The sequence below is a fragment of the Prevotella sp. TF12-30 genome, from assembly GCF_003436715.1.
In the GTDB taxonomy this organism is placed as follows: domain Bacteria; phylum Bacteroidota; class Bacteroidia; order Bacteroidales; family Bacteroidaceae; genus Prevotella; species Prevotella copri_A.
The window spans coordinates 77836-193178 of the sequence record NZ_QSQJ01000001.1; the positions used below are offsets into that span (position 1 = coordinate 77836).

General features: G+C 46.1%; 86 protein-coding genes, 1 tRNA gene and 1 pseudogene (2 of these 88 only partly in view). 24 read left to right on the forward strand and 64 right to left on the reverse strand.

From position 1 onward, the window contains the following. The 4 genes in view from DXD25_RS00385 to DXD25_RS00400 are tightly spaced (at most 54 nt apart) and all read left to right on the forward strand, a layout consistent with a single transcriptional unit that may run on beyond the window. A protein-coding gene (locus DXD25_RS00385) for an AAA family ATPase (RefSeq protein ID WP_117661272.1) crosses the window boundary here: on the forward strand, window positions 1–31 show its final stretch. It extends 593 nt beyond the left edge of the window; 31 of the gene's 624 nt are visible here — the last part of the coding sequence; its start codon lies off the left edge, out of view; its stop codon occupies window positions 29–31. 54 nt (window positions 32–85) lie between these two features. Beyond that, the gene (purT, locus tag DXD25_RS00390; protein WP_117661273.1) at window positions 86–1267 is read left to right on the forward strand and encodes a formate-dependent phosphoribosylglycinamide formyltransferase; all 1182 of its coding nucleotides are present in this window, start codon (window positions 86–88) and stop codon (window positions 1265–1267) included. Window positions 1268–1272: 5 nt separating this feature from the next. After that, window positions 1273–1686: an FdtA/QdtA family cupin domain-containing protein gene (locus DXD25_RS00395; protein WP_117661274.1), complete on the forward strand. Its 414-nt coding sequence runs from the start codon at window positions 1273–1275 to the stop codon at window positions 1684–1686. A 23-nt stretch (window positions 1687–1709) separates the two neighbouring features. Continuing rightward, window positions 1710–2648, forward strand: a complete 939-nt coding sequence (locus tag DXD25_RS00400; protein WP_089544653.1) for a GNAT family N-acetyltransferase — start codon at window positions 1710–1712, stop codon at window positions 2646–2648. A 49-nt stretch (window positions 2649–2697) separates the two neighbouring features. Here DXD25_RS00400 and DXD25_RS00405 read toward each other — a convergent pair whose 3' ends face one another. The 3 genes from DXD25_RS00405 to DXD25_RS00415 are packed head-to-tail and all read right to left on the reverse strand — an operon-like array spanning window position 2698 to window position 5424. Further along, the gene (locus tag DXD25_RS00405; protein ID WP_089544652.1) at window positions 2698–3276 is read right to left on the reverse strand and encodes an LUD domain-containing protein; all 579 of its coding nucleotides are present in this window, start codon (window positions 3274–3276) and stop codon (window positions 2698–2700) included. A gap of 40 nt (window positions 3277–3316) precedes the next feature. After that, entirely contained in the window at window positions 3317–4690 is a 1374-nt protein-coding gene (locus DXD25_RS00410; protein WP_117661275.1) for a lactate utilization protein B, read from the reverse strand. Continuing rightward, window positions 4687–5424, reverse strand: a complete 738-nt coding sequence (locus DXD25_RS00415; RefSeq protein ID WP_117661276.1) for a (Fe-S)-binding protein — start codon at window positions 5422–5424, stop codon at window positions 4687–4689. The genes DXD25_RS00410 and DXD25_RS00415 overlap by 4 nt, the downstream gene beginning before the upstream one ends. Before the next feature lie 314 nt (window positions 5425–5738). On the opposite strand from DXD25_RS00415, the gene carB reads away from it, so the two are divergent. From carB to DXD25_RS00430, 3 genes are all read left to right on the forward strand, one after another. Beyond that, window positions 5739–8969, forward strand: a complete 3231-nt coding sequence (carB, locus tag DXD25_RS00420; RefSeq protein ID WP_117661277.1) for a carbamoyl-phosphate synthase (glutamine-hydrolyzing) large subunit — start codon at window positions 5739–5741, stop codon at window positions 8967–8969. Between the two features lie 144 nt (window positions 8970–9113). Further along, window positions 9114–11315 carry a DNA topoisomerase 3 gene (locus tag DXD25_RS00425; RefSeq protein WP_117661278.1) on the forward strand — a complete coding sequence of 734 codons (2202 nt, stop codon included), beginning with the start codon at window positions 9114–9116 and terminating at the stop codon, window positions 11313–11315. 283 nt (window positions 11316–11598) lie between these two features. Continuing rightward, window positions 11599–13671 carry an OmpA family protein gene (locus DXD25_RS00430; protein ID WP_117661279.1) on the forward strand — a complete coding sequence of 691 codons (2073 nt, stop codon included), beginning with the start codon at window positions 11599–11601 and terminating at the stop codon, window positions 13669–13671. Window positions 13672–13687: 16 nt separating this feature from the next. On the opposite strand, the gene DXD25_RS00435 is transcribed toward DXD25_RS00430, so the two are convergent. Genes DXD25_RS00435 through DXD25_RS00445 form a run of 3 tightly spaced genes read right to left on the reverse strand, consistent with a single transcriptional unit; the run spans window position 13688 to window position 15468 of the window. Next, on the reverse strand, window positions 13688–14152 hold the full coding sequence (locus DXD25_RS00435; RefSeq protein ID WP_158556265.1) for a DUF5056 domain-containing protein: 465 nt from the start codon (window positions 14150–14152) through the stop codon (window positions 13688–13690). After that, entirely contained in the window at window positions 14142–14681 is a 540-nt protein-coding gene (locus DXD25_RS00440) for an RNA polymerase sigma factor (protein WP_117661281.1), read from the reverse strand. Before DXD25_RS00440 ends, DXD25_RS00435 begins: the two co-directional genes overlap by 11 nt. A gap of 31 nt (window positions 14682–14712) precedes the next feature. Next, a complete protein-coding gene (locus tag DXD25_RS00445; protein WP_117661282.1) occupies window positions 14713–15468 on the reverse strand; it encodes a DUF6249 domain-containing protein in 756 nt (251 codons plus the stop codon). 137 nt (window positions 15469–15605) lie between these two features. On the opposite strand from DXD25_RS00445, the gene DXD25_RS00450 reads away from it, so the two are divergent. Continuing rightward, window positions 15606–17033, forward strand: coding sequence for a hypothetical protein (locus DXD25_RS00450; protein WP_117661283.1), 1428 nt, complete (start codon window positions 15606–15608; stop codon window positions 17031–17033). A gap of 55 nt (window positions 17034–17088) precedes the next feature. Next, window positions 17089–17610: a dihydrofolate reductase gene (locus DXD25_RS00455; RefSeq protein WP_117661417.1), complete on the forward strand. Its 522-nt coding sequence runs from the start codon at window positions 17089–17091 to the stop codon at window positions 17608–17610. Between the two features lie 4 nt (window positions 17611–17614). Here the strand turns inward: DXD25_RS00455 and DXD25_RS00460 are convergent, their stop codons facing one another. The 10 genes from DXD25_RS00460 to DXD25_RS00505 all read right to left on the reverse strand — a co-directional run bounded on the left by DXD25_RS00460 (window position 17615) and on the right by DXD25_RS00505 (window position 26296). Continuing rightward, window positions 17615–18118, reverse strand: a complete 504-nt coding sequence (locus DXD25_RS00460) for an Lrp/AsnC family transcriptional regulator (protein WP_117661284.1) — start codon at window positions 18116–18118, stop codon at window positions 17615–17617. A 104-nt stretch (window positions 18119–18222) separates the two neighbouring features. Continuing rightward, window positions 18223–18687 carry a biopolymer transporter ExbD gene (locus tag DXD25_RS00465; RefSeq protein ID WP_117661285.1) on the reverse strand — a complete coding sequence of 155 codons (465 nt, stop codon included), beginning with the start codon at window positions 18685–18687 and terminating at the stop codon, window positions 18223–18225. Beyond that, window positions 18684–19283 (reverse strand): biopolymer transporter ExbD, encoded by a 600-nt coding sequence (locus tag DXD25_RS00470; RefSeq protein WP_117661286.1) that lies wholly within the window; start codon window positions 19281–19283, stop codon window positions 18684–18686. Before DXD25_RS00470 ends, DXD25_RS00465 begins: the two co-directional genes overlap by 4 nt. A 50-nt stretch (window positions 19284–19333) precedes the next feature. Next, entirely contained in the window at window positions 19334–19855 is a 522-nt protein-coding gene (locus DXD25_RS00475; protein WP_117661287.1) for a hypothetical protein, read from the reverse strand. A gap of 82 nt (window positions 19856–19937) precedes the next feature. Then, window positions 19938–20651 carry a MotA/TolQ/ExbB proton channel family protein gene (locus DXD25_RS00480; RefSeq protein ID WP_117661418.1) on the reverse strand — a complete coding sequence of 238 codons (714 nt, stop codon included), beginning with the start codon at window positions 20649–20651 and terminating at the stop codon, window positions 19938–19940. Between the two features lie 33 nt (window positions 20652–20684). Then, window positions 20685–20772 (reverse strand) — tRNA-Ser (locus tag DXD25_RS00485). 323 nt (window positions 20773–21095) lie between these two features. After that, the gene (locus DXD25_RS00490) at window positions 21096–23633 is read right to left on the reverse strand and encodes a beta-N-acetylglucosaminidase domain-containing protein (protein WP_117661288.1); all 2538 of its coding nucleotides are present in this window, start codon (window positions 23631–23633) and stop codon (window positions 21096–21098) included. 45 nt (window positions 23634–23678) lie between these two features. Then, window positions 23679–24461: a TatD family hydrolase gene (locus DXD25_RS00495; RefSeq protein WP_117661289.1), complete on the reverse strand. Its 783-nt coding sequence runs from the start codon at window positions 24459–24461 to the stop codon at window positions 23679–23681. A gap of 48 nt (window positions 24462–24509) precedes the next feature. Continuing rightward, a complete protein-coding gene (locus DXD25_RS00500) occupies window positions 24510–25484 on the reverse strand; it encodes a polyprenyl synthetase family protein (RefSeq protein WP_117661419.1) in 975 nt (324 codons plus the stop codon). 74 nt (window positions 25485–25558) lie between these two features. Further along, window positions 25559–26296: an energy transducer TonB gene (locus DXD25_RS00505; protein ID WP_117661290.1), complete on the reverse strand. Its 738-nt coding sequence runs from the start codon at window positions 26294–26296 to the stop codon at window positions 25559–25561. Window positions 26297–26455: 159 nt separating this feature from the next. Here DXD25_RS00505 and porQ point away from each other — a divergent pair, with 159 nt between their 5' ends. Then, window positions 26456–27403, forward strand: a complete 948-nt coding sequence (porQ, locus tag DXD25_RS00510) for a type IX secretion system protein PorQ (protein WP_117661291.1) — start codon at window positions 26456–26458, stop codon at window positions 27401–27403. Window positions 27404–27488: 85 nt separating this feature from the next. Beyond that, window positions 27489–28181 carry a (d)CMP kinase gene (cmk, locus tag DXD25_RS00515; protein ID WP_117661292.1) on the forward strand — a complete coding sequence of 231 codons (693 nt, stop codon included), beginning with the start codon at window positions 27489–27491 and terminating at the stop codon, window positions 28179–28181. A gap of 270 nt (window positions 28182–28451) precedes the next feature. On the opposite strand, the gene DXD25_RS00520 is transcribed toward cmk, so the two are convergent. From DXD25_RS00520 to DXD25_RS00530, 3 genes are read right to left on the reverse strand one after another with little or no spacing between them, the layout of a single operon-like run. After that, window positions 28452–29330: a 4-hydroxy-3-methylbut-2-enyl diphosphate reductase gene (locus DXD25_RS00520; protein WP_117661293.1), complete on the reverse strand. Its 879-nt coding sequence runs from the start codon at window positions 29328–29330 to the stop codon at window positions 28452–28454. Continuing rightward, the gene (locus DXD25_RS00525) at window positions 29330–30394 is read right to left on the reverse strand and encodes a DUF1573 domain-containing protein (RefSeq protein ID WP_117661294.1); all 1065 of its coding nucleotides are present in this window, start codon (window positions 30392–30394) and stop codon (window positions 29330–29332) included. Before DXD25_RS00525 ends, DXD25_RS00520 begins: the two co-directional genes overlap by 1 nt. Before the next feature lie 31 nt (window positions 30395–30425). Continuing rightward, window positions 30426–35882 carry an alpha-2-macroglobulin gene (locus DXD25_RS00530; RefSeq protein WP_117661295.1) on the reverse strand — a complete coding sequence of 1819 codons (5457 nt, stop codon included), beginning with the start codon at window positions 35880–35882 and terminating at the stop codon, window positions 30426–30428. 159 nt (window positions 35883–36041) lie between these two features. On the opposite strand from DXD25_RS00530, the gene DXD25_RS00535 reads away from it, so the two are divergent. Both DXD25_RS00535 and DXD25_RS00540 read left to right on the forward strand, forming a co-directional pair. After that, window positions 36042–38537, forward strand: a complete 2496-nt coding sequence (locus DXD25_RS00535) for a GH36-type glycosyl hydrolase domain-containing protein (RefSeq protein WP_117661296.1) — start codon at window positions 36042–36044, stop codon at window positions 38535–38537. A gap of 20 nt (window positions 38538–38557) precedes the next feature. Continuing rightward, complete coding sequence (locus DXD25_RS00540) at window positions 38558–38977, forward strand: hypothetical protein (protein ID WP_117661297.1); 420 nt, start codon at window positions 38558–38560, stop codon at window positions 38975–38977. Here DXD25_RS00540 and DXD25_RS00545 read toward each other — a convergent pair. The 21 genes from DXD25_RS00545 to DXD25_RS00655 form a co-directional block, all read right to left on the reverse strand. Then, a complete protein-coding gene (locus DXD25_RS00545) occupies window positions 38961–40391 on the reverse strand; it encodes an ATP-binding protein (RefSeq protein ID WP_117661298.1) in 1431 nt (476 codons plus the stop codon). The genes DXD25_RS00540 and DXD25_RS00545 overlap by 17 nt on opposite strands. A 280-nt stretch (window positions 40392–40671) precedes the next feature. Continuing rightward, window positions 40672–41943: a mannonate dehydratase gene (uxuA, locus tag DXD25_RS00550; protein ID WP_117661299.1), complete on the reverse strand. Its 1272-nt coding sequence runs from the start codon at window positions 41941–41943 to the stop codon at window positions 40672–40674. A 39-nt stretch (window positions 41944–41982) separates the two neighbouring features. Beyond that, window positions 41983–43572, reverse strand: coding sequence for a mannitol dehydrogenase family protein (locus DXD25_RS00555; RefSeq protein ID WP_117661300.1), 1590 nt, complete (start codon window positions 43570–43572; stop codon window positions 41983–41985). 170 nt (window positions 43573–43742) lie between these two features. Then, window positions 43743–45308, reverse strand: coding sequence for an ATP-binding protein (locus DXD25_RS00560; protein WP_117661301.1), 1566 nt, complete (start codon window positions 45306–45308; stop codon window positions 43743–43745). Between the two features lie 23 nt (window positions 45309–45331). Continuing rightward, window positions 45332–45805: a hypothetical protein gene (locus DXD25_RS00565; protein WP_144150740.1), complete on the reverse strand. Its 474-nt coding sequence runs from the start codon at window positions 45803–45805 to the stop codon at window positions 45332–45334. Continuing rightward, window positions 45798–47015, reverse strand: a complete 1218-nt coding sequence (locus tag DXD25_RS00570) for an AAA family ATPase (protein ID WP_367379908.1) — start codon at window positions 47013–47015, stop codon at window positions 45798–45800. The genes DXD25_RS00565 and DXD25_RS00570 overlap by 8 nt, the downstream gene beginning before the upstream one ends. Window positions 47016–47228: 213 nt before the next feature. Next, window positions 47229–48341, reverse strand: coding sequence for an MraY family glycosyltransferase (locus DXD25_RS00580; protein ID WP_117661305.1), 1113 nt, complete (start codon window positions 48339–48341; stop codon window positions 47229–47231). A 10-nt stretch (window positions 48342–48351) separates the two neighbouring features. Then, window positions 48352–49575, reverse strand: a complete 1224-nt coding sequence (locus DXD25_RS00585; RefSeq protein WP_117661306.1) for a nucleotide sugar dehydrogenase — start codon at window positions 49573–49575, stop codon at window positions 48352–48354. A 31-nt stretch (window positions 49576–49606) separates the two neighbouring features. After that, window positions 49607–50758 (reverse strand): non-hydrolyzing UDP-N-acetylglucosamine 2-epimerase, encoded by a 1152-nt coding sequence (gene wecB / locus DXD25_RS00590; RefSeq protein WP_117661307.1) that lies wholly within the window; start codon window positions 50756–50758, stop codon window positions 49607–49609. A gap of 4 nt (window positions 50759–50762) precedes the next feature. Then, the gene (locus tag DXD25_RS00595) at window positions 50763–51461 is read right to left on the reverse strand and encodes a WecB/TagA/CpsF family glycosyltransferase (RefSeq protein ID WP_117661308.1); all 699 of its coding nucleotides are present in this window, start codon (window positions 51459–51461) and stop codon (window positions 50763–50765) included. A 61-nt stretch (window positions 51462–51522) separates the two neighbouring features. Beyond that, a complete protein-coding gene (locus DXD25_RS00600) occupies window positions 51523–52536 on the reverse strand; it encodes a glycosyltransferase (RefSeq protein ID WP_158556266.1) in 1014 nt (337 codons plus the stop codon). Then, window positions 52529–53686 (reverse strand): hypothetical protein, encoded by a 1158-nt coding sequence (locus DXD25_RS00605; RefSeq protein ID WP_117661310.1) that lies wholly within the window; start codon window positions 53684–53686, stop codon window positions 52529–52531. The genes DXD25_RS00600 and DXD25_RS00605 overlap by 8 nt, the downstream gene beginning before the upstream one ends. 30 nt (window positions 53687–53716) lie before the next feature. Further along, the gene (locus DXD25_RS00610) at window positions 53717–55015 is read right to left on the reverse strand and encodes a phenylacetate--CoA ligase family protein (protein WP_117661311.1); all 1299 of its coding nucleotides are present in this window, start codon (window positions 55013–55015) and stop codon (window positions 53717–53719) included. Further along, window positions 55008–56072: a glycosyltransferase family 4 protein gene (locus DXD25_RS00615; protein WP_117661312.1), complete on the reverse strand. Its 1065-nt coding sequence runs from the start codon at window positions 56070–56072 to the stop codon at window positions 55008–55010. Before DXD25_RS00615 ends, DXD25_RS00610 begins: the two co-directional genes overlap by 8 nt. A 33-nt stretch (window positions 56073–56105) precedes the next feature. After that, complete coding sequence (locus tag DXD25_RS00620) at window positions 56106–57062, reverse strand: acyltransferase (protein ID WP_117661313.1); 957 nt, start codon at window positions 57060–57062, stop codon at window positions 56106–56108. A gap of 22 nt (window positions 57063–57084) precedes the next feature. Beyond that, window positions 57085–57873: a polysaccharide deacetylase family protein gene (locus DXD25_RS00625; protein WP_117661314.1), complete on the reverse strand. Its 789-nt coding sequence runs from the start codon at window positions 57871–57873 to the stop codon at window positions 57085–57087. Next, entirely contained in the window at window positions 57857–59008 is a 1152-nt protein-coding gene (locus DXD25_RS00630) for an O-antigen ligase family protein (protein ID WP_222847536.1), read from the reverse strand. Before DXD25_RS00630 ends, DXD25_RS00625 begins: the two co-directional genes overlap by 17 nt. Window positions 59009–59129: 121 nt before the next feature. After that, a complete protein-coding gene (locus DXD25_RS00635) occupies window positions 59130–60377 on the reverse strand; it encodes an oligosaccharide flippase family protein (RefSeq protein ID WP_117661316.1) in 1248 nt (415 codons plus the stop codon). Between the two features lie 11 nt (window positions 60378–60388). Continuing rightward, a complete protein-coding gene (locus tag DXD25_RS00640; protein WP_158556267.1) occupies window positions 60389–61168 on the reverse strand; it encodes a DUF2971 domain-containing protein in 780 nt (259 codons plus the stop codon). Between the two features lie 498 nt (window positions 61169–61666). Beyond that, window positions 61667–62212, reverse strand: coding sequence for a hypothetical protein (locus tag DXD25_RS00650; protein ID WP_117661319.1), 546 nt, complete (start codon window positions 62210–62212; stop codon window positions 61667–61669). 311 nt (window positions 62213–62523) lie between these two features. Then, entirely contained in the window at window positions 62524–62883 is a 360-nt protein-coding gene (locus DXD25_RS00655; protein ID WP_117661320.1) for a hypothetical protein, read from the reverse strand. A gap of 274 nt (window positions 62884–63157) precedes the next feature. Here DXD25_RS00655 and DXD25_RS00660 point away from each other — a divergent pair, with 274 nt between their 5' ends. From DXD25_RS00660 to DXD25_RS17500, 4 genes are all read left to right on the forward strand, one after another. Then, on the forward strand, window positions 63158–65416 hold the full coding sequence (locus DXD25_RS00660; protein ID WP_117661321.1) for a BT4734/BF3469 family protein: 2259 nt from the start codon (window positions 63158–63160) through the stop codon (window positions 65414–65416). A gap of 103 nt (window positions 65417–65519) precedes the next feature. Next, window positions 65520–65741, forward strand: a complete 222-nt coding sequence (locus DXD25_RS00665) for a DUF4248 domain-containing protein (protein ID WP_117661322.1) — start codon at window positions 65520–65522, stop codon at window positions 65739–65741. Window positions 65742–65888: 147 nt separating this feature from the next. Next, window positions 65889–66434, forward strand: a complete 546-nt coding sequence (locus DXD25_RS00670) for a DNA-binding protein (protein ID WP_233522150.1) — start codon at window positions 65889–65891, stop codon at window positions 66432–66434. A 264-nt stretch (window positions 66435–66698) separates the two neighbouring features. Next, the gene (locus DXD25_RS17500) at window positions 66699–66794 is read left to right on the forward strand and encodes a smalltalk protein (protein ID WP_158556268.1); all 96 of its coding nucleotides are present in this window, start codon (window positions 66699–66701) and stop codon (window positions 66792–66794) included. Here the strand turns inward: DXD25_RS17500 and DXD25_RS00675 are convergent. From DXD25_RS00675 to DXD25_RS00690, 4 genes are read right to left on the reverse strand one after another with little or no spacing between them, the layout of a single operon-like run. After that, window positions 66762–67511, reverse strand: a complete 750-nt coding sequence (locus DXD25_RS00675; protein ID WP_222847537.1) for a tyrosine-protein phosphatase — start codon at window positions 67509–67511, stop codon at window positions 66762–66764. The genes DXD25_RS17500 and DXD25_RS00675 overlap by 33 nt on opposite strands. Before the next feature lie 29 nt (window positions 67512–67540). After that, window positions 67541–70045: a GumC family protein gene (locus DXD25_RS00680; RefSeq protein ID WP_370453395.1), complete on the reverse strand. Its 2505-nt coding sequence runs from the start codon at window positions 70043–70045 to the stop codon at window positions 67541–67543. Window positions 70046–70054: 9 nt separating this feature from the next. Further along, window positions 70055–70852, reverse strand: a complete 798-nt coding sequence (locus DXD25_RS00685; RefSeq protein WP_117661324.1) for a polysaccharide biosynthesis/export family protein — start codon at window positions 70850–70852, stop codon at window positions 70055–70057. Between the two features lie 37 nt (window positions 70853–70889). Beyond that, a complete protein-coding gene (locus DXD25_RS00690; protein WP_158556269.1) occupies window positions 70890–71540 on the reverse strand; it encodes a transcription termination/antitermination NusG family protein in 651 nt (216 codons plus the stop codon). Between the two features lie 462 nt (window positions 71541–72002). On the opposite strand from DXD25_RS00690, the gene DXD25_RS00695 reads away from it, so the two are divergent. Then, a complete protein-coding gene (locus DXD25_RS00695; RefSeq protein WP_187360408.1) occupies window positions 72003–73433 on the forward strand; it encodes an undecaprenyl-phosphate glucose phosphotransferase in 1431 nt (476 codons plus the stop codon). A 2-nt stretch (window positions 73434–73435) separates the two neighbouring features. Here DXD25_RS00695 and rmuC read toward each other — a convergent pair whose 3' ends face one another. Continuing rightward, on the reverse strand, window positions 73436–74782 hold the full coding sequence (gene rmuC, locus DXD25_RS00700; RefSeq protein ID WP_117661326.1) for a DNA recombination protein RmuC: 1347 nt from the start codon (window positions 74780–74782) through the stop codon (window positions 73436–73438). Between the two features lie 197 nt (window positions 74783–74979). Between rmuC and DXD25_RS00705 the strand changes: the two genes are divergently transcribed. Further along, complete coding sequence (locus tag DXD25_RS00705; protein ID WP_117661327.1) at window positions 74980–76266, forward strand: M18 family aminopeptidase; 1287 nt, start codon at window positions 74980–74982, stop codon at window positions 76264–76266. Window positions 76267–76410: 144 nt separating this feature from the next. Here DXD25_RS00705 and DXD25_RS00710 read toward each other — a convergent pair whose 3' ends face one another. From DXD25_RS00710 to DXD25_RS00740, 7 genes and pseudogenes are all read right to left on the reverse strand, one after another. Next, complete coding sequence (locus DXD25_RS00710) at window positions 76411–78162, reverse strand: RagB/SusD family nutrient uptake outer membrane protein (protein WP_117661423.1); 1752 nt, start codon at window positions 78160–78162, stop codon at window positions 76411–76413. A gap of 26 nt (window positions 78163–78188) precedes the next feature. Continuing rightward, window positions 78189–80885: a SusC/RagA family TonB-linked outer membrane protein gene (locus tag DXD25_RS00715; protein ID WP_117661328.1), complete on the reverse strand. Its 2697-nt coding sequence runs from the start codon at window positions 80883–80885 to the stop codon at window positions 78189–78191. Window positions 80886–81162: 277 nt separating this feature from the next. Then, window positions 81163–82584 carry a chromosomal replication initiator protein DnaA gene (dnaA, locus tag DXD25_RS00720; protein ID WP_117661329.1) on the reverse strand — a complete coding sequence of 474 codons (1422 nt, stop codon included), beginning with the start codon at window positions 82582–82584 and terminating at the stop codon, window positions 81163–81165. Between the two features lie 351 nt (window positions 82585–82935). Continuing rightward, a complete protein-coding gene (locus tag DXD25_RS00725; RefSeq protein ID WP_117661330.1) occupies window positions 82936–83835 on the reverse strand; it encodes an MlaD family protein in 900 nt (299 codons plus the stop codon). A gap of 72 nt (window positions 83836–83907) precedes the next feature. Continuing rightward, a complete protein-coding gene (locus tag DXD25_RS00730; protein WP_117661331.1) occupies window positions 83908–85176 on the reverse strand; it encodes an N-acetylmuramoyl-L-alanine amidase in 1269 nt (422 codons plus the stop codon). 51 nt (window positions 85177–85227) lie between these two features. Further along, the gene (folB, locus tag DXD25_RS00735; RefSeq protein WP_117661332.1) at window positions 85228–85611 is read right to left on the reverse strand and encodes a dihydroneopterin aldolase; all 384 of its coding nucleotides are present in this window, start codon (window positions 85609–85611) and stop codon (window positions 85228–85230) included. After that, window positions 85592–86113, reverse strand: a pseudogene (locus tag DXD25_RS00740) (ribonucleoside-diphosphate reductase, adenosylcobalamin-dependent); the annotation flags it as partial. The pseudogene DXD25_RS00740 and the gene folB, both read right to left, overlap by 20 nt. Before the next feature lie 358 nt (window positions 86114–86471). Here DXD25_RS00740 and DXD25_RS00745 point away from each other — a divergent pair. Continuing rightward, on the forward strand, window positions 86472–87212 hold the full coding sequence (locus tag DXD25_RS00745; protein WP_117661333.1) for a nitroreductase family protein: 741 nt from the start codon (window positions 86472–86474) through the stop codon (window positions 87210–87212). A 60-nt stretch (window positions 87213–87272) separates the two neighbouring features. Here DXD25_RS00745 and DXD25_RS00750 read toward each other — a convergent pair whose 3' ends face one another. From DXD25_RS00750 to DXD25_RS00780, 7 genes are all read right to left on the reverse strand, one after another. Next, window positions 87273–90761, reverse strand: a complete 3489-nt coding sequence (locus DXD25_RS00750) for a discoidin domain-containing protein (protein ID WP_117661334.1) — start codon at window positions 90759–90761, stop codon at window positions 87273–87275. A gap of 244 nt (window positions 90762–91005) precedes the next feature. Further along, complete coding sequence (locus tag DXD25_RS00755) at window positions 91006–92478, reverse strand: MFS transporter (protein ID WP_117661335.1); 1473 nt, start codon at window positions 92476–92478, stop codon at window positions 91006–91008. 29 nt (window positions 92479–92507) lie between these two features. Then, window positions 92508–93473, reverse strand: a complete 966-nt coding sequence (kduI, locus tag DXD25_RS00760) for a 5-dehydro-4-deoxy-D-glucuronate isomerase (RefSeq protein WP_117661336.1) — start codon at window positions 93471–93473, stop codon at window positions 92508–92510. A gap of 78 nt (window positions 93474–93551) precedes the next feature. Beyond that, complete coding sequence (locus DXD25_RS00765) at window positions 93552–94919, reverse strand: PTS galactitol transporter subunit IIC (RefSeq protein WP_117661337.1); 1368 nt, start codon at window positions 94917–94919, stop codon at window positions 93552–93554. Window positions 94920–95149: 230 nt separating this feature from the next. After that, a complete protein-coding gene (locus tag DXD25_RS00770) occupies window positions 95150–97627 on the reverse strand; it encodes a bifunctional UDP-N-acetylmuramoyl-tripeptide:D-alanyl-D-alanine ligase/alanine racemase (protein ID WP_117661338.1) in 2478 nt (825 codons plus the stop codon). Window positions 97628–97669: 42 nt separating this feature from the next. Continuing rightward, window positions 97670–98512 carry a GSCFA domain-containing protein gene (locus DXD25_RS00775; protein WP_117661339.1) on the reverse strand — a complete coding sequence of 281 codons (843 nt, stop codon included), beginning with the start codon at window positions 98510–98512 and terminating at the stop codon, window positions 97670–97672. Then, window positions 98490–101000, reverse strand: a complete 2511-nt coding sequence (locus tag DXD25_RS00780) for a YfhO family protein (RefSeq protein ID WP_117661340.1) — start codon at window positions 100998–101000, stop codon at window positions 98490–98492. Before DXD25_RS00780 ends, DXD25_RS00775 begins: the two co-directional genes overlap by 23 nt. A 264-nt stretch (window positions 101001–101264) precedes the next feature. On the opposite strand from DXD25_RS00780, the gene DXD25_RS00785 reads away from it, so the two are divergent. The 4 genes from DXD25_RS00785 (at window position 101265) to DXD25_RS00800 (ending at window position 105221) form a co-directional block, all read left to right on the forward strand. Further along, window positions 101265–101963: a 5'-methylthioadenosine/adenosylhomocysteine nucleosidase gene (locus DXD25_RS00785; RefSeq protein ID WP_117661341.1), complete on the forward strand. Its 699-nt coding sequence runs from the start codon at window positions 101265–101267 to the stop codon at window positions 101961–101963. Between the two features lie 131 nt (window positions 101964–102094). Continuing rightward, window positions 102095–102580, forward strand: a complete 486-nt coding sequence (locus tag DXD25_RS00790; protein ID WP_089543987.1) for an S-ribosylhomocysteine lyase — start codon at window positions 102095–102097, stop codon at window positions 102578–102580. 192 nt (window positions 102581–102772) lie between these two features. Beyond that, window positions 102773–104290, forward strand: a complete 1518-nt coding sequence (locus tag DXD25_RS00795) for an alpha-L-fucosidase (protein WP_117661342.1) — start codon at window positions 102773–102775, stop codon at window positions 104288–104290. A gap of 22 nt (window positions 104291–104312) precedes the next feature. Continuing rightward, entirely contained in the window at window positions 104313–105221 is a 909-nt protein-coding gene (locus DXD25_RS00800; protein WP_222847538.1) for a hypothetical protein, read from the forward strand. Between the two features lie 97 nt (window positions 105222–105318). Here the strand turns inward: DXD25_RS00800 and DXD25_RS00805 are convergent, their stop codons facing one another. The 5 genes from DXD25_RS00805 to DXD25_RS00825 form a co-directional block, all read right to left on the reverse strand. After that, window positions 105319–106281, reverse strand: coding sequence for a transporter (locus tag DXD25_RS00805; protein WP_117661424.1), 963 nt, complete (start codon window positions 106279–106281; stop codon window positions 105319–105321). A gap of 105 nt (window positions 106282–106386) precedes the next feature. Then, window positions 106387–108165, reverse strand: coding sequence for a RagB/SusD family nutrient uptake outer membrane protein (locus tag DXD25_RS00810; protein WP_089543991.1), 1779 nt, complete (start codon window positions 108163–108165; stop codon window positions 106387–106389). 21 nt (window positions 108166–108186) lie between these two features. After that, window positions 108187–111240: a TonB-dependent receptor gene (locus DXD25_RS00815; RefSeq protein ID WP_117661344.1), complete on the reverse strand. Its 3054-nt coding sequence runs from the start codon at window positions 111238–111240 to the stop codon at window positions 108187–108189. Between the two features lie 39 nt (window positions 111241–111279). Further along, window positions 111280–113679, reverse strand: a complete 2400-nt coding sequence (locus DXD25_RS00820; RefSeq protein WP_117661345.1) for a sugar-binding domain-containing protein — start codon at window positions 113677–113679, stop codon at window positions 111280–111282. Window positions 113680–113824: 145 nt separating this feature from the next. Next, a protein-coding gene (locus tag DXD25_RS00825) for a two-component regulator propeller domain-containing protein (RefSeq protein WP_117661346.1) crosses the window boundary here: on the reverse strand, window positions 113825–115343 show its 3' portion. Its footprint extends 1307 nt past the window's final position; only the last 1519 of its 2826 coding nucleotides appear in the window; its start codon lies off the right edge, out of view; the stop codon is at window positions 113825–113827.

Below are 115343 nucleotides of genomic sequence, written 5' to 3' on the forward strand. Positions count from 1 at the left end.
TATCAGAAAGAAATTCGGACTTAGTGATTAATGATTAGTGATTAGTGATTAATTTTAGGGATATAAAATATTAAACATCATATAAATGAAGAAGATTATGCTTTTGGGCTCAGGCGAACTGGGCAAGGAGTTTACCATCGCCGCAAAGCGAGCAGGACAGTATGTCATCGCTTGCGACAAGTATGACAATGCACCAGCCATGCAGGTAGCCGACGAGCGAGAAGTGTTCTCAATGCTCGATGGCGACGCATTGACCGCTGTGGTTGAGAAACATCACCCAGACATCATCGTGCCTGAGATTGAAGCTATCCGCACCGAGCGTCTCTTCGACTTCGAGAAGGAGGGCATTCAGATTGTACCTTCGGCACGTGCCGTGAACTACACCATGAACCGCCGTGCCATCCGCGACCTGGCTGCCAAGGAACTGGGTCTGCGCACAGCCAAGTATTTCTATGCAAAGACTTTCGAGGAATTCAAGAACGCAGCCGATGAGATTGGTTTCCCATGCGTAGTAAAGCCACTGATGAGTTCCAGCGGTCATGGACAGAGCTATGTTCACAACGACGATGAGCTGGTGGAGGCTTACAAGGAAGCGATGGAGGAAGGCCGTGGCGACGTGAAGGAAGTGATCATCGAGGAATTCATCGACTTCGATTCAGAATTCACCCTCCTCACTGTAACCCAAAAGGATGGTCCTACCCTCTTCTGCCCACCTATCGGACACGTACAGAAGGGTGGCGACTACCGTGAGAGCTGGCAGCCATTCCAGCTTCCAGAGGAGGCTTTGAAGAAGGCTGAGCATATTGCCGGCGAAGTGACCAAGGCGCTGACCGGTGCTGGTCTCTGGGGCGTAGAGTTCTTCCTGAGCAAGCAGGGTGAAGTCATCTTCTCTGAGCTGAGCCCTCGTCCACACGATACAGGTATGGTTACCCTCGGTCACACCACCAACCTGAGCGAGTTTGAACTCCACTTCCGTGCCGTGATGGGCTTGCCTATCGCCGGCATCCATCTGGAGCACATCGGCTGTTCTGCCGTCATCCTCTCTCCTGAGGAAAGCACAGAGCCATTGAACTACAACATGCTCGATGCCTTGAAGGAAGACCACACCCGCATCCGCATCTTCGGAAAGCCTGAGGCTCACGTAGGTCGCCGCATGGGTGTCGTTCTCTGCTACGGCGAGAAGGGCGATGACCTGAATGCGCTCCGCGACAAGGCAAAGCGCCTGGCAAAGACCGTCCTGGACACCGACCCTTATATGAAGAAATAAGATTCATGAAAGAAATAGGAAAAATCATCCGTTTCCAGAACACGCATCAATCCGAAGACTTCCAGGCTACGAATGTGGAGGATTTCAAGGATGTGCCCTTTCACATCAGGCGCACCTACTGGACCTACGATATTCCGGCAGGTGCTGCCCGCGGAGGGCACGCCCACAGGGAATGCCTGGAAGTAATCATCGCAGCCAGCGGTTCCTTCACGGTTACGCTGGATGATGGAAACCGGAAGCAATCCTATCTTCTCAACCGCCCCGACCAGGGACTACTCGTCAACACAGGCATCTGGCGAACGCTGGAAAACTTCTCAGCCGGTTCGGTCTGTCTGGTCCTGGCTTCGGAATTGTACGAAGAAGCTGATTATATCTATGATTACGACGAGTTTCTCAAATACGCAAGGCATCATGCTTGAAACTATCCAATACGCAAGACATCATGTTTGAAATCATCAAATACACTCCCGAATATCGCCAGCAATGGGATGCGTATGTGGCAAAAGCCCGAAACGCTACGTTTCTCTTTTACCGCAACTATATGGATTACCATTCCGATAGGTTCAAGGACTATTCTCTCCTGTTCTTCAAGAAGGGAAAGCTCCATTCCATCCTGCCAGCCCATCAGGTAGGCAAGACCCTCTGCTCGCATTTCGGACTCACCTATGGCGGACTGATCATGAACATTCACGTCACGATTTCAGATGTCTGCCAACTCTTTGAGGAACTGAATGTCTATCTGCGTCTTCAGGGATTCGAGAAGGTACAGTATCGTCCTATTCCCTGGATCTATCATCTCCATCCTTCAGAAGAAGATCTCTATGCCATCTTCTGGAAATGCAAGGCTCATCTTTCGCTCCGCAATATCGGCACAACCATCTTCATGCAGCAGAAATTGCGCTGGCGCAAAGACCACCTGCGCCGTCTGAAGAAGGCTCATCAGAATGGAGTGACCGTAGTGAGAGATGCAAGTCTGTCGGAATTCTGGGAGGTATTGAATGAGAACCTGGAAAAGCGATTTGGTGCCAAACCGGTACACACGCTTCAGGAAATGGAACTTCTGAAAAGTCGTTTCCCCGAGAATATCATCCAATACAATGCTTATCGCAACGGGCACATTATAGGAGGACTCACCTTTTATATTACCCAGCAAGTGGTACACGGACAATACAGTTCTACCAACGATGAGGGAAAGGAATTCGGAGCCATGGAGGCTATCTACGAACAGATTATGTATCATGATTACCCCGATTATCCCTATCTGGACTTCGGCAGTTCTACGGAACAGCAGGGAGCCTGGATCAATGAGGGCCTCATCGCCCACAAGGAAGGTTACGGAGGAAGAGGCGTGGTTTACGACACCTATGAATGGACAGTATAAAGAGAAATCCCGAAGTTCACACGATAGTGAGCTTCGGGATTTCTGCCTTTTACAAAAGTATAACTGTCACACCACGGGCAGCTTGCGCACCCATTACCAGAGCCTGCTCGATATCTGCAGTCTTGGAAGGACCGCTGATGAAAATACCGAAATTATACTTCGGATCCATCTCGATACGGGCATAAGCCTCATGCATATTGTTAACTACCTTATCTTTCTGAAGGAAAATCACAAGATATTCGGAGATGAAAAGCACCGCCTTCTCCTTCATGGTCTGAGGAATCCAGACGCAGCCATTCTCGGCAACACCCACTTCTCCACGGACAATACCCACATCGGTACCATTCAGGTCGTTGGCTTCAGCCACGGTATCAGGATTCTTCTGCGCGATGGTAATCTCAGGCAGGTTGGAAGCAAAGACCTTCGCCTCCGGATAAGCCTTCTTCACCAGCTCATCCAGGCTCTCGCCCGCCTCTGCCTCTATCACGTGTCCACCCACAGACTCAGTCATCTCAATAAACTGCTTCAAGGTATCCTCATACTGGATTCCCTTGACATCTACGGCAGGCATATCGAATTGAACGTGCGTATTCTTACGCAACTTGTTCAGGAAATCTTCTTTATTCATTGAACTTTGAAATTTGAACTTTGAACTTTATGATTAGCCACTACTTCACCTTTCCTTCTTTCCAAAGCTGGTGGAAGCTCTTCTTCGCAAACTCAGGCATGGTGTGACCGATACCCCACGCATTCCAGTTGCTGAAGTGCGTGCAGCACTCAGGAATCAGATTGACAAGTGGCGCAAACTTCAAGGCTGTGGTGTAGAGCGCAGGACGATCGAAGAGATATTTCATACCATTCGACATCGCCTTCTTCACAGGATTAGCCTTGCCCAATCTCTCCAGACTCTGGCGCCAAGCGTAAATCTGCGAACCAGGACCTACCTTGGAAGGGCAGACATTGTCGCAAGACAAGCACAAGGTGCAGGCTGAAACATTGTCGCTGTACTTCTGAGGATTCTTCAGCATTCCCAGGTTCACACCGATAGGACCCGGAATGAAATAGGTGTAGCTGTATCCGCCTGAACGGCGATAAACCGGACAGGTGTTCATGCAGGCTCCGCAGCGCATGCACTTCAAGGTCTGCCAGTGATCCTTGTCGGCGAGAATATCGCTTCTTCCATTATCCACCAGAACCACATGCATCTCAGCACCCGGACGAGCCTGGCGGAAATGAGAGGTAAAGGCGGTGGTAGGCTGACCGGTTCCGCAGCGGCAGAGCAGGCGCTGGAATACAGCCAGTGACTTATAATCAGGAACCAACTTCTCGATACCCATCGCCACGATGTGGAGCTTAGGCATGGAAGTGGTCATATCGGCATTACCCTCGTTGGTGCAGACCACGCAATCGCCGGTGGCAGCCACGCCGAAGTTGCAGCCGGTCATACCTGCTCCCGCTTCCATAAACTGGTCGCGGAGATGATGGCGGGCGCAGCGGGTCAGATAAGTAGGATCGTAGTTTCCGATTTCCTTGGAGATTCCCTTCTCCTCGAACATCTTTCCCACTTCCTCACGCTTCAGGTGGATGGCAGGCATTACGATGTGACTAGGCTTCTGACCCAAGAGCTGGATGATGCGCTCACCCAGGTCGGTCTCTACCACATCGATTCCGTGCTGCTCCAGATAAGGATTCATCTCGCACTCCTCGGTGAGCATCGACTTCGACTTCACCATCTTCTTCACGTTGTGATCCTTCAGGATACCGAGCACAATCTCGTTGAACTCCTGCGCGTCCTTTGCCCAGTGCACCTTCACCCCACGGCTCTCCAGGTTCTTGGAAAACATATCGAGGTAATCGGCAAGATGGGTGATGGTGTGCATCTTGATTTCAGACGCATGCTCACGGAGGTCTTCCCACTCTGGAAGTTCCTGCGCCATCTTATCTCTCTTCTGACGAACAGACCAGAAGGTAGCGTCGTGCCAGGTGGTCTTCTCTACGTTCTGCGTAAACTTCGCAGCTCTCTTGGAATGTTCTGTACTCATAGTCCTGCAGCTAAAATTTGAACAACATGGATAAACTTGATCGGCATCTTCTCCTTCTTGGCGATTCCCGCCATGTGCATCAGACAGGAAGAATCCGGTCCGGTGACATATTCGGCACCCGTAGCCATGTGGCGCTTGATCTTATCCTCTCCCATACGGATAGAAACGGCAGGCTCCTCGATAGAGAACATACCGCCGAATCCGCAGCACTCATCCTTACGCTCCGGCTCGTGGATGGTAATGCCTTCCACCATATTCAACAGGTCGATAATCTTGTTGAATGGCTTGATGTGTCGCTCTGATGGAGACGACAAGCCCAGTTCCCGCACACCATGGCAACTGTTGTGCACACTCACCACGTGCGGGAATTTGCCCGGCACATGATCCACCTTCAGCACATCGTGAAGGAACTCCACAACATCCATAATCTTCTTGGATGAAATACACTCGTGCTTACCCTCCAGAATCTTAGGGTAATACACCTTAACGTAAGCGGCACATGAAGCTGAAGGAGCTACGATGTAATCGTAATCCTTGAACAGCTCATCAAATGTCTCTATGACCTTCTCCGACTTATCCTGAAAACCCGCGTTAGCCATCGGCTGACCGCAGCAAGTCTGCTTTTCGGGATAACCGACATCCAGTCCGTAGTGCTTTAGTAACTTGTATGTAGCCACACCCGCTTCAGGGTATAAAGCATCCACATAACAAGGGACGAATAATCCGACTTTCATTGTTGTTATCACTTTATCTTGTAAGCTATTGTTTTATTATTCTCGAAACATTCTACTACATTTCTGTAGGCGCTGCAAAAGTAACAAAAAAATAGCAAAAATGAGACAATCCCGAAAGGATTTTTAAATAATTGATGTTATTTAACTGTAAAGAATGGCAGAAAATTTGGATGATTCAGATATTTAACGTATCTTTGCTGCCCGAAATAGTGTATCTTCCTTAGTAATCTGACTAAGAAACTAAATAGATACTAAACAAGACATTTTCAGAAGAGACTTTTTATTATCAAGAATAAACTTATAGTTATATAAAGATGAAGAAACAGCTTAAGAAAGTCCTAGTCCTGGGTTCCGGTGCGTTGAAGATCGGCCAGGCAGGTGAGTTTGACTATTCCGGTTCGCAGGCTCTCAAGGCTTTGCGTGAGGAGGGTATTAGTTCTGTCCTCATTAATCCAAACGTTGCTACAATTCAGACGAGTGAAGGTATTGCTGACAAGGTTTATTTCTTGCCGGTGACACCTTTTTTTGTAACTGAAATCATCAAGAAGGAACGCCCAGACGGCATCATGCTGGCTTGGGGTGGACAGACGGGTTTGAACGTTGGTACAGAACTCTACCTCAGTGGTGTGCTCAAGGAGTATGGCGTGGATGTGTTGGGTACCTCTGTAGAGGCTATCATGAACACAGAAGACCGCGACCTCTTCGTAAAGGAGCTTAACAAGGTTGACCTCAAAGTTCCAGTAAGCCACGCTTGCGAGAACATGGAGGAGGCTGTTGCTGCGGCACGCAACATCGGCTACCCTATCATGATCCGTTCTGCCTATGCGCTGGGTGGTCTCGGTTCTGGTGTCTGCAAGACTGAAGAGGAGTTCAAGGAGATTGCTGAATCTGCCTTCACTTTCGCACCTCAGGTACTCGTAGAGGAGAGCCTGAAGGGATGGAAGGAGATTGAGTTTGAGTGCATCCGTGATGCGAACGACCGTTGCTTCACCGTTGCCTCTATGGAAAACTTCGACCCACTGGGTATCCACACTGGTGAGTCTATCGTAGTAGCTCCTACCTGTTCTCTTACCGACGAGCAGGTGAAGATGTTGCAGGACATCGCCGTGAAGTGTGTCCGTCACCTCAACATCGTGGGTGAGTGCAACATCCAGTATGCTTTCAATGCTGAGACCAACGACTACCGTATCATCGAGATCAACGCTCGCTTGAGCCGTTCTTCTGCTCTTGCTTCCAAGGCTACCGGTTATCCGCTCGCCTTCGTTGCAGCTAAGATTGCCCTCGGTTATACACTCGATCAGATTGGCGAGATGGGTACTCCTAACTCAGCTTATGTGGCTCCATCACTCGACTATATGATCTGTAAGATTCCTCGTTGGGACCTTACCAAGTTTGCCGGTGTAAGCCGCAAGATTGGTTCTTCCATGAAGTCTGTAGGCGAAATAATGTCTATCGGCCGCTCATTCGAGGAGATGCTCCAGAAGGGTCTCCGTATGATTGGTCAGGGAATGCACGGTTTCGTAGGCAACGACCACACCAAGTTCGATAACCTGGATGAGGAGCTTTCCAACCCTACCGACCTCCGTATCTTCGCCATCGCACAGGCTCTGGAGGAAGGCTACACCATCGAGCGCATCGAGGAGTTGACCAAGATTGACCCTTGGTTCATCGAGCGCATGAAGAATATCGTAGATTACAAGCACAAGCTTTCTGAATATAATACGCTGGAGGAGATTCCTGCCGAGGTATTGCGCGAGGCTAAGGTACTGGGCTTCTCTGACTTCCAGATTGGCCGCTTCGTATTGAAGACCAAGGATACCAACATGGAGAAGGAGGTTCTCGCTGTCCGTGCCCTGCGCAAGAAGCTGAACATTCTTCCTGCCGTAAAGCGCATCCCTACTGTGGCTAGCGAGCATCCTGACCTCACCAACTATCTCTATATGACTTATGCCGTAGAGGGTTACGACATCAACTACTACAAGAACGAGAAGTCTGTCATCGTTCTCGGTTCGGGTGCTTACCGCATCGGTTCTTCCGTAGAGTTCGACTGGTGTTCAGTAAACGCTATCAACACAGCACGCAAGTTGGGTTACAAGTCAATCATGATTAACTACAACCCGGAGACCGTATCTACCGACTACGATATGTGCGACCGTCTCTACTTCGATGAGCTTTCATTCGAGCGTGTACTCGATGTCATCGACCTGGAGTCACCACGTGGTGTGATTGTTTCTGTGGGTGGTCAGATTCCAAACAACCTGGCTATGAAGCTCCATCGCCAATCTGTGCCAATCCTGGGTACATCTCCAGTAAACATCGACCGTGCCGAGAACCGCGGTAAGTTCTCTGCCATGCTCGATAAGTTGGGTATCGACCAGCCTAAGTGGAGCGCCCTCACATCAATGGAGGATGTTCAGAAGTTCATCGACGAGGTAGGCTATCCTGTGCTCGTTCGTCCATCTTACGTTCTTTCCGGTGCAGCCATGAACGTTTGCCACAACGATGACGAGTTGCGTCGCTTCCTGGAGGCAGCTTCTGAGGTTTCTAAGGAGTACCCAGTGGTTATCTCCCAGTTTATGACAGAGACCAACGAGATTGAGTTCGACGGTGTTGCCCAGAACGGTGAGATTGTAGAGTATGGTATTTCAGAGCACGTAGAGTATGCAGGTGTTCACTCTGGCGACGCTACCATGACCTTCCCTGCTCAGCAGATTTCCTTCGCTACAGCCCGTCAGATCAAGAAGATTTCACGTGCCATTGCCAAGGAGCTCAACATCTCTGGTCCTTTCAATATCCAGTATCTGGCTAAGGGTCGTGATGTAAAGGTAATCGAGTGTAACCTCCGTGCATCCCGCTCATTCCCATTCGTGAGCAAGGTATTGAAGCGCAACTTCATCGAGACGGCTACCCGCATCATGCTCGACGCTCCATATCAGAAGCCAGACAAGTCTGCCTTCGATATCGACCGCATGGGTGTGAAGGCTTCACAGTTCTCATTCGCCCGTTTGCAGAACGCCGACCCAGTTTTGGGTGTGGATATGAGTTCTACCGGTGAGGTAGGCTGTATGGGTGATACTTTCGAGGAGGCATTGCTCAACTCATTGATTGCCACCGGCTACAAGATTCCTTCAAAGGATAAGGGCATCATGCTTTCAAGCGGTGGTGCGAAGGAGAAGGCTTCTCTGCTCGACGGTGCCCAGGCGCTGGTGAAGAACGGTTACACCATCTACGCTACAGCCGGTACAGCGAAGTTCCTGAACGAGAACAACGTGAAGGCTACAGCCGTAGGATGGCCTGATGAGGACCACAAGGATATTCCTAACGTAATGCAGATGATTGCCGACCACAAGTTCGACCTCATCGTCAACATCCCTAAGAATCACACCAAGCGTGAGCTCACCAATGGTTACAGAATCCGTCGTGGCGCCATCGACCATAACATTCCTCTGATCACCAATGCCCGCTTGGCTTCCGCCTTCATCGAGGCATTCTGCACATTGAGCCAGGATCAGATTCAGATCAAGAGCTGGCAGGAGTACGAGTAATCGCACGCAGATTTATATGAAATACGCCCTGTAAGGCCCAAGCCTTACGGGGCTTTTTTATTCTCTGCCATGAGAAAAAGAAGATGAAATGATGGCTATCTCATTATTTTATTGTACCTTTGCAAACAGAAATAAGAATAAAGAATGATAGTTTGTATAGCAGAGAAACCGAGTGTGGCTAAGGACATTGCCCGAATCATCGGAGCTACCACGGCATGCGACGGTTATATGGAAGGTAATGGATACCAAGTAACATGGACCTTCGGCCACCTTTGTGAGCTGAAGGAACCGGATGATTATACTCCGATGTGGAAACATTGGAGCCTTTCGGCATTGCCGATGATTCCACAGCGCTTCGGCATCAAGCTCATCAACGATGAAGGCATCAAGAAGCAGTTTGCCACCATCGAAAAACTGATGCAGGCTGCCGACAGCATCATCAACTGCGGTGACGCCGGACAGGAAGGAGAGCTCATCCAGAGATGGGTAATGCAGAAGGCACAGGCAAAATGCCCCGTCAAGAGATTGTGGATTTCATCCATGACCGATGAAGCCATCAAGCAGGGCTTCCAGGAACTGAAAGACCAGGGAGAATATCAGTCACTCTATCTTGCCGGACTTTCCCGTGCCATCGGCGACTGGATTCTCGGCATGAACGCCACCCGACTTTACACATTGAAATATGGTCAGAATCGACAGGTGCTCAGCATCGGCCGGGTGCAGACCCCTACCCTTGCCCTGATCGTGAACCGCCAGAAGGAAATCGACAACTTCGTTTCCGAACCTTACTGGGTACTCGCCACCATCTATCGCGACACCCAATTTACGGCTACCAGCGGCAAGTTTACCAGCAAGGAGGAAGGCGAGAAGGCTTTCAGTACCATCGCCGGCAAACCCTTCACCGTTACCGACGTAAGCAAGAAGAAGGGAAACGAGGCACCCCCTCATCTCTACGACCTCACCTCACTGCAGGTGGATTGCAACAAGAAGTTTGCCTACTCTGCCGATATTACGCTGAAGCTCATCCAGAGTCTCTACGAGAAGAAATATACCACGTATCCTCGTGTAGATACCCAGTTTCTCACAGACGATATCTATCCGAAATGTCCGCAGATTCTGAATGGTGTGAGCCAGGCAAAGATAGCCAGTCAGCAGAAATACCTCCCGCTCATCCAGCAGCTCGCAGCCACCGGCAAGAAGTTGCCGAAGAGCAAGAAGGTTTTCGATAACAGCAAGGTGACCGACCACCACGCCATCATCCCTACCGGAGTTCCGCCAACCGGACTCACCGATATGGAGGCGAATGTCTATGATCTCATCGCCAAGCGATTCATCAGCGTGTTCTATCCGGATTGTAAGTTCTCTACCACCACCGTTCTGGGCGAGGTAATCAACGAGGACGGACCAAAACCGGAGAAGATAGAGTTCAAGGTGAGCGGTAAGGAGATTCTGGAACCGGGCTGGCGAGTAGTCTATGCCAAGGATGCGAAGAATGCCGATGACGACGATGCAGATAACGCCAACGGAAACGATGGCGGAAATGCAGGCGACGGAAACGGAAACGGTGCCAAGAAGGAAGTGGTAGAAGAAAGAACCCTCCCCTCTTTCGTAAAAGGCGAATCGGGCGACCATCAGCCTACTCTGACGGAGAAATGGACCACGCCACCGAAATATTACACCGAAGCTACCCTACTCCGTGCGATGGAGACTGCGGGTAAATTCGTAGAAGACGAGGAACTTCGTGCGGCATTGAAGGAGAACGGCATCGGCCGTCCATCATCCCGTGCCGGCATCATCGAAACTCTCTTCAAGCGCCACTACATCCGCCGCCAGCGCAAGAACCTGATGGCAACTCCAACAGGTATCGAACTCATCGACACCATCCACGAGGAACTCCTGAAGAGCTGTGAGCTGACGGGTATCTGGGAAAAGAAGCTCCGAGACATCGAGCACAAAACCTATGACCCAGCCGAATTCATCAATGGTTTGAAAGAGCAGATCAACCAGATTGTCATCGATGTTCTATCGGATAACAGCAGCCGAAGAGTGACCATCATAACGGAGGAAGATCTCAAGAAAAAACCGGAAAAGAAGAAAACGGCGGCAAAGAAAGCTGAAACAAAGAAGATGCCAGCCAAGAAAAAGGATGAAGCTACGACACAAAATGTAGGTTCGCAGAAAGCAGCAGCACAGCCGGTTTCTGCAACTCAGGCTCCAGCCGACCCAATGGTAGGCAAGCCATGTCCGCTCTGCGGCAAGGGCGTCATCATCAAGGGCAAGACCGCCTATGGATGCAGCAACTGGAAATCTGGCTGCCAATACCGCCAGCCATTCTCGCAGATGTAATAAGATATAACTCAAGTTTCGCATATAAGCTCCACACGCCCTGAAAGGGCAGAAGCTTCTAGCCCAGGGTAACGCCCTGGGTCATTATGGACGCAAACCTGTCGCCCTGTAAGGGCAAAAGCTTCAAAGAACGAGGCAATTTATAAGGCTTTTGCCCTTACAGGGCGCCTTGCTGACTGCTACTATACCCAGGGCGTTGCCCTGGGCTAGGAGCTTCTGCCCTTTCAGGGCGTGTGGGAGAGTTGCTTGCGAAAGTTCAGTAAAATAATTAAGTTGTTCCAGTATGAAGCAGATTAGATATTACCAAATCATAACAGCCTTTTGCTGCCTCCTTCTGATAAGCTGCGGCATTGACAAGAACCTGAAGAAGGGAGAGAAGTTCCTTTCTTTAGGCGAATACTATGATGCTGCCGACCAATTCAAGCAAGCCTACACCAAGACACCTCCCAAGGAGCGTGAAAACCGGGGAAAGCTAGTCTTGAAGATGGCCCGCTGCTACAACAAGATCAATGCTACCCCCAAGGCTGTGAATGCTTACCGCAATGCCATCCGCTATAACCAGGCTTCACTCGATGACCGTCTGGCTTACGCCCGTCTGCTCCTGAAAAACGGCGAATACAAGCAGGCAGAAAAGGAATTCAGAATCCTCGTGGATTCCATGCCCGACAATATCCTAGCCCAAAACGGATTGAAATCTGCCCAGATGGCTCCCGTCTGGAAAAAAGCCGGAAGTAGATATCAGGTAAAGAAGATGGATGTCTTCACCTCCCGAAGAGCCGATTATTCACCGATGCTCCTGGGCGATGAATACGAACAGATCTACTTCACCTCCACCCGCAACGACGCACAGGGAGATGAACTCAGCGGAATCACCGGAACCAAGGCTGGCGACATCTTCTATTCTGAAAAAGACGACAAGGGAAAATGGAGCAGACCGGAAGCCATCGCCACTGGTCTGAATACCGACTATGATGAGGGAGCCTGCTGCTTCACTCCCGATGGCAAGGAGATGTATCTCACCCAATGCGTCACCGATCCAGCCTCTCCCCGATTTGCCCAGATCGTCACCTCTTCCCGTTCGGATGCTGCCTGGGGAAAGGTTCAGAAACTGGAAATCACCCAGGATACCTTGAGCACCTACGCCCACCCTGCCATCAGTCCTGACGGCGAATGGCTCTATTTTGTTTCCGATATGCCGGGCGGAATGGGCGGTTACGATATCTGGCGTGTGCGCATCACTCCTTCAGGTCTGGGAGGTGTGGAAAACCTCGGTGCCCCCATCAATACGCCGGGCGACGAGATGTTCCCTACCTTCCGTCCCAATGGCGACCTCTATTTCAGCAGTAACGGCCATATAGGAATGGGCGGTCTCGACATCTACATTGCCCGAATAGACGAAAAGACCCAGCAGTATAAGATAGAAAATCCCGGCTATCCCCTCAATTCAGAAGCAGATGATTTCGGAATGACCTTCGAGGGACCACACAACCGTGGCTTCTTCTCTTCCAACAGAAAGGATGGCCGCGGCTATGATCATATATATTCTTTCCAAAATCCGGAGATTGTCACCACGATGAAGGGATGGGTTTACGAAAAAGACGGCTACGAACTTCCTGCCGCACAGGTGATGGTAGTAGGCAACGATGGCACCTACAGGAAACTGCCAGTCAAGAGTGACGGTTCGTTTACGCTGCCTATCCATCCTGAGGTAGATTATCTGGTGATGGCTTCCTGCAAGGGATTCCTCAACCACAAGGAGGAGTTGCGGATAGATTCGGCGAAGGAGAGCAAGGAGTACGTGCTCCAGTTCCCGCTGGCTTCCATCTCAGCCCCAGTACTCATCGACAACATCTTCTATGATTTTGACAAAGCTACCCTGACGCCAGCCAGCACCCAGGCTCTGGATAAGCTCGTAGCCTTGTTGAAAGAGAATTCCCACGTAACCATCGAACTGAGTGCCCATTGCGATTACAAAGGCAACAGCGAGTACAACAAGCGATTGTCTCAGCGCCGTGCCCAGACGGTAGTAGATTACCTCATAGCTCACGGCATCGAAAAAGAGCGCCTTACCCCTGTGGGATATGGCAAGGAACGCCCGAAGACAATCCGCAGAAAGCTCACGGAGAAATATCCTTGGCTGAAGGAAGACGATGTGCTCACCCAGGATTTCATCCTCAAGCAGACCAAGGAGCATCAGGAGATATGCAACCAGCTGAACCGCCGCACCGAGTTTACGGTTCTTCGTACCACCTACAAGATGTTCGACAATAAAGGTAACCTGCAGAACCCGCCAAAGTCAAAGCCAAGACAAGAGAAAGTATCCGAAGACAACGGATATAAAACATTCTTCTACTAGCAGAAAGAGTTTTTTCTTATCTGGCATCCGCCACTTCATTATATCCCCAAACCATCACGAGGACTACGATGCCAGCGAGCATCATCAGGAGATTCTGCGTCTGCATGATTGCATCAAGCACATGGGTAAGGGCACGTGAACCGGTCAGCAGGAAATCTATCTTCATTGAGAAGAGCCAACCCTGTATCTGCTCCCATCCCTGACAAACCACAGCAGCAACTATGCCGACAGCCACACAGGCTGCCGTCCACAGATGTTCCAATCGGCGACGCTTAGCCAAAGCCTTTTCCTGCTCAAGAGCCAGCACGGTCTTTTCCGGCTCAAGACCCGGCAATGCCTGCATCACCCTATCAGAGAATCCATCATCCGGAATCTCCTCCATCCTGTTATCAGCAAAGAAAGCCTGAAGGAGCTGATCGTCCGTGGCGCTCAGCGGTTCAAGCTCCATACCATTCATATTATCAATCATTTTATCGGTCATAACCATTATGCTTTAAGTAACTTGCAAGTTTCTGTTTTCCACGAGAGAGATGCGACTTGATGGTGCCTTGCGCCATTCCCGTCACTTCTGCCATCTTATCTATAGAGAGGCCATCCATCAGCTGCAGCGTGATGCACGTCCGTTCGTTATCGCTCAATATCCGTAGGGCATTGAGCAAATCCATCTTCAGTCCGGCATTCACCCCCTGCGCATTCTGTCGGGTAACAGCCGGCGTATCAATATCCTGTGTTTCCTTATGACTGCGGGTATAATCATACCACACATTATAGGCAATACGATAAAGCCAAGTGGAGAAGCTGGCTGTACCCCTGAACCCCGACAGATGTGTATAAGCCTTCACAAAGGTATCCTGCGCCAAGTCGTCACTCAGCTGCGCATCCCCCAGCGTCTGCCGTAGGAAGAACCCACGAATAGGTGATTGATACTTCTTGACCAGCAAGTCGAACGACTTGCGGTCGTGAAGCATCACCACCTTCGTGACGAGAGAAATATCGGATAACTTTTCCACTATATATTAACTAATAATTGTTGTTTGATTTTTATACCGGAGTTCCATTATACCCCGTGCCCTGATCGCCATGGCGGTTTTTCCACCAATCCTTGATGGCTGGAAGCGAACCTATCAGGGTCTGTCCCAATCCATAGAAGAAGACCAGGGCTCCGATACCAGCCAGGAAGTCAGCTTCCCACCAAGCGAACATGGCGCACAAGCCTGCTCCCAGGAAGGCATTTCTCAATCCTCGCTTCACCAGATATTCATCGCTCTGCTTGTCTATCGGACGGTCGCTTTCCGGAACATTGATGCCCTTCTCCATCGCCATCTCCGCCAACTTCATCCGGTCGTTGTGGCGGCGAATCAGATATCTGATAACCAGGAACACGATGATCAGCGGAGCAAAGACAAACAGCAGACCGAAGATGATACAGAAGATGATGATAACCGACAGCGCTCCGCCACCAAATACCGAACCGATGAAATCGAAAGGATCATCATAGTTGCCGAGACTATACTTGGAATGATAAGCACGGTTGTCATTGTCATCTACATCAGCATAGTCGGAAGTATCCGTTGCGGTTGTATCAGAATAGGCAGCAATAGCCTCATCATCCTGAGCTGCGGATGCCTGCCCGGCAGCAGCCTGCTTATCTTCCTGCTTTGCTGCGGCAGGAGAAGCCTGCTTATCCACCTGTTGGGTAGTTGGATGATAACGATGTTTTGGAGCAGAAGATGCCAGAGACACCTGGGTAGCTCCGATGCTCATGATGAGCGCCAATGTTAATATCGCTTTCTTCATATCTAACAATATTTTTATAGTTTTACCTTGTTATTTATTATTTTTTCTATGTCTTAGACGCATCTCTTGGGAAATTAGTTGCAAAGAAACAAAATTTTTCTTATTTTTGCAAACAAAATCAAGAATAAAGGCATAAAATGAAGACATTACCAGAAGATTTCATCCAATATACCCAAGAGTTGATGGGCGATGAACTGTTCCAGCAACTGAAACAGGGCATCACCGAGGGAGAAGCACCTACCAGTATCCGTCTCAATCCTTTCAAATGCAAGGAGGGAGAAGATGCTGCGGGCGAACCGATTCCATGGTGCCCTTCCACCGGTCGCTATCTCTCCACCCGTCCTAACTTCACCTTCGATCCCTGGCTCCATGCCGGAAAGTATTACGTACAGGAGGCTTCTTCCATGTTCGTGGATCTGGTAATCCGACAACTCGTTCACGAACCTGTGATGATGCTCGATCTCTGTGCGGCTCCAGGTGGAAAATCTACCGCCGTACGTGCTGCCCTGCCGGAAGGGAGTCTTCTTTTCAGCAACGAACCGATGCGCACCCGCTCGCAGATTCTTGCAGAGAATATCCAGAAGTTCGGTCATCCCGATATGATCGTCACCAACAACTATCCACGCGACTACAAGAAGTCGAAGCTTCAGTTTGATGTCATCCTCACCGATGTTCCCTGCTCCGGCGAAGGTATGTTCCGCAAGGATGATGGCGCCATCAGCGAATGGAGCCTGCAGAATGTGGACAACTGCTGGCATCTGCAGCGCGAAATCGTAAGCGATATCTGGAACTGCCTGAAACCCGGCGGTCTCCTCATCTACTCTACCTGCACCTTCAATGCCCACGAAGACGAAGAGAATATCGCCTGGATCTGTGAGGAGCTGGGGGCTGATGCTATTGCACTCAACGATATCGATGAAGCATGGAATATCACGGGCAATCTCATAGGCACAGACATCCCTGTCTATCGTTTTCTTCCAGGCAAGACCCGCGGAGAAGGCATCTTCCTCGCTGTACTCAGAAAAGAGGGAGAACCGGAAATGGAGAAGGAGGATAAAAAGAAGAAGAAAGACAAGAACAAGGATAAAGGAAAGAACAGAGGAAACAAGGGAAAGAGTCAGCAGGTTCCAACAGACTGGCTGAAGTCTTCCGACTATGAAACGATAACCGAAGACGATAACTTCTATGCCATCCCAAGCCGATGGAAAGCCATCTATGAGGATGCTGCCAGAAACCTGAAGGTGATACATGCCGGCATCAAACTGGGAACAACCAAGGGCAAAGACATCATTCCCGACCAGAGTCTGGCACTCTCCACCGAACTCAACACTGAGGTTTTCCCACAGGTAGAACTCTCCTACGAGGATGCCATCCGCTACCTGCGCAAAGAGGCTGTGAATCTTCCTGCAGACACCCCCAAAGGCTACGTGCTCGTTACCTATCAGCAGATGCCTCTAGGCTGGGAGAAGAACATCGGTAACCGTGCCAACAACCTCTATCCACAAGAGTGGAAAATCAAGAGCAGCCACGTGCCGGAAGAACCCTGTGTTATCAGCAAGAAATAAGTATCAAGAAACAAGATAAGAATTCATCAAGAAGAACCAATCATCAGGAATGAATATGCTCAGCATCATCGCTTGTATCTCTAAAGATAATAGAGCAATCGGCTACCAGAACCGATTGCTCTATCATTTACCATCCGATATGGTCCGCTTCCGTGAACTTACCACGGGGCATACCATCATCATGGGCAGAAAGACATTTGATTCTCTCCCTAACGGTGCTCTTCCACATCGCCGCAACATCGTTGTCTCTAAAAGTCTGAAAGAGATAGATGGGGGCGAAGTATATCCTACCCTGGAAGAAGCACTCAGGGCTGCACAAGGCGACTCCTTGTCTGCCCCCAAGGAAGATGCAGGAATAGCCAGCCCGGAAGAAATCTTCATCATTGGCGGAGAAAGCATCTATCGCCAGGCTCTTCCTGCTGCCCGGAAACTCTATCTCACCATCGTAGATAAGGAGCCGGAACAGGCAGATACCTTCTTCCCTGCCATCGACAGTTCTGCCTGGGAAGTGACGGAAAAAGAAATGAGGAATGAAAACGGGTTGTCGTTCTCATTCCTCACCTATATTAGAAAATAAATTCTTATTCTTCTGTTGTCTCATCATCCTCATCAGCAACCTGCTGAATATCCTTCAGAGAAAGCTGACGGTCGATGGCTGCATTGAAGGAGATGATGGTCTCGCTTCTGGAAAGCCCCAATGGCTGCAACTTATCGTGGATAATCTCCAGGAGATGGTGGTTGTTGACTGCATAAATCTTGATGAACATATCAAAACCGCCCGTAGTATAATGACACTCTACTACCTCAGGAATCTTCTTGAGTTCTTCTACCACCTGATCAAACTTCTCAGGTTCCTTGAGGAACAATCCCATATATGCACAGGTTTCGTAACCAATCTTCTCTGGATCGATAACAAATTGAGAGCCTTTAATAATGCCAAGGTTAGTGAGTTTAGCTACACGCTGATGAATGGCAGCACCGCTTACATTACAAGCACGTGCTACTTCCAGAAATGGAATTCGGGCATCCTGAGAAATCAGCTTCAGAATATGCCTATCTAATGAATCTAATACTTGTTTTGCCATAATTAATTATTATTTGCCTGCAAAGGTAGCACTTTTCTTTAGAAAAAGCAACTTTTCTAATAAAAAAAATAATAAATTAATATTATTTTTCCTTTTAGAGCATATTATTTCCTATTTTCAACAGCAGAATAGCTTATTTTCAGTGCTTTTGCCTGGCGCAGCGCCTGCTTCACATCGGTAATCACTCCCATCTTGGTGTCCTGGTCTGCCTTGATGGAAACGGTCATCAGTTTCTGGTCTTCAGGCGACATCCGCTTCTTCTCGGCAGAGATATAATCCTGCACATCAGAAGCACTGGCAAACTTGTCATTCATCTGTATCTGGGTACCTGAGCCGTATTTGCCCTGCAGATCCCTGGTTGGCTTTCCTATATAAATATGACTTACAGCCGACTTCTTGGTCAGGCGTGTGAGATTCTTTCCTTCAGGCATACGACATTCCACCTTTAAGGTAACCTGCCGCATGTGGGTAACGATCATAAAGAAAAAGAGTACCGAGAAAATCAGATCCGGCAAAGATGACGTATTCAATTCCGGAACCGAATGCGATTTTTTACGAAAATTCATCATTTGGCGCCTCCTTTCTCCTGGGTTGACTGGGTTTCCTGTTTCTCTTCCGCATCAGCATCTACACTCTTGTCTTCATGAGTCATCGCATTGGCATACGACTCCGTAATGCGCTGAGGACAGAGCTTACGCACCTGCTCCTTCTGATCATTGCTCAAAAGCGCATAGTCTCTATGATATTTTTTCTGGGCTGCCTCATTGCGAAGTTGCGCATAGGCTTCCATCAACTCATTCTGCATCTGGAAATAGAGGTTGTAGTTGGCATCACGGTCGCTCTCGATGGAAATCAGATGTTTCTTACCCAGGCGATGTACAAAGCGGACGGTTTCCAGCTTCAGGTCTTTCAGCTTCATCGGCTGGTTGTTCACCAGCAGCGTATCTCCAGCCGTAAGATGAATCGCCATCAGATTGTTCTTATCCACCACCGATTCCTGCTGTTCCTTCTTCTGAGGTTCAGGCGAAGGAAGCTGGCGCAACAATCCCTTATCCACATCCATGGATGTGGTTACAAGGAAGAATATCAGCAGCATAAACGAGATGTCGGCTGTTGAGGTGGTATTCAATCCCGGAGTTTCGTTACGATTCCTTCTTATCAGCATTGCGTTATGATATGATACTAACTATTTTTTTGTTTGATAATTACAGACTGTTATTGCTTCTTTCGGATATATCGGGTGGCACCGAAGCAAACGGCTCCAATGCCTGCCAGCAACATCAGCAGCGAGGTGATGACAAACATATCAGAAAGTTTCAGCCACAACCAGTCGGCGTAGTTTTCGCCGTTGATGAGCATCGGGGCGGAACCTCCCAAGAGGAAGGTAAGAATCAGAACTGCCAGCAAGGTAAGCCAGGTAATGCGGAAGATACGACGCACCGGCACACCATTCACCACAGCTTCCGACTTGCTGCTCCGGTAATCCTTCACCATCGAATAGACCGCCAAGCCTATTCCTCCTATCAGGAAAAGCCACATCAGGAAGATGAGCACATCGGTAAAAAGAGGGGCATTGAAGTCGGGATTCTCATCGAAAGGCAAATCATAACCTATCAGATAGAACAGACCGAAAACCAGCACAGCCAAACCTATCATCAGACGGAAAACCTTCTGAGATATCTGTTCGGCAGACTTGCTACTTTGAACTTTGAACTTTGAACTTTGAACTTTCAACATGGAACTTTCAACTTTGAACTTTCAACTTTGAACTTTATGATTAGTAAAGCCGATGATTTTTTCACTCTTCGTTCTTCACTCTTCACTTATTCTTGGCGATAATATCCATTAAAGTTACAGCCGATTCTTCCATCTGACTGGTCAGATGTTCTACCTTGGAAAGGATATAGTTATAGAACACCATCAGAATCAAGGCAACAATGATACCGAAGATGGTAGTAATCAGCGCCACCTTCATACCCGAAGCCACGATGGTAGGACTGATATCTCCCGCCTGCTGAATCTGGTCGAAAGCCATCACCATACCAATCACCGTACCCAGGAATCCGAGGGAAGGAGCCATGGCGATGAAGAGCTTGATCCAGGAGCATCCCTTCTCCAGGTTGGCAGCCTGCACGGTACCATATCCACTTACCGAGCGCTCGATATCATCGAGATGCTCATCCATATGCATCAATCCCTGATAGCAGATAGAAGCTACAGGTCCGCGGGTATTGCGGCAAAGTTCCTTGGCACCTTCCACATCGCCTGCTTCTACCTTCTGGTCGATATCCTGCATCAGTTTCTTGGCATTGATTTCAGAAAGGCTGAGATAGATGATGCGCTCAATACAGAAAGCCAGACCCACGATGAGAGCGATGGCAACGAGCGACATAAAGCCGGCATTACCCTCTATGAACTTCGTCTTAAGAGCTTGATGAAATCCGATATTCTCGTCTTGCGCCATGACTGGCAGAGAACACATTACTGTGAAAATGAATATTGCGAAACGCGCAATAGCTGTATTTTTCTTCATAATCATATATACCTTATTATATATATAAAAAAGCGGAAAGAGGGGGATTCGAACCCCCGATTCCCTTTAGGGGAATACACGCTTTCCAGGCGTGCCTCTTCAGCCACTCGAGCACCTTTCCAGTTTCGAAGTACAAAATTATCACTTTTTATTCGAAAATCCACATATTCGTTTGCTTTTTACATTTCTTTAACTAGAGAACGTATAAAACAAGCGCCCTGAAAGGACAAAAGCATCTATTTTAAAGCTTTTGAACTTTCAGGGCGACTTGTTGGTTGCACATTTAACCCAGGGTGTTGCCCTGGGCTAGGAGCTTTTGCCCTTTCAGGGCGTATTGGTTATTTGTTATCCCTTTACAGGGAGAATGAAGAACTTGTTATCCCCTTACTGGGAGTATGAAGAACTTGTTATCCCCTGCCTAGGAGTATAATCAAATTTCCAATCTTATTTCTCAGGAATAATCTCGAAGATTTCTGCTGAGCCTTCAATCTGAACCTTGGCAGCCTTCTTCACCAATTCTATCTTGCAGAATGACTGATCGATGCTGGTTGTTGCCAAAACCTTGCCCTTGGCATTCAACTGACGGCAAACCAATGATTTGCCTGGAGCCAACTTCAACAGCAGGGTGTAACCCTTTACATTCTTTTCTACACCCATGGTAAGGGTGCCCTCGTTGGTGAATGAGGTACAAGGGTTCTCATCGAAACCATACATCGCTGCCTGCATATCCTTAGCCTCTACAGTAAAGCTCAAACGATCTGGAGTAGTTGGGTTCACCTCGAAGGTACGGACTGCAGCCCAGTTGCGCTTGTCAGACTTCAACTTCTTGATGCGGATATAACGAGCCTCAACAGGAGAATCGGTCTTCCAGTTGATGACATACTGCTTCTTCAACTCACCGGTCAGCGCTTTCCACTCCTTCTTGTCAAGAGAATACTCCAAAACTGTATTGTCGAAGTAATCCACATCATCCACAGAGTTACGGCCCTGAAGGATTCTTACCTCAGAAACAGAACGAACACAACCTAAGTCAGCACCAATCCAATCGCCAGTGTTCTGACTATTACCTGATGTATAATAGGTAGTAGAATCATTGTCAAACATCGCCTTGCTCTGGGTAGTTCTCAAGGTTGCGTAAGTACCGATACCCTTATAGAAAGCAGGCACCTTTCCAGTCAACTTCTTGAAGAAGCCAGAAGCCATATCATCCATAGACTGCTCATAGAATGGCTGCAATACCATGGTTCCAGACTTATGCTTCTCGTAAGCAGCCACATCTTCCTTACTCATACGGTTGTTGACATAGCCATCCCAGAATGCCTGGTCATTACCAGCCTTGTACTCCTTGATGAGCTGCATGGTTTTCAAGCCACGGTTACCCAATTTACCAAACTCAGTCAACCAAGGACGGAGTTCCTTCATCAACAAGGCATTCTTGCAGTTTGCCTCCATCTGAGCAGGTGCATTCTTCACCTTTTCAAATTCCTTCTGCAAAGCATTGAACTCAGCATCTGTAAAGTTGTCGATGCGGAAGCTCTTGGTTTCCCATGATTCGATACGGCGATAACCGGTTTCTGTATCGCATGAGTGCATGGCGAATGTACGATAAGCATCGTGTGCCTCAGGAGTGAGATCTACCAGACCACGCTCCCAGTTGTCGAGTGGATTATAGTTGGCGATATTCCATGCATAGTCAGCTACACCATAGAGAGCCAGCTTGGAAGCCTCACCATGCTCCATTGGGTTGCTCACGAAACCACAGAGATCCTTGTTGGTCAGGTCGGTCTGCAAACCGTAGGTAGGACCCTGCATGATGATATGGCGTGCATAATCAGTTACTGGGAAGTTCCACCAGTAATAAGCAGGACGCTTGATACGGGAGTTCACCCAGTCGAGAGTCTCGCGGGTCAAGTCGCTACATACCACATCACCTGTCCAGAATACATTGATAGATGGATCGAGGGTATTACCGAAGATAGCCAAAGAACCGGTTGGTTTTGGATTCGCCCAGAGACGGGTATAATCGGTAGGACACATCACGAGCGGTGTAACATCGCCCTTAGCCTTCACAAACTCCTTAGCCAGGCGGTTCAAGAGTTCAGACTGCTTTACTGGGTTGGCACCCTCGCCGGAAATATCATCAAAGAAGATAGCGAAAGAACGAACACCAAGGTCGTACATCAGATCGAGCTTGTGAACCAGGTTCTGATAGTCTTCCTCGTTCCACTTGATGTCCTGTCCCGGATGGATAGCCCATACGAAATCTACACGGTTGCGACGGCAAGCCTGTACGAGTTCGCTGATGTTCTTAGCCTCTTTCTCAGGATAAGGCAAGCGCCAGTTAGGGCAGCTGTGATAAGGATCATCCTTTGGACCATAGAGATAGGTGTTCATCTTGTTCTTTCCATAATAATCGATGAGGGAAAGACGCACCTGATGAGACCAAGGCTCACCATAGAAGCCTTCTACCACACCACGGTTTGGAAGATCAGGGTAGTCGTTGCAAGTGGTATAAGGCATCTGACCCTTAGCCATCTCGCTGTTTACAATCTGGCGCAAGGTCTGCAAGCCATAGAAAGCACCACGCTCATCGTATCCCACAATCTGGATACCTTTGGCATCAGCCTTCAGGCTGTAAGCACCCGATACTGGCTTGACTCCTGCTTTAGCAGCAAGCTTCTCACCGAAATCGATGGTCAGGCGAATGCCCTTGGCGTTAGCGGTCAGGAACTTCACATCATCAGCAAACTTACCTTTCTTGTCAATCACCTTGACACCCTTCTGCAGGTCGAGTCGGTTAGCAGCATCCACATTCAGGAGATGTGGTGTAGGACTCACGAAGAGTCCGTGATGATCCAGTTTCTTACCAGGAATCATGTGCACGTCCTGCTTCTCAGAACGCTGGCCGCTCAGGTCTTGTGCCTGAGTGCCCTGTGCAAATGCTGCCATCAACATAGCAGCCAAAATCACTTTTCTAGTCATAATGAATCGTTTGGTTTTAATATTAAGCTTATAATTTTTATTATTTCATAGGGGAAAGACGCTTTCTACATTCTTATTCGTCTGTTCTGCGAATTCCTCCTCACTCACTCCGTAGGCTTTTGCCAGAGTCTTGAGCACTTCTATCACGAAGGCGCTTTCATTGCGCTTGCCACGATAAGGCACGGGAGCCATATAAGGACTGTCGGTCTCCAGGATGATGCGATTCATCGGAACCGCAGCCGGAAGGTCTTCTCTGAGATGACTGCTCTTGAAAGTAGAAACACCGCCGATACCCAGCGCGAAGTTATCGAAAGAGAGAAGCTCTTCAGCCTCCTTCTGATTGCCCGTGAAGCAGTGGAACACGCCGCCAGGCAGGTCTTTCTGATACTGACGGAGCAAGTGCACCATCTCGTTCTGTGCCTTGCGGCAATGAATCATCAGGGGAAGTCGGGTTTCTACCGACCATTTCACCTGTTCCTCGAATGCCTCCAGCTGCTCGTGCTCGAACTCACGGCTCCAGTAATAATCGAGTCCCACTTCTCCTACTGCGATGAAGTCATTGCGTTGAGCATCCAATATCTTCCTGAGTTCAGCCAGCTGATCCTTCCAGTCTGCCTTCACCTCTTCAGGATGCAAACCGATCATCGGATAGGCATAACCCGGATATTCCCGACTCAATGCCAGGACAGCGTGCGTGGTCTTCACGTCGATGGCAGGCAAGAACACCTTGCCTACCCCCGCTTCCCTGGCACGAGCGAAAGTTTCCGCTCTATCCTCATCAAACTCTTCTGCATCGAGATGAGTATGCGTATCTATTACTTTGAACATTGAACTTCTTTACTTTGAACTTTGAGCTTTGAACTTTAAACTTGATGATTAGTACTGGCGCTTCATCATTTTCTGTGCATACTTAGCCAGCTCTTCCTTGCGCTCAGCAGGCACATTCACAGCATCGAGATACTTCTTGCTCTGCTCGAAGTAATAGGCAATCTTATCCTGTGCCATCTTGTCGATACCAATCTCGTTATAGAGACGGGTAACAGCAGCCACCTTCTCATTGCGGTCGAATTCCTTGGCATCCACCCATTTCTGGAGTTCAGCACGCTGAGCATCGTTGGCATGGTTGAAGGCATTGATGAGCATGAAAGTCTTCTTGTTGGAAGTGATATCACCACCAATAGCCTTACCGAACACCTTGGAATCACCATATACATCGAGGAAATCATCCTGCAGCTGGAAAGCCAAGCCAATCTGCTCGCCAAACTTATAGAGATTGTCAGCATCCTCAGCAGAAGCATCAGCCAGGATGGCACCAATCTTCAGGGCACAAGCCAGAAGCACACTGGTCTTGAGGCGAATCATCTCGATATACTCCTCTTCCTTCACATCATTGCGGTTCTCAAACTCCATATCATACTGCTGTCCCTCTCCAATCTCAAGGGCTGTAGTAGTAAAGAGCTTCATCACCTTGGCAAGATGCTGATTGTCGCACTGTGCCATTCTCTCGTAAGCCAACACCAACATACTGTCACCAGAGAGGATAGCAGTATTGGCATCCCACTTCTTGTGTACAGTCTCATGACCACGACGGAGGTCTGCATTATCCATCAGGTCGTCGTGCAAGAGTGTATAGTTGTGATAAGTCTCAAGAGCTATCGCATTCATCAGAATCTTCTCAGGATCATTCTTGAAGAGATTGTATCCCAAGAGCATTAAAACAGGGCGAATACGCTTTCCACCTAAAGAGAGTACGTACTTCACCGGTTCGTAAAGCGACAATGGTTTACGATTGTATGGGAGATTTGCCAGGAAATCATTCACCATTACCAATAATTCTTCTGATGTCTTCATATCTATCATATTTCTAATTTATAATATCTGATTTATAATCTGTCTTGAAATTGAGTATTCAGTTATTTTATCTTTTATAACTGGAATACCACCGGAATGGCAATCATGGTACGGCACACCTTGTTCTTGTCCATACCCGGTTTCCATTTGGGCATCATTTTCATCACGCGGAGAGCTTCTGCATCAAGGGCAGCATCCACCGAGGTACTTACCTTGGTATTAGCGATGCTTCCATCCTTGTTCACGATGAAGGTTACCACCACCGTGCCCTGTACCTTGTTGTTCTGCGCCACCTGCGGATACTTCAGGTTCTTGGTGAGCCATTGCATAAATGCCGACCAGCCTCCCGGAAACTCCGGAATCTTCTGCACCACGGTAAACTTGATAGGAGCCTCAGCCTGTGTATCTGCCGGATCCACCGCCGTTTCAGGAGCCGCCTCCTTGACGTCAGCCCCTTCTACCACGCCCGAACCATCACCGATTACCAGTTCACTGGTAGTCGTGCTGATCTTTTCCGGTGTCTTCTTGACCATTTGCTGCTCGGTTGGTTTCACCTCCTGGGTGATAGCCTGCGAGGCAGGTGCCTTCGCCATAGCCTCCGCACTCACCATATCTTTCTGATCGGGCGGAGTTGACATTTCCATATCTTGCGAAAGATCTTCAAAGTTCTCTGCCCAGTCGTCATCTCCCTGCGGATTTCTGGAATATTGCAATCCTACAAAAAGAAGCGTAAAGGCAATAAGGAGTCCCAGCAGGAAAAAGGTTACCCGCTTGTCCTCCAACTGTGCACGATCTGATTTCTTTATTTCCACAATATCTATTATCTACTATTTGCAGACTTGTTCACCCGTTTTTGGGGGCCAAACTGCAATATTTTACATTCTCTTTCGTTATTTTCTACGAAAACATTGCAAATTTACGTCTTATTTCTCAAAAAAGCCGTATCTTTGCCAAAGAATTAGATATTTTAAATGAAAAAAGTTGTTTTTTCCATTATATTGACGCTTTTCGCGACAAAAATGGGGGCTCAAGAGAGTCAGACGGGGTATAACTTCCTCCGACTCCCCGTCAGTGCCCATGCTGCCGCCTTGGGAGGCGATAACATCACCTTGATAGAAGATGATGCAGCACTTGCTTTCCATAACCCAGCCCTGCTGGCGTCGGTGAACGACCGTACCCTCAACTTCAACTACATGAACTATATGAAGGGGGTGAATATGGCATCAGCTTCATTCAACCGCATCACCGGAGAGAAGGCTTCGTGGGCGGTATCGGCGCAGTATGTGGATTATGGCAAGATGAAGCAGACCGATGAGAACAACATCCAGATGGGTGAATTCTCGGCTAAGGATATCTGTCTAGCGGGTACTTTCTCCTACCTGCTCAGCGAACGCCTCGTGGGTGGTATCACTGCCAAATTCATCACCTCGTATATCGGTGACTACAACTCCATCGCCATGGGGGTGGATCTGGGACTCAACTACTACGATTCGGAAGAAGAGTGGTCGGTTTCCGCAGTAGCCAGAAACCTGGGTGGACAGTTCAAGGCTTATGATGAAGAATACGAGAAGATGCCGATCGACCTACAGGTGGGTGTCAGCAAACACTTCATCAATACTCCTTTCCGCATTTCAGCCACCTTGGTGAACCTGAACCATTGGGATAAGGGAATCAGAAACCATGCGGTATTAGGTGCCGATCTGCTTTTGGGCGAAAGCCTCTGGGTGGGAGCCGGCTATAACTTCCGACGCCACGATGAGATGAAAATCGTAAATGGAGAAGATGAGACCAGCAGCCATGGAGCTGGATGGTCGTTGGGTGGCGGTATCAATCTGGAGCGCTTCCATCTCAACATCGCCTACGGCAAATACCATGTCAGCAGTAATAGTCTGCTGCTGAATATCGACTACAGATTATAGAATACGGATTATAGAATACTGATTATAGAATACTGATTATAGAATACAGATTTATAGAACAGATAAACTTTTCAGATTTAAAGACATGAAGAAGATTACAATAGCAATTGACGGTTACTCTTCTTGTGGAAAGAGTACCATGGCAAAGGATCTTGCCAAGGAAATCGGATATGTGTATGTAGATACAGGTGCCATGTATCGATCAGTTACGCTCTATGCCCTGCGCCACCAGCTCTTCGATGAGGATGGCAAGGTAAAGGTAGCAGAGTTAGAGGCTGAGATGCCAAACATCCACATCTCTTTCAAGTTCAACGCCGAAACCGGTCGCCCAGACTGCTATCTCAACGGAGAGTTGGTAGAAAAGGAAATCCGCTCGCTGGAGGTTTCCAATCACGTAAGTCCTGTGGCAGCCATCCCATTCGTAAGAGAGGCATTGGTAGCCCAGCAGCAGAAGATGGGCGAAGACAAGGGCATCGTAATGGATGGCCGTGACATCGGTACCACCGTTTTCCCTAACGCAGAACTGAAGATCTTCGTTACGGCAAGCTCTCAGGTAAGAGCACAGCGCCGTTTCGATGAGCTCAAGGAGAAAGGAATGCCTGCCGACTTCGAGGCTATTCTGAAAAACGTAGAGGAGCGTGACTACATTGACACCCATCGTGAGACCTCTCCTTTGCGCAAGGCTGATGATGCCATCACACTCGACAACAGTGAGATGACAATTCCGGAACAGAAGGAATGGTTGATGAAACAGTATCAAAAAGCCACAGAAAAGTAACAAAAAGCTACTCTGTCGAAGAAAGGACAAAGAAAACTGCAAAAATATATTAAAATTTCAGTTTAATATAAAAAAACTGCCATTTTAAAGAATTGACTTTGCAAAAAAACGTCGTTTTATTTATCTTTGCAGACATAATGACAAGGTAGTAATGATATAGATTATAAATTTTGAGTTAATTACTGTTTTTTGAAGGTGATAAGTCCTCGTGAGAAGATTTATCACCTGTTTTTATTTGATGAGATGAATCATCAGATTACCTGTTTCTCTTTATGATAAGGTATCCTTGATGATTTTCTCCTTGCATTCTTCCATCAGCCATTTAGGAGTACTGGTAGCACCACAGATGCCAACGGTATTCACGCCCTTCAACCAATCCATATTGATTTCCTCGGCACTCTCTATCTGATAGCTGTTAGGATTCACACTCTTGCACTCCTTGAAGAGCACCTTTCCATTGCTGCTCTTTCTGCCACTGACAAAGAGGATGACATCATGCTTGCTGGCAAAGGATGCAATGTTTGGCATTCTGTTAGCCACCTGGCGGCAGATGGTATCAAAGCTCTTGAAGGTTGCGCCCTCTACGATATGCTCCTGGCAATACTCGATGATGCGATGGAACTCATCCAGACTCTTGGTGGTCTGGGAATAGAGATAGATATCACGGTTGAAATCCAACTTACCTACTTCCTTCAGATGCTCTACATCCTCCAACTTCTCTACCACGAGGGCATGACTCTCGGTCTGTCCTACCAGACCCAACACCTCGGCATGACCTTTCTTGCCGAAGATGACAATCTGCGCCTCCGGATTGCTCACATACTGCTTCTTGATGCGGCGCTGCAACTGGAGTACTACCGGACAGGTAGCATCAATAATCTCAATATTGTTCTTCTCTGCCAGCGCATAAGTCTCAGGCGGTTCACCATGGGCACGAAGCAGCACCTTCACATCGTGAAGCTCCTTCATCTCCTCATGGTCGATGGTGATGAGTCCCGCCTCATGCAGGCGCTCCACCTCCATACCATTATGCACAATATCACCCAGGCAGTAGAGTGTACTGCCCTTTTCCAACTCCTCTTCAGCTTTCTTGATGGCAGTGGTTACGCCGAAGCAGAAACCACTACCATTATCTATTTCTATCTGCATTACTTTACATTTATTCTAATTACAACTTTGGCATTCTCCGGATCATTGGTAATCATGAGAATACGAGGATGCTTGGCACGCGACTTCTTCAGATCGGCAGCCACGGCTGTCACCTTCATCTTCACGGTCTCTCCCGGCTGAATCTTGCTCTTCTTCAACTGTACCTGCAAGCCCATGGTAAACATCTGCATGCTTCGGATATCCAAAACCGACTTACCCCTGTTGGTAACCAGGATTTCACCCTTCCGCTTCTTCTTGCCGTTGAAGCTTCCCAGATTCAGATCGGTGGTAGAGAGTTCCACCTTCGGTGCCTGTTCCTTCTGCTCAGCAGTCAACTTGTCGAAACTTGGCAGGAGAACGGCAGAAACCACGATTTCCTTCTCTGGAGCAATCTTGTCGCCAGGACGCTCACCCAGATAAACAGAAGTCTGATTCAAGCCGAAATCACGCAGCTTCTTCGAATCCAGCACGAAGGTAATCTCTGCGGAACGGTGAGGTGCCACCCTGGATGGCGAAACCGTCGCCTGGAGATAGTTAGGAAGATGCATGACCACAGGTTCCATCATCTCCTCTGTAGGATTGAAGATATGGATGCGCTGTACCGGACGGTCGCCACGGTTCACGTCATCAAACTCCACCTCCTGGACATCCGACTTGAGTTCGCCAAGCAGTTCATTATATGGACCTGCGAAATCTACCACATTGCTCACTACCCTACCACGCATAGAGAGGATAAAAGGTTCCTCCGATGCATTGCTATAGAGGCATATCTGCTTGTGGAAGGTGCCCATCTGCTTCGCATCATACACCGCCTTGACCAAGAAGCTGTCGCCAGGAGCCACACTGTTCTTCGGATACACCACTTCTGTACATCCGCAACTCTTATACACCTGATGGATGATCAGCGGTTTGCTGCCCTCATTCTTCATCAGGAACTCAGCGGTCACCGGCTTGCGGAATACTACCTGTCCACAATCCACGATCTCGCTCTGAGTACTTATTTTCTGTGCCGACGCAGACACCGCCAACAGCGATGAAAGCATCAATATATTCATTCGTTTCATACTATTCTATTCGTAATTATCAATCCTTATATTAATTATTAACTGTCATCTTATATGCCTCCGTACGACCACCAAACTCCGGACTGTAAGTACACTCTGCCGTGCAGGAGCCCGACTGGTAATCGCCCTTACGGTCAACATAATATTCCATTTCTACGAAATGCTTACCTTTAGATAAACGATCAAAATAGAAATTTGTTGTATTATCCTTAGGAGAAACATAACATTCCATTCCCCACTGGTAACCGCTCAACTGATTGACAGGCTCCAGACAGGCTGCCCGCTTGTCCACAATCTTCACGAAATCGTAGTCACGGTCGGCAGTAATGGTGATGATGACCTTGATCTTATCACCCACCTTCGCCTTCTTCTGGTTTTCAACCTTACGGCTAACCTTGATGCCCGATTCCAGAGAGGCTATTTCGCTAAGCGGCTGCTTGAACTCCGCATACACGGCACCCCAGCTGGTATAATCGCTCTTCTTGTTGATGCTCAGGGTAGATGCCTTACCCGCCTTTTCGGTCTTGACATAACCCAGCGTAGTAGAATCCTGCGGCATCGGCAGCAGCTTGCCATCCAGTTTCAGAACGGCATTCTCAGCCTTCCTGCTCCAGTTGCTCTCATTGCCCTTCATAAAGGCGTAGACGGCATCCACGGTATTCACTGGCGTATCCCAAACCTGGGTGCGCTTCGACATTAGGAGCCAGCGCTGCATCTCCTCGATGGTCTGCTGTTTGCTAATAGCAGACGATGCTGATGAAATAGCAGCTATAGACTGAGCATCCAAAGCCTGCAGAGCCTCGATGGCAGCCACCTCCGTTGGAATCTTATAGTTTCTCCAACTATAGTACGCCTTGCGAGTATCATAATATCTGCCCATATCCTCACGATAGACGGAATATTCCTCCATGCTCTTCAAGTAGTCGGCAGCCGTCTTGTAATCGTAGTTTAGGGCGAGTATCACAGCAGCCTTCGCCTTGCCATAGATGGTCAACGAACCCGTCATCTTCTTCAGTTTTCCGAGGAGATAATCCATGTCATTCAAAGCAGGAGCTTTGAGTTTCACACAAGTCCCATCCATTGCGACAATATAGAGATAATGCAAAGCCATCTCGCTAGGATTCACCTTGTGCTTTTTCTCCTCCTGCTTCTTCATTTCTCTCACTTCCTGGGCAGTCTGCCAGGAGAGATAATTGATGGCGGAAGTCAGCATCTTGGCGGTGGATTTCTGAACACCGGCAACGGCATTCAGACGAACCATCATTTCGGCTACCGACGTTGTCATATACCGGCTGCCCTTCATGCCCTTCCACCAGGAGAAGGAACCGTTAGGGTTCTGCAACTTCTTCAGTTTCTCCACCTGATTCTGCAGACGAATGGTCTCCTGAGAGAGATTCTTCTGAGAATGATTATCCAAAGAGAGAGTCTTCTGGATATGGGTGGTGATGGTATTGGCGTAGATGGCAGACATCAGCGAAATGGCATCCTCCTCATCCGGATTGCTGATAGACGGCAGCGCCTTGACCATCAGCCAACTTGGATTGTTGGTATATTCCACGGTCACCTTTGCATCCGCTGCGCCCTTCGCCTGCTTGCCCTCCTTGTTTAGGAAGAGTTTGCTCAGGTCGAAGTTCTGCTCACCCTTCTGATGCAGGGTGATAGGCAGGGTGTTCACCACGAGTTCACGGTTGCTCAAAACCGGCAGATAGTGCTGTTCGCCATCGCTGTAGCCATTACCGGCAGCCACCACCTTATTTATATATACACCTTCTTTCAATCCCGATACATCAAAGGAGACGATGGCTGAACCCTCGGCATCTATCTTATAGCCCTGGGTCTTCTGCCAAACCACCTTGTTGGTCTCCGGGTCGATAATCTGCATGCGGGCGTTGCCGCTCACCTTCTTATCAGAAGTATTGGAGAGCTTAGCCACGATGGTAGCCTTATCGCCTTCACGCAGGAAGCGAGGCATGTTAGGCTGTACCATCACGGTTTTCTGAGCCACAGCCTCATCTACCAGGCATCCGTTTCTCATCTCCTTGTCGTGCGCCAAGCCCATAAACTTCCAGGTAGTCACGCTCTCAGGCAGGGTGAAATTGATAGCCACATTGCCCTGGTTGTCGCTCTCCAAGGCAGGATAGAAGAAGGCGGTCTCGTTCAGGTTTTCACGAATCTGAACCTTGTCGAGGAACTGTCCTGCGTCTGAGCCTGAACCGCCAGCAAACTGCGGCATCTCCTCTACTACATCAAAAACCTTGTTGACAGATGGAGCAGCCGCTGCAACACGAATCATATTACTCCCACGAGTTTTCATGACTCTCCCTTCTTCCTGAACCAGCTCGTCTTTCTGTATACGAACAGACTCAACGGTTCCGCCAGAAGAACGTTCCAACTTGCTCAGTTCCACAGCTTGCATATAACCATAATAGCTAAAGTATTTGCCATCAAACTGATCCACATCCAACTCCTTTTCATCATAATACTTGGTAGGATAAGTACCAGCCAATCCCATCTCATAATACTTCAGATTGCTCTTCCAATAGCAGTCTGGCAACCACTGGCTGAATCCCAGTGACATTTCCCAGGTATGTTCAGCCAACTGGTCGAGCGACTTATCATAAAGCACACTCATCAGCTGTGCCTTGGCTGGCTTGCCGTCGGGAGTCGTAATCTGCAAGGTCCACTTCTCCTTCTGTCCCGGAGTGAGACGGTCGCGGAAAGTCTTCCAGGTGATGTTCAACTTCTTCTCCGGCAAAGGACGGGCGATGCTGATTTTTCTGGTATAGCATTCGCCATTCTTCACGAAACTATAATTAATCACCACACCCGAAGCATATTCCGGCTTGTAGGTGAATGGCAGGGTAACGATGCTGTCGCCCAACTCCCAGGCACCCTTCTCCAGCAGTTTGTTGCCAGCGATGATGGAATAAACGATGTGCGCTCCGTTTTCAGAAGAACCCACCTGCACATATACCGGTTTTCCATCACGCGGGAAGGTCTTCGCCGTCTGATAATACCATTCAGTGGTTGGCTCCATCGGATGGGTATCCTTGATGCTAAAGAGGGTGAACTTCTGCTGCAGGGTGTCTTGTCCGCAGATTGCCTCCATCTCATGCACACCTGATGGCAATACAGCCATAGAAATCGGCGCATTCGCCTCGGCATCCTTCCATTCGCCCTTGTCGATGCGGTACTTCAGGTTGCTGGATATCTCCATACCGCTGGCATTGCGGTAAGCAAAGGTCACCGTCTTCAGACTGTCTGTCTCAATACGCTTAGGAAGATTCACCGTGAGGATGGTTGGCTTGGTGCCCAAAGGCAGACTCATCACGCCCTCGTGGCTCTCACCACTGATGTCGGTAACGATGGCTGAGACCTCGAAGTTGAAGAAACGGGCGATGCGCATGAAATCGCTCCTATCAGCCTCGTCTTTTCCTGACAAAGAAGCCTCCAGCGGAATCTCCACGTCGAAGGTTCCGTCCTCACGAGTCACGCAACTGTCAGTCTTCACCAACTGTCCGGCAGAGCCTGCGCCCCACCACCAGAGCTGGTTTCTGCGAGTCACCTGATACTCCACTTTGGCGCCCTGCACTGGTACACCGGCGTAGGTCTTTGCCGAAGCCTTCACCACTACGGTGTCGCCCCAGTTATATTTCTCGTTCACCTTCGGGAAGGTAATCTCGAAGGTTGGACGCTTGTATTCCTCCACACGGAAGGAACTGTTAGCTCGGTTATTCACGGATACATGATACATACCTGTCTGTCCACCTTGAGGCAATTCGAAATCCACAGATGCCGTACCATATTCGTCGGTTGTAGCCTTCTGCTCAGCCACCTGCTTCCAGTTGGCATCCCTCAGGATAAACTTCAGTTCCATGCTCTTTCCCGGCACACTGGCATCCAGGCCTTTCTTCACGATATAGGAAACGGCAGTGGCATGCACCTTCTGGCCCGGACGATAGATGGCACGGTCGGTAAACAGCTGATATTTCGTTTCATCATCCTTCTTCTCGTAATAGCGGGCACGTGAGAGGTAGATATCCTTGGCAGGCGTAAACTTGTCATTGCTGGTGGAAATCAAGACGTTTCCATCCACATTCTTGAAATAAGCCTCGCCCTGGTCATCTGTCGTCATTCGGGCATGAATGACTCTCTTGAACTTGCCCGTCTTGTCGTCATAGTTTCTGTCATAGAGCACTATCTTCGCACCAGGAACAGGTTGACCGTCGGTAGCATTCACCACCACATAGCGATGCCTGTCATCAGGCAACTGCTGGATCATCACCGCCAGATTGCTGACATAGAAGAGTTCTCGCTGCGGAGCAATGCCTGTATTATCCGAAGTCACCTCCATCAGATAGGCACCCAGCGGCAGATTGCCACCGATTTCGATGGAATCCTTTACCTCTTCGTAATCCGGACGACCATAGTAGTTGCGGCTGAAATCCTTCTGATGCAGCTTCGTGGTCTTCTTCAGGAGCATCTTATAGGTTGCCTCATTCTGGGCATCATATTCATTATCCGCTGTGATATTGAGACGGGAAAGCCGAATGTTCAGATTCTGAAGATTGCGCACATTCAGATGCACCCACTTCTTTTCCGAAGGGCGAAGCACCAATGGCATATCCTGCACCTGGAACATAGGTTCGGTGAGGCGCTTCTGTGCATTTCTCAGCACATTCATTCTCGACCATCCGCCCCATCTATTCAGTGCATAGTTGATATAGTTGAGCTTATCCTGCGGTTTGGCATCGGTAGCACCTTCCATGAAGCGGAAGTGCTCCACGGCAAGTTCGCCTGCCTCCGGAATATCCTGATAGACGTGGATGAGCGAGTCGATGGTATTCAGATACTTCGACTTTCTGACCTCTCTTACATCATCCTGGCGGTATTTCTCGATGAGTTTGTAGGCACAGAGACAAGCCGCACCCCGATTTTCCACCTTATTATAATAGGTGTACATCAGCAGATACGCCTCCTTGCTGTCTGCTTCGAAACCGATGAGATGCAGCAAATCGTTCTTGAACGAACTGCCATCCACACCCTTCAGCGTCAGCGGCACATACCCGGTAGAAGCATTTCTGGCAAGAAGTTCAGGCTGCTCCAGGGCTTTCTTGAAGAACTCCTCGCTCTTCTTCCCATTCACCTCCCTATACACCTTACCGAGCACGGCATATCTCACAGCCTTCAGCACGGGATCTTTCGCTTTCAGTGCTTCCGTTTCCATCCGCTTCACGTTCGGTGTCAGCGAGTCGGGCGAAATCTCTCTCCAGAGTATAGCTTGCCTTATCTCAGCCGCCAGCAGCTGGCCGTAGTCTTTCGCCGCCGTAGCCTTGGAGATGATTTTCTTCATCACCCCTATCTCGCTCTTGGGCTGATCCTTCTGAGCGATGATATCAGCTTGTTTCCACAAGTTGTCGTAGGTTTGAGCCGTTGCTTGCAACATGGCAAACACGGTTATGAGGAGTGTTATAATGTTTCTTTTCATAAGCCAATTGTATGTTATGTTAATCGCAAATTGTTAAACATCTAACTTTTCAATGCAAAAATACAAAAAATATCTGTTTTCTAACCTATAAACTGAAACTTTTTATTATCTTTGCACCAAATTCATGCAAAAATTCTAAAAATAAACATTAAAAAAACAATGGCAGAGAAAAAGTATGGTCATTTTGATGACGCCAATCGCGAGTACGTGATTACTGACCCAAAGACCCCATGGCCTTGGATCAACTATTTGGGTAACGAGGATTTCTTCTCGCTTATCTCCAACACAGCAGGTGGGTATTCTTTCTATAAGGATGCCAAGTTCCGTCGTCTCACCCGCTATCGCTACAATGGGGTACCTATGGACAACGGTGGTCGCTACTTCTACATCAAGGATGGCGATACCGTCTGGAATCCAGGCTGGAAACCATGCAAGACGCCACTCGACAGCTATGAGTGCCGCCACGGCATGAACTATACCCGCATCACGGGCAGCAAGAACGGCGTAGAGGCAAGCGTTCTCTTCTTCGTTCCGCTCCACACCTGGGCTGAAGTCCAGAAGATGACGCTGAAGAATCAGACTGCGGAAGTAAAGACCCTCAAGGTGTTCTCCTTTGCGGAATGGTGCCTCTGGAATGCCGCTACCGATATGGAGAACTTCCAGCGCAACTTCTCTACAGGCGAAGTGGAGGTAGAAGGATCTACCCTCTATCACAAGACGGAGTACCGTGAGCGCCGCAACCACTATGCTTTCTACACCGTGAATACCGAGATTCAGGGCTACGATACCGACCGTGAAAGCTTCATTGGACTCTACAACGAGTTTGCCGAACCGGAAGCCGTGATGGAAGGCAAGCCACGCAACAGTTTTGCCCACGGCTGGAGCCCTATCGCATCACATTATATAGAGGTAACCCTGCAGCCGGGCGAAAGCCGCGACCTCATCTTCCTTCTGGGATACGTAGAAAACGAACAGGACAAGAAGTTCTCTGCCAAGAAGGTGATCAACAAGGAGAAGGCGCATCAGCTCATCAAGAAGTTCGATACCACCGAAAAGGTGGATGCAGCCTTTGCTGAACTCAACCAGTACTGGGATAACCTGCTGAACATCTTCACCGTGAAGAGCGGAAACGACAAGTTAGACCGCATGGTGAACATCTGGAACCAGTATCAGTGCATGATAACCTTCTGCATGTCGCGTTCTGCAAGCTTCTTCGAGAGCGGCATCGGCAGAGGCATGGGCTTCCGTGATTCCAACCAGGACCTCGTAGGTTTCGTTCATCAGATACCTACCCGTGCCCGCCAGCGCATCATCGACATCGCCAGTACCCAGTTCCCAGACGGCGGCTGCTATCACCAGTATCAGCCGCTCACCAAGCGAGGCAACAACGACATAGGTGGCGGTTTCAACGACGACCCTTGCTGGCTCATCTTCGGAACCGTAGCCTACATCAAGGAGACGGGAGATTTCTCCATCCTCTCCGAGCAGGTACCATTCGATAACCAGCCAGGCAGCGAGGTGAGTCTCTTCGAACATCTGAAGATTTCGATGAACCACGTCATCAACAACCTGGGTCCGCATAAGCTTCCACTCATCGGCAGAGCCGACTGGAACGACAGTCTGAACCTGAACTGCTTCTCCTGGGATCCGAACGAGAGCTTCCAGACCACCGAGAACAAGGGCGAAGGCAGCAAGGCAGAGAGCCTGATGATTGCCGGACTGTTTGTTGTTACCGGCAAGGATTACATCGCCCTCTGCAAGCAGCTTGCCAAGGAGGCATCCAACTGCCGCGAAGGAGAGATAGCCGGACTTGCCGAGGAAGATTACCTGGTAGAAGCCGATCGCATGCAGCAAGCGGTAGATGCAATGAGCGAAGCCGTGAAGCAGCATGGCTGGGACGGCGAATGGTTCCTCCGTGCCTACGATTTCTTCGGCAACAAGATAGGCAGCAATGAGAACGAGGAAGGCAAGATCTTCATCGAGAGTCAGGGCTGGTGCACCATGGCTGGCATCGGACTGGAAGAAGGCCTCTGCGCCAAAGCACTGGATAGCGCCAAGGAGCGCCTGGAATGCGAGCACGGAATGGTGCTGAACAACCCAGCCTACACCACCTATCATGTAGAGATGGGCGAGATTTCATCCTATCCTGAAGGTTACAAGGAGAATGCCGGCATCTTCTGCCACAACAACCCTTGGGTCATCATCGGCGAAACCGTTGCCGGACGTGGCAATGATGCCTGGAACCATTATACCAAGATTCTGCCAAGTTATGTAGAGGAGAAATACCAGACCCTGCACAAGGTGGAGCCATACGTCAACTGCCAGATGGTAGCCGGCAAGGATGCCGCCAAGCCTGGCGAGGGCAAGAACTCCTGGTTAACAGGTACAGCCGCCTGGATGTGGTACACCGTATCTGAATTCATCCTCGGCATCAAACCGGATTACGAGGGATTGAACATCGACCCATGTCTGCCAAGCACCGCCCATGAATACGAGGTTACCCGCAAGTTCCGTGGTGGCGAATACCACATCATCGTGAAGAATCCTGAAGGCAGGGAGAAAGGCGTGAAGCAGATTACCGTAGATGGAAAGGTCATCGATGGCACCATCGTTCCTTGCCTGGAAGGCAAGCACGAGGTGATTGTACAAATGTAATCGATTAATTCAAAATAATAATGAAGAAAATTTTATGCTTTGTGGCAGCTCTGGCTGCCACAACTTTTATCACAACAACCAGTACAAGCTGTAAGTTTGCACCCGACCAGCATGACGGCGATACCGTAGCCGCCAGTGAGTTTTATCCGGAAGATACCGCTGCCATTCATGCCAAGAAGATGGCAAAGATGGCGGCTGTCAAGGCAGGCAAGGATAGTGTAGGCATCTACTACATAGGCAGTGGTTCCACCAAGGACATCATCCAGCTCGTCTCCTATCCATCCCGCCGCGATACAATGATATACAGCAAGACCCGCCATATCAAGGTAAAAGGTAATGCCGATATCAACCACGTGGTTAGAGTGGATTACTACCTGCTCAACGGCAAGGATTCATTAGTGAAATATGTGGAGGAAGTGGAGCTCAAAACAAATCATTGAGCACCACTTCATTCTGGGCAATGCCCGAATACATATTCCGCTGAAGACCATAACTGCTGATAAATGTCAGCTGTATCGACTTTCGGGTCTTCGTTTCCTCCATAAAACGGACGATTTTGTTTCTCAGAATCTTCTCGTAATCCTTATTGATGGCAAACTCACTTTCCGAAAACTTCATTTCGCAAAGATTGATGGTATTGTCACCACGCTCTATCACCATGTCTATCTGGGCTGCCCGCTCCGCCGATCCGGCATCACTCTTGCTTCGCCAGGAATACAACTGGGTAGCCACACCAGAAATTCCCAACCGCTGCTTCACCTGGTCGATATGATTCATCGCCAATATCTCGAAAGAGACTCCAGCCCAGGCATAAAAACGGGGCGTGCGCTGCAACTTACTCCAATACAGAAGATTACGGAATGAACTATCGCGCAGGAAACGGAAATAGAACAAGGTGAAGAAATCTACCAACTGATAGAGAGACTTTCGGGTGGAGCAGCCATAGTTGACATACTTTCTGATGAAACCGCAGGATTCCAGATTGTCGAGAATCGTGGTCAACGATTTGCCCGACTTCATCCCGGTGGCATCGGCTATTTCCGAGCGCATCATACCATAGCCACGCTCGTTCAGGCATTCTACCACCTTGACGTATGCCTCAGAATCCTTAAACAGAGAGCGATAGAGAATCGTAAACTCATTGTACAACTGACCATTGGGATTGAACAGCAAACGGTCTATATTCTGAGCCAAACTTAATCGCTCATCAAAAAGGTTCAGATAATATGGGATTCCTCCCAATATCATATAAAGTTCTGCCAGTTCATATCTGGACAACATCATCCCCTTAGTCTTCAGGAAAGCTTCCGACTCCCCAAGAGAAAAAGGCTGCAGGAAAAGGCGATGGGTAAGGCGACCATAAAGTCCACCATGGTTATTGATGAGTTTATCCATCATCCAGGAAGTGGCAGAGCCACAGACAATGAGAACGATGTCGCGACGTGCCGAAGCCCATCCATTCCAGAAATGCTCCAAGGCTGAAATAAAATTAGAACCCGCAGTATCCATCCAAGGCAGTTCGTCGAGAAAAACCACCTTGCGTTCTATCCCGTTTAAAGAATCAAGATAAGTGATAAGCATTTCGAAAGCATCGAGCCAGTCGTGGGGAACAGAGGTTACATTCCTGTCGTAACGTCGAAGCGTATAAAAGAAATTTTTCAACTGCTCCAGTGTGGTTCCTCCCGCCAATCCTGATGTCTGAAACACCATTTCCTGCTCAAAATATTCGCGCACAAGAAACGTTTTCCCCACTCTGCGGCGTCCGCATACAGCCACAAATTCCGACTGCCTTGACTCGTAAATACGCGCCAAGGTATCTTGTTCACTCTTTCTGCCTATGATATTATTCTTCATCTTCTTATTCTCCTGCTTTAATTTCTAACCATCTGCAAAAATAGCAAGAAAAAAGCAATTATTGGCTAATTCTTATATAACTTTTAGCCAATAGCACCTATTTTTAAGTATTATTGGCTATAATGAGCGGCACATTTAGCCAATAACAAAAAAACTCAGCACAAAAAAAAGGCTAGCATGCAAAAACGCACGCTAGTCTTTTTCGTATTTTATCTAACCTGAATTTCAAATCACTAAATAGCCTAAGTCTATAACAATAAACTAAGCCTAAAATTATAAACTAATCATAAAATCCCGGCTGCTTGTACTCTATGCCCAGCTCATCATCCACGGTAGCGATGACGCCCTGAATCTGGCCCATGGCAAACATGCGGCCCAGGAGGGTGTAACCGGCATTGTGGCCGTGGTTGCTCTCATCAAACACACCGCCTGGCTCATCGGTAAAGGTCATACCGTGATCCACACGCATCGGCAATCGGCGACCCGAATTGCACTTGCCTTCCTGCTCTGCCTTCTCGAAGATGCGGCAAAGCTCTATCAGATGGCCACGGCCACCCAGGTGAGAAGCCTCGGTGAAGTTACCGTTAGGGAAGATGTAGCAGGAACGCAGGTGAACGAAGTGGGTGCGGTCGGCAAACTGCTTTGCCATTGCCACACAGTCGTTGTGCTCGCCGGCAGAGAATGAACCTGCACAGAAAGTCAAACCATTGTGCTTGTTTGGCACAGCATCGAGCATCCACTGGATATCCTCGGCACGGCCGATGATTCTTGGCAAGCCGAATACAGGATAAGGAGGATCGTCTGGGTGAACGCACATGTTGATGTCGTACTCATCACAGATAGGCATGATAGCCTCCAGCCAGTACTTCATGTTCTCCTGCAACTTCTTCTTGTCGATGCCATCATAAAGCTTCAACAGGTCGCGGAACTTCTGGACAGGAGCAGAATCGCCCTCGCTGAAGTTACCCGATACGAAACCCTGGGTCTTGATGATGATATTCTCTACCAAGGCATGATCCTGCTCCGGTGTAGAAGTCTTCTTGATTTCATCAGCCTCAGCCACGAGGTCTCTGCCCCACTTGTGCTCCTTAGAGAACTCAACCCAATCCTCACGAGCGCCTTCACGCTGCAGGATATAGATATCAAAGTAGGCAAACTCGCCCCAGTTCATATAGAGGTTGTTGGCTCCGTTAGGATTCTCGTGCGACAAATCGGTGCGTGCCCAGTCCAGTACCGGCATAAAGTTGTAGCAGATGCACTTGATGCCTTCCTCACCCAGGTTTCTCAGACTCTCCTTATACACCTCAATCTGATGGTCACGGTCAGGACCGCCGTACTTCAGGGTCTCCACCACTGGCAGAGACTCCACTACGCTCCATTTCATACCGTAAGACTCGATATACTCCTTCAGTTCATGAATCTTCTCACGGGTCCAAACCTCGCCCAGAGGCACATCATGCAGTGCAGTCACGATACCCTCCACACCTATCTGTTTCAGTTGGGCAAGCGTAATCTTATCCTTCTTGCCAAACCATCTCCATGTTCTTTCCATATAATATATATAATGTATTGATTGAATCAAAAAAATGAATTATCTTGCAGCCACATACTTGTGCAGCGTCTTTCTTACGGCACCCTTACCGGCGAAGAGCTCCTTCACCATGCCCTCAATCTGCTCACCGAATCCAGCTTCGTAGAGATCCAGACCGAACACATCCTTGCGGGTATAGAGCTTCTTCAGGCAGGAATAGTCCTGATCTGCCTTGCCCACCTCCAGCGGAGCCACGATGGTCTGCAGTTCTGCCAGCAATGGGTCAGAAGAAGGCTCGAAAGGCTTCAAGTTGTCATCCAGCGCCTTCAGATAACGGGCATAGCCAGCCAATACCAGCGGAATCAAAACCAGATTGCTCTTGTCGAGACCACGGTCGATATACTTCTTGATGGTCTCACCGAAACGGATAGAGAGCTTCTGACTGGTATCGGTAGCGATGCGCTGAGGAGCATCTGGCATGAAAGGATTAGGCAGACGCTTGTTGATCACGGTGCCGATAAACTCGTATGGATTCAGCACACCTGGATCTGTTACCACAGGCATCGCCTCGATATAACCGATCTTCTGGATAAAGGCACGCAGGTCCTCATCTGCCATCTCGGCAGAAATCAGGGTATAGCCGAGCATGCAGCCATAGATAGACATCGCCGTATGCAGCGGATTCAGACAGGTAGTCACCTTCATGGTCTCCACCTCATCCACGGTCTTGCGGGTTGTATAGAGTGCACCACCCAACTCCAATGGCGGACGGCCGTTGTTATAGGTATCCTCGCACACGAGATACTGCACTTCCTCTGCATTCACGAAAGGAGCGGTAAAGGTATGCTTCTCGGTGATGATGGTATCATTGTCCTCGAAACCATCCTCAGCCAGCATCGCCTGCACCTTCTCATGAGGGCGAGGCGTAATCTTGTCGATCATAGACCAAGGATAAGTCACCTTCTTGTCATCGTTGATATAATCCAGGAAGTCAGCCTCCACGATGCCATCCTTCACCCAGCGCTCGGCATACGCCTTCACGCCCGCCTTCACGTGGTCACCGTTGTGAGAGCAGTTATCAGTTGACTGAAGGGTAACCGGAAGCTTGCCCGCCTTGAATCTCTCGTAGAGGAGTGCGGTAAGCTTACCCATGGCGAAGACTGCATCGAGACCACGAGCCAAATCGGCATCATTGAAGGAATAACCCTTCTCAGTAATGGTAAAGGTAACCATCTGCAGACTCGGTGCCTGGAAAATCTGAACCAAGCGAGCCCAATCCTCACCAAACTGCTTGTCAGCCTTCAGACTCTCCGTGATAGAAGCGATGACCTTCTTCTCGATGGTGCCGTTAGACTGGAGGCTCACCAGGAGCGAGAGGTTATGGTAAGGGCGATAAGCCTTGTCGATGATTTCGTAGTCGAAGCTTTCCGCCACGATGACGCCACGGTCGTACTTACCGGTGTTGAGAGCATCGTTGAGGATAGCGGCAGGGAACGCACGGAAGATGTTGCCTGCGCCGAAGTGAACCCAAGTAGGCTCATCGTGAGTCTTCTTGGCAACTGCTGCAATATCATAATGAGGAAGCTGATAACCTTTAGCTTCCCATTCTGCAGCCTGAAAGTTTTCAGAAAGAATGTCGTTCAGTTTCATACTTTTATATTTTGATGTTGTTTTATGTATTCGCCTACAAAAATACGAATAAACATCGAATCTCCCTCACATTTTCGCAAGAAAAAACAAAAACTGAACGAATAGAAATCTATTTTGAACAAAAAAGCATCCCCCACCCTTACATCAAAGTAAGAATGGGGGATGTTCATTCAAGATACTATTTTCCATTCCAGGCAGTTCACCTCGTCCTTCAACGAGAAGTTCAAGCCTATCTTCACCACCTTCTTGCCGCTCATCTTGAAAGCATCGGCATAGTGTTTTGCCTCTATCTGGGCGAGAGCCTCCTCGGCACTCTTGTTGAATTTCAGTTCCATCACATAGATGGTGTCGGCAGTCTCCAGCGTGATATCGATTCTGCCCTTTGCCGTATGCAGCTCCACGAGGATATCATAGTTGGTGAGCAGGGCAAACATAATGTAGAGCGTCTGCTGCCAATGTCCCTCGTAGTGGGTATTGTCGCAGTAAGGCACCGTCTCCAGAAAGTCGTTCAGCAGGCAGAAGGCAGCATCCATATCCCCCTTCTTTACCAATACCGACATCTTGGCGATGGTCGTGTTAGCCTTCGCCGACTTGTCCGTCAGATAATGAGGCAAGAGACTTCCATATAGCCCCACCCTTATCTCCTGGTTAGGCAATGCCAACAGGTACAATTTTGTAGGCTTGTCATATCCCTTGATGGTGACATACCCGCTCTGATAGAGCAAAGGTACGATGGTGGTCATCGTTTCGGTGGGGGCATCAAAGTCCTTCTTGCCCACCTCTATGGCCTCGCCAAGGTCTGCAGGCAGGAATTCATACTTTCTCATCATATTGATGAGATAGGTAGGTGTGCCCGATCCGAACCAGTAATCATCCATTCTGCCATCAGCAAAGCAATTCAACAAACTGTAAGGATTGAAGACATCAGGCGATGGCCAGCAGAAGTGATAACCATCATAATGGTCTTTCAGCTCCTGGATGGTCTCCTCCCTGTTCAGTTCCAGATGCTCAGCAAGAGCATCGATGTCATCGCTCATCTGGGTCAACATTTCCTCCTTGGTGATGCCGCAGATACCGGCATAAGGCTCGTCCATGCTCACATTCTTGATATTGTTCAGCTCACTGAAGATGCTGAGTTGCGAGAACTTCGTGATGCCCGTCAGGAAGACAAATCGGAGCAATGGCTCGCAATCTTTCAAGGGACTGTAGAAATTGCGCATCGTATTGCGCAAAACATCGAGTTTTTCCTTCTCATGCGCCACATCCAGCAGCGGAGCATCATATTCATCGATGAGCACCACAGCCTGCTTGCCAGTCTTTGCAGTAACTGTTCTTATCAAGTTGAGCAAACGAACGTTTGGGGCTGGAGAATCATAATCCACTCCAAACCTATCCTCATTTTCCTTCAATATATATAAGAGGTATTGATCCAGCTGTTCCTTCTCCATGTGTTTGCCTCCAGCCAGGCTGAAGTGCAGCACGGGATAAGTATTCCACTCTTTCTCCAGCTCCTCAATGACAAGTCCCTTGAACAGTTCCTTCTTGCCTTCGAAATAACTCTTGAAAGTGGAAACCAGCAGCGACTTACCGAAACGGCGAGGTCGGCTCAGGAAGAAATACTTTCCATCTGTATGTGTCATACGATAGATATATTCCGTCTTGTCGATATAGAGGTTGTCCAACTTGCGGATTTCCTCAAATGTCTGAATTCCTATAGGATATAATTTTCTTGCCATAATCAAACGCTATCTAATGAAATCTATTTCAGTTTGTCTTGCCTCAAAAAGTCAGGCTGACCAGACTTCAAACAGATTAATTCACAATTATACTTTCTGCGGAAATCAACTTTCGCTCTTTCAACAACAGACCTTCCTGTGTTTGCAGGAATTTTATTTGCAACAATCCTAGCTTTCGTCCATTTCGTTCTGTTTCGAGCAAACAGGGGAAAAGATAATGTTGCATCAAGCTGTTTCACAGCATGAGCCACATCAGAACCTTTCAGTTCAACAAACACACTTACTCTTTCATCCGTATCGGTTGTTGCAACAATAAGCTTGTCACACTTGTCCTTATCTGCACCTTTTATAATGTTATCATCTACTTGATAAGCCACACAATCCATCGGAGGAACAAAGTTCAGCAAATAAACTGTCGAACGCTCCTTCAGACTGATTTTCGGACATTTTCTAACTTCCTTTTCTGCCAGATAACCTGCCAAAAAATTATTATTCATTGCCATATATCATCTCATCAAGTTCAGAAGATAATTCAGATATTTCATCAGAAAGAGAATCAAGATAATCACCCATGATAAAATGGTATTCATCATCCACGATATTCTCCATTTTTCCTTCATCCGTCATGCAGTATGCCGAATACCATGAAATCGGGATTGCATATTCCAACATATCCCCCATTTTCTCATCCGGCATTTTTTCCTTAGCCATCGCAGCCTTCATCAGCACATTCAGAGAAGTCAGCACATACGGACTATGTGTGGTCATAACCACATAACTATTTGTCCCCGACTGATCATAAGCCTTCTTGATATTTTTCACAATCTCCTTCACCATCGCAAACTGCGACTTCGGGAACAGATTTTCCTCTAGCTCCTCAATATACAGCTGGGCGAATTTATATCTATACATCTTAGTTCCCCTAATCACATCATCCGCACTGATTTCCTTATTCTCATCATCAAGCACAATCTTTGCCACCAGACTCGTTAAATCAGTAAGGCTCGACTTAGGAATCTTCCCCACCTGTCCGGTCACATAATCCACAAGTACAGCCAAAGGCAAAGCCGACTGGATACCGCTGGAAGCATAAACAGGCGCTATCGTTCTGCCCGCTTTCTCCAACACGATTCTGTCAGTATCCGTAACATTATCATAATAATATTTCATATTATCATCAAAGGGAATCCTCAGCGGATGCTTGATATCATATTCCTTCTTCGCCTCCTGGTATTCCAGGAGATAATTAAAGATCGAATCATAATCAGAGGAGCGATACACCTTATCAATGTTCTGGATAGCCGAAACCAGATTGCGCTCCGAAGGAATAAAACTCAGTTTCGCATTATAGCGTTCAGTTTTGAAATTCGCTTTCTTTCTGATTTTCACATTCGCCTTCACGCCATTCATCTCGATGGTAAGGCAATCACCATCATAAAAGATATAAGAATCGGCAATAAAGAAAGCATCATCGAAACGATGAAACTTCTTCAGCTCTTTCAGGAAGCGGCCATAATGAGTATATTTCTTCAGCAGATTCTCGCCATCAAGCATGATTCGCTTTTCTATCCAGCGACAGAAGCACAATATTTTCATAAAGGTACTTTTTCCCGAAGACTGTTTACCCACAATAAGCATTACGGCAGACAAAGCGATGTCTCCCGTATCAACAATTGGGCCTATATTTTTAATTCTTACCTTAGGCATATCTATAATAATGAATGTTCAAATGCAAAGTTACGCAATAAAACTCAAAAATGCACTTCTTACTTTATCTTTTTATATATTTTTACACATTACACCCATATAACCTTTTCCCCATAAAGCACCACTTCCACCCCCCACAAACGCAAAAATCCCGGCCCAGAGATTCCATAGAATCTCCGAGCCGGGAATATCTTGGTATTTATATTTAGAGAATTATATTTCCTGTTTCGACCTTCTGGTGTGCAGGATGACATCCAGGATAAGGTGGAACACAATCCATACCACGATGTCTATGCCCAGGATATACGTGATGTTCACATCCCCTATCAGCGCCACGTTGATCAGGATAAACATCAGCGAGAGCAGACAGATGCTTACCATCACCTGTCTCACTTTCAGCCCACATCTCAGCAGCTTGTGGTGGATATGGTTCTTGTCCGGCAAGAACGGGTTCTTCTTGCATCTCAGTCGGTGCCCCACCACTCTCACCACGTCGAGCAGCGGCACCAGCATGGTGGTAAACGCCAGCACCATGTTATAGTCGCTCACGGCACGGGGATGCACATCCACCGTACTCAGGTGAATCATCAGGAAGCTGATGATATATCCCAGCGACAGCGAACCCGAATCACCCATGAAGAGCTTCCTGCCCCTCATCTCGTTTCCAAACACATTATAATACCAGAACGGGATGATCACACCCAGTGCCGAGATACACAGCAGGGCATAGGAGTGCAGTCCCAGCCAGACATGCAGCCCCGCCAGAGCCACCAGCGAGATGGCACAGAGCCCCGAAGCCAGACCGTCGATGCCGTCTATCAGGTTGATGGCATTGGTAACATACACCACGATGAGCACGGTAAACGGCATGCCGAACCATGGTGAAACCTGATACACCCCGAAGAGACCGTCGAGCGACTTGATCCATACGCCCGAAGCCACGAGCAGACTTGCCGCCAATATCTGCACCAGGAACTTCTTCTTATACCCCACGCCGATGAGGTCGTCGGCAAGTCCCACCAGGAAGAGCATCATGCTCCCCACCAGCAGGGCGAGGAACTCATAAGGCACTTCCCCCTGCATGGATTTGCTGTTATATCCCAACAAATAGGCTATCAGCATAAGCCCACCCATGGTAATCAGCATCACAGGGAAGAAAGCAAGACCACCCAACCTTGGTATCGGCGCATGATGCACCTTTCTCTCGTCAGGCATGTCAAACAATCTTTTCTTATGAGATATCAGAAGAATATTAGGTAGCACCATCATGGCGATAGCCACCGCCACGATGAATGCACCTATCATATATAAGTAAATGGTTTCCATAAAAAGGGGATTAGATATGATAAACTCCCTCCAGTGGACAGATATTGAAGCAATCCATTACCACCTTACCCTTGAGTTTATCCCAGTTCTGCTTGATATGGTCGTGCTTTACCATGATTACCACCATATCAATATCCTTCAGGAAGTCTTCGAAATTATCAAACTGATTCTCTGCAATCTTATGATTCTCCAGGAAAGGATCATAACACTTCAATGGTCTAGCCAGATGTCTTTCCTGTGCCTCAAGGAGCTGCAAGGTAGGCGACTCACGATAGTCGTCCACATTCTCCTTATAGGTCAAGCCATAGAGACCTACACGACGGTTGTCTGTGATACCGTTCTCCTTCATGATTTCATAGATGCGGTTCAATACGAAGGTAGGCTGCGAATCATTGGTCTTCATAGACTCGTCGATTACCTTAGCCAACTGAGGGTAATCACCCACCAGGAACCAAGGATCCACCGAGATACAGTGACCACCCACGCCCGGACCAGGCTGCAGGATATTCACACGAGGATGCATGTTGCAGATTTTGATGATTTCATACACATCCATATTATCATGACGGCAGATACGAGACAACTCGTTGGCAAAGGCGATGTTCACAGCTCTGAAGGTATTCTCCACCACCTTGGTCATTTCAGCCGAACGGATATCCGTGACCACGATTTCCCCCTGGCAGAAACTCTTGTAGTACTCCTTCACCTTCTCGCCAATCTCCTTGGAGTCAGCACCGATGGTACGATTGTTATGCAGCAGCTCATATACCATATTACCAGGGATGATACGCTCTGGAGCATGCACCAGATTGATGTCTTCACCGATAACGAAACCATTCTCCTCTACCACTGGACGGACAAACTTGTCGATAGTACCCGGACTTACGGTAGATTCAATGACAACCGTAGCACCCTTAGGGCATACCTTCATCACATTCTTGATGGCTGCAACAACATAGCAGGCGTCTACTTTCTTAGAAAACTTGTCGTATGGGGTAGGCACAGATACGATATACATATCCGTCTTCTGATACTCTGTGGTAAACTTGATACCAGCCTTCAGCGCATTCTGGAAAAGTTCATCCAGTCCATCCTCCTTGAAAGTAGTATGACCAGCAATCAAAGTATCCACCAACTCCTTGTTATAGTCAGTACCAATCACCTCTACACCGTGTGCAGCCATCATCAAGGCTGTAGGCAAACCGATGTAGCCTAAACCTATTACATTAATCATATCATTTAATCTTAATTTGTTTTACTTTTATTTATTCAGCGAGTATCTTCACGATTCTCTCGCATGCCTTACCGTCTCCGTAAGGATTCACAGCCTTCGACATCTTTTCGTAGGCATTTTCATCTTCCAGCAGGGTGCTTACCTCATCCATTATCTTCTGGTAGTCGGTACCTACCAGGTGAACCGTTCCGCTAGCCAAAGCCTCCGGTCTTTCTGTGGTATCACGCATCACGAGCACAGGCTTGCCCAATCCTGGAGCCTCCTCCTGAATACCGCCAGAGTCAGTGAGTACGATGGTAGCCTTCTCCATCAGATATACAAACTCCAGATACTGCAGCGGCTCGATGAAGAACATATTATCCAGGTTGCTCAAATCCTCACCAAACACCTCATGGATAGGCTTTCTTACATTCGGATTCAAATGCATTGGGTAAACGAAATCCACTTCCGGATACTTGTTCTTCAGATCCTTGATAGCAGTCACCATGTGGATGAAGCCTTCACCGAAGTTCTCACGGCGATGACCGGTAATCAACACCAACTTTCTGCCGTCAGCCAGACGGTTCACATCATAGCCAGCCTTCTTGAGAATCCCCTCCTGCTCCTTCGCCAAAGAGTCATCGTTCTTCAACTTATTCACCACCATGTGCAGGGCATCAATCACAGTATTACCAGTTACGTAGATCTTTCCCTGCGCTTTCTCTTCCTTGAGATTGCTTTCTGAAAGAGGAGTTGGCGAAAAGTTGTAGTTGGCAATACGGCCAGTAATCTGTCGGTTCATCTCCTCAGGCCATGGCGAGTAGATGTTGTGGGTACGAAGACCAGCCTCTACATGACCTACAGGAATCTGCTGATAGAATGCAGCAAGGGCGGCAGCTGTAGATGTAGTAGTATCACCATGTACCAGTACCACATCAGGCTTGCACTCCTTGAACACATCTCTCATACCTGTCAATACCCTGGCGGTAACATCATACAAGTCCTGTCCCTGCTTCATGATATTGAGGTCGAAGTCAGGCTTCACTTCAAAGATGTTCAACACCTGGTCGAGCATTTCCCTATGCTGACCTGTTACGCAAACGATGGTTTCAAACTCATCGTTATGCTTCTGAAACTCCTTCACCAGTGGGCACATCTTGATGGCCTCAGGTCGGGTTCCGAAGACTAACATTACTCTCTTCATATATCTATATTTTCTTTGTTATCAACCAATATGCGAACTTCACAAGATGAATCTGTCGCTTGATTCTCTTAGGTTCCTTGATGAGTCGATAGGCAAACTCCAGGTTATGGTTAACCCACCATTTAGGTGCTCTCTGCACATGCCCTGTATAAACATCGAAGCTGCCTCCCAACCCCTGAAAGATTGCAGGATGGCACTTTTGGATCCTCTCCATCAGCAGTTCCTGCTTAGGCGATCCCATTGCCACGAATACCACATCCGGTTTCTTTCTTGCTATATCCTCTATCAGCTTCTCTTCAGCATACTCCTCTTTCAGATAACCGTTACGATAGCCCACGATGTTAATACCAGGAAACTCTTTTTTCAGTTTCTCTACGGTCTCCTCTATCACAGCCTGCTTTCCGCCTACCAGATAGAAAGTCTTTTCCTGATAGAATCGCTTAACAATCTTAAGCCAGAGTTCGCATCCCGGAATCTTACAGGCATCCTTTACACCATTCTGCTTCAAAGCCATCATCGCTCCCGCACCATCACAATAGCCCAGGTTGCGGTTGATAATACTTCTGGTTTGCGTGGTGGCATGCAGAATCTTCTCGGCATTGATAGCCACAAGAATTCCCTTGTGCTCATCCACATAATTCAATAATTGCTCTTCCGAAGTAAATGGATATACATTTACCCCGTTCAATGAAATTGTCTTCATCTTGTTATTTTGAATATATATCGTTTTTCGTTATTTCTCCTCATTATTTACAACACCATCATTAAGAAAAGAATGCATTTTCTACAATATGCCTATATTGATTGAACATGCGAGTATCTTCAAAATATTTCAAATACAGATTTCTAGAGTTCTTAGAAAGCTTGATATATTGTTCGCTACTAGGAAGTGGCAAAGTATTCAGGGTGTTTAATAGACTTTCAAAATTTGAACAAACGAAACCATTGAAGCCATCTTTATTCACATCAAGTACAGGTTTTATATCATTCGTAATTAAAGGCTTACCTAACATACAGCCTTGAACTAAAGATAAGGGTAATCCTTCATTTTTAGAAAAGAGCATTACGTAATCATAATTTGGCAATTCCTGAATCATATCAATAAAGCCAAGATACTCAAAATGTTTATCATCTTTGATTACTCGCAAAAGTTCCTCTGCTTGTTCACCTTTTCCAGCAAAACTGATTTTAATATGATCTTTAAGCTTACATTTTAAAAATTTAGCTAATTCTACTTGTTGCTTCACAGAACAAATACGGCCTGCTAACAACACTTTAACTTCCCCATCTTCCTTGGTCTGCTCAGATTTCTGATAAAAATCTTTAATTCCATTAAATACGACATGGACATTTTGGGGCTGTTGCCAAAAATAATCAACCAAATTTTCTTTAACCCCATTAGAAACTGCAATAATATTTTTAGGAAGCCAGGAAAGACACTTTAAATTTGAAAACGTATTATGAGCTACATGTATAATATTAAATGTTTTCCAGAAAGCAATTATTCGGAAAATCTCCAAAAGCGTCGTATTCTTTCTGTGGTGAGATAAGAAAACCGTATTGCAAGATGCATATTTAAACACGTTACGCATAGAGAACTGTTCAAAAACAGCCTTATTCTTATAAACTGCATCAATTTTACTCAAAGGCGTATCAGTCAATACTATTGGCTTATCTGTTTCATTCAAAGCATGAGCCAATTGCAAGGTAACATCTTGCGCTCCTCCTTGATTAGCAAAATTAGAATAAATAGATATTACACGATATTGATTATTCATAAGCATATTGTTTTACAACATTAAAAGCATACAAGAACCAAGCTTGAAATTCTATATAAGGTATTCTATTCATACCATAAATAAATCTTTCCGGATACATATATCCTTTCTTTTTATTAAAAAAACAGTCGTACGAATAACTCAATAGCTTTGAAACCAAATCAGGACGTGGATAAAATTTAGAAAAGAAAATCAATGCTTCGGCAATATCTCTTCCATCCGTTTTTACAAACAACCAAGTATTATGTGGCATATATCTTTTATCATAGCGCTTTGGTATGAGATATTCTCCTTTATTTTCAAATAAAGAAAGATAAAATTTAACCCCTTTAGAAATCACATTTTTTATTTCAAAATCAAGAAATTCTTGAACTTTACACAATGCTTGAAGTATATAAGCCTGATGGAAACAATCGATAGTAGCTCTTTCAGGCTTAGCTGCATAAAACCAGCTACCCTCCTCGTTCTGCTTATTACATATATAAATAATGCCACGCTTGCCCATTTGTGTATATTCATTAATCTTATATTTCATTCCAAGTTCTATCAAAAAAGAACTTATAATAGCACTAGCATTAAAAACTTCCCTTTTTATATGATGACCATATCGAAAATAAATGCCATTTTCGCCATAATCAATATATCCCAATTCATTTATCAGATATTTTGCTATAGAAATTAATATTTCCCTTCGTTCTTGTTCGGCAACAATGCCCGATTCATCTTCAAGCAAGAACTGTCCAAACCAAACAGTATTCAACGGGGTTGGATCATCCTCCGAATCTTCATACAAGCTTATGGCAATCTTAATACCTTGCTTCAATGCAAAATTATCAACTTTGGGGGACTGAAGAGAAAGTACCCTATCATATATCTTTTCTAAGACATTAATATCCTTCTCTATAGAATAAGCCTTTAATAAAGCGACATTTACCTGAGGAGTTATGGGAAACAAATGTCCTTCCTTCAACTTCATATTACGAACATTGATAGGACACAATCTAAAGAATGTTCTTATCAAAACGTTTATTTTCTGATTATCAACAAAAAGACAAGTTGGTACATCATTACATTCTATATAATTATAGTCATGTTTTACTAACCAACTCTTTATACCAGAAATCATTTCGTCCAAATAGACTTTATTCATGATTATTTTCTTTTGTTATTTCGTTAACAATTAATCTAAATTACCCCCCATAACGCTGGAGAGGTGTATCAAGAACTTGAATTTTCCTCGCTTGGTATATACTAAATCCGCCTCTTTCACCAGATTGATTTTAAAGTCAACATTGCCCTTACCAATTCGTCCTAACACATTATTTTCAACTGTCTTTTCATCCTGTTTAGCAAAACCTTGATCTGGAACAATATTTACATTTAAGAACCCGTTATTTTCTTGTACAAGTTGACCATACTTTACATGATTCACCCCCTTAAAGATAAAACCTAATCTCTTAACACGACTACCATCCTTACAAATCAGGAAATCTTCTTTACGTCCTTCTATACTTTTCACTATTGTCTGAGGACTATCAGTATTTAACTCGGCTATTTCTATCACATCATTTGAACGATATCGGATTAAAGGAAAAGCCTCATTGGTCAATGAAGTACAAATTTCGCCATCTTCCAAGTATTCATTAATACTATATCCAGGAAGCTCATAATATCCCTGATGATTAAAAGCTTCTTGTAGATATATGGTCTGTTCGGTCATACCATAATTATCATAGATTTCAGTACCCAACTGCATTTCTATCAAATGGCGCTGATAGTCAAGCAGAGTTTCACTAGATGTAAAGGCTACAGGAATATGAAGTTTCAATCCAGCTTCCTTCATACACAGAGCTAAAGTATAAAGAGAGCTAGGATAACCCTCAATAGCCACTGGTTGATGCTGTATAATCATATCATAATAAGCCTTCACGGTATCCTTATTAATGCAATAACTGGACAGATAAAGCGTATTACTAACATGTACCTTCATATGCATAGTATTCCTATCTAAATTACCACGCAAAGAAACCAATGGCTGTCCATACTTAAAACCGTTCCTCAAACGAGCGGAATAAGTATATGCCTGATTCCACCAGATAGAACTCCAACTACTGTAAACAGTCAGCGGAGTACCTGTAGTACCACTAGTATGTCCCGCCATTACCTGCCATTTAGGAACTGTCAGCATTTCCGCTGCATGCTTCTTCACCATATCTTTGGTGATAACCGGCAGTTTCTTGATATCATCCAGGCAAGTGATATCCTCCTTCTTGATACCTGCTTTAGTATAGAGTCGATGATAGAAAGGAGACTTATCGTAAGCTCGGCGGAAAATATGCAGGAACCGTTCTTCATTACGCTTCTTCAAATCCTCATTACTCATCTCATACATAGCATCAATACGCTTGACATATGGTTGAATAACAGGATAACAACGCAAAAGATATTTGGCTGTTTCTTTAATATATTTCTTAAGCATTTTTTTCTAAAATTGAAATATAAAATGATTTTAGTTTTTTTTCTATTTCAGAGATATAATATAAATTACTCTTAGCTATAGAGTTTTCAGAGAACGTTAATCGTAAATCCGCATTTTCTATAAGTAATTTCATTTTTTCAACTAAAGCTTCACAATCACCAGGAGTTACTAAAAAGCCATTATTATTATCTACAACCTCAGGTATTCCTCCAACATGAGTTGAAATTATAGATGCTCCATAACTCATAGCTTCTAATATAGAGATTCCAAAAGACTCAACATAAGATGGTTGTATGTAAATATCAGTATTCCTTAACAATTCTGCTTTATCATTACCTTTTACAAAACCTAGATATTGTACAAAATCACTTATACCATAGGTGGCTATTTGTAGAGTTAATCTTTGCGCCTGCCCTAAACCTCCTATATAAAACTGTATTTTTCCTCTAAAGTAGTTTTGATTTTTCCCCATTATATCTATGACATCAAAAATACCTTTATTATCGTCAATGGTGCCAAGGAAAGACAAAACTACATCATTAATCGTTTGACTTTTCTTAATAACATTTGGTTTCTCTATAAAATTAGGAATAACAATGGTCCTATCGTGAATTTCATAGTGTTTTACCAAGTCCTCTATATATTTAGATACACATACCACATAATCGACTTTCTTATAGATTTTTTGTAATTGCCGTTTATGCTTTTTACATATTTCTTCAAACGCACCTCCGTGTATATGCACTATTGTACTCTTCCCTAAGAAGTGTGCAATATAAACATACCATTTTTCTCTTCTTAAGAAAGTAAATGTGGAAGTATGGATATGCACTATCTTTATTTTAGTACCAAAAAGACTATAACAAATCAGTAGAATTATTGATTGTACAAAACAAAAGAACTTTATTATCTTATTACCTTTTCTAGTACTCTTGATAAAATTAAATCTCTCAAAGAATCTAGAATAGCCATTTAACAGGACAGATATTCCTCCATTACAAGGTCTGTAATCTGTTCCTACAGTCAACACATGGCCCGATATTTTTTTATCTATCATTGTGACTATTTGATTAATTAACGTGTCCAATTTTTATCGGACACTAATGAAACTTATTATTTTATTTGAAACCTGATGAAGAATCAAGGCTGCAGGGATACTCAATACAATAGAAAGACATCTATAACTGCAAGCAAACAACCAGCTTTCTCCCCAAAACTCACATAAATATTTAGCCAAAGGAACCATCAGACTTTCGTGAATCATATATAGCTCCAATGTTATGCACCCTAGATATGCCAACAATCTTTTTCCTACAACAGGCAAGAATTTAATCATTTGTATAACTGACAAGACTAATGGATATACAATAATCGTATAATAGCTTTTCCGATATATCCAGAAATCATGATTTTTAAAAAGAAGGAAACCAAAGCATATAGTCAAGGTGACAGCTGCAATAATTTCAAAAGAAACAAATCTCTTTTGAGTAGTAAATCTATCAAACCCAAGACACATACCCAAGAAAAAAGCAGGAATCCTTACCATAAAGATTCGGATATTTTCAAGATTTTCGCCTGCTACGATACATACCAACAAAAGAAGACAGAACATAAAGATCTGCCCCCCCATAGTCATCTTTCTTAACCCTCTATACATTAATGGAGCTAACAGATAGCATAATAGTATCATTGTTATAAACCACCAACCGTCCATTGCTCCATGAATAACAATGTCTAGATTAGTTATTTTCCAAAGAAAATCTTCTACAGAATCTACCTGAAAAGCGAAAAAAGGAATTGCGATCAAAAGATACGTAGGCAATATACGGATTAATCTTCTATTATAAAAATGATTGATTGAAGGGTTTTTCTTCAGGGAATGATACATACTAAAACCTGAGAGAAACAGAAAAATATCAACACCACATTCACCAAAAGGCAATATGCCCAAATGAAACAGCATAATAAGAATGATTGCAAATCCCATTAATTCTGTACGAAAAGATTCAACCGCATACCTTATTCCATTTACTTTTATTACTTCCATAAAATATTATAAGGCAACATATTTAAAAATGCAAAATACTACTAACTGTTTTTAGCCATTTCCATACGCCCCACACCTTCAACAAATCACGATGATATTGACCTGTCAGTGCATATCTAGGCAAAAGGAACAAATCGTCTCCCAATTTTATATCTCTTTGTTCTGTAGTAAAAGCCAACTTATAATGAAGTTTACAAGCATCCACCTCACGAGATGTCAAAGAACCATTAGGATAACTAAATGCGAAAATTTCCTCACCTGTTATGCGTTCCAAAACTACTTTTGAATCATTCAATTCTGAATTCAATACATCATCAGGCACATGGGTAAGAATTGGATGATTTACGGTATGAGATTGGATGCTTACCAAAGGATGCCTAGATAACATTTTAACTTCATCTACTGTTAAAGATGTTCTTGGTATAACATTACGTTTCTGCATCTCAGAAAGTTGTGAATAGAAATCGTTATAAGACAACTCTTTAAACTCATTCATTTTCTGCACTCCCCTCTCTTTGATAACAAAATCCCACCAATAATTGCCCGACTCTAAAGGGTCAGTAGAAACAAAGATACAAATAGGAATATTATACTTTTCTATAATAGGTAACAATTGCAGATTTGCTCTTCGTCCATCATCTAAAGAAACAAACGCTAACTTTTCAATAGCCTTCTGTTTGCTACTCAAAATTAATAACAATTCCGAAACATCAATAAAACGATACCCTCGCTTTATGTAATATCTAATCATTCGCTCAAAACCGTCAGGTGATGGAGCATGATAATATAAAGACTTAATACTGTTCATCATAAATTATATTGTTGTTATATTCATTATCTTGGTATATTGATGCAATCAATATCATCATAAGGGGGATACATGCAGTAGTTGAAGTATAGGCATGACCTGCAAATATACCATGAAAGAAGAAAAGAAGTAAAGCAATTACCATCCATATAGATAAAAGTGTCCATCTCCTCATATAATTAATCAGAGCTGGTAAAGGATATAACAAAATTAAGGTTCCTAAAAAATATCCATAAAAACCCCATAATGTTAAATGATCAACTTCTATTTGTTTCTGTTCTATGGTGCCAAAAAAAATATAACCTACTCCATAATATAGTTTTTCAGGTCCCACTCCAAAAATCATATCTGCTGTATCGAAAGTTGATGAAAATGCATAATACGCATCAGCCAATCCTTTTCTTGCTGACCCAGCAAGAAGTTTATGAACATTAAATTTATTCATCGTATAACTATCTGTTTGAGTTATACGATACATTAAATATATGATTAATGGCAAGCCTAAACATAACAAGGCATACCTAAATAAATAGAATGTCTTAGAATACTGATATCTATAAACGAATGGAATGAGTGTTAATATTGACAAAATAGCAATAGTTCCAATCATAATAGCAGTACTTCCAATTAACAATGAAACTATAATAAAAGGAAGAGAGTATAGTACATATTTTATAGTTCCCTTTTGCATCAGATAATACATACAAATACAAAACGAAAGCAGTATGGAGAGAGATAAATCATTACCTGCTGTAAAAAGCCCCTTTGTACCATATCCAAAATCATCACCATAAGAATTTGCCCCGACTCCTAAAAAGGCTGTTACACAAACAGATGTAGACAGAAATAATCCATAATACATTGCATAATGTAATAGTTCATCTTTATTGGTTATATTTCGATAATACCATACAACAGAAAAAACGAAGAATGGATAAACCAACCTAATCAACTCATTAAAAAGAACAGTTAACCCTTCTAAATGACTATGAACAACCCAACTTACCATGTCTATAGACAAAATTAATGCAAATATCAAAAAGCATAATAATATCTTCTTCTGCCTAAGTACATACGGTAAAGAAAAAAGAATGATTGCCCCTTTATATATTAATGGGAAAACTGGTTCTATATTCAAGAACATTCGACAGTATCCATTGAACATATCAACAAAAAGGCTGATTATATATACAAATACTAAATATCGTCTAAAAAAAATCATACCATTACTTATTTTTACTATCTTTTCCAGATAGAATTTATTTATTTTGAGTAAAGTGTTTATATATATGTCTCAAACGACAAGAAACACTAATGATATTTGTAGCTAACAATAAATATATTAAATTAGATATTGAAACAATGCCTAGCGAAACAAACAATAGCATAAAAGCAACATAAAAGATGGTTGCTATTATCGTTGAATTTCTTACTTCTTTAATTTTTCCTAATACTCCCAGATATGGAAAACCTAATATATCATTCGGAACTCTAACTACTAATAAAAGTAAGAATAAATTAAATGCAAATAAAATATCATGTAGTTCTGTTTTAATAAACAAAGGTATGATAAATGGGGCGATAATATATATACCTACAATAATCAGCAAATTGATTGCTATTATAGATAGTACCATCATATTAATCTTACCAAAGGCTTTTATACGAGAAAAGTAAGGATAAAAAATATCCTCTATTAATGGAGTTATCAATGAAGTATATACATTATGTAATTTTTCAGCAGCAGAATATATACCAGTAACAAACTCCCCGCACACTAATCCCAATATGAAAGTATTTGATGTTTGATAAATACGTGTCAAGAACATAGAAGTAAAAAATGGAAAACTATCCTTGAAATAGTAGAGTATATCATTAACTGAAACATGTATATATGTGAGCTTATACTTCTTTACAGCAATACTTAAAGCAAGAATTCCAGACAACACTGTTTCCAAAGCAAAGAAAAACATTACCCAAATATTATCTTCAGGCTTCTTTACAACTAGAAAAATAGGTAGTATACTTATACATTTAACTATTAAAGATACTCTTGTTACATATTTCACATCCTCCATAGAGCGAAAGAGCCAATATGGTGATATTAATATACCCATCAAGCGAACAAAAGCTAGAAGATAAAGAACTTCATTTTTTCTAAACTCAGGTATAATAAAGACAATAGACAAATATACCAAGAGAGAGAGGAATGCCAAACAAAATTTGCAAGAAAGAATGCTATAAAAAGTCAAACTCAATTGCTTTTGGTCATTTTTGTATTTAACAACATGTCGAACATTTGAAAGGTCAAATCCCCATTCTTGGAACACCTGAAAATAAAAAGAAAATGCAATTGCAAAATTTATCAGTCCATACTTAGCAACCCCTACTGTTGCCAACAGATACGGCATCAGCAAAAAAGGCAATAAATGGCTAAAGCCATACAGCAAGAACTGATTAAAAATATTACTAAATAGTTTTGACTTGATTACTCTTGAAAATATCATTTTATTTACTTCTAATCAATTTCCAAAATATTTAACTTAAAGTCAGTATCATCCATAACTGCCTTATAAAACTTAACATGCTTTAAATTAGGATTAGCTTCAACAACATGTTTTACCTCCTCTATTACAGCATCATCAACCTTGCATCCAAAAATAACGGAAACCAAAGCTGATGGTTTAAAAGAATATGCCTTATTAGAATCTTTCATAATTCGTATTTCTTCTTCATAAGACCATTCCAAATATTTAGTACTCATCAAGGTAATAACATACTCTTTATACTTATCTTCCTCTGAAATATCTATCTTTGGATAGGCATCCTGATAATGCACGTTTATAGGAAAAGTAAAGAACCCAGGATCCTTTTTTACATCAAATTCTAAACAAATGCCTGTATGACAATCTGCATAATGAGACCACATTAATAAATCGGCATTCTTTTTTGAAAAACAACAGATGCCATGTTTATTCATAACATTTCCTACTGCATCCTTAAATTTTTGCAAAAGATTAGGATTCGCATTCAAAGAAGCCACAACATCCTCTTTCTTATAATTAAGAGTCTGTCTCTCTGCCATAGCTTCTGCAAATTCCTTTTGAGATCCAATAATTGGAGACAGTTTGCAATCAAACGGATCATTAAAATTTTGAGGGGCACTGAAATATAACTCGCACTTGCGAAAAATATCTAATGTATATTCTTTAGATCCATCCGATAAACTTCTATACTTATATAACTGTCGGGGCAGCTGACCATCGTCAACCATTTTTATCACTTTTTCTTTATACATATCCATTTCTTATTATTGAGTATAACCCCACTAAGATAAGTAAGATTAATATTAAACATCTTTTTGACTATTTCTAACAATACAATTGGTTCGTATCGGAAATTTAGGACATAGAGTCCCTGCCAGATAAGAATTGCTTTTAGGGTATTCTTACCTGGATATTGATTGAGTAAAACTTGTTTTGAAATTAATATTATAAGAGTTTTTTCTACCTCTCCGTCTCTCCTGCAAGGAGAGCTCCACATCCTAACCAAGCCTTCCCTTCTCAGAAGGGAAGGATGTAGCTGGCGACGCTATAGCTCTGCCAGAGTTTTGGTCAGCCAGCGGAGCCTGTGCCCTAAAGGGCTGGCTGAGAGTGCTTACGCAACAGAGTTGCGATTGTTTGTCGCCTAGCGGAAGACTTTATGGCTATACTTTTTTATCGCAATTGCTGATTGCTACCGAAACTTATGGATTCCATCACAAAGCATTGATAATTCTTTCTGAAAATAATCTATATCAGGAGATATGTACCTCCTCTAATAAATTCAAAATATCCTGTTCATTAAGGTGGTCGTAATTGTATTTGGATAAATGACCATCACGCTTGATAAAAGCTGCAATTTGATGAGGAGCGATCGTAATACCAGCTAGGTTCTTTCCCTCTGTATAATCTAAATATAAATAGCCTCGGGCATCAGGGAACAATACCCAATTTACCAACTCCTTATCTGAGGATAGCATTATGACTCTACGAAGGAAATCTTGTATTCCAGAATCGATAGAAACACTGTTTTCTCCATCCCAGCCCTCTTTCAGCAAAGCTAATTCTTCCAAACGCTTGAGCAGCTTACCCTTGATTAGAGTCTCTGATTGATTAGTAAGATTAGACAGAAATACCAAACAGTTATATAATGCACTCTGGTCATTCGTGGCATATACTGCATCCATTACATGATGGCGCAATGTCTGTATATCCGTATTTGGAGAAATACAGACTCCCACAGGATCCGCTACCAAACTTGGCGCTGCCTCTGGAACTTGATATGATTTTGATTTACCCATAGCTTTACCATCAAATTAAAACATGCTGCAAATATAAGGGAAATATCTGAAATAGCCAAGATATTTCCGGTTTTTAACACATCAAGAGGAGTATCTTGTCCCACAGATTTCACCTTCTTAATCGGAACTTATTATCTGCGTGTACCCTATTTACCTGTAACTTTGTATAGACAGCACGTGCAAAAGATGTAAAGAAAGGAATTACAGATAGTTACTTTGCGTTTTTAACACTTGAAAATACTGGTTTTCCGGATATATAGGGTACATTCCACTTACCCTACATCCATCCAAATCTGCGGGATGAATCTCCGTTAATCCAACAGGCGGTTCAGAATGAGATTCAACTCCTTCTCTGCCTCTGCCAGCAAAGCAGCCTGATCTGACTCAGAGAGCTTCTTGTACTCAGACCCCGCAAAATAATGAGGAAGATACGACTTCACCCACTTCTTTACCTGCAAGAATGTGTCAACATCCAGATGCACATCGTGATTCTTGTAACTCTTCAGCAGATGTACCGGAATCGCAAAGCGCTCGGTAATCTCCTCCTTGCGCTTGGGCCAATGCTTCTCCTCTTCAGTAAGCGTATTCTCGAACTCATCATCGTGATACTCCTTGGTTACAAACTTGTGAAACTTCTCGATGAAAATACCTACACACTCATGAGGAAGCATTTTTTTCCTCAGACTTGCCCTGGAAATCCTTGATTCCCTGAACAATCTCATTTACTTTGTCCGTAAAGAACATTTTCCTTGTTTAAAATTTAAAATTTGTAAATATGCGCCATTTTTGACGCACTGAAAAAATATCTTCAATTCTTATATCTACCTTTGCCCCCGTAAACGATAAACAGTCTGGTCTAAAAATCAATCAAACGACTTAGAGACTAAAAGACTCTGAAAGCAAATAAGAAGCAAATAGATCAAAATTCTTAAACATTAAAAGATCATGAACACAAACAATTCAACCAGCGAGGAAGTAGAAGAGGTTCTGCCCTCTTTCTTCTGGACCATCGCTTCAAGCGAAGGTCATCAGCTTATCAACAAGGATGAGCTAGTAAGAATCATCAAGTTCGATGAAATGACCAAGAATCACACCGAACTCTATCGCAAGCAGGTGCCTATCAGCAAGGCTCTCGCCGACAACACCAAGCTCATGATGCCGGGCATCACTGCCTCGGCCCTCATGGACGGACAGGGTAAGCAGGTGGCCAACATCCTGAAGCCTACCTACTGGCTTGCCGTGGATATCGACAAGATTCCCGACGAGAAGATGCAGGAGGTGATCGCAAAGGCCGACAACGACCCATACGTGATGGTGAGATACGTCACGGCAAGCGGTCACGGACTCAGAATCCTCGCCCGCTACAAGCCGTTTGACGACCCGGAGGTTACGGCGGTGGAACTCTTCGACGTGGTGGTACGCAAGGCGATGGATTACTTCTCCATCCTGCTGGGCGTGCCTGCCGATGAGAAGTGCTGTGACATCACCCGCATGTGCGGCCTTGCCCACGACCCTACCGCCTACTTCTGCTGGAACTCGAAGCCTTTCGAACTGGAGTCCAAGGACATCAAGAGACTCTACTTGAAGAAGTCGATGGCTGAGAAGTATGAGCGACGCAGCAGCCGACGCAGAAAACCATCACAGAAGATGGTGAGCCTAGCCAAGCACATCCCTACCATCGACGAAGCTGCCCCAGCGATAGAGAAGCTGCTGGAAACGTGGGGAAAAGCGTTCGAGCCTAGCCGCCACAACGACTATGTGTATAACTTCGGACTCACCTGCCTGAAGTACGACATCGACCAGAAGGAGGCTACCGACTATGCCGACCAGCACTTCAGCGCACAGTATCCCAAGACGGTGAGTGTGATGAACCAGGCCTACAAGCACCAGGAACAGCGAGGCACCTGGCAGTTTATGCGAAAGGGCGAATCATACGGCAAGAAGCCATCCATGAAGATGTTGAAGCAGTGGCTCAGCATGCGCTATGAGTTCCACCGCAACGAGGTGACGGGCTACTACGAGGTATGCAGCCGCGACGTGATCAAGGGCAAGTTTCACCGCTGGACCCGCATGGACGACAACATAGAGAACTCTCTCTGGATAGAGATGGAAGAGGATGGACTGCAGACGCAGCAGCCCAGGCTCCACTCCCTCATCAACAGCGACTTCAGCGAGAAGTACAATCCTCTGCTCGATTATCTCACATCTCTCCCGGCATGGGACGGGAAGACTGACTACATTCAGATGCTTGCCGACCGCATTCACATTGCGAATACGGATGGTGCCCACCATACCCAGGAAGACTTCAGATACTTCTTCAAGAAATGGTTTGTAGCCATGGTGGTGACCTGGGTAACGGATACCGTGGTAGGTCAGACCATCCTTATCTTCGTGGGCAAGGGCGGTCTCTTCAAGACCACCTTCTTCGACAAGCTGCTGCCTAAGGTGCTGCACGATTACTTCATCAATGAATCTACGGCAAGCTATACCGACAAGGACTTCATGGAGGCAATGGCGAGCAAGGCGCTGATGTGTCTCGACGAGTTTGAGACGGCATTCGGCAAGAACCTGAGTGCCTTCAAGAGCTGCGTAACGAAGCTCTTCTTCTCCATCCGCCGTCCTTACGACAAGTACCGTACGGAACTGCCCCACCGTGCTGCCATGTGCGGCACGAGCAACAGCGTGCAGATTATCAGCGAGGAAGAGAACCGCCGCTACTCACCCTGGCTCATCGAGTCGATCGACAGTCCGATAGACCATCCCATCGACTACCTGCACGTATATGCCCAGGCTGTGGCCCTGGGTAAGGAGGTGATGGAGCGCCAGCGCAAGCACGAGGATGGCTGGGTATTCTGGCTCACCACCGAGGATATCGAGGTGATGCGCGAGCACAACAAGATGTTCATGATCTCCAACTATATGGAGGACCAGATTCTGCGCTACTACCGCGTGCCTGGCAAGGACGTGGAAGCCAGATACATCAAGTTCCGCTATTCTTCGGAGATTCTGGAGCGCATTGGCGGCTGTCCTGCCCTGAGCCGGTATATCTACCAGCAGAACCTGGCAAGTACCCTGCTGCGTCTGGGTTTCGAGAGAAAGCGCAGATCGAAAGGCATGGGCTGGTTCGTGATAGAGAAGGAGGTGGGCGAGATGAACACAGATGCCATCGTATCGCCATCGGAATGGGAGGACGACCGGAACTGACCGGCTTACGCCCCATAAGTGACTTACTTTTTGCGGTAAGTATCTTGGTTTTTCCGAAAACCAAGATACTTATCATCTCTAACCCTTCAACTCATCATATAGAATGCAGAACGAACCAGAAATCAGATATTATACCAAGCAGGAGATAGCCCTGCTGTATTTTCCGGACTCATCTCCGGAAGTAGCCAATGCCCATCTGAGAAGATGGATCCAGAAGTGTACCCCACTCTACAGGAAGCTTCTGGAGGTGGGTTACCGGAAATCGGACAAGGGATTCTTTCCCCGTCAGGTGGCCATCATCTTCGACTTCCTGGGCGAGCCCTAGAATCCGGGAAACCGGAAAAAGTGAGAAGATGGCAGAATATGGCAATAAGCGTGAGGATGCATCAGGAAGTGTGAGTTGCGGCTCCCGAATGTCGTATCTTTGCATCGTGTTTCATTTAAAACGTTATTGCTTATGCTTTTGTACACTTTGAAAGAGAACAAGAATGAGAAGTTGCCCGATGCCAAGGGCTTGTGGTATGCTTATGCCATCACTACGCAGATGATGGGCGTGGATGGTCTTGCCGCTCACATGTCGGGCCACAACACTCCTTTCTCCAAGGGAGCCATCAAGGGTATGATTACCGACATGGCTTTCTGCATCAAGGAGCTCTGCCTGCAGGGTATCTCGGTGAAGATCGACGACCTCGCCATCTTCTCCATCGGCATCAAGAACAAGATGGGTGCGAAATCTGAGAAGGAATTCAGCATCGCCAAGAACATCGAGGGCTACAAGCTGAGAAGCCGTGGTACCGGCGAGCTGGCTGCCGGCAACCTGGATGTGGAAGTGAAGAAGGTTTCCTCTCTCCTTGCCAGCGAGATGCAGGTTCCGGGAGTAGATGATCCGGGATCTGGAAAAGATCCGGGTTCAGAGAGCACTCCGGGATCAGGGAGCAATCCGGGATCAGGGAGCAATCCAGGCAGTTCTACCGATGAAGGCAAGACCGACCAGGGTGGTGACAACGTAAACTTTTAAAGTTCTGAGAGAGGGATAAAGCCAGGATGGCGTCAGGGATATTCCTATAGCTACAAGGGGGCTGCAAGCATCCATGCTGAAGCCCGAAAATATCTAAAATACAGCTATGAAAGGATATTCGCGAGTCCTGACTCATCTTCTTTTGCGGCGGATTGCAAATCCGCCGAAACGGTCCGCCACTAGACTTTCCCCCTTTTGTTTCGGTGGATTTGCAATCCACCGCTTTCAGTCAGACTTGTTATTAATTTCAATTTTTCCATACTCATGAAAAAAGAAAGCGTCAAGAAGATCATTGATCTCATCATCACCATTCTCACTGCCGTAGCATCAGCCTTCTGTGTTCAGTCCTGCCGAGGTTAGGCGATGGAGATCGGTGCCCACGAAATCGTACATGTTCCATTTCAGGAGCTGTCGGCACCGCTTCTGCACCCGCTCTCCATACTGACCGCGGAGACTGTATAGATTGCGCTGGAACAGGATGCCCTGCGCCTTGAGAGCCTCGTAATCTTCCTTCTTCATATAGAGGTAACGCTCGGGATGAGCCAGAATCGGGGTATAACCCTTGTTCCTGATGCGCTCCAGCAGTCCACGGAAGTTCATCGGTGGGGCAAAGATGCTGGTTTCCACCAGCAGGTATTTCTCTGCCAGGGGCAGGAGATTGCCAGCCTTGAGGCGGCGCTCGAAAAGGGCATCCAGCATGTTCTCGGCTGCGAGATGCAGCTGAAGGGGCTCTGCATCGGTCGCAGAAGATGGCTTCGCTCCTTCTGCTCCTGATGCCTGACTTCCAGGATGTCTCTGGGCAAAATCCAGAAGATACTTCTCCTTGAAATCTTCGAAGACCCGGCGGAGTTCTTCAGGCTCATTCGGAACATCTTCCATGATGTGAGGGGTGAACCAGACTTCATGGATTCCGCTTGCTTCGTAGATGCGAAGCTGCTCCAGGCTCTTTTCCGGGTCCTGGAAGCCATCATCCACGCCAGGGAGTATATGGCAATGGTAATCGATGCCATCAGGGAGACTGCATGTGCTCCCTGATGGCTTTTTCTGATTGAATATTTTCTGGAAGAATTTAAACATCTGTTTTTATTATTCTATAATCCATTCATTTAAGATTTTGCCCCCCCACTCTTTTCCTTATTATAATTATAGCCATAGCCGTAGCCATAACCATAGCCGTAACCATAGTGGCTGCCATATCTGCCGCCACGGGCCTTGGTGCCGTTCAGAATCATGGTCATGTTCTTGAACTTCTTCTCCTTGTAGAGGGCATCAATCTCTGGCAGCATGTTGCGCTCCATCAGGCCGGCACGGACTACGAAGATGGTGCGGTCGGCAAACTGCTCGTAGATTGGGGTATCGGCTACCACCTCGATAGGAGGACAGTCGATGAAGACGTAATCATACTCCTGGCGCATAGTCTTGATCATCTGCTCCAGCAATGGGGTGAAGAGGAGCTCGGTAGGGTTTGGAGGGATGGTTCCGATAGGAATAAGATCGAAATACTTCACCAGTCCGCTCTCCTCTCCCTTGTGGAGGATGTCGCGAATATCGGCGATTCTGCCGTTGAGGTAATCGCTCAATCCCTCGCCCGGACTGCCTATCAGCATGGAGGTAGATCCGTGGCGGAGGTCACCGTCGATGAGCAGCACCTTCTTCTTCTTGATAGCGAGCGACATCGCCATGTTGGCAGCCAGGTGACTCTTACCGGATCCCGGATTCAGAGAGGTGAAGACGATGACATTCTGCTCGGGATGGGTACCGATGGTGAACTCGAAGTTGGTACGCAATACGCGGAACGCCTCGTTCACGATGTCGCGCTTGCCAGCCTTCACTACTATCTGGCGCACCTCCTTCGGCTTCTTCCAGAACCTGATGCGCTGTTCGAGGGTTGGGCGGTTCTTGCGGCTGATAGAGTATGGAATCTCGCCCAGGAACGGAACATTCATGTTCTTCAGGTCCTTTCTGCCACGCACGGTGGTATTCATGTTTTCACGCACGAAGATGATGACTACCGGAATAAGGAATCCCAGCACGAAGGCTACGAGCATGATGTTGCGGCGCACCGGTGCCACCGGCTTGTTGTCGCCCGTAGGAGGGGTGATGATGCGGGTATTGTAGGCGGTGAATGCCTTGGAAAGCTCGTTCTCCTCGCGCTTCTGGAGGAGGAAGAGATAAAGCGACTCCTTGACCTTCTGCTGGCGACCCACGGTCTGCAGGTACTTAGCCTGGTTAGGATTGCTGGCAATCTGGGTGGTAGTGGCAGCCTCGTTAGCCTGCAGGGTGCCCAGCTGGGTCTTGAGGGTTACCACGAAGTTGTCGAGACTGGCAGTGATGCTCTTGCGCATGGAGCCAAGGCTCTGGTCGTAGTCAGCCACCAGTGGGTTCTGCTCGCTAGAGTTCGCCACCAGGTTGTTACGCTCCAGCTGACTCTTGTTGTACTCGGCAATCTGCTGCTCGATACCCGGGCTCTCGATGCCTGTATTGGAAGGCAGGAGCTGGTTCTTGCCCACCTTGCCGGTGAGATAGTTTCGGATATACTGGGCAATGGCGAGGCGCGAGTTGAGATCCATGATCTGCTTGTCCACCTCGGTGCTCTTCTGCATATACTGCTGTGCGGCAGCCTCTACATCAGGCAGCAGGTTGCTGCTCTTGAAGGCTGAAATATTCTTATCCACATCGCCCAGTTCGCGCTCAATCACGCCCAGTCGTTCGGTGATGAAGTGAGAGGTGGAGATGGTCATCTGGTTCTTGTCCTCAAGCCAGTTCTTGCGGTAAACGGAGATGATGGTGCTAATGACATCCTCTGCACGCTTAGGGAGCACATCCTTATAGGTAAGGTCGATGACGGTGGATTTCTCCTCGCTCAGGCTGGCAGCGAGCGAACCCTTGATGCGGTCGGTCATCGCATAGATGTTGCTGCGGGATACGTAGAGCACCGGAGCATCTCCATTCTTTACAAACTGGGAATACGAAGGAGCCTTATCTACCTTGATCTTTCCCAGTGGGGTGTGGATGATCTGTCCGAGTCTGCCGGAAATCTCATCGCTGTCATCTACCGGAAGATTATCACGGTTGCTGCCCTTGATCTTGCTGATGACGTAAGAGCCATCGCCCTTGAGCTGGAGCTGGAAGCTGCCGCTCTGATCATCGGTGAAGCCGATGAAATCTACGGTTACGGGGAGATCGCCGCCATAGAGCGCCTCCTTGTGGAAGGCACCGTCGATGGCATAATCTACATCGAGCTTGAGTCGCTTTCCGGTTTCCAGGAGCACGGCAGGCGACTGGATAGCAATGAGTTCATTGTTTACATTGCTCTTGGCATTGCCCAGTCCCATATCTGCGAACATGGAGGAAACATCGCTGCTGATGCCCTGCGACTTGCTGTCGTCCTTGATCATCAGGGATGCGGTGCGCTGATATACGTTTGGGGTAGTGAGAATGTAATAGGTGGCGATGCCGAGTGTTACGGCTAGCGAAAGGATGAACCAGCGCCACTTGGCGAGGCAGAGATAGAAAAGATCCTGCAGGCGGATGAAGTCGTCTGCCTGATTGCGTCTGAGCATCGGATTCACCTGTACGGGCTGGTTAGCCTGAGTAGTATTCTGTATCATTTTTCTTTATTAATTTACTTTCAGGAAGGTGAGGATGGTAACGATGAGAGATGAGATGCTCATCCAGAATCCCGTAGATTGCACAGTATTTCCGTTGAGCGTAGAGCTTCTCTTCTTGGTATCGTTAGGTGTAACATATACCACATCGTTCTGCTGGAGATAGTAGGCAGGAGAACTGAAGATGTCCCTGCCTGAGCAGAGGTCAATCTTGTAGATCTTCTGGTGTCCGTTTTCCTGTCGGAGCACCATCACATCGTTTCTTTTACCCTGGATGGTGAGATCTCCCGCCTTGCTGATGGCATCGAGGATGGTCACCTTTTCCTCTTCGATGGCATACTGACCAGGCTTTGCCACTTCGCCCATCATGGAATAATGGAGGTTGCTGAGACTCACGGTGACGGTAGGGTCCTTGACGAGACTAGCATCCACGAGCGATTTCTTCACCTTCTCGGCAATCTCCTCGCGGGTGAGACCCGCCACCTGTATCTTTCCCACAACCGGGAAATCGATATCTCCCTTGCTATCTATGGTATAGTAATAGGCATCCTGCGACATATTGTAGGCACCGCTACTGGTACCGCCCGTAAGATTGAAGAGCTGCGAAATCTGCGGATCCTTGCTCTTGACTCCGATATAGAGCTTATCGGTAGGCTTTACGGTTATCACTCTGTTCTGCAGGGTAATGACAGTATCAGGATTATTGTTCAAATCCTGAAAATAGGCTACGTTCTTCGGGGTACCGCAAGACGTAGCGGACAGGAGTGCTATACCCAGCACTCCTGACAACACAAGTTTACTAAATTTCATTCTTTTTATCTAGATAATGCAGTTTTTAATCATATTACTATTTCTTCTTTCCTTTCTCCTCCTCTTTCTTCTCATTTTTCCCGGCGAGGCTTACGTAATTACATTCGGTGAGGAAGGCGGCGCAGGAGAGGAATCCTTCAATCTTGACCACGAAGCACTTCTCATCCTTTCCCTTCCCGATCTGGGATCCCTTTACCTTTCCCTTCTCGCTATGGCATCCCTTCACCTTCTGGTAATATCCTTCGAGTCCGGCAAAGACGCCATCCTCTATCCTCACCCTTGCTTCAGGGCGCAGTTTGATTTCTCCCGGAAGGAAGAAGTGCTTGTTGGCATCCTCCACGTTTTCGTAGAGCGCCATGAAATCCTCCATTTCCTTATCGGGGATGGTGATGACTTCAGAATGTCCATCCATGGGACGGGTCTTGAACTGAAGCATGGAATTGTAAATCTGCTTGAGGTCCCGCATTCTGCCTGGCGTTGCCTTCACAAAAAGGAGATTGCGGACTACGGGGCGATAGGAATTCACTCGCTTGCGTATGTGCTGCCCCACCATACGCTCGCAGCGTTCCAAAGGAAGAAACACCTTGATATCTTCTTTTGCCTTGAGATAATCCGCTACCTTCATTTCGCGGTAGGGGGCACTCATGGCATACCAGATAGGGGCTTCATCAAGACTTTCCGAACTCATTGATTTGCTATTTTTATTAACATTAATTTCAGAAAACGGCATAATTTTAGCTCCCTACTACACCATATAACTACCTTAATTTCAAGACGTTATGCACTTACCATTTTCTAACGACAGGCTTTTAATTTTCGTTCTTATTTACAAACGTTCTTAAAAGAGCATCCTTATCAGGTTGCAAAATTACGCTTTTTCTCTGATTTAAACAAATTTTTTGGTCTATTTTTTTTTTTTAACAATTGGTTTTCTGTAGGGGGGGCCTTTTTTGAGCCCCCCTCATAAAACCAATTGGCGGCAGCAACCACCCATAGCGGGGGACATGCAGACTGGCATGGATTCACGAAAAAAATATGGGAAAAAGTTTGGTGAATTCAGTTTTTATTGCTATCTTTGCGAACGATTCTACCAAGAATCTATATTCTAAGAATAAGAACAGATGAAAAAATAACTTACATACAATAACTTATGAAGAAAAATATATACAAAGGTAACGTGCTGATTAGAAGGTTGGTGATACTCGCTGACTTCATCATCCTCAATTGCTTGCTATTGGGCCTTATTAACATCGAGTTCCTTCATGTACCCGAGTATCTAGACCTGAAAACAAAGATTACATTCTTTATAGCAAACGTTGCTCTCGCCATCGGCGAATACAACTATAGCACTATCATCCAAATAAGACGAATCGGTTTCCAGCAAGTACTTAAGCGTACGCTCTTCCTGGTGCTTTGTACCGCCGTCTGCTTCATGATCTTCCTGAAATTCTTCAGTCATGGTGGAGCAATATTTACATTCGGTATCTACTTCGGCATCACATTCTATATTGCTTTGGTCATCAGTAGAATCATCGAGCTCAAGTTTCTGAAATATCACCGTGCGAGAGGTAGAAACATTCGTACCGTGGTCTTCGTGGGTAGCGATCCTGCCGTAAGAGAAATGTACATTACCATGACCGAAGACCCTTCTGCGGGTTATATCGTGAAAGGCTATTATGCCAATGATGACATTGCTGGAGCACCTCAGGAACTGAAAAAACTGGGTACCATGGAGGATCTTAACAGAATTTTAGAGTCCAAGCTGAATGATACCATCAACGGTTCATCCTATGATCTGGATGAGATTTTCTGCAGCTTGTCGCATCAGGAATCGGACCAGATTGTGAAGATCATGCGTTTCTGTGACAAGAACGTGGTGCATTTCTATTATCTGCCTAGTCTGTTCGGCGAATATAAGCTGCATCTGGATTCTCATAACTTTATGGGTAAGACGGTTTACACGAACCATCTTGAGCCGCTGTCTTCTGTCTCGAACCGTATTCTCAAGCGTGCCTTCGATATTGCCGTGAGTGGTGTGATCTGCCTCTGTTTCTTGCCTTTCATTCCAATCATCGCACTGATTATCAAGATTCAGAGTCCGGGTCCTATCTTCTTCCGTCAGGCTAGAACGGGTCTGAACGGTAATACCTTCATGTGCCTGAAGTTCCGCTCAATGCATGTGAACAAGGATTCAGACAAGGCTCAGGCTACGAAGAATGACCCAAGAAAGTTTGCATTCGGCAACTTCATGAGAAAGACGAATATTGATGAGTTCCCTCAATTTATCAATGTATTGAAGGGTGATATGAGTATCGTGGGTCCTAGACCTCACATGTTGTATCATACTGAAGTTTATGGTAGTTTGATTGATAAGTATATGGTTCGCCACTTCTCGAAGCCTGGTATTACCGGTTGGGCTCAGGTAACGGGTTACCGTGGTGAGACGAAGGAGCTCTGGCAGATGGAGGAGCGCATCAAGCGTGATATCTGGTATATCGAGAACTGGTCGTTTTGGCTTGACATCCGTATTATCTTCCTGACAGCCAAGAGTATTATCTGCCCGGATAAAAACGCTTATTAAAATTACTCCTCTAATGCCTTGATCTGCTTTTTGGGAGTTACACCCAGATTCTTCAGGCTCTCTACCCTTCTCATTACATTGCCGGTACCATCATAAAGCTGCTTTTTCGCTTTATCATAGGTACCGGAGAGGCGAGTGAGGAGATCACCTATGCTCGTGAAGGTGTCTTCGAAAGTCGCTACCTTATCATATAGATCGGCTGCCGTCTTCACGATTTTCTCTACATTCTTGTTCTGACGGTCATACTGCCAGAGATTATACGCCAGCTGCAACGCCATCAGGAGATTGCTAGGAGATATGATGATGATCTTCTTCTGATAGGCATAGCGACTCAAATCAGGCTGCTGCTTCATCGCAGCGATATAACTCGTTTCGTTAGGGATAAACATCAGGACGAAACCGATGGCATCATCCACCAGTTTGGAGTAATCCTTTTCGGCAAGTTCGTCGATGTGCTTGCGCACACTTTGGGCATGCGACTTCATCAACCTCTCCCGCTCCTCATCGGTCTCTGCCGCCAAGGCATCGGTATAGGCGGTGAGAGATACCTTGCTATCTATCACCACGCTCCTGCCTTCCGGGAAGCGGACGATGACATCGGGACGGAAGTTCTTGCCGTTCTCATCCTTGGTGTTCTCCTGAATAAAGAACTCCTCGTCCTTTCGCAAACCGCTGTTTTCGAGGATGGTTTCCAATACCATCTCGCCCCAGTCGCCCTGCATCTTGCTATCCCCCTTCAAAGCCTTGGTAAGGTTGGCGGCATCAGAACCGATCTTCGAAGTCTGCTCCTTCAGACTTGTTACAGCCTGCTGCTGTTCCTGCTGGAAGAGCTTCATCGTAGCCTCGAAGGTACTCTGCAGTTCCTTCTTATTCACCTCGTTCTGGGTCTTGCTTTCTTCTACCGATTTCTTGAAATCGGCAAACTGCTCCTTGATAGGTTTCAGGAGTTCATCCATCTGGAGTCGGTTGTTTTCCTGGAGGGCCGACTGCTTGGCAGCGAGCTGTTCGGCAGCAGCCTTCTGCTGTTCGATGGTCATGCGATGCATCTCCTGCTTCAGGCTTTCGAGTTTCTGTGCCCACTGCTGGTCGCTTTCAGCACGGAGTTTTTCGGCAAACAGCCGTTCGTTCTCCATCTGCGCTTTTAAGGATTGCACCTCAGCAGCATGAGATTGTTTCAAGGATTGCACCTCAGAAGCATGATGCAGATTACTCTGTTCGATATTAGCCTGCAGCACCTGAGCCTTCGCTATAAGCTGCGTTTTCTCCTCTCCCGCCTTTTTTCCTTCCATCAGCTTGCCCACGAAGAATCCGATGGCAAGACCTATAACGATTCCTATTACTATTTCCATTTATCTTTGTTTTAAATGATTCTGTATATCTGCCAAAATTATGATGTGCAAAATTAATGCTTTCAAAACATAACACCAAACATCATAGGGGATTCTTGTAGATATTTAACTATTATGGAAAAAACAGGTAGAAATATGAGATTAAATGAAAATTTTGCATTATCTTTGCAGCATAATTAATATATAAGATATAGACTATGATCAAAAGATTATTATCCTTTTTAGACGCTTCGCCAGTGAACTTCCTGGCTGTGAAGAATATCTCCAAGGAATTGGAGAAAAATGGGTTCAGACGATTGAACCCTCAGGAGCCGCTGGGCAAGGTTGTGGCTGGTGACAAGTTCTTCGTTACCAAGAACGACTCTTCTATCTATGCTTTCCAAATCGGAAAGAAGACACTGGCTGATGCCGGCTTCCACATGATCTGCGCTCACTGCGACTCCCCTACCTTCCGCATCAAGCCAAATGCAGAGATGCTTTGCGAGGGCGGTATCGTGAAACTGAATACCGAGGTGTATGGTGGTCCTATCATGTCAACCTGGTTCGACCGTCCGCTCACTCTGGCGGGTAGAGTTATCGTAAAGGGCAAGGATGCGATGCATCCGAAGACGCTCCTGCTCCATATCCAGCGCCCATTGCTGCAGATCAGCAATCTCGCTATCCACTTCAACCGACAGGTGAACGATGGCGTGAAGCTGAGCAGGCAGAAGGATGTGCTCCCTATCCTTGGCATCATCAACGATGAACTGGAAAAGGGTAATCTGCTGATGAACGTGATTACCGGCGAACTGAATATCCAGAAAGAAGATATCCTCGACTTCGACCTCTATCTGGCTGATGCCACTCCTGCCTGCACCTTCGGTGTGCACGATGAGTTTATCTCTTCGGGAAGACTCGATGACCTGTCGATGTGCTGGGCGGGCGTAGAGGCTCTGACGGCGGCTGATGCCCAGGATACGACTCAGGTGCTGGCGATTTTCGACAATGAGGAGACGGGTTCGCAGACCAAGCAGGGTGCGGGAAGTCCTTTCCTCTCTTATATGCTGCAGCGCATCGCCCTTGCACAGAGCGGAACGGAGGAGGCGTATTATCAGGCAGTGGAGCGTGCCTTCATGATTTCAGCCGATAATGCGCATGCCTGGCATCCTAACTACAGCGAGAAGTTTGACCCAACGAATCATCCGATGCTGGGGAGCGGTCCGGTCATCAAGTTCAATGCGGCACAGAAGTATGCGAGTGATGCGGTATCTGCTGCCATCTTCGCGAATATCTGTGAGGCAGCGGGTGTGCCTTGTCAGCGTTTCGTGAACCACAGTGATGTGGCTGGCGGAAGCACTTTGGGCAATATCCTCGCCTCTTCCATTCCATTGAAGGGCGTGGACATGGGTAATGCCATTCTCGCCATGCACAGTTGCCGCGAAACCGGCAGCGTGATGGATCACGAATATTGCGTGAAGGCTTTCACCAAGTTCTATCAGCTGTAATTTGAAAGCTTTTGCCCTTACAGGGCGGCAGGCTTGCATCCATAATTACCCAGGGCGGATGCCCTGGGCTAGGAGCTTCTGCCCTTTACCTTTCCCTTCGGCCGGTGACCGTTGGTTCAGGGCGTATGGAGACAAGTATGCTCTTTATGATTTCTTCTCATACCCCTTATTCTGCTCCAGTTTCTTATTCAAATCGATGCATTTCTGCGGTATCGGGAAGACGGTGGTATAGCCAGATTCCTCGCCCTGAAGTGGGGTGCGGAGATCATAAGCTGCCGTAAACTTGCCGAAACGGATGAGGTCCTGGCGGCGCCAACCTTCCCATACCAGTTCCAGCAATCGCTCTTCCAGGATATTGGCAAGCGTTGCCTTGCGATTCGGCATGCCTACACGGGCACGGATCCTGTTCAGTTCCACATCACCATTCTCTCCCAGGCGAACCTTGGCTTCCGCCTTCATCAGCAGCACATCGGCATAACGGAAAAGAACGATGTCGTTGCTCTGCAGCTTGCCATCCATATACGAAGTTCTATCTACCTCGTATTTCGCCATTCTCGCTCCAGCCGTCTTGATATACTTGCTGCCAGTCAGGTTCTGAGCCACCTCAAAAGGCTGATACTCCAGAGGCTTACCATTATCCATCAGCAGTTCCTTGCCATCCACCTTCACTACACCTGCCACAAAGTTCATCTTGCAACGGGTGTCCTCGTCTGCTTCGCCATAACGGTTGGCCTTCATCGTAGCAATCGTAGCACAGGTACCATTCTCACTACCCCATCCCAAGGCACCACCATGCGTATAATGGTAAGAGCGGAAAAGATAATGAAACTGATTGGTATAGATATTCTTATCCATTGGAATGGTAAAGATGTTCTCCTTCGATGTCTCATTGTGCGTAGAGAAATTGAAGGCATCATCTGCCTCCAGGTCATACCCCTCCCCGGCAAGTTTATCGCAATAGTAAATGCAGGTTTCCCAGGCATTCAACTTCTTGCTGCGGTTCGCACTCGCCTTGCCGCCATTGAGCAGAGAGGCTCCATCGGCAGTCTGCACCATGAAATAGACATCCTTGCCCTTAGGTCGCTTCGCATACCCCTTGGTCCAGTCATCAAACATGTAGATCTCGGCATTCAGCGCCAATTTTGCCAGCAGAAAGTTAACCACAGGCTGCGTGATGCGGCCATAGTAATTGCCCTCCTTGTTGCTATGCTCATCGGGAAGATAAGGCAGCACCTGCTGCAACTCGCTGAAAACGAAGTGGAACACCTCGCTCCGCTCGCTTTGAGAAGGAAGAGAAGCACCAGTGACAGAAGGAAGAGTGGCATCAGCTCCCCCAGCATTCGCATAAAGGGCAGCTTCTCCCGAAGACAGAATCACCGGAATCCTGCCAAACATATCCATCGCCTCGTAATACATCAATGCCCTTAAGGCACGAACCTCTGCCTGAAACTGGTCTTTCTGGTTTGCTGTGAGCAGAGACGACTTGGCTTCAATGATGTCGAGCGACTTGTTTGCCAGAACTATCACCTTATAGAGATACTTCCAGGTATCATAAAGCGGCTCATCATCAGCCGTCCAGTCATGCCGGTACATGGCATTCCACAACCCACCGTCATACCAGTCGCCTCCACGAATCGGAATCATCGCCTCGTCGGTAGTCAGCGTGTTGTAGTCGTAGATGCCACGGCAGGTACCCTGAATACCCTCACTCTCGTTGGTGCCGCCGATATAATTATAGAGTGAAGCCACGGCGTTGGTATAAATATCCAAGGCAGAGCCATAAATGGCTTCCTCCTCGAGCTGGTCCTTCGGATGCTCATCCAGACAGGATGTCATCGTCAGCGATGTCATTGTCAAGGCTGCTATCAGGAAAAAGTATATTCTATATCGTTTCATATATTTCTGCATTTAAAGTTCTGCATTTAGAATTGAACACTCAAACCCAGCGAGAAGGTGCGGTAAAGCGGATAGGTGCGCTTGTCGTCGATACCCATCGTACTGTTCACCACATAACTGTTGATCATCGGCGTCAGTCCGCTATAACTGCTGATAGTGAAAAGATTGTTCACGCTTGCCGACACCCTGAGCGACTGCACCACGCCCTTGCGGATAGGAATATCATAACCCAGGGTGAGATACTCGAAGTTAAGATAATCGCCTTTCTCCAGCCAATAATCGGATACATTCTGGTCAACGATGTTCTTCTCCGGGGCACCCTTCAGCACGTTGTAATCCGGGAAACTCGACATGTTGGTATATGCCAGCCCCGTTCCATTGAAAATCTTATGTCCAAAAGCACCATTCATCTGCAAGGAAAGATACCAGTCGCGATAACGGAAACTGATGTTTGAGCCAAGCGTCACCTTTGGCGTTGCCTGTCCGGCGATATATCTGTCACCGCCATCACTCAAATCCACGGTTCCGTTCTTATCTAAATCTTCGATATCATAGCGATAATGCCCGTTACCATCTTCTACAAGTCCCTTGCAATGAGGTAGATAGAAGACACCCAGCGGCTGTCCCACTATCTGATAGACCACATTGTTATAACCGCCATGCTGACCGGCACCCGATAAGGCACCCATCGCCGTGATATCCGCCGCCGACATCTGCATGCCATCATATTCGCCACTGAGCGAGAGGAGTTTGTTCTTCTGCCAAGCCAGATTCATATTGATGTTCAACTCCATATCCTTCTTCTGTATAGGCGTGATGGAGAAGCCCACCTCCAATCCCTGGTTGCTCATCGAACCGATGTTTGCCAAGAGCTTATCGTAGGCGAAAGGTGGCACCGGCACATCGTAGGCATAGAGCATATCGGTGGTCTTGGAATAGTAATACTCCGCCGTCAGCACGAGACGGTTGTTCCACAACCCCAGGTCGGCACCCAAGTTCCAGGTGGCACGCGTCTCCCACTTCAGGTCGGGATTGTTGTTGCGAATCATACCCATCGTTACCACAGGCGAACTGTTCACCGAAACGATGCCGTTCTGTCTCACAGTGTTCATGGTGGTATAGGCAGAGATGCCGCCCAGATTACCCGAACGTCCATAACCCGTACGCAACTTGAGCATCGTAATCGCCTTGAGCTGGCGAAGCCATTCTTCCTGCTTCATATCCCAGGATAAGGAAACGGATGGGAAGAAACCCCAGGTATGGTCGTCGCCCACCAAAGAAGAACCGTCGCCACGCATGGAAACTGAAAGACTGTACTTATTATATAAGGTATAGTCGATGTTGCCCATCACGGAAGCCAGCGCCTGGTCTTCATAGTTGCTGTCTGTACCGCCGAAAGGACGGGAAGCGGCAGCACCGATATTGTGGTAATACATACTATTGTTTGAGAATCCCTTGGCAGAAGTCCAGAATCCCGTACGGATATCCTTCTGATACTCAGCACCTGCCATCGCCTTAAGGCTGTGAATGCCCCACACCCGCTGATAGTTCAAGGAAACATTGGCAAGCCATTCCTCGCTCTTGAACTCCCCCCGATAGAGATTGCCCTGCGCCCACACCCAGGTAGGACAGAACTGGTTATTCTCGTTGGAAGTATAACTGTATGCCCCGAAGGCAGAAATGCTCAGGTTGCTCAAAATATCATAGTTCAGTTTCAGATGGGCATTGAAGTTCATGTTCTTCGTATCCCTGCGCTCTTCGAGCAGGGCACCGGGAGGATTCACCTGCGAAGCAGCTCCATTCTTCACCCAACTGCCATTCAGCCTATCAAAAGGATAGGTAGGATTCATGGCATCGGCAGAATAGAAAAGCATCTGACTGTCGAAGATATCATTGTTTTTATAGGATGAACCGAACACGCCGAAATCACCCGTCAGTCTATCACCAAACGCCTTCTGGGTAACATCAATCTTAGCCACCAGGTTGCGATAGCCCTTGCTCCGGATGATGGTGTTATGGTCGATATAGCCAAAGGAAGCCCGATAGTTGCTCTGCGGAGTACCACCGCTGAAGGCGAGATAATGGTTCTGCACATTTCCGGTTCGGGTAATGGCTTTGGAGAAATTGGTATCAAATCCCTTATTGTTATATTCCAGCCCAAACTTCTGTGCAGCAGCTATGTATTCAGCGGCATTCAGCATCTCCATACTCTTGAACATCGCCTCGATGCCATAGTTGCCCTCGTAAGAAATCTGAAATCCCTTACCCGTTCCCTTCTTGGTCTTCACCTGGATAACGCCCGAAGCACCACGAGAACCATAAAGAGCGGTCTCACTGGCATTCTTCAACACGGTAAAGCTTTCGATATCAGCAGGATAGATCGTAGCAAGCGTTGCTACATCCGAGGTTACACCATCGATGATGACCAATGGGTCGTTGCCGCCCATGATGGAAGTGGTACCACGAACCCGCACAGAGTTGAGCATGGCAATACGGTCGAGACCATTGGTAGTAACGTTTACACCAGCCGTCTGTCCATTCAAGGCATCAAGGGCATTATTGAGTACGCCCTTCTTCAGCAGTTCAGGCTCCACCACGCTCACCGAACCGTATAAGCGCAATGAATCCAGACCTTTGATATTTTCTGACTGGGCATGGAGGGTATGAGGTGCAAGAATCATCGCACCTACGGCATATAATATAACTTTTAAGTTCTGTTCCATAACTATATCTGAGTTTAGTTTAGGCTCAAATCTATTTCGACTGCAAATATAATAAAAAAGAATGATACAAAATCGCTTTTTCCCAAAAATCTTTCGAAAAAAGGCTCAAAATACTTTATGTACAAGGTAATCATAAAGTTCGAAGGAAAGAAAAACGGAAAAAGGAAGCCAAGACAAATACAAACTTATCCGACTTCCTTTTGTTTCATTTATATAAACGAGAACCACTATACCAAGGTTCCGTGCTTATCTATGTTAATTATCTCTTCTATGTTAATTATCTCTTTACTCTCAATCCATTCTCGATGCTGGAGAGTTCATCGAAGAACTCGGCATCAATCTTCAGCCGCTCCTCTACCTTGGCGCAACTGTGGATAACCGTGCTATGATCGCGATTACCAATGAGTTTGCCCACCCTGGAAGCAGGCATCTTGATGAGTTTCTGAGCCATGAACATCGCCACCTGACGCGCCTCCACGTACTCACGCTTGCGGCTCTTGCTATTGACTGCAGCCACCGTTACCTTGTAATGATTGCAGACCGCCTCCACGATTTCATCAAGGGTGAGCACCTTGTTGCTCTCCTCAACCTTGACGGCACGCTTGATGACACGCTCAGCCAGTCGGATATCGATGCTGCTGTTATATACGATACTGTAAGCCAGCAAACCATTGATGGCACCCTGGAGATCACGCACACTGCCGTTGCAGGTCTGTGCGATGAAGGAAACCACATCCTTCGGAATCTTCAGTCCATCCTTGCGCACCTTGTTGCTCACGATATCGACGCAGAGTTCCACATTCGGCTTCTCCAACTCCGCCACCAGTCCACAAGAGAAACGGGTGATGAGTCGGTCTGGCATATCCTTGAGTTCTACCGGAGGGCGATCACTCGCCAGAATGATACGCTTTCCGTTGCGGAAGAGGTGATTGAAGATGTGGAAGAAGGTATTCAAGGTCTTCGCCTTGCCTGCCCAATCCTGCACATCATCCACGATGAGCACATCGATAGACTGGTAGAAATTGATGAAATCATTGCTCGCATTATGCAGCACCGCATCGGTATATTGTGTCTGGAAGAGGCGGGCACTGACATAGAGCACACGCTTCTGCGGATACATCTGCTTGGTTTTCAGACCGATGGCATTCACCAGGTGAGTCTTTCCGCTACCAGAAGGACCATAGATGAACATCGGATTGAACTGCGTGGTATTCGGATGCTCAGCGATAGACAATCCCACCGAACGTGGCAGCTTGTTGCTGTCACCCTCCATATAATTATTGAAGGTGAGTTTCGGATCAAGTTGGGTGTCAATGTCTTCAAGCTGCTGTGGTTCTGCCGGGTTATCCTGTATCTGTGGCTGCTGTGCCAATCTCTTGCGCTCAGCCTCATCAATATCAGCCGGATCAGCTTCCACATCCTGGGTCAACTTGTGCTCCTTATCCGTTACCACCCGATAAGTGAGACGGATGCCATCACCGAAATTGCGATGCAGGACCTTGCTCAACAAGCCAACATAGTTCTGTTCCAAGTACTCATATACGAATGGACTTGGAACTTGAACCAACAAAGTCTTGGTCGAAGGCTTGTACGACTCAAAGACTATTGGTCGAAACCATGTATTATATTGCTGCTCTGACACATTATCTTTTATAAGCAAAAGACTATTGTCCCAAAGCGCTTTTGGACTTGCTAACATTGACACTATTTACTACTTATTTTAATTGATTTTTTACCTTAACACTACATCAGATTGCACCATCTGATGCAAATCGACTGCAAAATTACAAAAAAAAGCCCAAAGTAGCAAATCGGGCTATTTATAATATTTTAAGACTACCTAGATAACTATCTCATAATCAAGCAACTAAGAAAGTTATCCACAATTGCGTTTTAGGGGCAGTGAAACAATTTTGAAACACCCCGAAATAGCTAAAAAACAACAAGTTCTGTAGCTATTCCGGGGCGTGAAACATTGCCTTTATTATTTAGACAAAATTTATTTTGGCTTTTTCCTCAAAGAAGCCCTTAAAGCGGTATTTTTGAGGCTCTACTTGTCTTTCTTGCCAAAAATTGAGAAGTGAACATAGCGCTTTGGATGCGCCTTGAGATCGATAACCAGAGAGTCGGCATGCGACATGGTTGAGTTCAGATTCTCATAGAGGCGGGTATCGTTCATGAGGAGACCGAGGCTACCCTTCCCGCTGTTCAACTGCTCGGTGAACTTCTGCGCACCATCGAGGGTGGCATTCACACGGTCGAGTGTGCCCTGCACATCAAGGCTCGCCAGATTAGAGGTGAGTCGGTTGGTATTGTCAAGAACACCATTCGCCTTCTTCATCATACCTGGAACCTGCTTGTTCAATCCAGCCATCAGGGTATTCAGCTCACGGGTGGAAACGGTGAGGTTGCTGGTGATGGTCTCTACATTGTGGAGGGAAGCAGCCAGGGCAGGATCAGCCAGGAGTGCATTCACACTGGTGAGGATGGAATCCAGCTTAGGCAGCATCTTCTCAACAACCGGAATCATTTCGGCAGCCTTGCCCATCATACCGGAATTCACCGTACCAGGGATGATGCCGCCCGGTTCGATACGCTCACGAGGATTGTTGGCAAGCAGGAGACTCACCTGGAGATTGCCCATGATATCCTTAGAAATCTCTGCGGTACTACCCGCAGGGATTCTCAGATCCTTATTGATATCCACCTTGACCTTGATGGGACCCTTTCCTGAATAGTCGAAATCCAGCTGATCCACGGTACCCACCTTGTAGCCATCGGCATAGATAGGGGTAGAAGCACCCATACCCTGGATGTCATCAAACGTCATATAGTAGGTGTTATTGGTAGAGAACAAGTTGATGCCTTTCAGAAAGTTGATTCCGAAATACATCACCAAGATACCTACAATAGCGACCAACGCTATCCTAATTTCCTTTGTCAATTTCATATTTATCTATTTTTGTTCTTTTTATTATACCTATTTATATAGAGCGAATCGCAGGCTGCCCGAAAAAGGGAGCTACCGGTTGCGGTTCTGCTTGAACTCCCGGATAGCCTGGTTCACGTCATATTTCTGTCCGTTCTTGAAGGCGATGATGAAAGCCTCCGGGAACTTCTCCAGCTTTTCCTTGCGCAGGCGATAGATTTCGTTGTAATTGGTGGATGCACCCAGGGTGTATTTCACCAGATTGCCTTCCTGGAAACTATCGTAATCGGTTTCGCCCTTGAAATGGGCATCGCCCTTGCGAAGGTTTCTACTACCTACGAAAATCTGAAGCTTGAAGACCGGCGCATCAGCTACCTCAGCCTTCTTCACTTCCTTCTTCGGCTCCTGCTTCTTCACATCCTTCTTCGGCTCCTGCTTCTTCACCTCCCGCTTTGGCTGTTCAGGCGTTGCCTCTTCACGCTTCGGCTGCTTTCCCCTCGTTACGACACGAGTCTTAGGCGCAGGTTCCTGATCCGGAACAATCTTCGGGATATTCACTTCCTCGGAATCCTTGGCACGATAAGGAACGGAAACCGATCTGTCGTACTTATTCTTGTATTTAGCGAAAGCCTCGTAGATGCCACGGGCGATATCATCCACTCTGCTGTCATTGTTGAGTAGGCGCTCTTCATCAGGAGTGGTGATGAATCCCAGCTCAATGAGACAGCCCGGCATGGAAGTCTCTCTCAATACCAGGAATCCCGCCTGATGCACGCCCTTGTCGGGACGGTTGGCACCATCGCAGACACCTCGCTGAATCATTCGTGCCAGCTCTACGCTGCGCTCCATGTTCTTGCCCTGGATGAACTCGAAGATGATATAGCTCTCAGAAGAGCGGGGATCGAAGCCCTGATATCTCTGCTGATAGTCCTTCTCCATCGAGATGACGGAGTTTTCTCGCATCGCCACATCGAGATTATCCTTGGCACGGTGCATACCGAGGGTATAGGTCTCGAAGCCACGAGCCACCTTTCCTGCCGGCAAGGCATTGGTATGCACGGAGATAAAGAGATCGGCATTGGCACGGTTGGCGATATTCGCACGCTCATTGAGCGGGATGAAGACATCCGTCTTGCGGGTATAGATGACTCTTACCTCCGGGAGATTCTGCTCCACATACTTACCGAAGCGCAAGGCAACGGCAAGATTGATATTCTTTTCCTTGGATATGGCTCCGAGCGCTCCGGCATCATGACCACCATGACCGGGGTCGATGACCAGCGTGAACCGCTTATTGGCAGCTAACGATGTCATTACAAACATGCACATCAAAGCCCATATCAGTGTTACTTTCTTACACATACTTTCTGATGATTTTGCAAAATTACTACTTTATTATCAGAAAACCTAATTCTAACTATAAGTTTTATCATTTGTTAATACAACCTCTACCCCTGCGCCGTCGCTATCGGCACCCATCGGTGGATTCACCTTGGTGATAGAGAGTTGGAGTTTCTGGATTTCCGGGAAATCGGAAAAGAGCCTATGGGCGATTCTGCCTGCCACATGCTCCAGGAGCTTGCTGGGCACCGCCATTTCTTCTCTTACCTTCTGATAGACCTCGGCATAATTGAGGGTTCCCTGAAGATCATCGGTCTTCATGGCAGAAGAGAAGTCATAATCCAGCACCAGGTTGACAAGATAATCGTTGCCAACGATTCGCTCCTGCGGCAATACGCCATGGAAAGCGTGGAAACGCACATTCCTGAGGTATATCTTACTGCTCATCAATTTCATCTTCAGTCTCCTTATAATCTATTCCGTTTTCCAAGTTATCTATTCCATTTTCTTCATAGAGGTACTTCTTCAAGGCTCTTTCCACGCCCACCCGCCAGGTGTTGAGGGTTTCGGAGGTGAGCTGCAGCTGATTGACCAGCTTGATGACGTGGGCAACCGGCATACGATAGCGCAGAACACCGGATATGAGCTTGGCATAGTTCCAATACTCGGGATTGAACTTCTCGCTCAATCCTTCGACGGTAATCTTGTAGCCACGCTTGTTGACAAACTGGAAATCATATCGCTTCTGTCCTTCCGGGAGCACCGTCTTGATAATCTTGCCCTTGGTAACAGACTTGGGGAGCATGATGCCTTCATCCTCATCCTGCAAACCGGTGAATATCTCGTAGGGATGCCCATTGAGCAATCCGACCAAAGCCACCCATTTCTCCTTATTGTTCTGGTATCTTACCACATCGCACTCCAATTCCTTAGGTCGTACCTCTACCACTTCCGGACTAACGAGCGATTTCTGCGTTTCTTCGGAAACGAGTTTCGCCAATGGCAGATGGAGCTTATTCCAATCGACATTCTGCGCATCGAAATGCTCATGCAGGTCAGCCAATCGGGTCTTCAAATCTTTCATCAAGGCATGGCTCGCCTCTTCGAAGGTCATATTTTCAGTATATTCCATATTAAACGTTTAATAATTAGCTGCAAAATTAAAACAATATTTCTAAAATATGAAACGTTTGAGCAGATATTTCATCAAAAAACGCACGAAAAGCGCATTATGAAGCAAAAAATGTAAAAGAACCGTGTTCTTTTTGGGAAACTTTCATTATCTTTGCATAAGATATTAGAAAAAGAAACAAGATATGGAATCAATCAAGAAAAGAACCTCGATTCGCAAATATGCCGACAGAGAGGTAACAGATGAACTTTTGAACCAGTTGCTGGAAGAGGCGATGCGTACTCCTACCATGGGAAACCTGCAGCTCTACAGCGTAGTGGTAACCCGCAGCGAAGAGGGAAAGAAGGCTTTGGCTCCTGCCCACTTCAACCAGCCGATGGTGACAGGCGCTCCTGTGGTACTCACCATCTGTGCCGACTACCGCCGCACTACCCTCTGGGCAGAAAACCGCAAGGGAACCCCGGGATACGACAACATCCTCTCGTTCATGAATGCGGCTACCGATGCACTGCTCTTCACGCAGACCTTTACCAATCTGGCAGAAGAGGCGGGTCTGGGAACCTGCTTCCTGGGCACCACGGTGTATATGCCGAAAATGATCATCGACACCCTGAAGTTGCCGAAGCTGGTAATGCCAGTGGCTACCCTTACCATCGGATGGCCGGATGAGCAGCCTGACCTGAGCGACCGTCTGCCATTGCGCAGCATCATCCACAACGAGCATTTCGAGGATTATACCCCAGAAAAGATTGATGACTTCTATGCCGAGAAGGAAACACTGGAAGAGAACCAGGAGTTTGTACGCATCAACAACGTAGAAACATTAGCCCAGGTTTTCACCGATATCCGATATACCAAGAAGGATTGCGAAGCCATGAGCATCGGATTCCTCGATGCCCTCAAGCAGCAGGGATTCCTCAAATAAATAAAAAAGCGCATCAGCAAGTTAATCTCGCTGATGCGCTTTTTTATTTTACGTTCAGTTTTACTTATTGAAACCTGTAATCTCTACGTATGGAGCCTGACCTCTGCCATCCTCATCACGATAAGATACCTTGATAGTCTTGCACTCGTTCGGCATCAGACTGAAATAGTTATCGCTGTAGATAACAGGGAGAATCTGCTCACCATCACCACCCTTCAGGTTCAGGCGAACCAAGAGGGCAGGTACATTGCCAGTATTGCGGATCACTACCTCGCCAACCCACTCTTCACCCTGCTGAACGAAACGCTTGCCGCTGACAGCAACATCTGCCTTTGGCAACTTAGAGAGTGCCTGGAGATTGTCCTCTTCCTTACCCATCACATAGAAGTTGTCAGAAACCACCTGGTTGTTCTGCTCCAGAGTCAACTTGATGTAGTAAACCTCCTCATCCGGTTCACTTACGCTAACGGCATCGAGAGTCTGGTCTTCCGCCACATTCACTTCCTTGCTCTCCTCCTTGATCAACTTTCCGTACATATCAAAGACCTGAGCCTTGGCAACCAAGCCATTCTTGGCACCACCGGCAAAGTTAACTACCTCGGCAACCTTCTTCACTGGGTTGTACTGGATATGCAATGGTTCGCAAGCCTTCTTCACACCAAAGTAAGCCGCAGTTGGCTCAAAGTAATAATCGTAGGTACACCATACCATGCTTGGCCAGCAGGCATGACTCATCCAGATGAGCAAACCAAGACGGTCCTGCTGAGAAGACTCGTACATCGCACGGTAGCCATCATAGTTGAGCCACTGTGCCCACTTGGTAAACTGCTCAGCACTCTGAGGCTTGCCATATCGCTTCTCCATGATGTTGTTGAAAGATTCACCACCCTGGGCGCCCTTCAATGTATAATCATGCTGTCCCCAAGCATCGCTCTGTGGCCACAGATGCTCCGTTTCCATCATTCTGCTCAGAGACTCGAAGGTAGGCACATTCGGCATACCACGCTCTGAATGCAGCTTATGGCTCTGATTAGCGAAGTAGAAAGATGGTGACTTCATCTGGTAAGGACCATGACCGCTCACACCCAGGTCGGCAGAGCTAGGAATATAACCCAACTGTGGATGGATATCCTTGACCTGCTCTCTCAGCACCTTGTCGATGGATGCAGGAGGGAAGCCCTCGTTTCTACCGCAATAGATACCGATACAAGCATGGCTGCGGATGCGGGAGATGTAATCGGCAGAGTTCTCGAGGAACATCTTGTCGTCATCAGGATCCGGTCCGTCCCATGGGTTAGCCAGCCAGAAGTCCTGCCAGATCATGATACCATACTTATCGCATGCCTCATACAGTTCCTCATCACCAATCTGACCTACCCAGTCGCGAATCATATTGTAGTTCATCTCCTTATGGTAGCGAACGGCAGTATCGTATTCACGTCCACGGTAGTTGAGGTTGGTCTCAGAGAATCCCCAGTTACCACCCAATGGATTCAATCGCTTGCCATTGATGTAGATCTTGGTCTGGGTATCCAGGTCGGCATAGCTCATCTGGCGGATACCCGCCTTATAGTTGATCTCAGAGATTACCTCGCCTGAAGCCTTGTCAGATACCTTGAAACCGGCATCATATAAATAAGGTGAACCATAGCCGTTAGGCCACCAGAGATTCATGCGCTGGTTCTTGAGCTGAGGATAATCAGCTGGAGCGAAAGCCACCTCACGCTTCTCGTTTGGCTGCAGGCTAACTTCCTGCTCGAACTGGATCTTGCCGATAAAACCGGAAAGCTTCACGGTCTTAGCCACGGCATCTGCATTCTTCAGGAAGACATATGGAGTCATGGTTGCCAATGTATCCGGCAGATTCAAGGTAGATGTTACCAGCGGATCGGAAACGCTCACACCGTTATCGTGGGTAAGATAGACATCATTCCAGATACCGATTTCACGACCTGGGGTATTGGTAATCCAGTCCCAGCCGATAGATGCGTGGAAGGTTGGGTTATCAGCACCCAACTCACCACCATTGAGGTCGGTATTTTGGAGATTTTTCTGCTTCACCACGCCGAAGTGGGCATTCTTGATGACATGCACCTCGAGCTTGTTGGCACCCGTCTTCAACTTCTTGGTCACGTCGATGCGAGAGCGGATAAAGGCACCGTCAATTCTGCCAATCTTCTCACCATTCAGGAGGATATCAGCCTTCCAGTTGATACCATCGAAGTTAAGATAGGTATGCTGGTTCTTGTTGGCAGATGGCTGATGGTTGATGGTAGTACGATACCAGAAATCAGAGTTGAAGAACGACTCGGAAATCTGTCGCATATTATCATCGTAGCGGTTATCAGGCACCGCACCGATATTCATATAGCTGGTAAGCACGGTACCAGGAACGGTAGCCTGAATCCAGGCATCACTTCCCTCACGGCGCAGCTGCCACTGGTTGAGCATCTGCTTGCCATTCTTAGAAGACAAAGTGTTGGCTGCCTCGGCACGCAAGCCACCCTTACCCATCACCTGCATCTCTGACAAGGCATAACGACCGGAAGCATCCGGCTGGGTAAGCAGCAATCTCACATATCTGCCATGCCCCTTGCAAGCCACCTTCTCGATCAAGCCCTTCTGCTTCTGCTGACCCAGGGTAGCAATATCACTCCAGTTTCTGGCATCACAGGAAACCTGAATCTTGCCCTGGCGAGCCTTGTTGACCCAGAAGAGATTCACCTGATCGAAATCAGCCACAGTACCTAGATCTACATAGAGCCACTGGGCATTCTTTGCCAATTCAGACTTCCATACACTGGAGAAGTGCATGGATGGACGCCATGAAGTAGTATTTTCGATAAGTTTGACGCGCCACCACGCAGCACCCGGCATCGTAAATTCGATGCGAACATGCTCGTAGTTGCCCGTTTTCTTCAAAGGTATGGAAACATTCAGCTTGCGGAGCGGCAATCGCACAACATCCTGGAACTTGTTAGGGTCGGAACTTACCTGCTGCTTGGTAGCCTCACCAGGAAGTCCGGTGCCTTTCTCTTCACCCAGCACCTCCCATTTCGTACCATTGTGTGAACCCATCACACGAATCACATACCCCTGAGTAGCCTTGTCCTGATAGTAAGCCAATTCACCTGTAAACTTCAGATTTCTGAGGTTTACCTTCATGGCTTCCCAATTGAACTCAGCAAAAGCCTTCTCGCCCTTGATATACTGACTGGTGACCGTGTTGCCATCAATCATCTTCTCCTTGTCACGGTTGGACAACTCGCCTTCATTCGTTCTTACACTCAGGAAGGAAGGAGCCTTGCTGGTGATGATACCATCTGTTACCAGATGACCTGTAAGATTGAAATCGGCATTCGAAGAAGTATATACCATACGGTTCAAGGCGATGTTCCTATAGGTATCATCCTTCACCATTTGAGGAGCCGTAAACTGAGACGGGCGTCCCGGATACTGTCCGATACCCCTTGTCCCGGTCTGATCGTCGGCATAAGTCAAGCCCAGAGCCTGGCTGAGTAAAGCTATAACCACAACTGCTTTCTTCATTATTTTTTAAGTTTAAGTAATATACTAAGTTTTGTGCAAAGTTACAAAAAAAAATTATACGCACAAATATTTTAAACCAATTTATTTATTCTTGCGTATTTTAGGGGCAAAAAATACCCAATGCCCTATAAAAACAAAGAAAAAGCGCAACAGGCAAATAGTCTGTTGCGCTTCTATCATTAAATTTCAATTGAACTAGTACTCATTTCTTCTTAACGGTTCACGACCAACCGTCAATCACCAACTACTCAACGACGATTGGCTTGTACTTAGGCACCAATGCCTTCATGATACACCAGCCTACGAGGTAAGCCACGCTGCAGATGCAGAATACAATCATATAAGCACCTGGCTTGCCATCGAAGCCCATGAAGGTGAAGGCAGAACCCTGACCCTCTGCGTAGGTAAAGAGCATACCAGAACCCTTGTTGATGAGGAAAGAACCGATACCACCCGCCATAGCACCAATACCAGTGATGGTAGCCACAGTTGACTTAGGGAACATATCACCGATGGTAGAATAGAGGTTGGCAGACCAAGCCTGATGACCTGCACCGAGCAAACCGATGATGACAGCTGGCCACCATGCACTATACTCACCCATAGGCTGAGCTATCAGACCGAGCAATGGGAAGCAGGCAAAAATCAACATCGCACGCATTCTACCGATATATGGATTCATACCCTTCTTATCTACAAAATAGGTTGGCAAATAACCACCACCAATACTCAATACCGTAACAATCGCATAAAGAGTGAAGATGAGGGCAATACCCATGCCAGAGTCTGAAGAGTAACCATACTGATCAGAGAAGTAAGCAGGAGCCCAGAAGAGGAAGAACCACCATACACCATCGGTCATCAACTTACCCACGATGAACGACCAAGTCTGGCGATAACTGAAGCACTTGAGGAAACCGATTGTCTTCTCCTCAGAAGCCTCTGCAGTCTCAACTTTCTCAGCCTCAGCATTTACCTTCTCCAAATCTTCATCCTGCTCAATGTAAGTAAGCTCAGCCTTGTTTACATGCTTGCTCTGAGAAGGCTTCTCATAAAGCCACACCCAGAGACCCATCCATACATAACCGAGCACACCGATGATGATGAAAGCCCACTCCCAGCCCATGCTGCGAGCCAGCAATGGAATGGTAGCTGGAGCTGCCAAGGCACCTACAGATGCACCACTATTGAAGATGGCTGTAGAGAAAGCACGGTCTTTCTTTGGGAAATACTCAGCGGTTACCTTGATGGCTGCAGGGAAGTTACCTGCCTCACCCACAGCAAGAATCAAGCGGCAAGAGAGGAACAACCATACACTGATGGTGGCGATAGCTACAGCTGCATCACTGCCAGCCTGTACCAGGCGGAGTGCCTCGATAGAATCGTAACCCTCGATCTCCATAGCTACCCAACCGCAACCTGCGTGCATCACAGCACCGGTTGACCATACGAAGATGGCGATGAGATAACCTTTCTTGGTACCCATCCAATCCACGAACTTACCTGCGAAGAGGTTGGCGATGGCATAGAAGATAGAGAAAAGACCGGTAATCGTACCGTAGTCATCATCAGTCCAGTGGAATTCTGGAGCGATGAAGTCTTTCCATGTTAATGACAGAACCTGGCGGTCCATATAATTGACTGTGGTGGCAATAAAAAGCAACGCACAGATTACCCAACGGAAGTTGGACATTTTACTTGTTGAAATAGGACTCATTTGTCTCAGTTTTTAAGCGTTTTGTTTTGTTATTCTAATGTAGGGATCTTTACCACCTGCATATCATTATAGATGAGGTTCTCACCCGCCATACCCCAGATAAAGGTATAGTTGCTGGTACCTGCAGCGCAGTGGATAGACCATTCAGGAGCAATGACAGCCTGCTCATTGTTCAACCAGATAGGACGTGTCTCCTGTGGTTCACCCATGACATGGAGAATCTTCTGACCTTCTGGGACATTATAATAAAGGTAAGTCTCCATACGGCGGAGGTGAGTATGAGCTGGCATGGTGTTCCAAACAGAACCCTCCTTCAACTCGGTAACACCCATCTGCAGCTGGCAGGTACGGACACCAGCCACGCCATCGATGATCAACTGGTGGATCACACGGTCGTTGCTCTCCTTCAGGCTACCCGCCTTGATGTTGTTGGCATCCTTCAGGGTTACCTTCTTGGTAGGATAGGTCTGATGAGCGCAAGCACTGTTCATATAGAACTTAGCAGGCTTGGCAGCATCCTTGCTGCTTACCTCGATGCTCTTGGCACCACGACCTACATAGAGAGCCTCCTGGAAAGCAAGTGTATATTTCTTGCCATCTACGGTAACTGTTCCCTCGCCACCGATATTGATGATACCCAACTCACGGTTGTCGAGCAGATTCTTCTGATCGTTTGGCTTATCAGTATAAAGCGGAGCGATAGAAGTGAGCTTCAAAGGAGCAGTTGTTGGCTCTGCACCACCGATGAGGAAACGGTCGAACATGGTGTAGGTCCAGTTTACCTCACCTGGAGCGAACACCTTCTCGATAGCGAACTCACTGCGGAGACGCTCGGTTGTATAATGCTTGGCATCCATCGGATTGCTCGCATAACGAACGTTATAATTAGTATAGGCATTTTCTGCCTTCACTTCGTATCCACACTTACCACACTGGCCAAAAGCCTGACTTGCTGTTAATACCATTGCTGCTAATATTAATGTTAATTTCTTCATAATCGTTTACTTTGAACTTTGAATTTTGAACTTTGAACTTTATGATTACTTAAATTCTTCGTTCTTCACTTTCTTGTTTTATTTCTTGGCTGCTGCCTTTTCTTCTTTCACGATGCGCTGGCGGTTGAGAACCAGCAGGGCGATGGTGATGATGGTGAGCACACCCATACCGATGTAAGAGAGCTTGACGCCACGATAGATGACCCATCCGAAGAGAGAGGAAGCGAAATCGAGCGCACCACCTGCGAATCCGTCAGGAATATGAGCGGCATTATCGCCTGTGGCAGCATATACCTGGTTGGCTGCCATCGTAAAGTCAGGTGCCATATCGGTTACGAAATAGAGACCGATAATCAGGGCTACCAAACCGATGATAAGGGTCTTCACTACATTACCCTTGGTAAATGGCAGAATCAATGGGAAGAGGTAGAACATTCCTGCCAATGATGCCAATGGCAAGAACTGGTTGCCAGGCAGGAATACTGCGATTGCCAGGATAACCGGAATCAAGATGACTGATACTACCAAGGTAGTAGGATGACCGATAACCAAGGCAGGACTCATACCGATATGTACCTTCTTGCCGTTGAACTTGGTCTTGACCAACTCCTGTGTCTTCTCAGAGATAGGCTTCAAACCATCGATAAAGAGAGAGGTGATACGAGGAATCAACTCCATCACAGCTCCCATGGTTACACCCAGGAAGAGAATCTTCTTGATATCCAACTGAGCAGCCCAACCAATCAGGGCACCTACGATGACACCGAGAACCAATGGTTCGCCAAGTACGCCAAACTTCTTCTTCAATCCCTCTGCATCTACATCGAGCTTAGAGAAACCAGGAATCATATCCAGAAGCTTGTTGAAGACGATGGCAAATGGCATGAAACTCTGGCAGAATGGCTGCGGAATAGAGATTCCATCCAAGTCGTAGTACTTCTGGAACTTGTCGGCGGTCAGGTCTGCACATACCAATGTAATCATATAGCAGACGATGGCTGCGAAGTATCCCCAAAGCAAGCTCTCGCCCATCACGAAGTAAGCTACGGCACCGATGAATGCGAAATGCCAGTAGTTCCAGAGGTCGATGTTTACCGTACGGGTGGTCTTGGTAATCAACATCAGGAAGTTGACACCCAAGCAGATTGGGATAATCAAGGCACCCACCGCAGTATTATAAGCTACGGCAGCAGCTGCAGGCCATCCCATATCAAACACATTCAACTGCAGGTGATAGATGTCGGAGATAGCCTTCAACGGGTCATTGAAGTTGGTAGTCAGCAAAGCTGTCACCACACCCAGTCCCACGAAACCCACACCTACGAAGAGTCCCGACTTCAAAGCCTTTCCGAATTTCATGCCAATACACAGTCCGATGACCGTGAAGATGATAGGCATCATCACGCTCGCACCCAGACTAATAATATAGCTAAATACTTGTTCCATTATTACTTTTGAATTGTTAAATAGTTAAAGAAATACACATAAAAGTGCACCCTTGCTTGTTTTTAGATGATTTGTTGGTTGCAAAGATACACTTTTTTATTCATATTCAATACGTTTTAATGGAAAAATTTACGTAAAAAAGAATCCCATCCGAGCTTTTCGGATGGGATTTATCGTTTTTTATACGTTTTTGCACGATTTATTGTCGCCAGCAACGCTTCTTTTCACGCTTAATCCTGGTAATAAACCCTCTTCACTCGGTTGCTGATGGTGGTCAGCACTTCGTAAGGAATTGTCTCCAGAATATCACTCAACACCTGAACAGGAAGATGCTCGCCGAAGATTTCCACGCTATCACCTTCCTTGCAGTTGATGCCGGTGACATCGATCATCGCCACATCCATACAGATGTTGCCTACATAATCTGCCTTCTGACCGTTGACCAGACAGTAGGCATGGCGATTGCCGAGACGGCGGTTCAAGCCATCAGCATATCCGATAGGAATGGCAGCGATGACACTGTCCTTATCGAGGATGGTCTTGCGACTGTAGCCCACACTATCGCCCGCCTTCACGTTGTGCATCTGGAGAATGGTAGTCTTCAGGGTGCTCACGCAGTTGATGGTCTTGTTGTTGCGGGAGTTGATGCCATAGAGTCCGAGACCCAGACGGCACATATCCAACTGGCGCTCCGGGAAGTGCTCGATACCTGCCGAATTGCAGATATGGCGCAGGATCTTATGGTCGAAGGCAGCCTGCAACTGTCGGCTTCCCTTATCGAAGAGTTCAAACTGATGGGCTGAGAAATCATCGAAACTATCGTCATCGCTTCCCACGAAGTGAGAGAAGACAGAACGAGGGATGATGGCATTCTGATGCTTCAGCTTACCGATAAGCTCCTCCATATCGTTTTCAGGATCGAAGCCCATGCGATGCATACCGGTATCGAGTTTGATGTGAACAGGGAATCCGGTGACACCCTCCTTCTCGGCAGCCTTGATGAGTGCATCGAGCAATCGGAAAGAATACACCTCAGGCTCCAGGTCGTAATCGAACATAGTCTTGAAGGCCGTCATCTCCGGGTTCATAATCATGATGTTGCTGGTGATACCGTTCTTGCGAAGAGTGACACCCTCATCGGCAACAGCCACAGCCAGATAATCTACACGATGATCCTGCAGGGTCTTGGCAATCTCTACCGCTCCGGCACCATAGCCATCCGCCTTGATCATGCAGACCAGTTTGGTTTCCGGCTTCATGAAGGCACGGTAGTAGTTGAGGTTGGCAACCACCGCATTCAGATTGACCTCGAGGGTGGTTTCATGCACCTTCTGCACCAGCAGTTCGGTAAGCTGATCGAAACCAAACTGGCGGGCACCCTTCAGGAGGATGACCTCATCGCGGAGGGAGGCAAAGACCTCGCTATTGATAAACTCCTCCACATTCGGGAAGAAGAACTTTTCTGAAATCTGAATCGTATCATGCTGCTTGCAGAGTTCCGGACCGATACCGATGAACTTCACTACGCCACGCTTGCGGGCAAGATCGCTCACCTCTTTATATAGAGCCTCTGGAGTCTGACCACTCTGATAGATATCGCTCAAGATCAAAGTATGGCGACGACCACGATGATCAGGACGGCGGTTCATGAAGTCGAGAGCGATGTCGAGTGAGTTGATATCGCTGTTGTAACTGTCATTGATGAGGGTACAGCCATGCTGACCCACCTTTACCTCCAGTCGCATCGCAACCGGTTCGAGCAGTGCCATACGCTTGTCGATATCCTCGGCAGAGAGTCCGATCTTGGAAGCGACAGCAGCACAGATGATGGAGTTCTGGATGGAAGCATCATCGATGAAAGGAATGGAGAAACTATCCTCTACACCTTTATATATATAGGTGATGACGCTCACGCTCTGCTGCTTCTCAATCTTCTTGACATAGAAAGGAGCCTCAGGGTTCTTGAGCGACCAGAAGAGTTTCTCGCCTTTATAATCAGGATATTCAGCCACCACCTTGGTAATCACCTCATCATCGCCATCATAAACCACGGTTTCAGCATCATGGAAGAGGATGAGCTTCTCACGGCATTTCTCCTCCAGGGAAGAGAAGTTCTCCTGATGGGCTGAACCCACATTGGTAAGAACGGCGATGGTAGGCTGGATGATGTCACGGAGGGCAAGCATCTCGCCAGGCTGACTGATACCCGCCTCGAAGACACCTACCTGGGTCTGCTCGTTCATCAGCCAGACAGACAATGGCACACCTATCTGGGAATTGTAACTGCGAGGGCTGCGGGTAACGAACATGCTTGGCGAGAGCAGCTGATAGAGCCACTCCTTGACCATCGTCTTGCCGTTGGAACCCGTAATACCCACGATAGGGATATTGAATTCATCACGATGGCGCTCAGCCAGACGCTGAAGAGCCTCCAGCGTATTGACCACCTTCAGGAAGTTAGCCTCCGGATAATCAGAAGCATAGCCCTTAGGGACATCAGTTACCACAAAGTTTTTCACACCTCTGCGATACAGTTCAGGGATGTAATTATGACCATCATTGCGCTCAGACTTGAGTGCAAAAAACAGAGTTTCCTCTGGGAAACAAAGAGAACGACTATCGGTCAGGATAAAACCGATGTTGGTATCATTGTCTCCATAGCGACGCGCACCTATCAGTGTGGTTACCTTTTCAATAGTATATGTCATTGTCTTAATACTTTAAATGTTCTACATTATGCTTTTGGGCTTTCAGCCCGTCACTAATCCATACTTTTTCTCGAACCATCTTTTCCTTTCTTCCGTTCTGGCGATGAACTTCTGATGTTCCTCGCTATCGGGGTTGAAGGGCTTGTGTCCGAGGGCTTCCCGGATGGGACGCCAGTCTTCCAGGAACAGCTCGGCAGCCTTGCCGAAATAGGTTTCCCGGAATTTCTCCCAGATATATTCTACTGCCTGATCGCTCGGGTGCAGCATATCTTCCTTGTAGAAACGGTAATCACGAAGTTCATCGTTCATGATTTCGTAAGCCGGAAAATAGCTCACCACACCAGGGTTCGCCTTCACCAAACGATCTGCAGCCAACTGAAGCGTAGCCTTCGAAAGCTGACTTCCGTGATAGCCGTATTTGGCATAACGGATGGGGCTTACGGTTACGATTACCTTCAAGCTGGTATCGAAAGTTTCATCTTCCGATGTTTCATCTTTCAAACCTCGTTGCTTCAGCAAATCAATCGCCTTTTGCAGATACGCAGCACATTCCTCTACACTCAGTTTCCTTTCCTCGAAAAGGCGCTGGGGGCGCTTCTGGCAGTTATCCACAATCTCGCCCGTTTCCTTCAGAATATACACGTGGTTCGTACCCAACGTAAAGACTGCCACACGAGGATGCACCTCGGCGCATTTCTCTACCGTATGGAGAATGCTTGCCGGATTATACATTACACCGAAAGGATTCACCGTGGCACGGAAGCGATTCTCCACGAATCGGCGACCCAGATTGTCGGCAAAGCAACTACCCACGAAGAGCATCTGCTCTGCCGGCTGTATCTCGAAGTCGGCCTTCGGAATATCAATTTCTGTTCGAAACAGCATCTGTCTTCTTGCGCTTTTTGATTTCCACTCCTATACCTATTATAATAAGGAGTACCAGAACACCATAGCCGATATAAGCTACCATCTCTGTATTCTTGAGCGACTGAGGATGGAAATCGAGTACCACCTTGTGGTTGCCCGGTTTCACGTTGATGGCACGGAGGATATAATCCACACGTCCCAGTTCTACAGGCTGACCATCTACGGTAGCAGTCCATCCAGGATAGTAAATCTCAGAGAAGACGATGACGCCACCCTTGCTCGACTTCACCTCGTAGGTGAGATTGTTTGGCTTATACTGAATCATCTTCACCACCGAAGTGTCATCCTGCTTCACGCTCTGAGCCAACTGCTCCTTGAACTTAGCATCAGCCACCGCCACATGGCGGAGGTTGACCTTGCCTACGCCATCGATCTCCTCGTTGGCATTGTTGACATACAGCACCTCATCCACGAACCAGGCATTGCCGTAGGCGTATGGATTCTGTACAGGAACCGTCTGACCGCCCTGCAAAGGCAGGATGAAGTATTTGGTATTGAGCATGTTCAATACAGGGAAGATACTGTCGCCATTCACCTTGGTCATATCACCGCCAGCCTCAGCCACAGCCTTCATCGTCTTCTGCATCTCAGGAGCGATATGTTCATCAATCATCTCCTGATAGCGACGGAGCTTGGCAGGATGATAACCACCGATGCTCTTGTGGTAATAAGAGGTCTCGTTCTCATTGAAGGTATTGGAAGCGAGATTGAGCACACGGTAATCGAGCGCCTTGTCGCGGCAGATAATCTTATCGGTCTCCGTCATCTGCTGAGGAGTATCGCGCACGTTCTTATCTACGAACATATCATCGTAGAGATAACGCTTGTTCACCATCCACATATCTACGAGACAGAGCACTGCGATGCCGGCAATCATATACTCAGCACCCAACTTCTTCATCTTGTAAAGCAGCAGGAAGGCTGAGCCGATGACGATGATCCAGAACGAGCGCCAGCAATCAGAAGTAAAGATGCTCTTGCGAATCTCGATGAGATTGCTCATGAGCGGCCCCTGGTATTCTGCCGGCAACTGCTGCAACGCCTGAGTTTCCTGAACGGAAATGAAATCAGGGAAGAAAACACCCGGCATCAGGGCAAAGAGCAGACAGAAGCCTGCCGTCAGACCAAAGCTGGCATATACCAGTTTGATCTTACTGGTGAGTATCTCCGGCTCATCAATGATTTTCTTCAAAGCCATCATGGCAAGCAACGGAATGGTGAACTCGGCTATCACGAGGATAGAAGCCACCGTTCGGAACTTGGCATACATCGGAATGTAATCAAGGAAGAAATCGGTGAACGGCATGAAGTTTCTACCCCAGGAGAGCAGGATGCTCAGGATGGTGGCAGCCAGCAATGCCCACTTCATCGGACCCTTGACAATAAACAAACCGAGAATGAAGAGCATACATACGAATGCTCCTACATATACAGGACCGCTCGTACCAGGCTGGTTGCCCCAGTACTGTCCGAGCTGCTGATAAATCTGCACGAAGTTAGGATCCGCCTTCTCCATCGCCTGCGTATTCTGGGCGAGAGGTACGGAAGCACCACCCTTGGCATCAGGAATCAGAAGCGTCCAGGTTTCATCAATACCATAGCTCCACTGGGTGATATAGTCTCTATCCAAACCACTGCTGGTCTGGTTGGCAGTATTCTTCTTCACCAGTTCGCTCTTTCCACGCATGGTTTCCTGACCATACTGCCAGGTATGATACAGGTTGGAGAGGTTGAGCGAGATACCGATGAGGGCACCCACGACACATACCGCAGTCGCCTTGCCGAAGCGGGCGAGTTCCCCCTTCTTGATGGCATCTACCAGGAAGGCAATCACCATGAAGAGGATGATGAAGAGATAATAATAGGTCATCTGCACGTGGTTGGCATTCACCTCGAAAGCCGAGAAGATGGCGGTGAGGAGCAGACCTTTCAGATACTTACCCCGATAAGCCAGCACCACACCCGCAATCATAGGAGGCAGATAGGCCAAAGCCCATACCTTCCAGATATGACCTGCTGCAATGATAATAAAGAAGTAGGATGAGAATGCCCAGATGATGGAACCCAGCGCCGCCAGCGATTGTCGGAAATCGAAGGCACGGAGCATGATATAAAAGCCCAGGAGATAGACAAACACATACCATACATAATCAGGCAACCACAGATGATAAGCCTTCGTTACCTGGCTGAGCACCTGGGTACTGCCGTACGAAGGCGACATCTGATAGGTTGGCATACCACCAAACACAGAGTTGGTCCAACGGGTTGTCTCGCCAGTCTGCTGTTGGAAAAGCTCTTTCTCATGTCCCAATCCCTTGCTCGCCGCCGAGTCGTGTCGGAACAGAATTCGTCCGTCCATGTCGGCAGGCATGAAGTACACGAAAGAGATCACTGCAAAAACAATCACTACCAGAATATCCAGTAGATACTTCTTCAATAATTTCATCTTTTTCTATAAACGTTTATAATTTGGTGCAAAGATAATGAGAAATGAAGACACTACAAAATAATAGAAGAAACTTTTTACTTTTTTTATCGAAGAAAAGACGCAATAGGGTTTTCCCCCTATCATTATAGGGATTCTCACGCTGCAAGATGACCGAAAATCAAAGGTGGCAAAATCAAGAGCATATTATAAAATATAGGTGGGGAAATGTTTTTTTATGGGATTTATTTTGTAACTTTGCACCCAGAATAGAAATAAATCGATATGAAAATAGGAATTATCGTTGCGATGGACAAGGAGTTCACGCAACTCAAGACATTATTGACAGAATCGCAGACTGAGCGAAAGAATCATAAGGACTTCGTCATCGGAAAAATCGGCGAGAATGAAGTAGTGATGCAGCAGTGCGGCATCGGAAAGGTGAACAGCGCCATCGGAGCTGTGGAAATGATTGATAATTACCACCCAGACCTCGTCATCTCTTCGGGTGTGGCTGGAGGTGCTGACATCAACCTCAATGTTACAGAAGTGGTGGTAGCTACCGACTGTGTATATCACGATGCTTACTGCGGTGACGAATGCGAGTATGGACAGATTCTCGGTATGCCTGCCCTCTTCAAGACCCCAAAGGAGTATGTAGAAAAGGCGCTTGCCATCAATGCACAGCCAGACAACCAGCATCCCAAGATTCATGCCGGACAGATTGTAAGCGGAGAATGGTTCGTAGATAGCAAGGAGAAGATGCGCTCTATCCTGGAGCACTTCCCTCACGCCATGGCTGTGGATATGGAAAGCTGCTCCATCGCACAGACCTGCCACATCTACAAGACTCCTTTCATCTCCTTCCGCATCATCAGCGATGTACCTCTGAAGGATACCAAGGCACAGCAGTATTTCGACTTCTGGGCTAAAATGGCAGAAGGATCATTCAATGTCACCAAGGCTTTCCTCGAAAGTCTGTAACATTGAGCTTTGAACTTTGAACTTTGAACTTTATGATATGCAATACGGATTATTATAAAGTTCAATATTCAAAGTTCAAAGTAAAAAGTAATCATAAAGTTCAAAGTTCAACATTCAAAGTTCAAAGTAATATGAATAAGATTCCAAGTTTTACTATCAATCATAACAAGTTGCTCCGCGGCATCTACGTAAGCCGCAAGGACGAAGTAGGTGGAGAAGTAGTCACCACCTTCGATATCCGTATGAAGGTGCCTAACCAGGAGCCTTGCCTCCACAACGGTGCCATCCATACCATCGAGCACCTGGCTGCCACCTACCTGCGCAACGACGAGGAGTGGAAAGACCGCATCATCTACTGGGGACCAATGGGATGCCTCACCGGCAACTACCTCCTCATCAAGGGCGACCTGGAGAGCAAGGACATCGTAGAACTGATGAAGCGCACCTTCCAGTTCATCGCCGACTTCGAAGGAGAAATTCCAGGACAGGCTGCCAAGGATTGCGGTAACTATCTGCTCCACGACCTGCCTATGGCAAAGTATGAATCGAAAAAATATTTGGAAGAGGTACTCAACTGCATCACCGAAGAAAATTTGATTTATCCTACACAGGACTAACCCTATACAAACGCCCGCAAAGCAAAATTGCGGGCGTTTATATTTAATTAACCAGAAAAGTTTTGTTACTATTTATAAAACTCCTATCTTTGCAGATGAATCATTAGTAACAATCACCAATCGCATCAATAACTATTATATACATCTATTATTATGGTAAGATTAAAGTGTATCGATTTAAATACAACAACCATGAACATCAAAAAAGTTTTTATAGGGGTGTCCCTCGTCATGACTGCCATGGCTGGCCACTCCCAGAGTGTTTTCCAAGTAAAGCAGCAGTCGTTGCCTAATCCAGACAACGAGCCAACAGCTGTGTTCCCGGTTCCAAGTGATCGCCAGATGAAATGGCAGGAGACAGAATTCTATGCCTTCTTCCATTATGGCATGAATACCTATACCAACAGAGAATGGGGACTCGGAAGTGAAGACGTAACCCTTTTTGCACCAACCAAGAAGCCAAACCCGGCTCAATGGCTTAAGGCTGTGAAAGCAGCTGGCATGAAGGGCGGTATTGCCGTGGTAAAGCACCACGATGGCTTCTGTCTCTGGCCTACATCTACAACCGATCATTCTATCGTGAATTCAGGCAACGAGAACGGCAAGACTACCAACATTCCTCGCGACTTTGCCAAGGCAGCCCGCAGTCTGGGTATGAAGTACGGCTTCTATGTTTCTCCATGGGATAGAAACAGCCAATACTACGGTACTGAGAAATATGTAAACGATGTTTTCCTGCGCCAGTGCGCGGAGTTGGCACAGTATGGCAAAGACCAGTTTGAAATGTGGTTTGATGGTGCCAACGGTGGCGACGGATACTACGGCGGACGCAATACGACCGTAAACGTTGACCGTTCTACCTATTATGATATTCCTAACCTCAGAGACTCTATCCACAAGGTTTGTCCAGACATCATCCTCTGGGGTGTGGGTGCTGAGGCAAGATGGATTGGCAACGAGGCTGGATGGGCTGGCGAAACCAACTGGCTCACCGACGAAAGAGGCTATGCACCAGAAAGCAACGGTATGTATGGTACCGAGGATGGCTGGCAGTGGGACCCGGGAGAGAGCGATGCCAAGTTCACCGACAAGGGATGGTTCTGGCACGAGGGCGAGAAGCCTCTCTCTGTAGAGCGCCTCTTCCAGATGTATCTGGAGACTGTTGGTAGAAATGCTACTCTGATTTTAAACTGCCCTCCAGACAAGAGCGGTTTGCTGCCTGATATCGACGTTCGCGTGCTCAAGGAAATGGGCAACATGATTCGTACCCGTCTGGGTAAGGACCTGGCTCAGAAGGCAAAGGTTACTGTAAGCAACACCCGAAAGGCTGGTGCCAACCGCAACTATGCAGCCAAGAACCTGACCGATAACAACAAGAATACCTATTGGGCTACTGATGACGGCGTGAAGCAGGCTACCATCACCTTCAACTGGGACAAGCCACAGACCGTTCGCTATGTGGATATGATGGAGTACATCCGCAAGGGTCAGCGAGTAAGAAAGTTCCATATCGAAATCTCTGAAGACGGAAAGACATGGAAACCAATCGCTGAGAAGTGCACCACCACAACCATCGGATACAAGCGCATCATCCCGTTGAACGGCAGCACATCAGACAGTTACGGCAAAGGCTATCAGGTGAAAGGCCTGAAGGTTGTCATCGACGACAGCAAGGCTTGCCCATTGTTACATTCCATTAAAGTATTTTAAACTTTGACTCTACACTACGAACATGAAGAAATTACTCATAGCATTGTGTTTGTTACCATTGGCTGCAATGGGACAAGAAATTAAGTTCGACACCCAGGATTACAAATCCGTGGGAGTTTACGACAGATGGGAGCATTCCCCATTCCGCACAGGAGAACTGGCGGGCAACTGCGAAGTCGTGGATAATCCAGACCTCACCAACAATCCCAGCAAGAAGGTGCTCGGCTTCCAGCGTTCACGCCTGGCTTCCAACATCTTCGGTGCAAGAATAGATCTGAAGAAGCCGATTGCACTCGGTCCATCCGGAAAAGTAGTTCACGTACTGATCAACCGTCCGATGGAAGGAAGAGTGATGCTGGTAGGTCTCGGAAAGAGAAGAGACAGAGCCGGACAGTCGCAGGAAGTAGAGCAGTTCTGGATCAAGTCAACCACTCCTGTTCCTGCAGGACAGTGGGCTGATGCTGTTTTCCCAATCAAGAGCGCAGAAGGTGTGGATATCTATAGTCTGGTAGTGGTTCCTCACGCAGAGTCTCCTCATGAGATGAAGGAGGATGCCCTGGTCTATATCGATGACATCAATATCCACCTGACCAACGCTCCACGCATCACCTTGCTGAAGACCGAAGGTACAGCCAAGAAGAAGGCTCACAGCGAGTTTGTTTCTGTAACCGAGGCCAACCGCAACGGTATGGTGACCGCAGCAGACGGAACAACCCTCAACAACCACAAGGTGGCATACGGCAAGCCATTCAAGGTGAAGATGGTTCCTGCTCCAGGATTCACATACGGTGACTTCACCATTACCCATGGTGACCAGATAGAATCGCTCAAGAAGACAGATATCGCCAAGGATGGTACCTTCACCATTCCAGCCAAATGGATGGATGGCAACGTAACCATCGAGTGCATCTTTATTTCTACAAGCAAATAAAGATCAGATACATTCATATAAAAAAAGCAGCTTGGAATTTCATAGGAGATTCCAAGCTGCTTTTTTATATTTCCATTATTTCTGTTTTCTCTTACATCTACCATTTCAGTTTTCCGTATTTCTCCTTATACCACAGTTGCCAGCCATTCACCAGGTTCTGCCAAACCACATAGGCGCCCGGTGCTACGGCAGCAAGCGGATTGAGGAAAGTAAGGGTGAGCCAGATACCAACAATGGTATTCTTCTGTCCCAAAGCCTGACCGGCACTGATGCTTGCATCATAATGTCTGCCCACCGCCTTACCGATGGCAAACTGGATGAGACAGACAAAGAGCGGAACGATGAGCAGCAAGGCAAGAATCCATCCCGAAACCTCGGCATGGAGGATATTGCGAACCGTCTCGCCCATCAGGATAGTAAGGTTGAAGCACCACATATAGAAGCCCAGATCCTTCACGCTCTTCACCTTATCCACCCACTTAGGCAGGAACTTTCGGCTCAGCAAAGCCAGAAGCAAAGGAACCACCAGTACCGTGGTTACATTTCTGAATACCATCGCACTCATGAAAAAAAAGGAAACATCTGCCCCCTTCTCCACCATCGGGAAAAGACTAGGAATGATAACCATCGTGAATACATTGGCTATCACCGTATAAGTAGTCAACGAGCCGATGCTTCCACCCAACTTCTCCGTCACCACAGCCACGGCAGCCGCCGTAGGACAGATAAAACAGATGAAAGCACCTTCGAGCACCAGCTTGGTTTCATAATTATCTCCGAATTCGAAGATAAGCACCACCATCATCAGTGCCAGACTGGTTCGGATGAGCTGCAGGATAAAATGCCAAGTCTTTGGCTTCATCTCCTTGATCTCAATCTTGCAGAAGGTAACATAGAGCAAAGAAAAGAGCACTACCGGCATCAGATCTACCAGTTTCGGTCCCACCGCATCCCCCAGAGATTCCAGGAAAGGAACATTGGCAAAAATCAGATAGCCCACGGCTCCCAATACCAGGGAACAAGGCAAGGAAAATTTTCTAAAGAATGATAATATATCCATAAACATAACTTCAATTTGGCTGCAAAGTTACGGCAAAAAGAACACACCGCAAAATAAATTGATGTTTATTTTGCGATGTGCAATCTTATTTGGATATAATCCCCATTAATAATCAGGGTTTTGTATTAAATTAGCATTTTTCTGCATTTCATCAAGAGAAATAGGAAGCAGATAGTTTTTATTGTTCCATGAACGAGTCTGCACTTCCTTTATACTATATATAGGAGTATCACTTCCCTTTGGGTAACGGATATCAATACCTTGCGCATTCTTGATAACATCTGGAGCAATCATCCATCGACGAATATCAAAGAAACGATTCTGTTCATATGCCAGCTCTATATTTCGTTCGTTACGATAACGATCACGCAGTTCATTACCAGTTATCGATTCATCTAAATCAGGCATATTAGCACGTTTGCGAATGATATTAATATATTTACGAGCCTCAGCATACTCACCTAATTCAATGCAACACTCAGCATAGTTAAGCAATATTTCTGCATAACGAATCTGCCGATAAGGGTACTTTTGATATTCATACTGTTGGTCCATATTAGGATCTATACCTTTATGCATATAATAGCCTGTATAAGTACCATTCCAATCATCAATAGGACTATTACGCGTATCAAGACCTGGGGTGTAGAAACCATTTTCCTGCTCATAATATCCCGTCTGAATCTTTCCTATCGGATCAGAAGCATATACATCATCTGGACGTTTCTTCCATAAAGCCCCATCATAAAGTACAGTAGCATAAAAACGAGGGTCACGATTCAAATAAGGATGCTTAGCCTGATCGGGATTACTCCAACTGAATCTAGTACCATCTGCCATCTCATAAGAATCAATCATCTGTTGGGTTGGCACATTTCCTCCCCAACCATGATAACCATTCGGGCTATTAAATTTACCAAAACTAGGACATTGGAAATCGCTAGTACTATGATTGACATTATCATAATATGTAAGCATGATATCCTCTGAATTACCATGATTGATAAACAACTGCTCATAATTACTAATTGCCTCCTCCGGTGTAGAGAACCCACCTTCACCCACAAGCTTATAAACACCTAAGTCAATAACAGCCTTTGCAGCCTCCTTGGCTTTCAGCCAACGCTCCTTTCGATTATCATCGGTATAGCTCACCAACTCAGGATTTGCATAGCCAGAAGTCCAAGAAGCATGAGAATTAAACAAATCACTTGCAGCATAAAGCAGAACTCTTGACTTTAATGCCAAAGCAGCTCCCTTACTAGCTCTAGCCTTATCTGTAGAGATAGGTAAAACTTGAGCTGCGGAATCAAGATCCGAAATGATATAATCAACTGTTTCTTTTAAAGTATTTCTTTTAACAAGCATATCATCCTCAGCTTCATAAGCTTTGGGTAAAATAGGAACACCCCCATAAAAGCTTAACAACCAGGAATAATAATAAGCTCTTAAATAATGAACTTCTCCCTTTAGCTGGTCTATATCAGAACCATTCAGCCCATTATCTGCAACACGCTGGAAGAAAAGATTGCAATTGCGAATATTCTTATAAAGACTATTCCAACTGACATTATGGAATGCAATAATCCAAAAATCTGGCGCTAAAATACCTAGATAGCTAGGACTTATCGCATTGTTAACTACAGGCTGACTTTCCCATGACCAAACTTCCATTGCCTGATCGTCAATCGCAGAGAACATAACCGAATGCAAGCCATAATACTGTCCTTCGTAAATATTATTCACGAAAGCATTTGCCAAGGAATTATCTTTCCATACAGTTGCATCAGAATAGCGATCTTTAGGCGTTACATTTAAGAATTCATCACTACATGCAGAAAATAGCAAAGCGACTATTGCTAAGAAAAACAATATCTTTTTCATATTTATATATCATTAGAATAATTAGAATGTAATTGACGTACCGAAATTAATAATCTTACTCAATGGATAGTTATATCCTCTACCGCTGGTATTCTCAGGATCATAGTCCTTCATACAAGGTGCAATAGTAAGCAGATTGTAACCATTTATATAAAAACGCAAACGCTCTATTTTGATTTTACTTGTCAACACATTAGGTAATGTGTAGCCCACCTCTACGTTTTTTAAACGGATATAATCACTACTGTGAATCCAGAAGGTATTACTTTGATTAACCCAATATTCATTTGAGCGATTGTATGTGCGTGGATAGGATGTACTATGATTTTCTTCTGTCCAACGATTATCATAGAAACTTTTCAAGAAGTTACCAAAATCACCAGACTCCGTAGATTGAAAGAAAACACCTCCCATTGCTCCCTGTAACAATGCAGTAACATCGAATCCTTTATATTGAGCGCCTAGATTAATACCATAGGTAAAAGTTGGCACACTTGTACGACCATATCGGATACGATCATTACCATCCAGTTTATTGTCACCATTTATATCAGCAAACTTAATATCACCAGGACGAGCACCAGGCCAATGAGCAGGATTGCTGTCAATCTCTTCTTGTGTCTGATAGATTCCAACAGCCTTGTAAACCAAACCTGCACCAATAGGCATACCTGTTGATTTTTGATAATCAGGAGCTCCAGGAGCCTCATCCCAGAACAAAATTTTATTCTTGGCATATACTCCATTCAATCCTGCATTAAACATAACATCACCAAAACGATGATGATAACTCAGATCAAAATCAACACCCTGGTTACGCACCCTTCCCAAATTTTCATCAGGCAAAGTCATACCAGAAGTACTAGGAACAGAAGCATTTCGATGCCACAATATATCTTTACGGGTATTACGGAAATAATCGATGGTGAAAGCAAGTTCTCCTTTCAAGAATTGCAGATCCAATCCAATATTCTCCTGTGTAGCTGTCTCCCATGTAACATTCTTATTTGGCACTACATTTTCTTTTAATGCTTGATTATAAGTTGCACCAGAATTCGTTATATACATCAGATTGTTATAAGAATAAGATGCAAGATACTGATAGGCATTAATGAGATCATTACCCGTCTGCCCCCAAGACGCACGAATCTTTGCAAAGTGGATGAAAGGCAACATCTTCTTGAAATAATCTTCTTCTGAAATCACATAGCCTAAAGAAGCACCAGGAAAGAAGCCAAAATGATTAGACTGATCAAAGATATAAGATCCCTGATAACGCCAGACTACTTCTGCTAAATACTTCTGCTTATAAGCGTAATTCAATCGACCAAAATAATTAAGTCGAGCCTCAGTATAACTAGAACCCGTATTATTAATTTCACTTTGTCCACCAGCAAAAAGTTCATCAATAGCTGTTGAAATATAGTATCGACGATATGCCTCATAGGAATCGCCACGTCCTTTAATACGCTCTACACCCAAAGTAGCATTCAGAATATGATCCTCTCCAAAATTACGATTATAATTCAAGATAGCACTCAACTGAATATTATAATTATTCTCTGAAGACTGATTGAGACGAGCATCATCATATCCTTTCTTTCCTTTTTGAAGCAAAGGCTGTCCGTTTTCACCATAAGAAGTTCCATCCCAAGAATAGAGATACCAAGGGGTCTGCCAAATCTTTCTGAAACGGAATGTTTTGTCAAAAGAAGCACCCAACTTCAAAGATAAACCTTGAATATAAGGAATCTGAATGTTCAAACCGAAATCTCCGTTTAATACATAACGCTTGTCACGATCATAACCTGTTTGATCTGTACAAATAACCACAGGGTTATCACCAAATTCTATATCAGGTCCGGGAGTTCCATCAGGCCAATAAGCAGGCATATTTGGTTTTGAACGCATCAACATACGGAAGATGTTCTCAGAAGAACGTGTTGGAAACTTTCGATCTTCGAGACGTCCAGACAGATTAGCTGTCAAATCTAATCCTTTAGCCAAATTTACATCAAAGTTGGAACGTAAATCATATTGCTTGTATTTAGTTGCACTATGACGATAGAATCCATCTTGCGTTTTAGCTGACATACTAAGGAAATATCTTGTTCTCTCAGTGCCACCAGATACCGATACATTGGTATTACTCTGAGGTGACCAATCCTTTAGCGTTTCTGCAAACCAATCGGTGTTAGGATATGACCAAGGGTCAGAACCATCCGCAAACTTTTTGATTTCGTCTGCAGTATATCTTGGCGTATTGCCTGCATAAGAATCAATCTCATTCAAAAGAGTAGCATATTCTGCCGCATTGCACATCTCAGGTACAGTTGTAGGGCGAGACAAACCGTAATTATAAGAGAAATCAACGGTAGGCTTTCCCTGTTTGCCACGTTTGGTTGTAATAATAATAACACCATTAGCAGCTTGTGCACCATAAATTGCAGCAGAAGCATCCTTCATTACAGAAAGCGACTCTATCGTACTTGGGTCAATGCGTTCCAAAGAACGACCAGGTACTCCATCAACAACAACCAATGGCTCTGCATTACCAAAAGTATTCACACCACGAATGCGAATTGTAGATCCATCATATCCTGGCTCAGCAGTATTAGATATGGCAAAGACACCAGGTAATCTACCAGCCAATCCATTACTGACATTGGTAACAGGTGCTTTCACCAAATCTTCACCTTTCACACTGGTCACAGCTCCAGAAAGGGTAGCTTTCTTTTGCACTCCATATCCAACAACCACAACATCATTAAGAATTTCACTATTTTCCTCTAAAAGGACCATTAATTTATTCTTACCTTTTACAGGCACTTGCAGATTTTTATAACCTACATAAGAAACTAACAAATTAGCATCAGGACTTACCGATATAGTAAAACTTCCATCTAAGTCGGTTACTACACCATGACTAGTACCAGCTTCCTTAACGGTTACACCAATTAAAGGTTCGTTAGACTTTGCATCTACGATTCGTCCCTGTACATTCCTGGACTGTGCCATTATCGTAGTGGACATCGCACACGCTAGAAATAAAGAAAAAACTCTGTAACTCTTCATAAATTTTATCGTATTAATTGTTATAGTTATATACCTTTTCTATCGAGATTGTATGATTTCAGCCGAAGTTTTCAAGCCCTTTGATTTTATCGTAAGCTTTACTTTTCCTGCCTTTTTCGTACTTCGTACAACTGCAAGAGCACGCCCTTTCCAAGACTTATGGATTTGATCCGCATAAGTGTCAGGATCTTTAATATCAGCATTTCCTAAAGCAGCCAACACTCCAGAACCTGTAACAATAGCTTCCAACTCAACAGATGCATTAGGACATACACGACCTTCCCTATCAACAATTTCTATTTGAACAAAAGACAGGTCTGTTCCATCAGCCTTCATCTCTCGATTTTCAACCTTAGTACGAATAGCAACTGGCTCAGAGGCAGAAGACAGCATTTTAGCATCTTTAACTACTCCATTTTCCACCCCCTCGACCTTCAAAGTTCCTGGTTTAAATGGCAATGAAAAAACAGCTTTCATCTCCGTTTCACGACCGACAACTTTTTCACCAACTAATCTATCATCCAGGTATAAACGTACTATCGGATATTTAGAATAAACCTCAACCTCAATATTTTTTCCTTCATGACCTGGCCAATTCCAACTCTCCCAGGTAGGATAAGCTGTCCAAAGTCCAGTTCTGATTTTTCCATAATAACCATCTGGCTCTCTTACTGCCATATACAGTTTCTCCGTATCATTATACAAAAGATTTCGATAATGAGAAATCGGCTTACGCCACCCCGTCAAATCGATGTCGCCACAATAGGCCGCATGCCATGGATAAAGAGGACGCTCATAATGTTCACCTGGTACATCCCCATCATACCACCATCTTCCGATACCAGATTCACCCAAGTAATCTATACCAGTCCAGATGAAATCACCTATAATATAATCAAAATCATGAACCAACGACCAATTTTGGTAGGTATCCTTGGCATAAGATTCAGTCTGCCACATAACCCTATCAGGCACACGCTGATGATCTTCCTCATGTTTATGAATCATATAGTTATAACCCGTAATATCCAGTTCTGCAGCTAGAGGATCATAGATTTCCCAAGCACTATCCCAAGCAGCCAACGCAGAAGTGATAGGACGATTATCGTATTCACGAATCTTACTAGCCAACTTATGAGCAGTAGTAACAACTTCTATTTTTTTTCGTTCAATGACCTCATTACCAATGCTCCATGCTATAATTGATGGGTGATTTAGATCACGAAGAACCATTCCTTCTATATCCTGCTGCCAATACTTATCAAAAAGCGAGGCATAGTCATGTGGAGTTTTAGCCTCACGCCATCCATCGAACGCCTCATCAATTACAAGCATTCCCAAGCGATCACATGCTTCTAGGAAAGCTTCTGATGGCAAATTATGCGAAGTACGTAAAGCATTGAAACCAGCACTCTTCATCATCTGTACTTTTCTAAATTCAGCCCTATCAAAAGCGGCTGCACCTAAAATTCCATTATCGTGATGCACACAACCACCATTTAAATCTAACTTCCTGCCATTCAAGAAAAAGCCTTTCACTGAGTAATGAATCGTTCTAATACCAAATGATTGGCTATATGTATCGATTATCTTATCATTATCCAGAATAGATATATGTGCATCATAAAGATTTGGGGCATTGATGTCCCATAATTTAGGGTGAGATACCTTCAATTTCTGTATAACTTCTTTTTTGCCTCTAGCAGGTATTATCACTGTAGAAACTGCATCTTCTGCATCGGCAACCTTTACAGTTACTTTCACTTCCTTATCCACAGGAGTTTCATTATTCAACATAGTTTTTACCTGAACAGTTGCTTGAGATGCAGAAACTTGCGGTGTATGAACGGCCACTCCCCAATTCTCTATATGAACTTTGGGTGTATGAATAAGCCATACATGACGATAAATGCCAGAACCAGAATACCAGCGGCAGTTCTTTTGCTGTGAATTATCTACTCTTACAGCCACAACATTTTTCTTACCTGGTATAATTGCAGAGGTCGCATCACAAAAGAAAGAAGTATATCCATAAGGATGCCCACCTATTAATTGACCATTCACATATATTGAAGAGTTCATATACACCCCTTCAAAATAAAGATATACCTTCTCTTCCTTAAGAGCTGCAGGAACCATTAGCTCTTTACGATACCAGGCAATACCAGCCACCCGATATCCCCCATCATTACCAGATAGCGCCTTTTCGTCTATTGAATGTTCTATACTCCAATCATGTGGTAAGTTCACAATACGCCACTTTGAATCATTATAGTCTGATTTAGAAGCAGCCAGTTCATCCCCCAAGAAAAATTTCCATGATGAGTCTATAAGTGTCTTTCTCGGCAATCCTGCCGCATACATAACAGCAGGAAGCAAACATCCAAATCCCATCATCAGCATAATGATAAGCACTCTTTTTTTTATTTCCTTTTTCATATCAATTAAGTTTAAATGTTAAGAAATCTCGAGTGCAAAATAAGGAAAAAGAAAAAAGAAATAGGGATCCTTTTTGTATCATTGAGGGCTATTTCTAGCTCTATGACACAAAAAGAACCCCTATTGAAGCAATTGAATACCCTATTTAGTTCTGTTTTAAATATTCAGATGGTGTTTGTCCCATTTCATCCTTAAAACATTTCGTAAAATATTTAGGATTTGTAAAACCTAAAGAGTAAGCTATTTCAGAAATAGACTGTTTATGCTGTCCCAACATTGTACATGCTTTTTTCATTTTTACGTTTCGAATAAAATCCAAAGGCGACATTCCTGATATCGCTTTAATCTTTCGATATAAAGTAGAACGAGAAAGCAACAGGTCATGTGCTAACTGTTCCTGACCATATCCAGAATCGTCAATATGCTTTTCTATCAAGTTCATCACATTCTTTACAAAAGCTTTATCTGCCTCAGACATTTCAGGCATCTGCCGCTTTAAATGACTCTCCTCTATCAACCGTTCTACTCTTGCCTGATTATGATAATGGCGCAAAGCTGAAAGACTAGCCCGGCGACGCACAAAATGGACTATGAAATATATACCAACTAGTGCCAATAGGACATAAATGACAAAAGCCGTCGTAGTTTCATAAAAGGCATGTCTGCGCACAAGAAGCATAATTTCTTCTGCATCGGTCCAGGAGCCATCAGCTTTCTGCCACCTCACCATAAAACGATGCTTACCAGAAGGAAGACTGCTATAAAAAACAAAACTATTTTTCATGTCAAGATTCATCCAATCAGGATCTACCCCTTCCAATTTGTATTGCACATTTTCAATCCTACCAGGAGCATAAAGTAAAGATGCCACACATATTTTGATATTTCTACTATCTGCAGGTAAATATACAATACCCTCATGGCTATCTTCGTCCGGATTATCAAACATCATACTCATATCATTTAAGAGAACATCAGATACACGGAAACCAAAGTTATGAGGTAGTTCTTGTTTATCAGGATCATGCTTGATATGTATAAATCCATTATGTCCCCCCGCAAAGACACCTCCATTCAAATCTGGACAAAGAGCTGAACCACGAAAAGCTTTCACAGCAATATTCTCGCTATTGGCTTCATAACTCGTTTCTCTGAGAGTATGGATATCAATACTCAATAGCTTTTTATTAGTCAATATCCAAATTTTATTTCCAGACGACTGTATAGACAAAAGAGCACCATCGGATAAATGGCTATAATTCTGACTATGAAACTTCGTTTTGGAAACATCACTTTTAACCAATCTGCTCAAAGAAGTAGTTACCCATAATGCACCTAACTTATCTACACATAGATGTTCTGGCAATTCACCTACAGACAAAACTTTCATATTTCCTACGGTTCTTGAAACAATACTATGACCATCGAAAGAATACCGATAGATATTATTCCCTTTTACCCCCCAAACGCTACCCTTATTATCCACCGTAAACGCATCAGGACGAAGAATATCCTTGCCTGATGTATAAACAGCTGCAGCATGAGGCTTACGAACATATAAATTCGTTGAAGTAAGAATCCATAAATTGCCATCTTTATCTTCATTCATATCTACAATCTCACCAGGATTTGCCAATACAGCATTCATTTGAACATCCTCTCCC

Coding starts and splice junctions, on each gene's coding strand:
- purT (WP_117661273.1), top strand. CDS start 86: ATGAAGAAGATTATGCTTTTGGGCTCAGGCGAACTGGGCAAGGAGTTT.
- DXD25_RS00395 (WP_117661274.1), top strand. CDS start 1,273: ATGAAAGAAATAGGAAAAATCATCCGTTTCCAGAACACGCATCAATCC.
- DXD25_RS00400 (WP_089544653.1), top strand. CDS start 1,710: ATGTTTGAAATCATCAAATACACTCCCGAATATCGCCAGCAATGGGAT.
- DXD25_RS00405 (WP_089544652.1), bottom strand. CDS start 3,276: ATGAATAAAGAAGATTTCCTGAACAAGTTGCGTAAGAATACGCACGTT.
- DXD25_RS00410 (WP_117661275.1), bottom strand. CDS start 4,690: ATGAGTACAGAACATTCCAAGAGAGCTGCGAAGTTTACGCAGAACGTA.
- DXD25_RS00415 (WP_117661276.1), bottom strand. CDS start 5,424: ATGAAAGTCGGATTATTCGTCCCTTGTTATGTGGATGCTTTATACCCT.
- carB (WP_117661277.1), top strand. CDS start 5,739: ATGAAGAAACAGCTTAAGAAAGTCCTAGTCCTGGGTTCCGGTGCGTTG.
- DXD25_RS00425 (WP_117661278.1), top strand. CDS start 9,114: ATGATAGTTTGTATAGCAGAGAAACCGAGTGTGGCTAAGGACATTGCC.
- DXD25_RS00430 (WP_117661279.1), top strand. CDS start 11,599: ATGAAGCAGATTAGATATTACCAAATCATAACAGCCTTTTGCTGCCTC.
- DXD25_RS00435 (WP_158556265.1), bottom strand. CDS start 14,152: ATGACCGATAAAATGATTGATAATATGAATGGTATGGAGCTTGAACCG.
- DXD25_RS00445 (WP_117661282.1), bottom strand. CDS start 15,468: ATGAAGAAAGCGATATTAACATTGGCGCTCATCATGAGCATCGGAGCT.
- DXD25_RS00450 (WP_117661283.1), top strand. CDS start 15,606: ATGAAGACATTACCAGAAGATTTCATCCAATATACCCAAGAGTTGATG.
- DXD25_RS00455 (WP_117661417.1), top strand. CDS start 17,089: ATGCTCAGCATCATCGCTTGTATCTCTAAAGATAATAGAGCAATCGGC.
- DXD25_RS00460 (WP_117661284.1), bottom strand. CDS start 18,118: ATGGCAAAACAAGTATTAGATTCATTAGATAGGCATATTCTGAAGCTG.
- DXD25_RS00465 (WP_117661285.1), bottom strand. CDS start 18,687: ATGATGAATTTTCGTAAAAAATCGCATTCGGTTCCGGAATTGAATACG.
- DXD25_RS00470 (WP_117661286.1), bottom strand. CDS start 19,283: ATGCTGATAAGAAGGAATCGTAACGAAACTCCGGGATTGAATACCACC.
- DXD25_RS00475 (WP_117661287.1), bottom strand. CDS start 19,855: ATGTTGAAAGTTCAAAGTTCAAAGTTCAAAGTTCAAAGTAGCAAGTCT.
- DXD25_RS00480 (WP_117661418.1), bottom strand. CDS start 20,651: ATGAAGAAAAATACAGCTATTGCGCGTTTCGCAATATTCATTTTCACA.
- DXD25_RS00490 (WP_117661288.1), bottom strand. CDS start 23,633: ATGACTAGAAAAGTGATTTTGGCTGCTATGTTGATGGCAGCATTTGCA.
- DXD25_RS00495 (WP_117661289.1), bottom strand. CDS start 24,461: ATGTTCAAAGTAATAGATACGCATACTCATCTCGATGCAGAAGAGTTT.
- DXD25_RS00500 (WP_117661419.1), bottom strand. CDS start 25,484: ATGAAGACATCAGAAGAATTATTGGTAATGGTGAATGATTTCCTGGCA.
- porQ (WP_117661291.1), top strand. CDS start 26,456: ATGAAAAAAGTTGTTTTTTCCATTATATTGACGCTTTTCGCGACAAAA.
- cmk (WP_117661292.1), top strand. CDS start 27,489: ATGAAGAAGATTACAATAGCAATTGACGGTTACTCTTCTTGTGGAAAG.
- DXD25_RS00520 (WP_117661293.1), bottom strand. CDS start 29,330: ATGCAGATAGAAATAGATAATGGTAGTGGTTTCTGCTTCGGCGTAACC.
- DXD25_RS00525 (WP_117661294.1), bottom strand. CDS start 30,394: ATGAAACGAATGAATATATTGATGCTTTCATCGCTGTTGGCGGTGTCT.
- DXD25_RS00530 (WP_117661295.1), bottom strand. CDS start 35,882: ATGAAAAGAAACATTATAACACTCCTCATAACCGTGTTTGCCATGTTG.
- DXD25_RS00535 (WP_117661296.1), top strand. CDS start 36,042: ATGGCAGAGAAAAAGTATGGTCATTTTGATGACGCCAATCGCGAGTAC.
- DXD25_RS00540 (WP_117661297.1), top strand. CDS start 38,558: ATGAAGAAAATTTTATGCTTTGTGGCAGCTCTGGCTGCCACAACTTTT.
- DXD25_RS00545 (WP_117661298.1), bottom strand. CDS start 40,391: ATGAAGAATAATATCATAGGCAGAAAGAGTGAACAAGATACCTTGGCG.
- uxuA (WP_117661299.1), bottom strand. CDS start 41,943: ATGGAAAGAACATGGAGATGGTTTGGCAAGAAGGATAAGATTACGCTT.
- DXD25_RS00555 (WP_117661300.1), bottom strand. CDS start 43,572: ATGAAACTGAACGACATTCTTTCTGAAAACTTTCAGGCTGCAGAATGG.
- DXD25_RS00560 (WP_117661301.1), bottom strand. CDS start 45,308: ATGGCAAGAAAATTATATCCTATAGGAATTCAGACATTTGAGGAAATC.
- DXD25_RS00565 (WP_144150740.1), bottom strand. CDS start 45,805: ATGAATAATAATTTTTTGGCAGGTTATCTGGCAGAAAAGGAAGTTAGA.
- DXD25_RS00570 (WP_367379908.1), bottom strand. CDS start 47,015: ATGCCTAAGGTAAGAATTAAAAATATAGGCCCAATTGTTGATACGGGA.
- DXD25_RS00580 (WP_117661305.1), bottom strand. CDS start 48,341: ATGGAAACCATTTACTTATATATGATAGGTGCATTCATCGTGGCGGTG.
- DXD25_RS00585 (WP_117661306.1), bottom strand. CDS start 49,575: ATGATTAATGTAATAGGTTTAGGCTACATCGGTTTGCCTACAGCCTTG.
- wecB (WP_117661307.1), bottom strand. CDS start 50,758: ATGAAGAGAGTAATGTTAGTCTTCGGAACCCGACCTGAGGCCATCAAG.
- DXD25_RS00595 (WP_117661308.1), bottom strand. CDS start 51,461: ATGAAGACAATTTCATTGAACGGGGTAAATGTATATCCATTTACTTCG.
- DXD25_RS00600 (WP_158556266.1), bottom strand. CDS start 52,536: ATGAATAATCAATATCGTGTAATATCTATTTATTCTAATTTTGCTAAT.
- DXD25_RS00605 (WP_117661310.1), bottom strand. CDS start 53,686: ATGAATAAAGTCTATTTGGACGAAATGATTTCTGGTATAAAGAGTTGG.
- DXD25_RS00610 (WP_117661311.1), bottom strand. CDS start 55,015: ATGCTTAAGAAATATATTAAAGAAACAGCCAAATATCTTTTGCGTTGT.
- DXD25_RS00615 (WP_117661312.1), bottom strand. CDS start 56,072: ATGATAGATAAAAAAATATCGGGCCATGTGTTGACTGTAGGAACAGAT.
- DXD25_RS00620 (WP_117661313.1), bottom strand. CDS start 57,062: ATGGAAGTAATAAAAGTAAATGGAATAAGGTATGCGGTTGAATCTTTT.
- DXD25_RS00625 (WP_117661314.1), bottom strand. CDS start 57,873: ATGATGAACAGTATTAAGTCTTTATATTATCATGCTCCATCACCTGAC.
- DXD25_RS00635 (WP_117661316.1), bottom strand. CDS start 60,377: ATGATATTTTCAAGAGTAATCAAGTCAAAACTATTTAGTAATATTTTT.
- DXD25_RS00640 (WP_158556267.1), bottom strand. CDS start 61,168: ATGTATAAAGAAAAAGTGATAAAAATGGTTGACGATGGTCAGCTGCCC.
- DXD25_RS00650 (WP_117661319.1), bottom strand. CDS start 62,212: ATGGGTAAATCAAAATCATATCAAGTTCCAGAGGCAGCGCCAAGTTTG.
- DXD25_RS00655 (WP_117661320.1), bottom strand. CDS start 62,883: ATGCTTCCTCATGAGTGTGTAGGTATTTTCATCGAGAAGTTTCACAAG.
- DXD25_RS00660 (WP_117661321.1), top strand. CDS start 63,158: ATGAACACAAACAATTCAACCAGCGAGGAAGTAGAAGAGGTTCTGCCC.
- DXD25_RS00665 (WP_117661322.1), top strand. CDS start 65,520: ATGCAGAACGAACCAGAAATCAGATATTATACCAAGCAGGAGATAGCC.
- DXD25_RS17500 (WP_158556268.1), top strand. CDS start 66,699: ATGAAAAAAGAAAGCGTCAAGAAGATCATTGATCTCATCATCACCATT.
- DXD25_RS00675 (WP_222847537.1), bottom strand. CDS start 67,511: ATGTTTAAATTCTTCCAGAAAATATTCAATCAGAAAAAGCCATCAGGG.
- DXD25_RS00680 (WP_370453395.1), bottom strand. CDS start 70,045: ATGATACAGAATACTACTCAGGCTAACCAGCCCGTACAGGTGAATCCG.
- DXD25_RS00685 (WP_117661324.1), bottom strand. CDS start 70,852: ATGAAATTTAGTAAACTTGTGTTGTCAGGAGTGCTGGGTATAGCACTC.
- DXD25_RS00690 (WP_158556269.1), bottom strand. CDS start 71,540: ATGAGTTCGGAAAGTCTTGATGAAGCCCCTATCTGGTATGCCATGAGT.
- DXD25_RS00695 (WP_187360408.1), top strand. CDS start 72,003: ATGAAGAAAAATATATACAAAGGTAACGTGCTGATTAGAAGGTTGGTG.
- rmuC (WP_117661326.1), bottom strand. CDS start 74,782: ATGGAAATAGTAATAGGAATCGTTATAGGTCTTGCCATCGGATTCTTC.
- DXD25_RS00705 (WP_117661327.1), top strand. CDS start 74,980: ATGATCAAAAGATTATTATCCTTTTTAGACGCTTCGCCAGTGAACTTC.
- DXD25_RS00710 (WP_117661423.1), bottom strand. CDS start 78,162: ATGAAACGATATAGAATATACTTTTTCCTGATAGCAGCCTTGACAATG.
- DXD25_RS00715 (WP_117661328.1), bottom strand. CDS start 80,885: ATGGAACAGAACTTAAAAGTTATATTATATGCCGTAGGTGCGATGATT.
- dnaA (WP_117661329.1), bottom strand. CDS start 82,584: ATGTTAGCAAGTCCAAAAGCGCTTTGGGACAATAGTCTTTTGCTTATA.
- DXD25_RS00725 (WP_117661330.1), bottom strand. CDS start 83,835: ATGAAATTGACAAAGGAAATTAGGATAGCGTTGGTCGCTATTGTAGGT.
- DXD25_RS00730 (WP_117661331.1), bottom strand. CDS start 85,176: ATGTGTAAGAAAGTAACACTGATATGGGCTTTGATGTGCATGTTTGTA.
- folB (WP_117661332.1), bottom strand. CDS start 85,611: ATGAAATTGATGAGCAGTAAGATATACCTCAGGAATGTGCGTTTCCAC.
- DXD25_RS00745 (WP_117661333.1), top strand. CDS start 86,472: ATGGAATCAATCAAGAAAAGAACCTCGATTCGCAAATATGCCGACAGA.
- DXD25_RS00750 (WP_117661334.1), bottom strand. CDS start 90,761: ATGAAGAAAGCAGTTGTGGTTATAGCTTTACTCAGCCAGGCTCTGGGC.
- DXD25_RS00755 (WP_117661335.1), bottom strand. CDS start 92,478: ATGAGTCCTATTTCAACAAGTAAAATGTCCAACTTCCGTTGGGTAATC.
- kduI (WP_117661336.1), bottom strand. CDS start 93,473: ATGAAGAAATTAACATTAATATTAGCAGCAATGGTATTAACAGCAAGT.
- DXD25_RS00765 (WP_117661337.1), bottom strand. CDS start 94,919: ATGGAACAAGTATTTAGCTATATTATTAGTCTGGGTGCGAGCGTGATG.
- DXD25_RS00770 (WP_117661338.1), bottom strand. CDS start 97,627: ATGACATATACTATTGAAAAGGTAACCACACTGATAGGTGCGCGTCGC.
- DXD25_RS00775 (WP_117661339.1), bottom strand. CDS start 98,512: ATGCTGTTTCGAACAGAAATTGATATTCCGAAGGCCGACTTCGAGATA.
- DXD25_RS00780 (WP_117661340.1), bottom strand. CDS start 101,000: ATGAAATTATTGAAGAAGTATCTACTGGATATTCTGGTAGTGATTGTT.
- DXD25_RS00785 (WP_117661341.1), top strand. CDS start 101,265: ATGAAAATAGGAATTATCGTTGCGATGGACAAGGAGTTCACGCAACTC.
- DXD25_RS00790 (WP_089543987.1), top strand. CDS start 102,095: ATGAATAAGATTCCAAGTTTTACTATCAATCATAACAAGTTGCTCCGC.
- DXD25_RS00795 (WP_117661342.1), top strand. CDS start 102,773: ATGAACATCAAAAAAGTTTTTATAGGGGTGTCCCTCGTCATGACTGCC.
- DXD25_RS00800 (WP_222847538.1), top strand. CDS start 104,313: ATGAAGAAATTACTCATAGCATTGTGTTTGTTACCATTGGCTGCAATG.
- DXD25_RS00805 (WP_117661424.1), bottom strand. CDS start 106,281: ATGGATATATTATCATTCTTTAGAAAATTTTCCTTGCCTTGTTCCCTG.
- DXD25_RS00810 (WP_089543991.1), bottom strand. CDS start 108,165: ATGAAAAAGATATTGTTTTTCTTAGCAATAGTCGCTTTGCTATTTTCT.
- DXD25_RS00815 (WP_117661344.1), bottom strand. CDS start 111,240: ATGAAGAGTTACAGAGTTTTTTCTTTATTTCTAGCGTGTGCGATGTCC.
- DXD25_RS00820 (WP_117661345.1), bottom strand. CDS start 113,679: ATGAAAAAGGAAATAAAAAAAAGAGTGCTTATCATTATGCTGATGATG.